The following is a 114,030-nucleotide window of genomic DNA, read 5'->3' as shown; positions in this document are numbered from 1 at the left end:
GCGATATGGCCGAAGCGGGCGATATCCTCATACAGTTTCACCTGCATCACGCCGTACTCTTCCAGAGCGTGCATGGTGCGGGTCTCGGTTTCGCGCGGCTCGATAAAGCGCAGCGGCTCGGGGATGGGCACCTGGAAAATCAAAATCTGATCTTCCGCGAGCGGCGTTTCAGGGATGCGGTGACGGGTCTGGATCAGCGTCGCGTCTTCGGTTTTTTCGGTGGTGTTCACGCCCGTGACACGTTTGAAGAAGTTGCGAATTGACACCGCGTTGGTGGTGTCGTCCGCGCCCTGGTCGATAACCTTCAGCACGTCCGCTTCGCCGATGACGCTGGCGGTGAGCTGAATGCCGCCGGTGCCCCAGCCGTAGGGCATCGGCATTTCGCGTCCGCCGAACGGCACCTGATAGCCCGGAATGGCGACGGCTTTCAGGATGGCGCGGCGGATCATGCGTTTGGTTTGCTCGTCCAGATAGGCAAAGTTGTAGCCGCTTAAGTTAGCCATGTTTGCGCTCCCGTTGCAGGCGTTTCAGCAGTTCCAGTTCGGCCTGGAAATCGACGTAGTGGGGCAGCTTGAGGTGCGACACAAAGCCTGCGGCCTCGACGTTGTCGGCGTGGGCCAGCACGAACTCTTCGTCCTGCGCCGGGCCTGCGACGTGCTCGCCGTAGTCCGGCGCCTGGAGCGCACGGTCAACCAGCGCCATCGCCATCGCCTTGCGCTCGCCCATGCCGAACACCAGCCCGTATCCGCGGGTAAAGTGCGGGTCATCGTTCTCCGGCGCGACAAAGCCGTTAACCATTTCGCATTCGGTGACCATCAGTTCGCCGACGTTTACTGCAAAACCGAGCTCTTCCGGCACGATATTGACGTTGATATAGCCACTGCGGATCTCCGCCGCAAACGGATGGTTGCGCCCGTAGCCGCGCTGGGTGGAGTAGGCCAGCGCCAGCAGATACCCCTCGTCGCCGCGCATCAGTTGCTGCAGGCGCGACGAGCGTGAGCACGGATAGACCGGCGGCGTGCGGGTAATGTCGTCAGGCACCGTGCCGGAATCTTCTTCCGCTTTTGCCAGGCTCTGCTTCGCCAGCAGGCTAAAGACGTGCGGAGAGGCTTCCTGCGCGGCATCGGAGGTGGCAAGCGACGGCGCGTCGCCGTTCGCCAGCAGGGTGAAATCCAGCAGGCGGTGGGTGTAATCGTAGGTCGGGCCAAGCAGCTGACCGCCGGGAATATCCTTGTAAACGGCCGAGATACGGCGCTCCAGGCGCATGTCGGCGGTATTCACCGGCTCGCTCACCGCCAGCTTTGCCAGCGTAGTGCGGTACGCACGCAGCAGGAAAATCGCTTCGACGTTATCGCCGCTGGCCTGCTTCAGCGCCAGCGCCGCCAGCTCGCGGTCGGCAACGCCGCCTTCGGTCATTACGCGGTCGACGGCCAGGTTTAACTGCTGCTCAACCTGGGCAACGCTCAGCTCGGGAAGCTGGGCATCGCCCCGACGCCGGTGCGCCTGCAGCGTATGGGCGGCGGCAATCGCCTTCTCGCCCCCTTTAACGGCTACGTACATCAGCACACCTCCACGTGGGTGGTCCGCGGGATCGCCAGCAGGCGTTCGCCGCAGGTGAGGATCAGGTCGATGCCGAGCGGGAATGGGTGCGGGCGCTCGGTTAGCTCATGGATGATGCACTCCGGCAGCTGCGGGGCGACCATGCGTTCATCGGCAATGCCCGCGCCGGTCAGGCGCAGCATGCGGCCACCGCTCAGGCTGGCGACCTGCAGGATCAGCGTGGCGCTGGTTTCCGGGGCCACGGCGCTGCCTTCGCTCAGGGCGTTGAGCTGCTCGTGGCTGATCTGCTCGTCGGCCACGGCAAACACCGCCTGCTGGGGCTGATCAACCAGCGGGGCGCTGGTGTGAAAACGCAGGTTCTGACAGGCAATATCGTTCGCCATCGCGCCGGAAAGCCACACCGGCGTGTCGTTGTCGGCCAGCGTCAGCAGCACGCTGGTGGTGGCGAGGTTCAGCGGCAGCCAGCCCTGCGAAAGCTGATGCAGCGAGACGATGACGCCCGGCTCGCTCATGGCTTTCAGCAGGCGACGAAAACTTTGTTGGGCATCCTGGACGGCCAGGGTAAAAGCGGGTTGAAGCGTCATGCGTTATCTCCGCGAACGAGCGTAAAGAAGTCGACCCGGCTGGTGTTGACCTCGGCCTGACGGGCGGCAAGGCGCGCGGCGCGGTCGGCTTCCAGCGGGGCAATCAGGGTTTCCATAAGCGACTGGAAATGCGGGTGTTCCTGCAGCAGCGCGTCGATTACCGCGCAGCGTTCGGCGTGCTGTTTATCGCGTCCGAGAACGTAGCCGTAACCCAGCGTGCCGCTGTTCAGACGAATAACGGCGCGGGTGAGGGTTGCATCGCCGGCAAAAAAGCGATCGCCCGTGCCGCCCATGCGCGCCTGGATTTGTACCAGGCCAATTTCCGGGGCGCGGAGGGTCTCGTAATCGGGGGCCAGATTGAGCGCGTTCATGCGCGCCTGCAGCGCAGCGGGCTGGCTGTGGGCCAGGACGCGCATCCAGCGCTGACGGGGGGCGGTATCGAAGTGCATTCAGTGCTCCATGGTGAATTCAATCATGTCGGCGCGGGTCAGGCTGACGGAGTACTCCGTTGCGTTGATTTCGCCGTCACGGTGGTTGAGGGTGCGCACGCAGAGCAGCGGGGCCATGTTGGGGATCTCCAGCACCTTGCTCTCTTTTGCCTGCGCGCGGCGGGCGCTGATGCGCGTCTGGGTGCGTTTGAGCGCGATGCCCGTGGCATCCTGCAGAAAGTCATGCAGCGAACCGCTGGCGAAGTGTTGCAGCACCGGCCAGAGGGAGAGGTCTGCAAAGTAGTGGTCGATCTGGCACACCGCTACGCCGTTGACCCGGCGCAGGGTGCGCAGGTGTACGACGTTTTCACCTTCGGCAATGCCCAGCGCGTCCGCCACGTGGCTGGAGGCCGGGCGCAGCACCGACAGCAGCTTTTCGCTGGTCGGGTGGCTGCCCTGATCGAGCAGGTTCTGGCTAAAGCGCGCCTGCGCATTCAGCGGGTAGTCGAACGGGCGCATCAGCACCAGTACGCCGACGCCCTGACGGCGCTGCACCCAGCCGCGCTCGACCAGCTGATCGATAGCCCGGCGCAGGGTATGGCGGTTGACCTCGTAGCGGTCAGCAAGCTGCTGCTCGGCGGGCAGATAGTCCCCGCAGCGGTAGTGCGTGCGCAGCTCCACTTCGAGCTTCGCCGCGATCTCCTGCCAGCGGGTGGGGTAACTGGTCGGATGTCTGGATAAGTGCATAGATAACAAAGCCTCGCTTCTCAGATGAAGTGCTTACGCAAACGTTGAGAGAGGAAATCCAGCAGGCTGACGGTGATGATGATGAGCACCATCAGGGCGCAGGTTTGCTGGAACTGGAAGCCGCGAATCGCTTCCCACAGGGTGACGCCAATCCCGCCCGCGCCGACCATGCCGACGACGGTTGCCGAGCGAACGTTAGATTCAAAGCGGTAGAGCGAATAGGAGATCAGCAGCGGCATGACCTGCGGCAGTACGCCGTAGAGGATCTCTTCAATTTTGTTGGCCCCGGTGGCGCGTATGCCCTCGACCGGGCCAGGTTCAATGGCTTCCACCGCTTCGGAGAGCAGCTTGGAGAGCACGCCGGTGGTGTGTATAAACAGCGCCATTACGCCCGCAAACGGGCCGAGACCGACGGCGACCACAAACAACATGGCGAAGACCATTTCATTGATGGCGCGGCAGGCGTCCATCAGGCGGCGCATCGGCTGATAAACCCACCATGGCACGATGTTTTCGGCGCTCATCAGGCCAAACGGGATGGAGAGGATGACGGCGAGGGCGGTGCCCCAGACGGCGATTTGCAGGGTAATGGCCATTTCGCCAAGGTAATCCTGCCACTGGCTGAAGTCCGGCGGGAAGAAATCGGCGGCGAAGGTCGCCATGTTGCCCGCGTCTTTGACCAGCAGCAGCGGGTCCATTTCCGCGCCCTTCCAGGAGATAACGAGCACCGCCAGCAGAATGGCCCAGCTGATCAGCGAGAACCAGCTGCGCTTTGGCGGTGGGAGTGTGATGGTTTGCATGGTGACTCCTTTGGGTTTAGTCCCCTCTCCCTTGAGGGAGAGGGTTAGGGTGAGGGGGATATGTGCACGCTGATGCCCTCACCCCGGCCCTCTCCCACAGGGAGAGGGAGAAAAGATTTACTGCACCGCTTTATTCACGCTGGTCATCGCGCCGAGCGCGGCGGTCAGGCGGTCGAGATCGTCCAGCTGCGCCTGAATTTCAGACACTTTGCTGGTCTTCTCGTCCTCCTTCAGCCCCTTGTTGTTCTTCACGCCCTGCATCTGTTTGAACAGCGCCAGCTGGCGAATCGGGACCAGCTGCAGGTCGCTTGAGGCGCGGAACGGTGCCCAACCCAGCTTCTCCAGAACGGCTTTTTCTTCCGGCGTTTTGCCGTAGGTCATAAAGAAGTCGTACACCTTGTCCTTGGTGCTTTCGGAGAGGTTTTTACGCCACACAATCGGGTCGCCCGGGATCAGCGGTGATTTCCAGATCACCTTCAGTTCTTTCAGCTTGTCCGGCGCGGAGGTCTTCAGCTTGTCGAGGTTTTCGGTGTTATTGGTTGCAACGTCCACCTGCTTGTTCGCGACGGCCAGGGCGTTGGTTTCGTGGCTGGCGTTGACGGTGCGCTTGAAGTCGCTGGCGGAGGCGTTGTTTTTGGCGAAGACGTAATAGCCCGGCACCAGGAACCCGGAGGTGGAGTTCGGGTCGCCGTTGCCAAAGGTCAGATCCTTGCGTTTGGCGAGCAGATCGTTGAGGTTATTGATCGGGCTGTCTTTGTTAACGATCAGCACGCTCCAGTAGCCCGGGGAGCCATCTGCCGCCACGGTCTGCGCAAATACCTGGCCATTGGCGCGGTCTACCGCTTCCATTGCGGAGAGGTTGCCGTACCAGGCGATGTCCACTTTGTTAAAGCGCATCCCCTGGATGATGCCCGCGTAATCCGGGGCGAAGAAGGCGTTCACTTTGATCCCCAGTTTAGTTTCCATATCTTTCAGGAACGGTTCCCACTGAGGCTTCAGGTTTTGCTGTGACTCCGTCGAAATAATGCCAAAGTTCAGCGCTTTTTCCTGCTCCTGGGCGTATGCCGGGCTTAACAGGGTGCTGATGCTGAACATGCTGGTAAAGGCCAGCGCGGCAACGGCTTTGTAGCTCATGTACTTTCCTCGGATCGGGTGAATTAAGCAGCCTGCGCGCTCTCTTCGACGCGGTTTATGCTGCGGTAGAGATGGTCAAAACGGTCGTTATCAAACTGATGGCTTGCGCCATCAAAGAACACATGTCCCTGACGCAGGGCGACGATGCGTTCGCAGTAGCGCAGGGCGTAGTCCACCTGGTGCAGCGTGACCACCACGGTGATGCCGTCGTTCTGGTTGATGTCGCGCAGGGTCTCCATCACGATGCGCGCCGATTCCGGATCCAGCGAGGCGATGGGTTCATCGGCCAGAATGATTTTCGCTTTCTGCATCAGGGCGCGGGCAATCGCGACGCGCTGCTGTTGTCCACCGGACAGGGTAGACACGCGCTGGTGGGCGAAATGGGCCATGCCGACGCGGGTCAGCGCCTGCAGCGCCTCTTGCTTCTGTTGGGGAGAGAACCAGCGCAGGCAGGTGCGCCAGAACGGGGTGCTGCCGAGCGCGCCGATGAGCACGTTCTCCAGCACCGTCAGGCGGTTCACCAGGTTGAACTGCTGGAAGATGTAGCCCGTCTGGGCGCGGCTTTTACGGATATCGCTCGCCAGACGGCCGGCGCGCTGGACGGTATTACCCAGCAGCTCGACGTGGCTTTCCGGCGTTTTATCGCAGGTAATGAGGCCACTTAAATGGCGCAGCAGGGTGGATTTCCCTGAACCGGATGGCCCCAGCAGCGCCACCATTTCGCCCTGCTGGACGGTCAGATCAACGGCGTGCAGAGCCTTGTTGTGATGAAAGGTCTTGCTGAGTTTCTCGACGCGGATGACGGTTTGCATGTGCGGGGCCTCATTGAAAATGTGGCCTCATGCTGGCGCATCAATATGACATTTGGGTTAAGTTCCGGTTGCGGGAAGTTGAAGAGTTGAGGTGAAAGCGATGACAGTCCATGCAGGACCGGTCAGCGCAGCCTCACCGGGCGTTGTTGCCGGCTACGCTGCGCTTATCCCGCCTACGACGTTTGTTGATGTTTAACCACGTTAACCATCCACGGCACGCCGTATTTGTCGGTGACTTTCCCGAACCCGTGCGCCCAGAAGGTCTCCTGCCAGGCCATGTCAACGTTGCCGCCTTCGGCCAGGTTATCGAACCAGCGTTTACCTTCTGCCACGTCCTGCGTGTCCAGTACCAGCGTGAAACCGGCGTATTGCGCGCTGCTACCGGGGGGCTGGCCGTCGCTCATCATGATATCGCTGCCCGCGATGCGAACGTTGGAGTGGGCGATGGCCGTATCAGGGAACTGCATGCCGGAGGGGCAGCCTTCTTCGCTGCTGTCGTCTTTCGGCATGTCGCCGTAGGTCATTGAATAGAGAATGTCTGCACCGAGCGCGTGCTGATAGAAGACGGACGCTTCTGCACAATTGCCGGAGAATGAGATGTAGGGACTTAATGGCATAATCATTACCTCAGGTAAGAAAAGCCCATTAAGTGTAGTGCCAGACAGCCCGGTAAGCGAAGCGCCACCGGGCAGGGAAATCAGTTCTTTTTCACGAACTCGGATTTCAGCTTCATCGGGCCAAAGCCGTCGATTTTGCAATCAATGTTGTGGTCGCCTTCCACCAGACGGATATTCTTCACTTTAGTGCCGATTTTCAGCATGGAGGAGCTGCCTTTTACCTTCAGGTCTTTCACCACGGTTACGCTGTCGCCGTCTGCCAGCAGGTTACCGTTAGCATCTTTCACTACCAGCGCATCGTTATCCTGCGAAGGCTCTGCGTCATTCCATTCGTGAGCGCATTCCGGGCAGATAAACATTCCGCTATCTTCATAGGTGTATTCAGAGTTGCATTTCGGGCAGTGTGGAAGTGACATGTTGGTATCCTCAAAAAGTGGTTAACACGCTGGAAAATGCCAGCTAAATGACGGCAGAGTGCCGAAAAAGGCGGCAAGTATAGCGCAAATCCACACTGTTGTCGGTGACATTCAGAAATAAAAACGGGTGAAATACACGCCAGGAATGACATTTCCTGTCAGTCGCTTTAGCCATTCTGATGGCACGACCTCGCCGGAAAGCAATTACGCTAAATATATCGAATATTTTATTGCATCAAATTGCTACGCCCTTCCATTTCGGATAAGGTTAAGCAACACGCTGTTATTTTCCCGCGAACGCTCAGGTTACGCATTCCGTGACGATGAGAGGACACCCCTCATTTTAGGTGGGTAAATAATGATGATATATCCTGAAGTTTCCTGAAAACAGGCTTAGCTTTTAATCTTTTGGCTTTCTGGTCAAGGGTGATGCTTTACATATCTGGCACGGAAAGTAATTAATTTTTGATTGCCATCAAATAGTTATATTTAGCGAACGTGTTTTCCATACGTGATCATATAAGCCGTAAAACAATAATTAAAACATCGTAGCTTAATAAAAGTAATAAATTTGCGTTAGGGGAAGGCTTTTATCATGCACACACAGACTATTTTTGAATTAAGCCAGGAAGCTGAACGCTTGTTACAGCTTTCCCTGCAGAATCTCGATACGTTGAAATCAATGCCGATGGCGATGTTGAACAGCACAACATCTGCCATGAGCGGTGAAAAGAATAATGTTTTGCCTTTGCATTTCAGCACGCGCGGCGTCGACGCGCAGCAGGCCATGCTGAATAATGAATTACGCAAAATAACCCGTCTTGAAATGGTATTGGCCATTGTCGGGACCATGAAGGCCGGTAAGTCCACCACCATTAATGCGATTGTCGGAACGGAAGTGCTGCCAAACCGTAACCGGCCCATGACCGCGTTGCCTACGCTCATCCGCCATACGCCAGGGCAGAAGGAGCCGATCCTGCACTTCTCTCATGTCTCGCCTATTGATACGTTGATCCAGCAGTTGCAGCAAAAGCTCTGCGATTACGATCGCGGCAAGCTGGCGCAGCGGCTGGAAATTGATAAAGACATGAACACCCTGCTGGAGCGGATCGAAAAAGGTGAGGCGTTTGAAAAACATCACCTGGGGGCCGAGCCGATATTCCACTGCCTGAAAAGCCTGAACGACCTGGTTCGCCTCTCGCTGGCGCTGGGCGTGGATTTTCCGTTCTCTGAATATGCGGCCATTGAGCACATCCCGGTGATTGAGGTGGAGTTTGTTCACCTGGCGGGTCTGGACGCGCATCTGGGCCAGCTGACGCTGCTCGACACGCCGGGGCCAAACGAGGCCGGGCAGCCGCATCTGCAAAAAATGCTCGCTGAACAGCTGGCGCGCGCTTCGGCGGTGCTGGCGGTAATGGATTATACCCAGCTTAAGTCGATTTCTGACCACGAGGTGCGCCAGGCGATTTCCGCCGCAGGGAAATCGGTGCCGCTGTACGCCCTGGTGAATAAATTCGATCAGAAAGATCGCAACAGCGATGACGAAGAGCAGGTGCGCGCGATGATCTCCGGCACGCTGATGAAGGGAAATATCTCTCCAGGGCAGATTTACCCGGTCTCGTCCATGTGGGCGTATCTGGCAAACCGCGCGCGCTATGAGCTGACCACTCACGGTCGGTTGCCTAATCATCAGGCCCAGCGTTGGGTGCAGGATTTTGCCGAAGCGGCGCTGGGACGCCGCTGGCGCACGGCTGATTTAGATGATATCGACCATATCCGTCATGCCGCCGATCTGCTGTGGGAAGACTCATTGTTTGAGCAGCCGATCCGTAAGCTGATTTACGCCGCCTATGCCAATGCGTCGCTGTTTGCCCTGCGCTCAGCGTCGCATAAGTTGCTGAACTATGCGCAAAACGCCCGGGAATATCTTGATTTCCGCTATCAGGGGCTGACGGTGGCCTTTGACGAACTGGAACTGAATATCGCCCGGCTTGAAGATGATATGGCGATGTTGCAGACGCGCCAGAACGTGGTCAGCGATGAAGTGGCGCATGAGGTTGAGCAGACCCTTACCGCCACCGATGCGTTTATGGCTCAGCAAAATCGCTCGCTTCGACAGGCGATTGGTGATGTCTTTAGCCGCCAGGCGCTATTGAATGTCGCGGGGGTTGATCCACACAGCCCGCGCCGAAGTGAGCCGGACGCGCTGCTCCAGCTGGTGCTGGAAGATGAAGGGCAGGCGCAGGTGGTGCTGAGCAAGATCCGCTCTTCCTGCGAGCTGATCATGCTGGATGCGCAGAATAAAATCAGCCGGGAGCTGGCGCTCCGCTTCGATCAGCTGGAATCTACGCTGGCGCGCTCGCTGAATGAGGCGATGCGTCCCATTGAGACGCGTATTAAGGAACAGCTGAGCCATGCCGGGTTCCGGGCGAGGATCAGCTTCCCGGCGTTTCAGGCAAACCAGCTTAACTTCAACACGCGGGGGCTGTTCAACGACGCTATCGTGCTGGATAACCGCCCGGCCGGACAGCCGTCGGTGACGGGAGGTGTGCGCGATACGGTATCCCGCTGGCTGAACAATCCGGGCTGGGGCTGGGAAGATTATGTGGTGACGCGAACGCGGTATGTTATTGACGTTGGTCAGCTCCATGACAAGTTTAAGCAGCATATTGACCAGTTTTGTGAACAAATCCGTAAAGCTTTGTCGGCGCAGGTCGATGTCTCTGTCAGGGCGGGTATGGCAACGTTCTTTGCAGAATTTTCGTTATGCCTGACCGGATTACAAGAAAGCTTGCGTGATAGCCTCGCAGTTCGTCAGCAAAATGAGCACGCCACCCGGGCGCTCAGCCAGCTGTTGAAGCAAAGTATTACAACTGCGACGTGGATTCAGGAAGATACCCGACTGTTACGCGATGATATTCAAACCTTATTCGCGGCAGAGCAACCATGACAACACAGCTACTGGACGGTCCCGGGCGGACGCTGGAGTGTATTCATCCAAAATTTATGGTCGATCTTGTTCAGGGGGTGGACGCGACGCGTCATGCCCACCTCGGGCCGCAGCAGGTGCAGTTTCGTGAGCGTTTGACGCAGGAGATAATGACGCATACCCGGCTGCGGCCGTGGGCGATGGCGGGAATGCTCAACGAAAATGCAGCGTTGCGACTGGGGCTGGCGGAAAAATTAGCCGGTATGCTCGACCCGGGCCATCTGGCGCTGACCCGGATGACGGAAAAACTGCAGACCCTGCGCCAGCAGGCAGGCCCGCGCGCTTCGCAGTCTCCCGGCCTTCTTCAGCAGTACAGCGAACTCTCTTCGCATTTTCAGCAACGTGCCGCTTATAAAGAGAAGGCGCTTACCCAGCGCGGCCTTACCGTGCAGGCAGGGGAGCACAGCGAACAGATTTTTACCCGCTGGCGCGCCGGGCATTATGACGGCTGGTCGCTTGCCGGGCGGTGCTATATTGCCCTGGAGGAGCTGCGCTGGGGGGCGTTTGGCGATGCCTGTCGCCTGGCAAATGAAGACGTCGCCGTAATGCTTAAGGATGACCTGCGCAGCATGGCGGCCAACTACCTTGCGCAGGAAATTAATGCTTCTCCCGCGACCCGACATTTTTATCATCAATGGCTAACGACGCCCGCGGCTCCCGGGCTAATGGATCATAAAGACATGCTCGGCTGGTTGGGCGACTGGTGTCAGGGGGACAGTCATCCGGTGAGCTGGTCTGTGACGCAAAACTGGCAAACGGTGGCGCTGGGTATGCCGAGGCTGTGCTCTGCCAGACGGCTGGCGGACGGGATGGTTGAAGAGATTTTCAGTTAACGTTTTCCCCTCACCCACAGGGTGAGGGGATGGCTTGATGCTGTTAATGATGCATTTCGACTGGCTCAGGCTTCGGTTGCTCTGGTGCAACATTCCCGAAGCGTTTGGCGTACAGCGCGGTAATGATAGGTACCAGAATCGCGGTGACAATCACGCTGGCGGCAACCAGGGCGGTGGCGGACGCGGCAACCGGTTCGAACGCAGGGTTAATCTGGGCGATGATCACCGGGTTTGCTACCGCGGCACCCGCAGCTGAAGAGGCGGCAACCCCTGCCGTGCCGTTTCCTCCCCCTATCACGCGGTCGGCGATGATCAGCGGAATACCGGTGATGACGATGACCGCCACACCCAGAACGATGCCCAGCAGGCCGGTATCGAGGATCACATTCAGGTTAATAGTGTTACCCAGCGCGAAACCGAAGAACGGGATCAGCACCGGCGTGGCTTTACTGAAGAAATCACGCAGATCGTGGTCGAGGTTGCCTAACGCAAAACCGATCAGGAACGGCAGGATCGCGCCGACAAAATGATGCGGTTCGAATGACGCCAGACCGGCAGAACCGAGGATCAGCATTGTCATCAGCGGACCAGATTCCAGCGACATCAATACGAATGCCCCGGATTCTTCTTTGGTGCCGTACTGGTTCATCAGGCTGGCATATAAACCACCGTTGGTCATATCCATTGCGGAGACGATGGCCAGAACGGATAACCCTGCAAAGAATCCGGTCTGAATACCGTTTTCGGGAATAAACAGCGCGCAGACCATTGCCACTATCCAGGCGACGGCAATCTTAGTGAGGACCAGCGTACCGGACTTGCGTAATACGGTGCCCGTCGCGCGTAAGTTTATTGACGCACCAATACAAAAAAACCATACCGCCAGAATCGGCACCGTGCCGGTTATCATCCCTTTTGTGAATCCGCCAAAATATGCCCCGGTATCCGGTGCCAGCGTATTTAAGATTGCGCCTAGTACCAGGGGAACCAGCATCATCCCACCGGGAATGCGTTCTATCGTGGCTTTAATCTTCATGTTTAACCCTCACATCTCGTCCCGCGTGGTTGGCGGAAAATTTAAAAAATAGTGCAATAAATTCAATTGATTAATCGATTAAGGAATCGGTTAATGCGTTATCCATGCAATAAAATTAATTAAGGTCTTTCTGAACACGTTCAGCAGAACGCGCCGGGAGCGCTAAGTTCGGATTTATCATGCGATCAATGGAATGATGATTCAATGAAAATAAAACAGTGTTTTAGTTATCTTTGTCACATATTTAATGTAAACATCAGACGCGCTTTTTGATAATTAAACTTTATGTAAAGTTGATGTGAAGAAATGTGGTTTGTTTCTTGTTGCCGGTGTGCAAAAACAGCGAGGAGGGTTAAACCTAAGCGTGAAAAAAAGGACGCCGTTGGCATGAATTGACGAAAGCTGACGAGGGGGAAATATATATGTGAAGTTGATCACAAATATAAACGCTGGTAGGGTAAAGAGGTCATTAACTGCCCATGCAGGCGTCAACAGGTTCGGTTGTATCGACGTGAAACGTCAATGTAAGTAAACCTGCTACGCTTGAATTAGGAGATTCGCATGGAGCGGATCTCAGGTTCACAGATCGCCATAAAGACTGTGGAACGGACAGGGCTGAGTCTACGAGGAAAGCTATGCTTAGAAGGAAAAAGGTAAAACCCATCACGCTTCGCGATGTCACTATTATTGATGACGCGAAATTGCGTAAAGCGATCACCGCTGCCTCGCTCGGTAATGCGATGGAGTGGTTTGATTTTGGTGTCTACGGCTTTGTGGCCTACGCGTTAGGTAAAGTATTCTTCCCCGGTGCCGATCCCAGCCTGCAGATGATTGCAGCATTGGGTACGTTCTCTGTTCCCTTCCTGATTCGCCCGCTGGGCGGCCTGTTCTTCGGGATGCTGGGTGACAAATACGGTCGCCAGAAAATCCTTGCTATTACTATTGTGATTATGTCGATAAGTACATTCTGTATCGGCCTAATTCCGTCTTACGCCTCTATTGGTATTTGGGCACCGATCCTGCTGCTGCTCTGTAAAATGGCTCAAGGCTTCTCCGTGGGCGGTGAATATACCGGCGCGTCGATCTTCGTCGCGGAATATTCCCCGGACCGTAAGCGTGGCTTTATGGGAAGCTGGCTGGACTTTGGCTCGATTGCCGGGTTTGTCATGGGCGCAGGCGTGGTCGTTCTGATCTCCACCGTGGTCGGTGAGGCGAACTTCCTCGAATGGGGCTGGCGTATTCCGTTCTTTATAGCATTGCCGCTGGGCATCATTGGCCTTTACCTGCGTCATGCATTAGAAGAGACACCGGCGTTCCAGCAGCACGTTGAGAAGCTGGAGCAGGGCGACCGTGAAGGACTGCAGGACGGCCCGAAAGTGTCGTTTAAAGAGATTGCGACTAAGCACTGGCGTAGCCTGTTGACCTGTATCGGTCTGGTGATTTCGACCAACGTGACCTATTACATGTTGCTCACCTATATGCCGAGCTACCTGTCGCATAACCTGCATTACTCTGAAGACCACGGCGTGCTGATTATTATCGCCATTATGGTCGGTATGCTGTTCGTGCAGCCGATTATGGGGTTAATGAGCGACCGCTTTGGCCGTAAGCCCTTTATTATTCTGGGTAGCGTTGCGCTGTTTGCGCTGGCGATCCCCGCGTTTATTCTGATTAACAGTAACGTGCTGGGCCTGATTTTTGCCGGGCTGCTGATGCTGGCGGTGATCCTTAACTGCTTTATCGGGGTTATGGCGTCGACGCTACCGGCGATGTTCCCGACGCATATTCGCTACAGCGCGCTGGCCGCCGCGTTTAATATCTCGGTTCTGATTGCGGGCCTGACCCCAACGCTTGCCGCCTCGCTGGTGGAAAGCACCCAGAACCTGATGATGCCGGCTTATTATCTGATGGTCATTGCGGTGATTGGTCTGATTACTGGTATCACCATGAAGGAGACGGCCAACCGTCCGCTGAAAGGGGCGACGCCTGCCGCTTCGGATATTGCGGAAGCGAAGGATATCCTGCGTGAGCACTACGATAACGTAGAGCAGAAGATTGAAGACATCGATGCAGAGATTGAAGAGCTTCAGAAAAAACGCACCCGACTGGTGGATCAACATCCACGGATTAACGAGTAATAAAAAACCCGCCGCTGGCGGGTTTTTTTTAGCATCCTGCAGCGATGTAGTCGCCGTTGGCGCTGATGGGGATCACCGTCAGGAACAGGACGGTGGCAAATAGGATCAGAATGACCCCGCCGGCAATTTTGACCGCCGGAACCAGCCAGCTCAGCGAGGAGCTGCCGCCGAACCAGGCCACCGTACGTTCACGGGCGTAACGTACTGCCAGCGATAACCCCATAATAGAAAGCGCTGTTCCCAGCGACATCGTCATTACCGCGGCGATCCCCCACGTCACAATCCCCAGTGCGTTCGAGAACATCAGGATCATTATTGCGCCGCTGCATGGCCGCGCGCCGATTGCCAGAATCACGCCCAGGCGCGTTTTCCAGTCACCTTTTGTCAGGTCCGCGCCCACGCCGTGGTGCCCGCAACCGCAGTTTTCATCGTGCTGGTGAGGTCTGATGGCCCGAATGGTCATTCTGCGCGGGCGCAGGCTTTTCAGTGCCTGGTAAATGACAAACGCGCCGAATGCGCCAATCAGCACCGCGCTTATCTTCTCTACATACCAGCGGCTGGTGCTGATATCGCCCGAGGCGAGGTTAAAACCCACGGCCAGGATAAAGACAAAGAGAACGGCGCTTGCGCCCTGCATCAGGCTACCAAGAAAGGGGACAACGCGTGCGGCGAGTTCGCTCTCTTTATTGGTGCTGAGATAGGTGGTGACAATGAATTTGCCATGGCCCGGACCTATGGCGTGGAGTACGCCATAAAGGAAAGCACCCGTTATTAGCCATAATCCACCGCTGTACTGGTGATTGTTCAGTTGAAGCAGGTACATCACCAGATAGCGATGCAGGGTAATCTGCGTTGCCAGACACCACTGGATAAAGGCATTCCAGTGGGCATGCAGGGTGAATCCTGCGAAGAGGAGTACCAGCAGCATTATTCCTGCTGTGGGGATACGCCAGTCTCGGCTGAGACGTTGTGTTGTCATGGGGTGGCCTGCCGGGGAGTATTTTTCGCCAGTATAGTCGATTTTGTCTCGCTAAATGTAGGATCGCGCAGCGCGGGCAGGCCCGATTGTGGATAAGTCTGTGTGTAAAAAGGTATAAGGCGGGGTTTTGCTGTGGAATGCAGCAGTCAGTCATTTTTCTGTCATTTAGCGGTTGCGGCGGCGCGAGAACTCCCTATAATGCGCCTCCATCGACACGGCGGATGTGAATCACTTCACACAACAACCGGTCGGTTGAAGAGAAAAAATCCTGAGATTCAGGGTTGACTCTGAAAGAGGAAAGCGTAATATACGCCACCTCGCGACAGAGCGCTAAAGCGCGTCGCAACTGCTCTTTAACAATTTATCAGACAATCTGTGTGGGCACTCAAAGTGACATGGATTCTTAACGTCGCAAGACGAAAAATGAATACCAAGTCTCTGAGTGAACATACGTAATTCATTACGAAGTTTAATTCACGAGCATCAAACTTAAATTGAAGAGTTTGATCATGGCTCAGATTGAACGCTGGCGGCAGGCCTAACACATGCAAGTCGAACGGTAGCACAGAGAGCTTGCTCTCGGGTGACGAGTGGCGGACGGGTGAGTAATGTCTGGGAAACTGCCTGATGGAGGGGGATAACTACTGGAAACGGTAGCTAATACCGCATAACGTCGCAAGACCAAAGAGGGGGACCTTCGGGCCTCTTGCCATCAGATGTGCCCAGATGGGATTAGCTAGTAGGTGGGGTAACGGCTCACCTAGGCGACGATCCCTAGCTGGTCTGAGAGGATGACCAGCCACACTGGAACTGAGACACGGTCCAGACTCCTACGGGAGGCAGCAGTGGGGAATATTGCACAATGGGCGCAAGCCTGATGCAGCCATGCCGCGTGTATGAAGAAGGCCTTCGGGTTGTAAAGTACTTTCAGCGGGGAGGAAGGTGTTGTGGTTAATAACCACAGCAATTGACGTTACCCGCAGAAGAAGCACCGGCTAACTCCGTGCCAGCAGCCGCGGTAATACGGAGGGTGCAAGCGTTAATCGGAATTACTGGGCGTAAAGCGCACGCAGGCGGTCTGTCAAGTCGGATGTGAAATCCCCGGGCTCAACCTGGGAACTGCATTCGAAACTGGCAGGCTAGAGTCTTGTAGAGGGGGGTAGAATTCCAGGTGTAGCGGTGAAATGCGTAGAGATCTGGAGGAATACCGGTGGCGAAGGCGGCCCCCTGGACAAAGACTGACGCTCAGGTGCGAAAGCGTGGGGAGCAAACAGGATTAGATACCCTGGTAGTCCACGCCGTAAACGATGTCGACTTGGAGGTTGTGCCCTTGAGGCGTGGCTTCCGGAGCTAACGCGTTAAGTCGACCGCCTGGGGAGTACGGCCGCAAGGTTAAAACTCAAATGAATTGACGGGGGCCCGCACAAGCGGTGGAGCATGTGGTTTAATTCGATGCAACGCGAAGAACCTTACCTACTCTTGACATCCAGAGAACTTTCCAGAGATGGATTGGTGCCTTCGGGAACTCTGAGACAGGTGCTGCATGGCTGTCGTCAGCTCGTGTTGTGAAATGTTGGGTTAAGTCCCGCAACGAGCGCAACCCTTATCCTTTGTTGCCAGCGGTTAGGCCGGGAACTCAAAGGAGACTGCCAGTGATAAACTGGAGGAAGGTGGGGATGACGTCAAGTCATCATGGCCCTTACGAGTAGGGCTACACACGTGCTACAATGGCGCATACAAAGAGAAGCGACCTCGCGAGAGCAAGCGGACCTCATAAAGTGCGTCGTAGTCCGGATTGGAGTCTGCAACTCGACTCCATGAAGTCGGAATCGCTAGTAATCGTAGATCAGAATGCTACGGTGAATACGTTCCCGGGCCTTGTACACACCGCCCGTCACACCATGGGAGTGGGTTGCAAAAGAAGTAGGTAGCTTAACCTTCGGGAGGGCGCTTACCACTTTGTGATTCATGACTGGGGTGAAGTCGTAACAAGGTAACCGTAGGGGAACCTGCGGTTGGATCACCTCCTTACCTTAAAGAACCTGCCTTTGTAGTGCTCACACAGATTGTCTGATGAAAAGTAAATAGCAAGGCGTCTTGCGATTGAGACTGACACGTCCCCTTCGTCTAGAGGCCCAGGACACCGCCCTTTCACGGCGGTAACAGGGGTTCGAATCCCCTAGGGGACGCCACTTGCTGGTTCGTGAGTGAAAGTCACCTGCCTCAGTATCTCAAAACTCATCTTCGGGTGACGTTTGAGATATTTGCTCTTTAAAAATCTGGATCAAGCTGAAAATTGAAACGACACACATGTTATGTGTGTTCGAGTCTCTCAAATTTTCGCAAGTCGATGGTGAATCGAAAGAAACATCTTCGGGTTGTGAGGTTAAGCGACTAAGCGTACACGGTGGATGCCCTGGCAGTCAGAGGCGATGAAGGACGTGCTAATCTGCGAAAAGCGACGGCGAGGTGATATGAACCTTTGACCCGTCGATGTCCGAATGGGGAAACCCAGTGCAATTCGTTGCACTATCGTTAACTGAATACATAGGTTAACGAGGCGAACCGGGGGAACTGAAACATCTAAGTACCCCGAGGAAAAGAAATCAACCGAGATTCCCCCAGTAGCGGCGAGCGAACGGGGAGCAGCCCGGAGTCTGAATCAGCTTGTGTGTTAGTGGAACGGTCTGGAAAGTCCGACGGTACAGGGTGATAGTCCCGTACACGAAAGCACACATGCTGTGAACTCGAAGAGTAGGGCGGGACACGTGGTATCCTGTCTGAATATGGGGGGACCATCCTCCAAGGCTAAATACTCCTGACTGACCGATAGTGAACCAGTACCGTGAGGGAAAGGCGAAAAGAACCCCGGCGAGGGGAGTGAAAAAGAACCTGAAACCGTGTACGTACAAGCAGTGGGAGCCTCTTTATGGGGTGACTGCGTACCTTTTGTATAATGGGTCAGCGACTTATATTCTGTAGCAAGGTTAACCGTATAGGGGAGCCGAAGGGAAACCGAGTCTTAACTGGGCGTTAAGTTGCAGGGTATAGACCCGAAACCCGGTGATCTAGCCATGGGCAGGTTGAAGGTTGGGTAACACTAACTGGAGGACCGAACCGACTAATGTTGAAAAATTAGCGGATGACCTGTGGCTGGGGGTGAAAGGCCAATCAAACCGGGAGATAGCTGGTTCTCCCCGAAAGCTATTTAGGTAGCGCCTCGTGAATTCATCTTCGGGGGTAGAGCACTGTTTCGGCTAGGGGGCCATCCCGGCTTACCAACCCGATGCAAACTACGAATACCGAAGAATGTTATCACGGGAGACACACGGCGGGTGCTAACGTCCGTCGTGAAGAGGGAAACAACCCAGACCGCCAGCTAAGGTCCCAAAGTCATGGTTAAGTGGGAAACGATGTGGGAAGGCACAGACAGCCAGGATGTTGGCTTAGAAGCAGCCATCATTTAAAGAAAGCGTAATAGCTCACTGGTCGAGTCGGCCTGCGCGGAAGATGTAACGGGGCTAAACCATGCACCGAAGCTGCGGCAGCGACGCTTATGCGTTGTTGGGTAGGGGAGCGTTCTGTAAGCCGTTGAAGGTGTGCCGTGAGGCATGCTGGAGGTATCAGAAGTGCGAATGCTGACATAAGTAACGATAAAGCGGGTGAAAAGCCCGCTCGCCGGAAGACCAAGGGTTCCTGTCCAACGTTAATCGGGGCAGGGTGAGTCGACCCCTAAGGCGAGGCCGAAAGGCGTAGTCGATGGGAAACAGGTTAATATTCCTGTACTTGGTGTTACTGCGAAGGGGGGACGGAGAAGGCTATGTTAGCCGGGCGACGGTTGTCCCGGTTTAAGCATGTAGGCGGAGGTTCCAGGTAAATCCGGTACCTTTTAACGCTGAGGTGTGATGACGAGGCACTACGGTGCTGAAGTAACAAATGCCCTGCTTCCAGGAAAAGCCTCTAAGCATCAGGTAACACGAAATCGTACCCCAAACCGACACAGGTGGTCAGGTAGAGAATACCAAGGCGCTTGAGAGAACTCGGGTGAAGGAACTAGGCAAAATGGTGCCGTAACTTCGGGAGAAGGCACGCTGATATGTAGGTGAAGCCCCTGCGGGTGGAGCTGAAATCAGTCGAAGATACCAGCTGGCTGCAACTGTTTATTAAAAACACAGCACTGTGCAAACACGAAAGTGGACGTATACGGTGTGACGCCTGCCCGGTGCCGGAAGGTTAATTGATGGGGTTAGCGGCAACGCGAAGCTCTTGATCGAAGCCCCGGTAAACGGCGGCCGTAACTATAACGGTCCTAAGGTAGCGAAATTCCTTGTCGGGTAAGTTCCGACCTGCACGAATGGCGTAATGATGGCCAGGCTGTCTCCACCCGAGACTCAGTGAAATTGAACTCGCTGTGAAGATGCAGTGTACCCGCGGCAAGACGGAAAGACCCCGTGAACCTTTACTATAGCTTGACACTGAACACTGGTCCTTGATGTGTAGGATAGGTGGGAGGCTTTGAAGCGTGGACGCCAGTCTGCGTGGAGCCGTCCTTGAAATACCACCCTTTAATGGCTGGTGTTCTAACGTTGACCCGTAATCCGGGTTGCGGACAGTGTCTGGTGGGTAGTTTGACTGGGGCGGTCTCCTCCCAAAGAGTAACGGAGGAGCACGAAGGTTAGCTAATCCTGGTCGGACATCAGGAGGTTAGTGCAATGGCATAAGCTAGCTTGACTGCGAGAGTGACGGCTCGAGCAGGTGCGAAAGCAGGTCATAGTGATCCGGTGGTTCTGAATGGAAGGGCCATCGCTCAACGGATAAAAGGTACTCCGGGGATAACAGGCTGATACCGCCCAAGAGTTCATATCGACGGCGGTGTTTGGCACCTCGATGTCGGCTCATCACATCCTGGGGCTGAAGTAGGTCCCAAGGGTATGGCTGTTCGCCATTTAAAGTGGTACGCGAGCTGGGTTTAGAACGTCGTGAGACAGTTCGGTCCCTATCTGCCGTGGGCGCTGGAGAATTGAGGGGGGCTGCTCCTAGTACGAGAGGACCGGAGTGGACGCATCACTGGTGTTCGGGTTGTCATGCCAATGGCACTGCCCGGTAGCTAAATGCGGAAGAGATAAGTGCTGAAAGCATCTAAGCACGAAACTTGCCCCGAGATGAGTTCTCCCTGAGACTTTAAGTCTCCTGAAGGAACGTTGAAGACGACGACGTTGATAGGTCGGGTGTGTAAGCGCAGCGATGCGTTGAGCTAACCGATACTAATGAACCGTGAGGCTTAACCTTACAACGCCGAAGCTGTTTCGGCGAAGAGACAGACAATCAAATTTCAGCTTTGATACAGATTAACAGAATTTGCCTGGCGGCTTTAGCGCGGTGGTCCCACCTGACCCCATGCCGAACTCAGAAGTGAAACGCCGTAGCGCCGATGGTAGTGTGGGGTCTCCCCATGTGAGAGTAGGGAACTGCCAGGCATCAAACAAGAAGAACCCCGTACCGTAAGGTGCGGGGTTTTTTGCTTTTGGTTGGGATGAGGCGAAGCTATAACAGCTGATAAAAACGTTCCAGGATCAGTCCGGTAGCTTATTAGAAAAGAAAAGCTACCGACTGAAAGTATGAGTGTTTCAACGTTTAAAAGACGGAAAATCAAAAATATTAAGAACTTTTCTTGCAGCTAATAAGGCTTCAGGAAGACTCTTCAAGATAGATGATCTTGTCTGTGTCAAAGCTGCTATGCATTTGAATGATCTCAATATTCATGATGTTTTCATCACAATGCTTATCGCCATTCATAATCACGAACTTAACGTTTTTATCCTTCATACTGAAAAAAGAGGTTCCAAAACATCCCGCAATGTTTTTAGGTAATAACCTCTGAGTATGAAGATACTCTAACGGAATATTATCCGGAAGCACTGTAATATTATTACCCAGGGCTGTGCATAGTTCATGATTTAATTCATGATTGGCTGGATGGCCTTTGTAAATTATGGACGTCTCATTAGGCAGCATCCCTGAAGATTTAAGCTCAGTGATTTTTCTTAACATTGCCTGATGATGCGCAGTTCTCTTTCGAATATCAGGGTAGAAAGTTGTTAGAAAGAGCGTGGCATCTCTATATTTTGCTATTGCTGATAATCGTACACGAAGGTCTTCAGGAATATTTAACAATCGGTCCCATATTCCACTATTTGATAGCAACGAGATATCACCCTCTTTATAGGATAAAGGAATTATGGAAGGTTGCAGTTCATCAAAGAAGTGGTTTTTTACCGTTTTGTTATAAAAAGGTTCGAGTAAATAGTACTTTGTATCAATAAAATAATGCCAAATATAATTATCGGCAATATTCCATTCCCATGAGCCCAACGGTTTATTCATCATTAAAAGGTGCTGGAACACTTCCGACCTTTCACGCATCATTTTTCTCAATAGTTTACCATCAAATCGACCTATCATAACGCGTTGAATAATGGTGCCGGTGCCATCATCATACAGATGAAGTTTAAGTTGCTTTAACGGTATCTTCGGCAAAACTCTTTGTAATAATGGTACTAATATAACTGTTTCATGGATAATGTTTGTATGAATTTCAATTGTATAGTCCTTTTTATTGGCGATGAATTTAGCAACGCTATCGAGTTTTTGTGATAAATATTCATTAACATTGTAAGAAAATACAGTTCTGCCATTTACTAGCGCAGCGTTATTTAACTTTAATCTCCCAAGGATAAGGATACTGAAGACGTTTTCGTCATCAATGGACTGAACATAATTGTTCAATTGCTGCGTCAAAGGAAGGGACGCTGGTTCAATATAGATTTTTAGGGTTTTCATGCTCATATTTTTTTAAGTCTTCGTTTTCGAATACATTAATTAAATATTTTATGCAATTCCTATGCCAATTATTGTTTGCGCTATTTGGTAGGCTTTGATGGGTTGGAACAAAAAAAAGGAAGTCTTTCTTCCGTAAAAGGAAGGTATGTTTCGTATTTAATGAAGTGTTAGCAGAGCTATGGGGACCAAAGCAGGTAATGCCTGGTAGACTGAATGCCAGGGGAGGGAACTGTATTTCCAGAAAGCAAAAACCCAGCCATAGGCTGGGTTCTTTAAATAGTGGTGCCCGGACTCGGAATCGAACCAAGGACACGGGGATTTTCAATCCCCTGCTCTACCGACTGAGCTATCCGGGCAACGGAGCGCATTAAACCGCAATCACGCCTGACCGTCAACATTATTTCGGGAAAAGCCGTTCAACTGCTTAACTTTGCGTCAATATGACGGTTTACGCAGCGAAAACGACAAATTTACCGCTTAAGCTTAGGTCAATGCCCCACCCATACGGCACTGGGCGAAGCGCAGAATATCTTCTGCCAGTCGATGTGCTGTTTCCACGTCGGCATGACTACGGTTTACCAGCATACGGCTCAGGCAGCCCTCCAGCACCAGCTCCATCTGTTTAGCCACCATCGCCGGATCGTCCACTTCAAGCGTAGTCAGCAGCTCATGGGTGAAGTCATGCGCCGCACGCTTTTGCTGATCCGCCAGCTGGTGAATCGGATGGCCTGGGTCCGGGTAGAACGTACAGGCGGCGATAAACAGACAGCCCGGATAGCGGTTGTTGCTTACGCATTCGGACAGGGCGGTATAACGCGCCAGCAGTTTCTGTTCTGTCGTCAGCTCTTCATTTAACATCAACTGCCTGCGCCAGGCATCAACCTGTTGGCTAAGATAGCGCAGGGCATCGTAAAGCAGCGCTTCTTTATCAGGCCAGAAGCGTGTTAATTCATCCAGAGGGTAATCGATACGGTCGGCGACCATCTCAAGCGTGGTGCTGGCGATCCCTTGAATCTCAAGTAATTGCAGGGCTTGTCCCAGTACGTCTTCGCGTTGCACGGTTTTCTCCTCCGCTGTTCCCACGGTTTGTCCCGTTTAAAGTGTTGTTTACGGTTGGCGATCGTGCAAATGCGCACTGAACGCTGCAGCATCCATAAACCCGGTGACACGCAGTGCCGGTTGTTCTTCGCCCTGTTCATTGAAAAACAGGATCGTAGGCAGACCGAGCACGTTAAGTTGCTTAAGCAGGGCCTTATCCTGCGGGCTGTTTGCCGTGACGTTCGCCTGTAGCAGAACCGTCTCTTTCAGCGCACGTTGCACCTGCTGATCGCTAAAGGTGTATTTTTCAAACTCTTTGCAGGCCACGCACCAGTCGGCATAGAGGTCCAGCATTACGGGTTTCCCCTTTGCCTGAACCAGCGCGCGGTTAAGTTCATCCACGTTTTTAATCTGCGTGAAGCTGAGATGCGCCTGCGATTGACCCGCTGGCGCACCAAACGCCCAGTCCTGCAGCGGACGAACGCTTATCAGTGCGGCGGCAAGGAGAAGAACTTGTACCAGACGCATCCACGGTTTTTTTGCCCCGAGGCTGACGATAAATGCCCAGGCGAAGAACGCCACGCCGAGCATCGCCCACAGACGTGTGCCCCAAACGTCACCGATGATGCGTTCCAGCAGGAAAACCGGCAGGGCCAGGATCACAAAGCCAAATGCCGTTTTAACCGTCTCCATCCACGGGCCATTTTTAGGCAGCAGGCGGTTGCCAAACACCGTAACCAGGATCAGCGGCAGGCCCATACCCAGTGCGTAAAGATAAAGCGTACCGCCGCCCAGCCACATATTACCGCTCTGGGCGATGTACAGCAGGATCGCGCTAAGTGGCGCGGTTGTGCACGGAGAGCAAATCAGTCCGGCGATGGCCCCCATCGCGAACACACCGCCTGCTGAGCCGCCCTGCTGACGATTACTCATCAGCGTTAAGCGTGTCTGCAGGGAAGAGGGCAGTTGCAGGGTAAACAGGCCGAACATCGACAGTGCCAGCAGAATAAACACGCCCGACAGGCCGATGAGCACATACGGATGCTGAAGTGCTGCCTGGAACTGTAGCCCGGCTGCGGCCACAACAAGGCCAAGCGCCGTATAGGTCAGCGCCATGCCCTGTACGTAAATAAAGGCCAGTAGCAGCGCACGGGCGGTGGACAGACGTTGCTTACCGCCCAGCACAATGCCTGAAATCAGCGGATACATCGGCAGCACGCACGGGGTAAAGGCGATGCCAATACCAATCAGTAAGGCCCAGAGCGCGGAGAAAGGAAGGTCTGAAGCGCTCTCCCCCTCATCCTTCACGTTGGAAGGTGGAGGTGAAATGGTGGCGGCAGCGCTTACTTCACTTAGGGGAACCACCTTCGTCTCAGGGGGGTAGCAGAACCCCGCGTCGGCGCAGCCCTGGTAAGTGATCGTCAGCGTGGCACCTTTGTCGGCCTGATTTACCGTAACGGGCACGTCCAGCCGCTGGCGATAGATTTCGCTTTTGCCATAAAACTCATCCTCGTGCCACTCGCCGGCGGGCATCTGTAATGCGCCTACGCTTGCCTGAGCGGGCGTGATGCTGACCTGCTTGCGGTAGAGGTAATAGCCCTCTTTCACCTGCCAGGTGAGGTTGAGGTCGTGCTGGTTCTGCTGAAAATCAAAAACAAACGCCTGGTCAGCAGGAATAAAGTTTGAACGGCCGGGTGCGTCAAACAACCCGGCAAAGGCTGATGTGCTGCACAGCAGCAGGATCAGCGTAAAGAAGCGTTGAGCCATGAGAGATAATCGTTATCGCCGTGGACGACTGGCAGCGCCAGCAGTTCTGGAGTTTGGTAAGGATGATGAGACTTAAGGCAATCAAGGAGCGCCTGCTGGTTCGCCAGGTTGGTTTTAAGCAGCATCTGGACTTCGTATTCTTGTTCCAGTTTGCCTTCCCAGTAGTAGAGGGACGTGGCACCGGGAAGAAGAGTCACACAGGCGGCCAGTTTCTCGGCCAGCACTTTAGCGGCGAGATCCTGGGCAGAGGCTTCATCTGGGGCGGTACAAAGTACGACAACAGCATCAGGCGTGTTCACAAGTCGACCTCCTCATCACGAAAGGCCTCACTATATCACGCACGGCGGGTGGTCATTAATGAAACGGGCCGCAGAGCGGCCCGATTTTAACTATTTTTACAACGGCTAACGGTTTACAGAACGATACCGCCGATGATAAAGCCGAGGATAACGCACAGGGAAATCGCGACGACGCCCGGGATCAGGAACGCGTGGTTAAACACGTACTTCCCGATACGGGTCGAACCGGTGTCATCCATCTCAACCGCCGCCAGCAGGGTTGGATACGTTGGCAGCACGAACAGCGCAGATACCGCGGCGAAAGAGGCGATCGCGGTCAGTGGCGTTACGCCCAGCATCAGGGCCGCTGGCATCAACGCTTTGGTGGTCGCCGCCTGAGAGTAAAGGAGGGTCGCCGCGAAGAACAGCACCACGGCCAGCAGCCACGGATAGTTATGCAGCAGGTCGCCTGCAATGGTTTGGATATCGCTGATGTGGGCTTTCACGAAGGTATCGCCAAGCCATGCCACGCCAAGCACGCAAACGCAGGCGCTCATGCCGGATTTAAAGGTGCTGGCGTTCAGCACTTCGCTGGTGTCGATTTTACAGGTAATGCTAATCAGCGTGGCGATAGTCAGCATAAACACCACAATCGCTTCGTTACGCGGCAGAACCGGGTTCTGGATCAAGCCCACGGTGTCGCTGATGGCGGTGGCGTAGAACATCACGGCAACGATACCAATCAGGAACAGCAGTACGGAGCGTTTTGCGTGCGGCTTCAGCTCGAAGACCTGGCTGCCGCGCAGTTTCACTTCACCTTTCGCCAGACGTTCCTGATAAACCGGGTCATCTTTCAGCTCGGCGCCCAGGAAGTTACACAGCACGGCGGTAATCATCACGGCAATCAGCGTGACCGGAATACAGATGGCCAGCAGCGTCAGGTAGCTCACGCCCATCGGCTCCAGAATACCGGCGAAGAAGACCACGGCGGCGGAAATGGGCGATGCGGTGATGGCAATCTGAGACGCCACAACCGCGATAGAGAGCGGGCGAGAAGGGCGGATACCCTGCTCTTTCGCCACTTCGGTGATCACCGGCAGCGTGGAGAAGGCGGTGTGCCCGGTACCGGCGAGAATGGTCATAAACCAGGTCACCAGAGGCGCAAGGAAGGTGATGTATTTGGGATGGCGGCGCAGCATACGCTCCGCCAGGCTGACCAGGTAGTCCATCCCGCCAGCCACCTGCATGGCGGCGATAGCGGCGATAACCGCCATGATGATTTCGATGACGTCAAACGGGATTGCGCCGGGTTTGATCTGGAAGATCAGGGTGAGAACGAGCACCCCGAGACCACCGGCAAACCCAATGCCAATGCCCCCGAGTCTTGCTCCCAGATAAATCGCCAACAGGACGATGACGAGTTCTGCTCCAAACATATATGCCTTCCTTGTTTATTAACAAGTTGATATTAAATTGTTGTGTAATTGGTAATGCTTAAAAAGAAAAAAGGCACGTCACAAGTGACGTGCCTTTCGGTAGCTTAGCCTGAACTGTTACTGTTCGCTTTCATCGGTATAACGTTTCGCTTTATAGGCCGGATGCATCAGGTTTTGAGCTGAGAAGATATCGTCCAGCTCGGCTTCGGTCAACAGACCTCTCTCCAGCACCACTTCACGTACGCTCTTACCGGTCTCGGCACAAATTTTGCCGACGATATCCCCGTTGTGGTGACCGATGAACGGGTTCAGGTAGGTGACGATGCCGATGGAGTTGTAAACGTAGCCTTCACACACTTCTTTATTTGCGGTGATGCCGTTAATGCATTTTTCCAGCAGGTTGTAGCAGGCGTTAGTCAGGATGTGAATGGATTCAAACATCGCCTGACCGATTACCGGCTCCATCACGTTGAGCTGCAGCTGACCGGCTTCAGAAGCCATGGTAACGGTAGTGTCGTTCCCGATAACTTTAAAGCAAACCTGGTTAACCACTTCTGGCACCACCGGGTTGACTTTGGCTGGCATAATAGAGGAACCCGCCTGCAGCTCTGGCAGGTTGATTTCGTTCAGGCCGGCGCGCGGGCCAGAAGAGAGCAGGCGCAGGTCGTTACAGATTTTGGAGAGCTTCACCGCCAGACGTTTCAGGGCACTGTGAACCATCACGTAAGCGCCGCAGTCGGAGGTGGCTTCAATCAGGTCTTCTGCAGGCACAACCGGCAGGTTAGAAACTTCGGCCAGCTTCTGTACCGCCAACTGCTGATAGCCGTCCGGCGTGTTCAGACGCGTACCGATGGCGGTCGCGCCGAGGTTAACTTCCAGCAGCAGCTCAGAAGTGCGCAGCAGGTTTTTGGTTTCTTCATTCAGCAGCACGTTAAACGCGTGGAATTCCTGACCGAGGGTCATTGGCACCGCGTCCTGCAGCTGGGTACGGCCCATCTTCAGGATATCCTGGAACTCAACCGCTTTGCGCTGGAAGCCTTCGCCGAGCTGGTTAATCGCGTCGACCAGTTTCACCACGGAGGCATATACCGCAATGCGGAAGCCGGTCGGGTAGGCGTCGTTGGTGGACTGGCATTTGTTAACGTGGTCGTTCGGGTTCAGGTACTGGTATTCACCTTTCTGGTGACCCATCAGCTCCAGGCCGATGTTTGCCAGCACCTCGTTGGTATTCATGTTGACGGAGGTACCCGCGCCGCCCTGATAGACGTCAACCGGGAACTGGTCCATGCATTTGCCGTTGTTCAGCACTTCATCGCAGGCGGCGATAATCGCATTTGCGGCGCTTTTCGGAATGGTTTGCAGCTCTTTATTCGCCAGTGCTGCGGCCTTTTTCACCATCACCATGCCACGCACAAATTCAGGGATGTCGCTGATTTTGCTGTTGCTGATGTAGAAGTTTTCAATCGCTCTCAGAGTGTGAACACCATAGTAGGCATCCGCTGGAACTTCCCTGGTACCCAACAAGTCTTCTTCGATACGAATGTTGTTTAACATGTGAACCTTCTTTTCAAGCTGCCGATGGATTGTACTAAACACACAGTATATATGTGGTTTTGAATATTTTCTGACCGACGATTATTCCCTCAATCAGCCAGATGTTCGAGATCATATGCTGATGATAGCGAATTGCCGTAAGCTGGATCACTTATTATCGTCTCGATCACATGATAATTATTAATCTGTGAAATGAGTCACCGCTTTAATATTTCCAGAAAAAATATCCGTGCAAACCGATTGAATTTTGGCTAACCGTCACCATCTCTTATAGACGCGCTTCGCGAACACATTCAGACAGGGGCCTTACGGCACCTGCCATACAGGAGATGCCAGTGCGCTGGATACCGTTTATTGCTTTCTTTCTCTACGTTTACATCGAGATTTCGATTTTCATTCAGGTTGCTCATGTGTTGGGCGTCCTGCTGACGCTGATTCTGGTGATCTTCACCTCCGTTATCGGCATGTCGCTGGTGCGCAACCAGGGCTTCAAGAACTTCCTGTTAATGCAGCAGAAGATGGCCGCAGGCGAAAGCCCAGCCGCCGAGATGATCAAAAGTGTGTCGCTGATTATTGCGGGCCTGCTGCTGATCCTGCCGGGGTTCTTTACCGATTTCCTCGGCCTGTTGCTGCTGTTACCGCCGGTTCAAAAGCACCTGACCATGAAACTGCTGCCGCATCTGCGATTCAATCGCGTGCCAGGCGGTGGTTTCAGCACCGGCCCTGGCGACACGTTCGACGGGGAGTATCAGCGTAAGGACGACCAGCGCGACCGTTTAGACCATAAAGACGACCGATAAATTTTCTTGTGTGGCGCTTCGCTAACTTGCAACTAGCGGAGCGCACCGCGCGTCGGCAAAAACGCCCACAGTCCCGCCAGCATGACAATGGCGTACAGGCTTTTCCAGCCCACCATCGCCAGCAGCAGCAGACACAGCACACCTCCGACGATCGCTAACGCTTTATAACGCCCCTTCAGCAAACGGCAGCCTGCCAGCATGCACAGCAGATAAATCATGATGAAGATGCCGTTGGCGTAGACGATTAACGCATCAAGATTGATGTCCAGGCCGTAAATGCACAGCGTGCTCACCACACAGCAGCCCAGCACGGCATTAAGCGCATTCAACGGCAGCTGACGTTTGGACAAGCGCGCAAGGCGGCTTTCGGGTTTGTACAACGCCTGCGACCATACCAGGCGCGCAAAGCTCTGGATGTAGATGTTAAGGCTGGCAAAGCAGGCCAGATAGCCAATCACACACGCGACCCACAGCGCTTTCACACCAAACAGCTGCACCACGATCCCCGGCAGCGACGCAGCGGCAGCTTTATCTGCGCCAAACGCATTAAAATGCAGCACAAGAACGGTGCAGGCCCAATACACCGTGCCCGCCAGCAGCAGGCCGATCATCAGCGCGCGCGGGAAGTCGCGTTCGGGCTGTTTAAATTCTGACGCCAGATGAGCAAAGGCCTCCAGCCCGACAAAACACCAGAACATCACGGAAAGCGCGGCGAACAGCTGGGAATGATCGACATCCTTCATCGCCGGGAACGGAATGTCCGCGACGTTGATATCGCCCGCCCACCAGATAGCGGCAATGAGTGCGACGATCAGCACCGCGACCAGCGTTTGCAGGTTAGCGCTGGAACTCGCCCCGCGTGACCCAACCCACCAGACAATCGCCAGCGTACCCAGCTCGGCCAGCAGGAGCTGCTCGTGATGCCAGCCAAAAAGCGCCTGCCCAAAGCCAGCCGCAATATGCAGCGCGGCAGGCAGGCCGACCGGGATCACCGAAAGAAACAGCCAGCCCGTCACGCGCTCCAGACGTGGACCGAATGCCATCCCGACAAAGTGCGCCACCCCGCCTGCGCTGGGGAAGTGCCGCCCGAGGATCGCAAAAACAATCGCCACCGGGAAAACCAGCACAATCAGCACCGGCCAGGCCCACAGGCTGTTATTTCCCGCGACCAGCGCCGCCAGCGCGGGGACCGCAAAAACGCCCGTGCCAAGTAAAGAGGTGGAGAGCAACCCTATGCCCTGCGCCAGCCCCAGCTCCTGTTTCAGTCCACTCATTTACATCGTCCTGCCGCCATCAAAAGAGAGGCGATGGTAACACTTTCGCAAATTTTTTTTCGATTCCCCCTTGAAGGGGTAAAAAGCTATCCCCATCTCTCAGTGCACTAGCCGGAAACCGCGTGCGGACCGGCGTCATCCATAACTGATAATGACTTTCTCAAAGGAGAGCTATCAATGAGTATTCGTCCGTTACATGATCGTGTGATCGTCAAACGTAAAGAAGTTGAAACTAAGTCTGCAGGCGGCATCGTTCTGACCGGTTCTGCAGCAGCCAAATCAACGCGTGGCGAAATCATCGCTGTCGGTAAGGGCCGCATCCTGGAAAACGGAACTGTGCAGCCTCTGGACGTTAAAGTTGGTGACATCGTCATTTTCAACGATGGCTACGGCGTGAAATCCGAGAAGATCGACAATGAAGAAGTGTTGATCATGTCCGAGAGCGATATTCTGGCAATTGTTGAAGCGTAATCTACGCACGAAACTGTACGAATTTGAGGAAAAAAGAACATGGCAGCTAAAGACGTAAAATTCGGTAACGACGCTCGTGTGAAAATGCTGCGCGGCGTAAACGTGCTGGCAGATGCAGTTAAAGTCACTCTTGGCCCGAAAGGCCGCAACGTAGTGCTGGATAAATCCTTCGGCGCTCCAACCATCACCAAAGATGGTGTTTCTGTTGCACGTGAAATCGAACTGGAAGACAAATTCGAAAACATGGGCGCGCAGATGGTGAAAGAAGTTGCCTCTAAAGCGAACGACGCTGCAGGCGACGGTACCACCACCGCGACCGTGCTGGCTCAGGCTATCATCACTGAAGGCCTGAAAGCCGTTGCGGCGGGCATGAACCCAATGGATCTGAAACGTGGTATCGACAAAGCTGTCGCCTCCGCCGTTGAAGAACTGAAAGCGCTGTCCGTACCGTGCTCTGACTCTAAAGCGATTGCTCAGGTTGGTACTATCTCCGCTAACTCCGACGAAACCGTAGGTAAGCTGATCGCAGAAGCGATGGACAAAGTCGGCAAAGAAGGCGTGATCACCGTTGAAGACGGTACCGGTCTGGAAGACGAACTGGACGTAGTTGAAGGTATGCAGTTCGACCGCGGTTACCTGTCTCCATACTTCATCAACAAGCCAGAAACCGGTGCAGTTGAGCTGGAAAGCCCGTTCATCCTGCTGGCTGACAAAAAAATCTCCAACATCCGCGAAATGCTGCCAGTGCTGGAAGCCGTTGCGAAAGCAGGCAAGCCGCTGGTTATCATCGCTGAAGACGTTGAAGGCGAAGCGCTGGCAACCCTGGTGGTTAACACCATGCGTGGCATCGTGAAAGTGGCTGCGGTTAAAGCACCTGGCTTCGGCGATCGTCGTAAAGCGATGCTGCAGGATATCGCAACCCTGACCGGCGGTACCGTCATCTCCGAAGAGATCGGTATGGAGCTGGAAAAAGCCACTCTGGAAGACCTGGGCCAGGCGAAACGCGTTGTCATCAACAAAGACACCACCACCATCATCGATGGCGTGGGTGAAGAAGGCGCAATCCAGGGCCGTGTGGCTCAGATCCGTAAGCAGATCGAAGAAGCGACCTCTGATTACGACCGTGAAAAACTGCAGGAGCGCGTAGCGAAACTGGCTGGCGGTGTTGCGGTAATCAAAGTCGGTGCTGCGACCGAAGTTGAAATGAAAGAGAAGAAAGCGCGCGTTGACGATGCCCTGCACGCAACCCGTGCTGCGGTAGAAGAAGGCGTCGTTGCTGGTGGTGGTGTCGCGCTGGTGCGTGTAGCCGCTAAACTGGCTAACCTGACTGCTCAGAACGAAGATCAGAACGTGGGTATCAAAGTTGCGCTGCGCGCGATGGAAGCACCTCTGCGTCAGATCGTGTCCAACGCCGGTGAAGAGCCGTCTGTTGTGACTAACAACGTGAAAGCAGGTGAAGGTAACTACGGTTACAACGCAGCAACTGAAGAATACGGCAACATGATCGACTTCGGTATTCTGGACCCAACAAAAGTGACCCGTTCTGCTCTGCAGTATGCGGCATCTGTTGCTGGCCTGATGATCACCACCGAGTGCATGGTGACCGACCTGCCTAAAAGCGATGCGCCTGACTTAGGTGCTGCTGGTATGGGCGGCATGGGTGGAATGGGCGGCATGATGTAATCATGCAGTTCTGCCCTTTGCAGAAATAAAGAAGCCCCCGACAGCAATGTCGGGGGTTTTTTTTTAGACGAGCAGCTGCATCACCCACAGAGAGACCAGCGCGTTAATCACGCAGAGGGTGATAATGTGCGGATAGTATTTTGGGTCAACGCCTGCGGTACCCAGGCAGCGCCCCGTGTTTTGCACCGGATTGCCCATCAGGTAAATTGCCGGGAGAAGAACGGTAGCATCGTGTCCATTCAGCGTTCCTGCGGCCACCAGGCTGGCGCAGACGCCCACGCCTCCGCCCATACTCATCACCGAAGCCAGCAGCACCGTCGCCGCTGCGCCCGGCAGCCCCCAGAGCGCCATGACGGGTTCACATACCTTACCCACTATATCCAGCAGGCCCGTTACCTTGAGTGCCTGAATGATAACGAAGGCCATGACCACATTGGGTAGCAGGCTGGTGGTGGCAATGGTAAAGCCGCGGCGGGCACCCTCGATAAACAGATCCATGATGTTTTTACGCGGCTGGGCGATCATTGGCTTCCTCCTGACTATGTCGGCCTTCGATGCGGGCAATCCACAGGCGAAGAAGATTCGCGCCAACAAATTTAAACACCAGAATGACGGCCAGCGGCGTAATCACCGGGACGGTGATAAAGGTAAAGAGCGCAGCGCCTGAAGAGAAATAGTTCGTTATGATGGCGCTTCCGCTGGTCTGGAAGGTGGCGAAAATGGCGCGTTCCCGCCCGGTAATCGTCCCTTCGTCAGCGAGTTCTTTGGTCATCCCCGCGGCAGCATCGGTATTTTGCAGGTTGGCGATCAGCGCCAGCGAGCATACGCCGGGTACCCCGAGCAGCGGGCGCAACACCGGCGTCATCAGCTGCTGCGCGGCGCGCAGCCCGCCTAATCCTTCGGTCACGGCGATAATGCCGAGCGATAAAATGACCGAGGGTGCCAGCTCAAGGGCAAACAAGAACCCGTCTTTCGCCCCCGTACCGCCCTCGCCGCGAAACGTCAGCGCGCCGTTCACCGCGCCAAAGCTGCCGTTAATGACGGTAAAATCCAGCACGCGCCACCATTCGGTGCTTTTAGCGAAGAAACCTGAAAAAAATACAATGGTAAGCACAAACGCCAGATAGCCCACCCATGTCACTTTTTCCTCTCCTGAGGATGATCTACTCATGAAGCCCCCTTTTTTATGCCGTACAAAAGTTGTACGTGGCACCACTAAAAACGATTAAGGGCTAAAACACGATACCTCAAAGGTTAATATCGGAATTCATTTAGGATAAGAAAGGCATGCGAGGCGGAATCTGACTCGCAGAAATGCTCAGCGTTTTTCTTTTGGTCATCTTTTAGGTATAAGATTTACACACGGACAACTGAGTCCAGCTTTTTGAAAACGAGGAATAACATGCGCGTACAAGTCTGTGCAGGGATCGTAGGTGCAGCATTGCTGCTGGCGGGTTGTAGCTCCAGCAATGAGCTGTCGGCGGCTGGTCAAAGCGTTCGCTTTGTGGAAGACAAACCGGGTAGCGAATGCCAACTGTTAGGCACAGCCTCCGGTAAACAAAGCAACTGGCTTTCCGGGCAACACGGTGAAGAGGGCGGCTCTATGCGCGGCGCGGCAAACGCCCTGCGTAACCAGGCTGCAGCAATGGGAGGCAACGTGATTTACGGCGTGAGCAGCCCAACGCAGAGTATGCTGTCCAGCTTCGTCCCAACGGCCAGCCAGATGAACGGCCAGGTCTATAAGTGCCCGAACTGATTGCCTTTTCCCTCTCCCGTCGGGAGAGGGAAAACTAGCTCTGACGCAGCTGCAAATCCAGCGGCGTCTTGCTTGGCTCACCGCCAATCTCGCGCGCCAGTTTCGGCACCATATAGCCAGAGACCAGCGTTAGCAGTTCGCGCACGATCTGCCGCGCCTCTTCATCCGTCACCATAAAATGTGCCGCCCCCTGAACGCGATCCAGCACATGCAGGTAATAGGGCATCACGCCTGCATCAAACAGCGCATTGCTCAGATCGGCCAGCACGCGGGCATTATCATTGACGCCGCGCAGCAGCACGCTCTGGTTCAGCAGCGTCACGCCTGCCTGACGCAGGCGAATCATCGCCGCCCGAAATTCATCGTCAATTTCGTTGGCGTGGTTGATATGGTTGACCAGCAAAACCTGTAAACGAGACTGCGCAAGGCGCGAAACCAGCCCGTCGGTGATCCGCGCCGGGATCACGATCGGCAGACGGCTATGAATGCGCAGACGCTTAATATGCGGGATGGCTTCAAGCTGGGTCAGCAGCCAGTCCAGCTCGTGATCTTTTGCCATCAGCGGGTCGCCACCGGAAAAAATGATCTCATCCAGTTCCGGGTGGGCGGCGATATAGTCCAGCGCGACCTGCCAGTTACGCTTGTTTCCCTGATTATCAGCGTAGGGGAAGTGACGGCGGAAACAATAACGGCAATTTACCGCACAGCCGCCTTTCACCAGCAGCAGAGCGCGGTTAAGGTATTTATGCAGCAAACCCGGCACGACGCTGTTCTGCTCTTCCAGCGGGTCGGTGCTGTAACCCGGCGCAGTGACAAACTCATCCTGGGAAGTAAGCGTTTGTTTTAGTAACGGATCGTCAGGGTTACCTTTCTCCATGCGGGCGACAAACGCGCGGGGTACGCGCAGGGCAAACAGGCGCTTTGCCTCACGGCCTGCGAGCAATGTTTGATGCCCTTCGAGGTCTAAGAGACGCAGCAATTCATCAGGACTGGTGATTACATCGGCAAGTTGCGATAACCAATCTTCTCTGGACGGGGTGTTTAGGGTTACAATATGCGCCATTTTGTGGCTTAGCTACCAGTTAACAAATTTAGAGGGCCTTATGGCAACGTACTATAGCAACGATTTTCGTGCTGGTCTTAAAATCATGATGGACGGCGAACCGTATGCGGTTGAAGCCAGCGAATTCGTTAAACCAGGTAAAGGCCAGGCGTTCGCGCGCGTTAAGCTGCGCCGTCTGCTGACCGGTACCCGTGTAGAAAAAACCTTCAAGTCTACTGACTCCGCTGAAGGCGCAGATGTTGTCGATATGAACCTGACTTACCTGTACAACGACGGTGAGTTCTGGCATTTCATGAACAACACGACTTTCGAACAGCTGTCTGCTGACGAGAAAGCCGTAGGTGACAGCGCTAAATGGCTGCTGGACCAGGCCGAGTGCATCGTGACCCTGTGGAACGGCCAGCCTATCGCTGTGACCCCACCTAACTTCGTAGAGCTGGAAATCGTTGAAACCGATCCAGGTCTGAAGGGCGACACCGCAGGTACTGGCGGTAAGCCAGCTAAACTGTCCACCGGTGCCGTGGTTAAAGTTCCGCTGTTCGTACAGACTGGCGAAGTGATCAAAGTGGATACCCGCTCCGGCGAATACGTATCCCGCGTGAAGTAATTCATGTAGATGATGAAAGGCGCAGCGCCCGCTGCGCCTGATTTTCAGGCACGGATGATGAAACGTATCGTAAAAATTCTGCTTCTGTTAGCGATTTCCAGCGCGTTCCTTTCCGGATGCAACACCGCACGCGGCATGGGCGAAGATATTCAGGATCTTGGCCATATCATTTCCCACGCAGCCAGCTAATCCCGTCTAATTTTCCTAAAAATTGTTCCTTCTCCGTCAAGCGCCGGGATCTTGTCTATCCTTAAGTTGCTATACACAAAATAACTTTGGCTATAAAAGGAAGATATTATGGTTAAGAAAACAATTGCAGCGATCTTTTCTGTTCTGGTGCTGTCTTCGGTACTGACCGCATGTAATACCACCCGTGGTGTAGGGGAAGATATCTCTGACGGTGGTAGTGCCATTTCTGGTGCAGCGACTAAAGCTCAGAACTGATGAGACAGGACGGTACGGCGTGTCGTCTCTCCGTACCGTCAATTTTCACTTTCCTGCAGCGATAAAAACGGCGAAAAGCGCGTATCCATATGCAATTTCATGCGAATATTGCGTTTATACGTATAAACCGTCTTTCCATTAATGCTCAGGTGGCTGGCAATCTTTTGGTTGCTTGCACCATCCATCCACAGCGTTAGCACTTTTTCTTCCTGCCGGGTTAACAGCGGGGCCGCCGCCTGTGGGATCGCCACGCGCGTACACATCGTCAGCGCGTCGTTAATCACCGTTGCCACCTGTTCGAGATCGGTTTTTTTGTGCAGTGACGACCATACCGGGAACTGCGCCACATAATCTGCCATCGCTTTCTCCTCGCCCGACTGCAATAAAATAAAAGGCAGCGTTTCGCTGGCTATCAGCAAGGAAGAGAGCTGCTGAAAATGGTGAATGTCCTGTCTGAAACCGTGTAAGTCAGCGATAACTAACGTCGGTTTCCACTGCAGGATGTGCTCTCGGGCAAGAAACAGATTATTCAGGCCGGTCACAACGAAGTCACCCGGAAACAGGCCTGAGTGATTGAGCCAGTCTTCAATCCCGGCGCGGGTGAAGTGACAACGGTCAATCAAAAGAATTTTGAACATATTGTATTCGCAGTCGGCTAGTGGTTTGGCTTCCTGCCATCAGAAAGCACACCATCATAGAGAAGTCGGATGAGTGATAAATGCCTGAACTGCACGGCATACTGAGGCTATTTCTTGCCTTAACGCGTTCAGCAAAAAAGGATTGAAAAAAAATCGCACGCTAACCAAAATAGGGCGTGTAACCTCTGCCTTGCGGGACGACCCGTGAGCGCCTCTTTCACCGGGGACGGCCCCAACTTTCACTGAAGTTAAGGAGCCTGAGATGTCCTGGATTATTCTCTTTATTGCCGGTCTGCTCGAAGTGGTATGGGCCATTGGCCTGAAATATACCCATGGTTTCACCCGCCTGACCCCAAGCGTCATTACCGTCACCGCGATGATTGTGAGCATTGTCCTGCTGTCATGGGCGATGCGTTCTCTGCCCGTGGGTACAGCCTATGCCGTCTGGACAGGCATTGGTGCCGTCGGTGCGGCGATAACCGGGATCTTACTGCTGGGAGAATCAGCGAGCCTGGCGCGCATCGCCAGCCTCGCGCTGATTGTTGCCGGGATCATAGGGCTGAAGCTCAGCACGCATTAATGCGGCTGCTCTACCCAGATTAATTTCGTTACATCAAACCCTTGCCGGGTCGCAACGTCGAGCATCTGCTGTTTCATTTCGGGTGAAAGGGTTGGCGTGCGGGAGAGTATCCACAGATAGCTGCGATCCGGCCCGCAAATCAGCGCATGGCGATACTCTCTGTCGAGTGCGATCACGTTGTATCCGCCGTAGAACGGGCCAATAAACGAGATCTTCATGGCGGCTCTGTGCGGATCGCCGGTAAAGTAGGCTTTACCCACAGACTGCTGCCACATCTCACGATCTGGATTATATCCCCGGTTAACGACCTGAATACCGCCGTCATCCATTGAGCTGTAATGTGCCGTGACTTTTTCTAATCGGCGTTCAAAGCGATGATCGAGGCGGGCGATTTCATACCAGGTGCCAAGGAAGTGTTGTGCGTCGAAATTGCTGACGACAGTCACGCCAGGAGGAGGGGTAGGGGAGCTGCAGGCAACGACTAAAAACGCGGCTGTCACTGCGGCGATAACAGGCAGAATGCGCATAGGTGTTTCCTTACTGGTTTTTTGTTAAGTGTAGATGACAGCAAGGAAAATGCGGGTTTTGTACGTTGTTGACTGGCGGAGGCCGGGTGGACGAAGCCGCCACCCGGCAACGCGTTACTGCAGTGCGTTAAGGATCTGGTAAGCCGCTTCTACCCGGGCAGGGTTCGGATAGCTCTTGTTCGCCAGCATCACGATCCCCAGTTGCTTCTCGGGAATGAAGGCCACGTAGCTGCCGAACCCGCCGGTTGAGCCCGTTTTATGGACCCACGAGGCCTTAACCGGTGGTGCCGGAGGGTTTACTTCTCGCGCGGGTAACGCTGCCAGCGCGATCTTATTATCACTGCCATCGATAATCGTTTTGCCATCGACCGGCCAGTTCAGCATCTCCCAGCCCAGCCCCTGATACATCGACCCAACGCGCCAGTAGCGTGACTGTGCCAGGGCAATACCCTGTTTAAGTGATGTAGCCTGAACGCGCTCCGGTGCCATGTTTACCATCACCCAGCTCGCCATGTCTTCGGCGTTGCTTTTTACGCCATAGGCTTCGCCGTCCAGCATACCCGGTGAAACGTGGACCGCTTTCCCGTCGCGATAGCCCCAGGCGTAATGCTGCTCTTCGGATTTCGGAACCTGGATCCAGGTATGATCGAGCTTCAGCGGCTTCAGGACGCGCGTGGTCATGGCCTGCTCAAAGCCCATTCCAGAGGGCTTGACCGCCAGCGCCCCAAAGAGGCCGATGCTGGAATTGGCATACAGGCGCGTGGTGCCCGGTTTCCACTGCGGCTGCCACGTTTGATAGAAGTTCAGCAGGGCGGCCGGGTCGGTGACGTTATCCGGCACCTGTAACGGCAGGCCACCGGCGGTGTAGGTGGCGAGATCCAGCAGGCGAATGCCCTGCCACTGCTTGCCGGTCAGTTCAGGCCAGTACCTCGTCACCGGATCGTTAAGCGAAATTTCGCCGCGGGCAATGGCATCGCCGCCCAGCACGCCGGTGAAAGTTTTACTGACAGAGCCTAGCTCGAATAAGGTCTGCGGCGTGACGGGTGTGTTTGCAGCAACATCGGCTTTGCCGAAGGTGAAGTAGTGCGGCTGGCCCTGATAGATCACCGCCACCGCCATGCCCGGAATGGACTGTGCTTTCATCAGAGGCGTCACGGTGCGCTTCACCACCTTTGCCAGCTCTTTTTCTGACAGGGAGGACGCGAGGGCTGAGCATGAAACGCCGAGAAGCAGGGCGCAGAAAACGAGTTTTTTCTTCATCAGTTATCTTCCGTAATAGCGTGTAAGGGAGTGTCCGGGCCCATAAGACGAGCGTAGTCTGTGGGATTTGACAGCCGCTGACAAACGGTTAAATTTAGCATGAGCTGTAAATTTTTCTAACGGACGAGCCTATGACGCGCAGCTACATCCCGCTTAATTCACTTCGTGCTTTTGAAGCTGCCGCCCGGCATCTGAGCTTTACGCATGCCGCTATCGAGCTGAACGTCACCCACTCTGCCATCAGCCAGCACGTCAAGGCGCTGGAGCAGCACCTGAACTGCCAGCTCTTTATCCGCGTTTCGCGAGGTTTGATGCTGACCACGGAAGGGGAAAATTTGCTGCCGGTGCTGAACGATTCCTTTGATCGTATCGCCGGTATGTTAGATCGCTTTGCAAATCACCGGGCGCAGGAGAAGCTGAAAATCGGCGTCGTGGGGACGTTTGCGACCGGCGTGTTATTTTCGCAGCTTGATGATTTCCGCCGCCGCTGCCCGCATATCGATCTTCAGCTGTCTACACACAACAACCGCGTCGATCCGGCGGCTGAAGGGCTGGATTACACGATCCGCTACGGCGGCGGAGCGTGGCACGGCACCGAGGCAACGTTTCTGTGCCATGCCCCGCTGGCCCCGCTCTGTACGCCAGCCATTGCCGCCAGACTGCGCACCCCGGCCGACATACTGAAATTTACCCTGCTGCGTTCGTATCGACGGGATGAATGGACGGCGTGGATGGCAGCGGTGGGCGAGCATCCACCTTCACCGACGCACCGGGTTATGGTCTTTGATTCGTCCGTCACTATGCTGGAGGCCGCCCAGGCCGGCGTGGGGATCGCTATCGCACCTGTCGATATGTTTAGCCATTTACTCGCCCGCGAGCGTATCGTGCAGCCGTTTGCGGCGCAGATCGATCTGGGCAGTTACTGGCTGACGCGGCTGCAGTCGCGTGTGGAAACGCCCGCCATGCGCGAATTCGCCCAGTGGCTGGTGGAGAAGATGCCGCACTAGAAGGCCCGCCGGGTGGCGGGCCAGAACGATCACAGGGTGACGACGGCGATCAGGGTGACCACGGTCAGGATGGTGGCCAGGCCGTAGAAGACCCATTTCCCGTTTGGAACGTGGATTTTCAGGTCGTGCATCGCGTGGTGAATGCGGTGCAAGCCGAGCCACAGGGGCAGGACGATCATCAGGAAGATGAACACGCGGCCAATAAAGCTGCTGGCAAACGCGAGGACGCGTTCATAACCCAGCGCATCGCCCGGGAACAGCCCGAGCGGCAGCATAATGCCGACCAGCAGGACAATCACCGGTGCGATGATGGCGCTCCACATGCCGCCTGCACCGAACAACCCCCAGAAAACCGGCTCGTCAGAACGTTTTGGATTCGGATTGATCACGGTAGTCTCCTTACCAGAACAGTGCGACAAACAGAATGACCACAGTAACCACTGCCGTCACCGCCCACAGCCCTTTAATCACAGGCTCTGGTCCCATTTTCTCGCCTTTAACGATGATGTTCGCCGCCTTGGGTGCCAGTTCAAACCAGGTTTTGGTATGCAGCAGCGCCGCAGCGAGCACGATCAGGTTCAGCACCACGATGATCGGGTTTTGCAGGAAACCCACAAAACTCGCCCAGGATTCGGGGCCGTGCTTAAGGGCAAAAATGCCGTAGATAAGCTCCAGACTGAACCACACCGCGGGAACTGCCGTCCCTTCACGCAGCATATAGAAGCGATAAAACGGCAGTTTTTTCCACCAGGTGGACGGCATCGGCCGCACATAGGCTTTGCGTTTAGTCGTCATCATGCACTCCTTAGCGTGGTTTCAGGGTTGCGATAAGAAAGTCTTTCGAGCTTTCTACTTTCCCCTGCTGAATAGCGGCAGCCGGGTCGACGTGCTTTGGACAGACTTCGGAGCAGTAGCCCACAAAGGTGCAGGTCCAGACGCCGTTCTGGCTGTTAAGCTGCGCCATACGTTCTTTTTTGCCGTGGTCGCGGCTGTCCTCGTTATAGCGGTGCGCCAGGGTAATGGCGGCCGGGCCGATGAACTCCGGGTTCAGGCCAAACTGTGGGCACGCGGCATAGCACAGGCCGCAGTTGATGCAGCCGGAGAACTGATGGTATTTCGCCATCTGCGCCGGGGTTTGCGTATTCGGGCCTTGATCCGGCGTGCGCGGGTTGCCAATGATGTACGGCTTAATGGCCTCCAGACTTTCGATAAAGTGGGTCATATCGACCACCAGATCGCGTTCGATCGGGAAATTGCCCAGCGCTTCAACCTTGATGCCTTTGGTGTAGTCGCGCAGGAAGGTCTTACAGGCCAGCTTCGGCACCTTGTTGACCATCATGCCGCAGGAGCCGCAGATCGCCATACGGCACGACCAGCGATAGCTCAGATCCGGCGCCAGGTTATCTTTGATATACCCGAGCGCATCCAGCAGGGAGGTTTGCTCGTCATAGGGCACTTCATAAAAAGCGCTGTGCGGCGCGGTGTCCACTTCCGGGTTGTAGCGCACCACTTCAACTTTCATTTTTTGCATCTCAGCCATTCGCCTTCTCCTTCTTCTCGGCGGCTTCTGCTTCTGCACCGTACACGCGTTTCGCCGGTGGCAGCGTGGTGATCTTCACGTCGCTGTAGTCCAGACGAGTGGTGCCATCCGCGTCGCGCCAGGCGAGAGTATGTTTCAGGAAATTGACGTCATCACGTTCCGTACAACCTTCATCCAGACGCTGGTGGGCACCGCGTGACTCTTTACGCGCCAGCGCCGAGTGCGCCATACATTCCGCGACGTTCAGACCGTGGCCCAGCTCAATGGTATAGAGCAGGTCGGTATTGAAAACGCTGGAGGTGTCGGTGATGCGTACATGCCTGAACCGTTCCTGCAGCTCCGCCAATTTGTCGACGGTTTTCTGCATCAGCTCTGGCGTACGGTAGATGCCGCAGCCTTCTTCCATCGACAGGCCCATTTCGTCGCGGATCTTCGACCAGTTTTCGTTGCCTTCCTGATTCACCAGGTCTTTGAGCCGTTTTTCAACGTCGGCAACCTGCGCATCCAGCGCCGCACCGTTGGCTTCACCTGCCGTGGCGGCACGCTCCATCGCGCGCTCGCCCGCCATGCGACCAAAGACCACCAGCTCGGCCAGCGAGTTGGACCCCAGACGGTTTGCGCCGTGCAGGCCCACGGAGGAGCACTCGCCAACGGCGAACAGGCCTTTAATGCGGGTTTCACACTGCTGGTCGGTTTCGATCCCGCCCATGGTGTAGTGCGCGGTTGGACGCACCGGAATGGGCTCTTTCACCGGATCGACGCCAACGTATGCTTTCGCCAGCTCGCAGATGAACGGCAAGCGCTCCAGCAGTTTCTTCTCGCCGAGATGACGCAGATCGAGGTGAACCACATCGCCGCGCGGCGTGGAGATGGTGTTGCCTTTGCGCCATTCGTGCCAGAAAGCCTGAGACACTTTGTCGCGTGGACCCAGCTCCATGTATTTGTTCTTCGGCTCGCCGAGCGGTGTTTCTGGCCCCATACCGTAATCCTGCAGGTAGCGATAGCCGTTTTTATTAACCAAAATGCCGCCTTCACCGCGGCAGCCTTCCGTCATCAGAATGCCGGAGCCTGGCAGACCGGTTGGGTGATACTGGACAAACTCCATATCGCGCAGCGGCACGCCGTGGCGGAGCGCCATGCCCATGCCGTCGCCGGTGACGATACCGCCGTTGGTGTTGTAGCGATAAACGCGCCCCGCACCGCCCGTTGCCATCACCACCGCTTTCGCGCGGATCTGCACAAGGGTGCCTTCCATCATGTTCATCGCCACCAGACCGCGCGCTTCGCCCTCATCCACCAGGATGTCGAGGACGAAGTGCTCGTCAAAGCGCTGAATTTGTGGGAACTGAAGGGAGGTCTGGAACAGGGTGTGGAGCATGTGGAAGCCGGTTTTGTCGGCGGCGAACCAGGTTCGTTCTATCTTCATGCCGCCGAAGCGACGAACGTTGACGCTGCCGTCCGGGCGGCGACTCCACGGGCAACCCCATTGCTCAAGCTGGGTCATCTCCGTGGGGCAGTGATGCACGAAGTAGTCAACGACATCCTGTTCGCAAAGCCAGTCGCCCCCTGCAACCGTGTCGTGGAAATGGTATTCGAAGCTGTCATGATCCTGCGCAACGGCGGCGGACCCTCCTTCAGCGGCAACGGTGTGGCTGCGCATCGGATAGACTTTTGAAATCAGAGCGATTTTAGCGTTTGGATTAGCTTGTGCCGCAGCAATTGCTGCGCGTAATCCAGCCCCGCCAGCGCCTATTACGGCAAGATCGGCTTGAAAAGTTTGCACGACATTCCTCCAGATTTTTGTTTTCCCGCAATGCGTGAGTTAAAGGCAGTTCACCTGTCCAAACGGACGATTGCGAAAGCGATTCCACTGCTCCTTTATGGGTAAAACAGTATAACCGGATGGATATGAGGGAAATTTGACGTGTTCGATTTTTTTGCTGTTCTGTGCGGTGATTTATCATGGTGATTGATGAATTGCGTCACGTAATTTCACTCATGAATGAAAAGCAGCTTTTTACTGTGCAAAATTTGTCTCTGCCCCGCCTGTCGAGTAGACTTCGTGCCCTTGTCTGAAATCGGAGAAAAACTCATGAGCGAAACGGCAACCTGGCAGCCGAGCGCATCCATCCCAAACCTGCTTAAACGCGCGGCCATTATGGCGGAGATCCGTCGTTTCTTTGCCGATCGCGGAGTCCTTGAGGTGGAAACGCCGTGCATGAGCCAGGCAACGGTAACGGATATTCATCTGGTCCCGTTTGAAACCCGTTTTGTTGGCCCTGGCCACTCACAGGGGATGAATCTCTATCTGATGACCAGCCCGGAATACCATATGAAGCGCCTGCTGGCGGCGGGCTGTGGCCCGGTGTATCAGCTGTGCCGTAGCTTCCGTAATGAAGAGATGGGCCGTCACCATAATCCGGAATTCACTATGCTGGAGTGGTACCGTCCGCATTACGACATGTATCGCCTGATGAACGAGGTGGACGACCTGCTGCAACAGGTGCTGGACTGCGCGGAAGCCGAGACGCTTTCCTATCAGCAGGCGTTCCAGCGCCATCTGGAAATCGATCCGCTGTCTGCCGACAAAGCGCAGCTGCGCGACGCGGCGGCAAAACTGGATCTCAGCAACGTGGCGGAGACGGAAGAAGATCGCGACACGCTGCTGCAACTGCTGTTTACCTTCGGCGTTGAGCCGCAGATCGGCAAAGATCGCCCAACGTTCGTCTATCACTTCCCGGCAAGCCAGGCCTCGCTGGCGCAGATCAGTACGGAAGATCACCGCGTAGCTGAACGTTTTGAGGTCTACTACAAAGGCATCGAGCTGGCGAATGGCTTCCACGAACTGACCGACGCGCGCGAACAGCAGCAGCGTTTCGAACAGGACAACCGCAAGCGTAACGCCCGGGGCCTGCCGCAACAGCCGATCGACGTGAATCTGCTGGAAGCCCTGAAAGCCGGCCTGCCCGATTGTTCCGGCGTGGCGTTGGGTGTTGACCGTCTGGTGATGCTGGCGCTTGGCGCAGAGCAGCTTGGCGACGTGATTGCATTTACGGTCGACCGCGCGTAATACAATACTGGGTGGCGCGCGAGCCTGCCCGGTGTGTCTCTCTCCCTGGCAATAAACCTTTCCAGTAAATATTCATGGCATCAATAACTGCCAGCGTCGCGTTACGCAGGTTATTTTCCTAATTTGCCCTGAATAGCCACACTTTTCGTCTGGTCATCTGCTACCATCCGCGCAGTTTATTTCGCTTTGGATGGTTCTATGTCCCACTCAATGAAAAAAATGACCCTGACCGGTCTTATCCTGATGATTTTTACGTCAGTGTTTGGCTTTGCTAACAGCCCTTCGGCGTTTTACCTGATGGGCTACAGCGCGACGCCGTTTTATATCGTCTCTGCTCTGTTCTTCTTTATTCCGTTTGCGCTGATGATGGCGGAGATGGGGTCTGCTTATCGCAAGGAAGAGGGCGGGATTTACTCGTGGATGAACAACAGCATCGGGCCGCGCTACGCGTTTATCGGCACCTTTATGTGGTTCTCTTCCTACGTGGTCTGGATGGTCAGTACCGCCGCCAAGGTGTGGGTACCTTTCTCGACGTTTCTCTTTGGGGCAGATAAAACGCAGGTCTGGTCTTTGGCTGGGCTGAGCTCCACGCAGGTTGTCGGGATCCTCGCGGTCTGCTGGATGGTGGTAGTGACGCTGGTGGCGTCGAAAGGCATCAACAAAATCGCGCGCATAACCGCCGTGGGCGGTATTTCAGTTATGTGTCTGAACCTGGTCCTGCTGTTGGTGAGCATCGCGATTTTGTGTCTCAACGGCGGCCACTTTGCGCAGGAGGTGAATTTCGTTTCGTCACCTAACCCGAGCTATCAGTCCGGCCTCGCGATGCTCTCTTTTGTGGTGTTTGCCATCTTTGCCTATGGCGGTATAGAAGCGGTGGGCGGCCTGGTCGATAAAACCGAGAACCCGGAAAAGAACTTTGCCAAAGGCATTATCTTCGCGGCGATAGTTATCTCTGTCGGCTACTCGCTGGCGATTTTTCTCTGGGGTGTGAGCACCAACTGGCAGCAGGTGTTAAGCAACGATACCACTAACCTTGGCAATATCACTTACGTGCTGATGAAGAGCCTGGGGATGACGCTCGGGCAGGCACTGCAGCTGACGCCGGATGCGGCCACGACGATGGGCGTCTGGTTCGCGCGTATCACCGGCCTGTCGATGTTCCTCGCCTATACCGGTGCCTTCTTTACGCTTATCTATTCGCCGCTAAAAGCGATTATCCAGGGAACGCCAAAAGCGCTGTGGCCAGCCCGCATGACGCAGCTCAATACGGCAGGTATGCCTGCGAACGCCATGTGGATGCAGTGCCTGCTGGTCTGCGTGTTTATTCTTCTGGTGTCGTTCGGTGGGGATACTGCCTCTGCGTTTTACAACAAGCTGACCCTGATGGCGAACGTATCAATGACGCTGCCCTATCTTTTCCTGACCCTGGCGTTCCCGTTCTTTAAGGCGAAGCAGGATCTCGAACGTCCGTTCGTGATTTTCAAAACCCGCGCCGCCACGCTGCTGGCCACCACCGTCGTCGTGCTGGTAGTGGCTTTTGCGAATATCTTCACCGTGATCCAGCCGGTCATTGAGGCCAATGACTGGAACAGCGCGCTGTGGATGGTCGGTGGCCCGATCTTCTTCTCGCTGATGGCGATGGGGATTTATGAGAATTACCGTCGTCGTACGACGGCCTATCTCACAGAAACGGCATAGTGGATTAAACCCCCTCCCGAACGGGAGGGGCTCACTACAAACTCCCTGCCGGGCGCGTACGCGCCGCTGACGACAGCGTCCTTCCCGTCTTACGTCCATCCAGCGTTTCAAGGCGCATCTGGAACGGTGGGAACGGCATATCAATACCGTGTTCGCGGAAGCCTGCCAGAATCAGCTGGTGGATCTCATGGCGCAGCGGCATACGGTGCCCCATTTCGGCGGCGTAGATACGCAGTTCGAAGATCTGGATCCCCTGCTGCAAATCGACGAGGAACACTTCCGGTGGCGGGTTGTCGATCACCAGCGTGCAGCGCTCTGCCGCCGTGTAGAGGATCTGCGTCACCTCTTCGCTGTTAGCATCCGACGGTGCAGGCACCGTCAGCACCACACGCGTCACGGAGTCGGACAGCGACCAGTTGATAAACTGCTCGGTGATAAACGCCTTGTTCGGCACGATAATCTCTTTGCGGTCCCAGTCGCTGATGGTCGTGGCGCGGGTGTTGATTTTGGTGATGCTGCCGGTCAAATCGCGGATCGTCACCGTATCGCCAATACGAATCGGTTTTTCGAACAGGATAATCAGGCCGGAGATGAAGTTTGCGAAGATCTCCTGCAGACCAAAACCCAGCCCCACACCAAGTGCCGCGACCAGCCACTGCAGTTTCGACCACTCGATACCAATCATCGAGAAGCCCACCAGCCCGCCGAAGAGCAGGATCAGGTATTTGGTGATCGTCGTGATCGCATACCCCGTACCGGGGGTGAGATCCAGATGCTGCAACAGCGCCAGCTCCAGCAGGGCCGGGAAGTTCCGCACCAGCTGGGTGGTGATAATCAGCACCAGAATGGCAATCAGCACGGCCCCCAGGGTGATTGGCTCCAGGCTTTCAACTCCTTGAACCGTCGAGGTCACATCCCACAGGGAGATGTTCTCAAGGAAGCCAAACGCCGAGTGGATCTCTGACCACAGGACGATGACCGACAGCAGTGCGATGAGCATCAGGATGGATCGCACCAGACGCAGGGACTGGGTACTGATGGCATCGAGATCCAGCTCGACCTCGTCCACCTCTGCGGTGCCTTCGGTGCTGTTGGTGTGATGCGACTCCTCTTCGCCGCGGGCGCGCTGGGCAAGGATTTCAGCACGACGATGCTTGGCGCGATCAAACGCCAGACGACGGCGCTGGATGAGCATCCACCGGCGGATAATGTGGTAAACCACCAGCAGCAGGAACCAGATCGCTACCGAGGTTTCCAGACGCGCCAGCAAGGCCTGCGCGGTGGCAAGGTAACCCACCGCCGCCGCCAGAATCGCCACCAGCGGCGCGCTTAGCAGTAAATTCCACAGCAGGCGGTTAAACATGTTATCGCCGCTGCCGGTTTTATCGACATAGAGCGGAATGCCCGCTCGTTTCAGGCTCAGCGTCACGATCGCCAGTGCTCCACAAATCAGCATAAAGCAGAGACGACCCAAAGAGCCGGAGAACTCGCGGTCGTTAAGATTATCAAACATGATCAGCGCCATGATCAGCGGCACAATCAGCCCGATGCTCATCAGGTAATAGCGCATGGCGCGCGCAACGCGGTTACGCGGCCAGCCAAAGTGGGCGATGAACAGGCTGTTAGGGCGCGCGAACGTGGCGCAAATCATCACGACCCATAGCAGCGGTACGGTGGCGGTAACGCCATCACCAATCGCGACCGCCAGCGGATAAGGCCAGGCTTCCCGCAGGCCATATCCGAGCGTCATCCACAGCACCGGCAGCGGTGAGGCGACGAGAATCGACCAGAACACGGTGCGCAGCGTCAGCCAGAAATGATCCTGAGTGACTTTGCCCACGCGGGCGCTGGAACGTTCGAGGAAGCGGGTGAAGTGTCTGCGCGAGTAAATGCTGAACCCCACCAGAATGAGCGCCCCCAGCAGCGGGAAGATGGTCTCTTTGCTGGTGATCATCATCACGCTGGCCTGACCCAACTGGCTAAAGGTATCAAGCGAAATCAGGCGGCGAAGATCCTGCACAATCTCAATCGGCCACGAGAAGGTCATTGGCCGCACGTCAGACGTCCAGAACAGATAGCGGTGCGTCGCCTCGTTGACCTCTTTCAGCGCGTCTTCCAGCTGGCTGTTGGAGACCTTCAGCTTGGTAAGTTCCAGGATCAGCGTGTCGCCACCCTGCAGCAGGGAGTTGAGCAGTTCACGCTGGGTGCGCATCTGTGCTTCAAGAATACGGCTTTGCTCGCTGGTCAGCGGCTGGCCGTCAGCCTGACGGATCTGGCGGATTTGCGGCTGCTTGTTGAGAAGGTCTTCAAAGTGCAGACGCTGAACGCGCAGCTGCGCCATTTCGGTGTCAAGCTGCTGCGGTTTTGGCATCTCCGGCAGGCGGGCAACCTGGGCGCGTAACGCTTCGCCGAGCAGGTTTGAAGAGCCAAGCCACTGGGACTGTTCGCGCAGCGTATTGAGCGCCTGGCGCACCTGCAGAGTTTGATTCGTGGCCTGACGCTGCTGCGAGGCAACCAGATCCATACGCTGCGCCTGCTGATTCAGCGCGGCAGAAAGCTCGCGGTTAACCCTGAACTGATCGACGATCCCGGTCGGCAGGTTTGCGCTGTTTTCAGCAAGCAGTTCCGTGCTTTCCAGCGCGCGCTCTGCTTCACGCTGGCGCTGGCTGTTGAGCTGATTGCGCAGGGCCTGCAGATAGGCGTCTAACTGCTGGCTCTGCTTCTGCGCCAGCTCGGCGCGCATGCGTGAAAGCTCCTGGCGGTTATTGGCGGAAAGCTGCGCCAGCTCCAGCTCATCAACCAGCGCCTTGAGTCTGGCGGATTCTGCCTGCAGTCCAAGGTTTTGCGCCTGGCTTTGAGGCGTGCTGCCGGTTTGGGTACCGACGCGGCGTTCGACATCGTTTAACTGACGGCGGGCGTCGGTTTGCTGCTGTGGTAACTGGCTGAGCGAGTCGGCAATTTCACGCGCGCGCTCCTGCTCCTGCTGGGCCTGACGGCTTTTTTCGAGAAGCTGGCTGCTGACCTGGAGGATCTCCTGGTTCAGCGCGTCAGACGTCAAGCCGACAGGGACGTTGCGAGGTTCATCGCGCAGGTTATTAAGCTGCGAGCGCAGGGTCTGCGAGAGTTTAGGGAAGTTATCGATAACCTGCTGATACTGCTGGGCGCGCTCGAGGGAGCCTTTACGTTCCTCAAGCGCGTTCAGCGCGGCCTGGAGCGACTCGACGGTCTCTGGCTGAGCGGGTTTCGCCGCTTTTGCCTGCTCCAGCTCCTGGGTTATCTGTTTGGCGTCGGGGGCCGTCGCTGCGTACGCCCCCATGCTGAGGCACCAGGCCATCAGTAGAACGATAATCGGGCGCACGTCAGCGATCCTTCTGTTGTTAGCCTTGGTCTTTGTTGTCGTCAACCAGCGGGCTGGCGTCGTGCTCGGCTTTGATCTCTTCTTCCGCCAGCGGTGCAGGCTCTGCGTCTGGTGTGACGAGCGCTTCGGCAGAAACTGCCAGCGGCTGGCCGAGTTTGGTCACCGACAGGCTTTGGAGCTGTTCCACCAGGTGCACTTTACCCGGCGCAAACAGGTTGATCACGGTAGAGCCGAGCTTAAAGCGGCCCATCTCCTGGCCTTTCAGCAGGGCAACAGAGCCTTCATCTTCCCCGGCAGGCCAGGTCCAGCGTTTGATCACCCCTTCGCGTGGTGGGGTGATGGTGCCCGCCCAGACGGTTTCGATACTGCCGACGATGGTTGCGCCTACCAGAATTTGCGCCATTGGGCCAAATTCGGTATCAAACAGGCAGATCACACGCTCGTTACGGGCGAACAGGTTTGGAACGTTCTGTGCGGTCAGGTGGTTTACGGAGAAGAGATCGCCCGGCACGTAGATCATTTCACGCAGAATACCGTTACACGGCATATGGACGCGGTGGTAGTCGCGCGGTGACAAATAGGTGGTGGCAAACGAACCGTTACGGAACAGGTCGGCCATCAAATAGTTACCCGCCAGCAGCGCTTCCAGGCTGTAGTTATGGCCCTTCGCCTGCAAAATTTTGTCGTCTTCAATTTTACCCAACTGGCTGATCACGCCGTCGGCAGGCATCACCAGCACGTTAGGATCGGTGTTAAGCGGGCGAACTTCGTCGCGCAGGGGGCGCACGAAGAATTCGTTGAAGGTGCGGTAGCTGGCGGTATCCGGTTTCTGCGCCTCTTTCATGTCGACCTTGTAGTATTTCACAAACAGATCGATGACCAGTTTGGTCAGCCAGCCCGCTCGTTTGCTTGCGCCCCAGCCCGCCAGGCGAGTGAGCCACAGTTTTGGCAGAATGTATTGAAGCGAAAGTTTAAATGAGTTTAACAAGGTAGCCTCCAGGCCATTGTTTTGTCGTTCCTGATCCGGCTGCAGACAGCCGGATCCTTAAAAAGGGGGACGATTTTAGCGATGCTTAGCGTAGTTGTCAGTTATCAGAATCGGAAAAGTTTTTACGCGTTTTTACCTGATCCATGCTCTCAAGAATGCGGTGATAATTTTCGAAACGTGTTTCTGCAATTTTACCGTTTTCGACCGCTTCGCGGATGGCGCAGCCTGGATCATTGTCATGTTTACAGTCGCGGTATTTGCAAGCGCCTAAATAGTCATGGAATTCGACAAATCCGTTGAAGATTTGTTCCGGCTCGAGGTGCCATAAACCGAATTCACGCACGCCCGGGGAGTCGATCACATCGCCGCCGTGCGGGAAATGATACAGGCGTGAAGCCGTAGTGGTGTGCTGACCAAGACCCGAGACGCCAGAAACGTCGTTCGTCAGGATTTCCTGCTGCAGGCCAAGAAGGTTATTCAGCAGGCTCGATTTGCCCACCCCGGACTGCCCGGCAAAGATGCTGATGCGATCGGTCAACGCCTCTTCGAGCGGCTTCAGGCCGTCTTTGGTGTGGCTCGACACCATCAGCACGCGATAACCGATGTTGCGGTAGATATCCATCTGCTCGTTGACGAACGCCATGCCGTCGTCATCCAGCAGGTCGATTTTGTTCAGCACGATGATCGGCTCAACCTGCAGCGTCTCACAGGCCACGAGATAGCGGTCGATAATGTTGAGCGACAGCTCGGGCAAAATCGCCGACACGATAACGATCTGGTTAATGTTGGCGGCAATGGGCTTCACGCCGTCGTAGAAATCGGGACGGGTCAGCACCGAGGTGCGTTCATGTACGGCTTCGACAATGCCTTTTACCGTTACGCCTTCCGCCGCTTCTTTACCCGGGCGCCATACCACGCGGTCGCCGGTCACCAGCGAACGGATGGTGCGTCGGATATTGCAGCGGTGGATCGCGCCGTCGGCGGCTTCGACATCTGCGTGCATACCGAAACGGCTAATCACTACGCCTTCCGTCGCTTCGCCAAACAGATTGTCGTCGTAATCGGGCTTCTCCGTAGTGGTTTTAAGACGGCGCTGGTGATTGGCATTCACCCGACGCTGCTGCCCTTTGGAGAGTTTATTTTTACTCAATCGCGCTGGCTCCTGGTCGCCCGTAACGGGCAAAACCTCTATGATACACTCTAATTAATACTAGTTAACCTGCTACTGCCGGTTATGCGAGAAGGGTGGAAAATAACATGAGCGCGGACGAAAACAACCTGATTTGGATCGATCTTGAAATGACCGGGCTGGATCCCGAGAGAGATCGCATCATTGAAATCGCAACGCTGGTCACCGATGCGAACCTCAATATTCTGGCGGAGGGGCCAACCATCGCGGTGCATCAGTCCGATGAGCAGCTTGCGCTGATGGATGAGTGGAACGTGCGTACCCATACGGGGAGTGGTCTGGTGGACCGCGTGAAGGCCAGCACCCAGGGCGACCGCGAAGCAGAGCTGGCCACCCTCGAATTCCTCAAACAGTGGGTGCCGGAGGGGAAATCACCTATCTGTGGGAACAGCATCGGTCAGGATCGTCGTTTTCTCTTTAAGTACATGCCGGAGCTGGAGTCTTACTTCCACTACCGTTATCTGGACGTGAGCACGCTGAAAGAGTTGGCCCGTCGCTGGAAACCGGAAATCCTGGATGGCTTCAAAAAGCAGGGGACCCACCAGGCGATGGATGACATCCGTGAGTCGGTGGCTGAGCTGGCCTACTACCGCGAAAACTTTATTAGGCTTTGATTTTGAGGCCCGGCACGCTTGCGTTGCCGGGTTTTTGCCGTTAAATTGCTCAGCTTGCTGATTAATTAATCACTTGAACGGAATTTCAAAAAAATCGCTTCAGGAGGGGTTGCAGCCAAACGGATTTCTCGTATAATGCGCCTCCCGTAACGACAGAGAATTACACGTTACGACAGCAACAAAAGCAGTACAGATTTGCGGGAATAGCTCAGTTGGTAGAGCACGACCTTGCCAAGGTCGGGGTCGCGAGTTCGAGTCTCGTTTCCCGCTCCAAAATTTGAAAGTGCTTTCACAGCACGGACCACCCAAGCGGGAATAGCTCAGTTGGTAGAGCACGACCTTGCCAAGGTCGGGGTCGCGAGTTCGAGTCTCGTTTCCCGCTCCAAAATTTGAAAGTGCTTTCACAGCACGAACCACCCAAGCGGGAATAGCTCAGTTGGTAGAGCACGACCTTGCCAAGGTCGGGGTCGCGAGTTCGAGTCTCGTTTCCCGCTCCAAATTCTTCTTCCAGTCAAAATTATCCACAGCGTAAAGTCATGCTGGGGACGTTTCCCGTTGCATTTGAAATATTCTTGTAAACAGAGTTATCCACAGAACGCCTGACGTATCCGAAACGGCTGAAACCTTAGCAGGGTGAATAATATCTTTTTAACATGCTGTTTTTCATGAAGAAAATTTGATTGCAAAATGTTAACGCGATCGCTTGATCTCGTTGTCAGCCCTGATAGCGCTTGAGTTTTTATTTTTATTCACAGGCTGTGAATATATCAAGCATCCCGTATCAGCCCTTTTTCAATCACCCGCACCAGGCGCTGTTTCTTCGGCAGTTGCACTTCAACGACGCAGGCATTTCGCTTCTCAATTTGCTGCGCAATCGCCCATTCTATGTGTTCATCGAGAAGTGGGTGCTCACCTCTGCGGCTTTCAAGCGCCTGAATATTGGCTTCATCCCAGGGGGCATTTCCCAGCGCGACGGCGACGTTACGCAGCCAGCGCAGGTGGCCGATACGACGGATAGCCGAACCTTCCGTGACTTTCAGGAACCAGGCTTCGGTCCAGGCGAACAGTTCGATGAGTTGTGGCGCATGAAGCGCTTTGCGCGGGCTAAAGTCCTCTTCCTCGGTGAGTTGCGAGTAGCGATTCCACGGGCAGATCAGCTGGCAGTCGTCGCAGCCGTAGATGCGGTTGCCGATGAGCGGGCGAAACGCTTCGGGGATTGCGCCTTCGAGTTCAATCGTGAGATAGGAGATGCAGCGGCGCGCGTCGACGACATACGGCTCGACGATTGCCCCGGTCGGGCAGATGGTCATACAGGCCACACAGCGCCCACAGCCTTCTTCTACCGGCCCGTCAATGGGCAGCGGTAAATCAATGAGCAACTCCCCGAGGAAAAAGAAGGAGCCGGCGTCACGGCTCAGGATAAGTGAGTGCTTACCTGTCCAGCCAAGCCCGGCTTTTTCGGCAATCGGACGCTCAAGAATAGGCGCGGAGTCAACAAACGGTCTAAAATTCAGCGAAACACAGTGCTGCTGAATAGTTTCCCCAAGTTTTTTTAAGCGGTTACGCAGAAGCTTATGGTAATCACGCCCGAGGGCATACCGACTGACGTAGCCCAACGAGGGATTTTTTAGCGTGCGCGCAAATGCCGCGTTGGCAGGCAGGTAGTTCATGCGCACGCTGATCACGCGTAACGTGCCCGGCAAAAGCTCGTGTGGACGGGCGCGCATCATGCCGTGACGCGCCATCCACTCCATCTCGCCGTGGTACTGTTTGTCCAGCCAGGCCTGCAATTTTGGCTCGCTGGCAGAGAGATCGGTATCGGTGATACCCACTTTCTGGAAGCCAAGTTCAGCACCCCACTGTTTAATTTTTTGCGCTAACTGATTGAGATCGAGGGGCTGTGACATGACGGACCATACTGTGAAGAAAAACCCCGCAAGTATACCACATTCCATCTGGCATGCGGATGACCTCCGCCATGCCGAAAAAGAGGCGGCCGACAGCCTGGGGATTACCCTGTATGAGTTGATGCAGCGGGCGGGCGAAGCGGCATTTAACGTTGCCCGGACGGCCTACCCGGATGCATCGCACTGGCTGATTTTATGCGGACATGGCAATAACGGCGGGGACGGCTATGTGGTCGCACGTCTGGCCGTTGCCGCCGGTCTTCGCGTCACGTTGCTTGCGCAGGAGAGCGATAAGCCCCTGCCAGAAGAAGCCAGCGCCGCGCGGGATGCCTGGCTTAACGCGGGCGGTATGATCCACGCGCCGGACATTCTCTGGCCGGATGATGTCGCGCTGATCGTTGATGGGCTGCTGGGGACTGGGCTGCACAGCGCGCCGCGCGACAGCGTTGCGGCGCTGATTGAACGCGCCAACGCGCATGCTGCACCGGTGGTGGCGCTGGATATCCCTTCCGGATTGATCGCGCAGACCGGAGCCACGCCGGGTGCGGTGATTAACGCCGCTCACACCGTGACCTTTATCGCCCTCAAACCTGGCCTGCTCACCGGTAAAGCGCGGGATGTGGTCGGCCTGCTGCACCACAGTACGCTGGGGCTGGACGGCTGGCTGGCCGGACAGGAGACAAATCTTTCACGTTTTGATGCCTCGCAGCTTGCCCACTGGTTGCCGCCGCGCCGTCCAACGTCCCATAAGGGCGACCAGGGGCGGCTGGTGATTATCGGAGGCGATACCGGTACCGCAGGCGCGATCCGCATGACCGGCGAAGCGGCGCTACGCTGCGGAGCAGGGCTGGTGCGGGTGCTGACGCGCAGCGAAAATATTGTTCCGATTATCACCGCCCGCCCGGAACTGATGGTGCATGAATTGACCCCAAAATCGCTTGAGGAGAGTCTCGAGTGGGCGGATGTGGTGGTGATTGGTCCGGGGCTGGGACAAGAAGCCTGGGGCAAACAAGCCCTGCAAAAGGTGGAGAATTTCCGTAAACCGATGCTCTGGGATGCCGACGCGCTGAACCTTCTGGCAATCAACCCGGATACGCGTCACAATCGCATTCTGACGCCGCACCCCGGCGAAGCCGCGCGGTTGCTTAACTGCAGCGTGGCAGAAATTGAAAGCGATCGCTTACTTTCTGCCCAGCGTCTGGTAAAACGTTACGGAGGTGTTGTTGTCCTCAAAGGGGCAGGGACCGTCGTTGCCAGTGACGTTTTGCAGGGCATCATTGATGCCGGCAACGCGGGAATGGCCAGCGGCGGCATGGGCGATGTGCTTTCCGGCATCATTGGCGCATTGCTCGGACAGAAACTTCCCCTATATGATGCAGCCTGCGTGGGCTGCGTAGCCCACGGGGCGGCAGCCGACAGGCTGGCAGCGCGTTACGGCACGCGCGGTATGCTGGCCACCGATCTTTTTTGCACGCTGCGGCGTGTAGTTAACCCGGATGTGATTGACGTAGAAAATGACTAATCGAGCGATTTCTTTACCTGATGAACAAGCCACTTTGGATTTCGGCACGCGCGTGGCGCAGGCCTGTCAGGGGGCAACCGTCATTTATCTGTATGGAGATTTAGGCGCGGGTAAAACAACCTTCAGCCGTGGGTTCCTGCAGGCGTTAGGCCATAAAGGGAATGTGAAAAGCCCAACCTACACGCTGGTTGAGCCTTATACCCTGGACCATGTTACGGTCTATCACTTTGATTTATACCGCCTTGCGGACCCGGAGGAGCTGGAGTTTATGGGGATCCGTGATTATTTTGCCAACGACGCCATTTGCCTGGTGGAGTGGCCGCAGCAAGGTGCGGGTGTGCTGCCTGACCCGGATGTCGAAATTCACTTAGAGTACCAGGCGCAAGGGCGTGAGGCACGCATCAGTGCTGTTTCCTCATCAGGGTGTTCCTTACTGGCCCGTCTGGCCGGTTAAGCGTAGGAATGACGGGATGATTAATCGCGTTAAAGGTTGGTTGTTAGCTGCAACGGTGCTGCTGTGCGCGCAGGCCGGGGCGGCGAATCTTTCGGATATTCAGGTCTCCAATGGCGATAGCCAGGCCCGCATCACCTTCAGCTTTATGGGTGATCCTGAGTATGCCTTCTCACAAATCGACAGCCACAGCGTGGCGCTCGATATCAAACAAACCGGCGTGATCCAGGGGCTGCCGCTGCAGTTTAGCGGAAATAACCTGGTGAAAAGCATCCGGTCCGGAACGCCAAAGGACAGCCAGTCGCTACGGCTGGTGGTGGATCTGACCGAAAAAGGGAAGACGAAGGCGGTTAAGCAGCAAAACGGCTCGAATTATACGGTGGTCTTTACCATCAACGCCGATGCGCCTCCGCCACCTCCACCGCCGCCTGCGCCGGTGGTCGCGAAACGCGTGGAAACGCCGGTTTATACCCCGCGTCCCGCTGAGCCTGCCCGTAATCCGTTCAAATCGCAGGACGATCGCATCACTGTGGCGACCAGCAGCAATACGGTGACGCGCCCGGCGGCCAGCGCACGTCGTGCGACGGTCAGCGGAGACAAGGTGATTATCGCCATTGATGCCGGTCACGGTGGGCAAGACCCCGGTGCGATTGGGCCGGGCGGCACGCGCGAGAAAAATGTCACTATCGCCATCGCCCGCAAGCTGCGTACGCTGCTCAACGACGACCCGATGTTTAAAGGCGTGCTGACCCGCGACGGGGATTACTTTATCTCGGTCATGGGCCGTTCGGACGTGGCGCGTAAGCAAAATGCTAACTTCCTGGTGTCGATTCATGCGGATGCGGCTCCGAATCGTGATGCCACCGGAGCGTCCGTCTGGGTGCTCTCAAACCGTCGCGCCAACAGCGAAATGGCGGGCTGGCTGGAGCAGCATGAGAAACAGTCCGAGCTGTTAGGCGGCGCGGGCGACGTGCTGGCAAACAGCCAGTCTGACCCGTATCTCAGCCAGGCCGTGCTGGATTTACAGTTCGGTCATTCTCAGCGCGTCGGGTATGATGTCGCCACCAATGTACTGAACCAGTTACAAAGCGTGGGCGTGCTGCACAAGCGGCGTCCTGAACATGCCAGCCTCGGCGTTCTGCGCTCGCCGGATATCCCGTCGATTCTGGTGGAAACCGGCTTTATCAGTAATAACGGTGAAGAACGTTTGCTGGGAAGCGACAGCTACCAGCAGAAAATTGCCGAAGCGATTTATAACGGTCTGCGTAAATATTTTGACGCGCATCCGCTGCAGGCGGCACCGCAGGGCGGCGTGAGCCAGACGGCCAGCGCCGCGTTACCGGGTGAGATGACCGCGACCAATTAAGGAGACGTCATGCCGATTCAGATTCTCCCGCCGCAGCTCGCGAACCAAATCGCCGCCGGTGAGGTGGTTGAACGCCCTGCATCGGTGGTGAAGGAGCTGGTGGAAAACAGCCTCGATGCGGGCGCAACCCGCATCGATATTGATATCGAACGCGGTGGCGCGAAGCTTATCCGCATTCGGGACAACGGCTGCGGCATCAAAAAGGACGAGCTGGCGTTAGCTCTGGCGCGCCATGCCACCAGTAAAATCGCCTCGCTTGACGACCTGGAAGCGATTATCAGCCTGGGTTTTCGCGGCGAGGCGCTTGCCAGTATTAGTTCCGTTTCACGTCTTACGCTCACCTCCCGCACGGCCGAACAGCAGGAGGCCTGGCAAGCCTACGCCGAAGGGCGCGACATGGACGTGACGGTGAAACCTGCCGCACATCCCGTTGGCACCACGCTGGAAGTGCTGGATCTGTTTTACAACACGCCCGCCCGACGCAAGTTCATGCGCACCGAGAAGACCGAATTCGGCCATATCGATGAGATTATTCGCCGCATCGCGCTGGCGCGGTTTGATGTCACGATCAACCTCAGCCATAACGGCAAAGTCATGCGCCAGTACCGCGCGGTCGCTGAAGGCGGTCAAAAAGAGCGCCGCCTGGGTGCCATCTGCGGAACGCCCTTCCTCGAGCACGCGCTGGCGATTGAGTGGCAGCATGGCGATTTGGCCCTGCGCGGCTGGGTGGCCGATCCTAAGGTGAGCAGCGCCGCGTTTGCTGAGGTTCAGTACTGCTACGTCAACGGCCGTATGATGCGCGACCGCTTGATCAACCACGCGATTCGCCAGGCCTGTGAAGAGAAGCTCGGCGCGGATCAGCAGCCCGCCTTTGTGCTCTATCTGGATATTGACCCGCACCAGGTTGACGTTAACGTTCATCCGGCCAAGCATGAGGTCCGTTTCCATCAGTCGCGCCTGGTGCATGATTTTATTTATCAGGGCGTGGTGAGCGTGTTGCAGCAGCAGGCAGAGCCGACGTTACCGCTGGACGACAGCGAGCCGTCTGCGCGTTCACTGCCGGAAAACCGGGTCGCCGCGGGGCGTAACCACTTTGCCGAACCCGCCGTTGCGCGTGAACCGGCGGCACCGCGATTCGCCGCGTCCGGCAGCACGCCGCGAGCCACGGGGGCGAACTACCCGAACGCCCAGCCGGGTTATCAAAAGCAGCAGGGGGCGTTGTACCGCAAGCTGCTGGATACGCCAGCCGTTGAGCATAAAGAACGCATTGCGGTCTCTACGCCTTCGCTGGACGGCCACAGTCAGAGCTTTGGACGGGTATTGACCATCATCGCGCCGGATGTCGCGCTGCTCGAACGCGAAGGGCAACTGATGCTGCTGGCGCTGCCGGTGGCGGAACGCTGGCTCAAACAGGCGCAACTGACGCCGGGGATCAATACCGCTTGCGCACAGCCGCTCCTGATCCCCGTACGCCTGAAAATAACCGCACAGGAAGCAGCGGTATTGCAGCGTGCAACGCCGTTACTGGCGGAAATGGGTATTGAAATCGCACTTGAAGCGCAGCATGTGACCATTCGCGCAGTGCCTTTACCCTTACGCCAACAAAATTTACAAAACTTGATTCCTGAACTGATAGGCTACCTGGCGCAACAGACAACGTCTGATGCCGCGAATACCGCGCAGTGGATTGCTCGCCATCTGGCAAGTGAACACGCTGCATGGAGTATGGCGCAGGCCATTACCGTGCTGGCGGAGGTGGAACGCCTTTGTCCGCATCTGGTAAAAGCGCCACCGGGTGGATTATTACAACCTGTTGATTTAAAAACGGCGATGACCGCCCTGAAAGATGATTGATGTAAGCAAGGCGAGCCTGCCTAAGGCAATTTTTTTAATGGGGCCGACGGCCTCCGGTAAAACAGCATTAGCCATTGAGCTGCGTAAAGTTTTGCCTGTAGAGTTGATTAGCGTTGATTCTGCCCTCATTTACCGGGGGATGGACATTGGCACGGCGAAGCCAGACGCAGACGAACTGCGCGCGGCACCGCATCGTTTGCTGGATATTCTTGACCCGGCTCAGGCTTATTCGGCAGCCGATTTTCGCCGCGATGCCCTGGCCGAAATGGCCGACATTACGGCGGCAGGACGAATACCGCTGCTGGTTGGCGGTACCATGCTCTACTTTAAGGCGCTTCTGGAGGGGTTATCACCTCTGCCATCGGCGGATCCTGAGGTAAGAGCAAAGATTGAGCAGCAGGCGGCAGAGCAAGGGTGGGACGTTTTGCACAAGCAACTGGCACAAGTCGATCCGGTTGCCGCAGCACGGATTCATCCAAATGATCCGCAAAGGCTTTCCCGGGCACTGGAAGTTTTTTTCATTTCGGGTAAAACTTTAACGGAACTGACGCAAACGTCAGGAGAGGCTCTGCCGTATCAGGTGCATCAGTTCGCCATCGCCCCGGCGAGCCGTGAACTGCTCCATCAACGAATTGAGCAGCGTTTTCATCAGATGTTGGCTTCAGATTTTGAAGCAGAAGTGCGGGCGCTTTTTGCCCGTGGAGATTTGCATACGGACATGCCTTCCATTCGTTGTGTGGGATACCGCCAGATGTGGTCGTATCTTGAAGGTGAGATTTCATACGATGAAATGGTTTATCGAGGTGTTTGCGCCACGAGGCAGTTAGCGAAGCGCCAGATCACCTGGTTGCGCGGTTGGGAGGGGGTTCACTGGTTAGACAGTGAAAAACCACAACAGGCGTTAAACGAAGTGATTGAGGTTATTGGTGATATCGCTCACTGAATGTGTACAATTAAGCCGTATCGTGCGCAATTTTTCAGAATCGCAAGGTTCTAAGTACAAAACAAGCATATAAGGAAAAGATAGAATGGCTAAGGGGCAATCTTTACAAGATCCGTTCCTGAACGCATTGCGTCGGGAACGTGTTCCAGTTTCTATTTATTTGGTGAATGGTATTAAGCTGCAAGGTCAGATTGAGTCTTTCGATCAGTTCGTGATTCTGTTGAAAAACACGGTCAGCCAGATGGTCTATAAGCACGCTATTTCTACTGTTGTTCCGTCTCGTCCGGTATCTCATCACAGCAATAACGCTGGCGGCGGCACAGGTAGTAACTACCATCATGGTAGCAACGCACAGGGTTCTACTGCCCCTGCGCAGGACAGCGACGATACCGAATAAGGTTTCGGCTGTTATCCACACGGGGAGCCAGGGATCCTGCGTTCCCCGTTGATCTTTATTGAGAGGTTTACGCTTGTTTGACCGTTATGATGCCGGTGAGCAGGCGGTGCTGGTACACATCTATTTTTCGCAAGACAAAGATATGGAAGACCTCCAGGAGTTTGAAACTCTGGTCTCTTCCGCTGGCGTCGAAGCAATGCAGGTGATTACCGGTAGCCGTAAAGCGCCGCACCCGAAGTATTTTGTTGGTGAAGGTAAAGCAGTTGAAATTGCGGATGCCGTTAAAGCAACCGGCGCATCAGTCGTGTTGTTTGATCACGCGCTGTCTCCCGCTCAGGAGCGTAATCTTGAAGCACTTTGCGAATGTCGGGTTATCGATCGCACTGGGCTAATTTTAGATATTTTTGCTCAGCGTGCGCGTACCCATGAAGGGAAGCTGCAGGTTGAGCTGGCGCAGCTGCGCCATCTGGCGACGCGTCTTGTGCGTGGCTGGACCCACCTTGAAAGACAAAAGGGCGGGATTGGTTTACGCGGTCCGGGTGAAACCCAGCTCGAAACCGACCGCCGTTTGCTGCGTGGCCGTATTACCCAGATCCTCTCACGCCTGGAACGCGTAGAGAAACAGCGTGAGCAGGGACGTCGGGCGCGAACGAAAGCCGACATCCCGACGGTGTCGCTGGTGGGCTATACCAACGCCGGTAAATCCACCCTGTTTAACCAGATAACCGAGGCTCAGGTGTATGCCGCAGACCAGCTGTTTGCGACCCTGGACCCAACGCTGCGTCGTATTGACGTTGCGGACGTCGGTGAAACGGTGCTGGCGGATACCGTAGGGTTTATCCGCCATTTGCCGCACGATCTGGTGGCAGCGTTTAAAGCCACCCTGCAGGAGACGCGCCAGGCGACCTTGCTGCTGCACGTTATTGACGCAGCAGACGTGCGCGTGCAGGAGAACATCGACGCGGTAAACGTGGTGCTCGAAGAGATCGAGGCCCACGAAATCCCGACGCTGCTGGTGATGAACAAAATCGATATGCTGGAGGATTTCGAGCCGCGTATCGACCGAGATGAAGAGAACAAACCGATTCGGGTCTGGCTTTCTGCCCAGACCGGTGTTGGTGTGCCACTGCTTTTCCAGGCTTTGACAGAACGTCTTTCCGGTGAGGTAGCTCAGCACACGCTGCGACTGCCGCCACAGGAAGGCAGGCTGCGCAGCCGGTTTTATCAGCTTCAGGCGATAGAAAAAGAGTGGATGGAGGATGACGGCAGCGTGGGGATGCAGGTGCGTATGCCGATCGTTGACTGGCGTCGCCTCTGTAAACAAGAACCTGCGCTGGTCGACTATATCGTCTGATCAGAAAGGGGATGCCTGAATAATTCGCCCTTGCATAACAAATATGGAGCATATACATGGCGTGGAATCAGCCCGGTAATAACGGACAAGACCGCGACCCGTGGGGAAGCAGCAATAATCAAGGCGGCAACTCTGGGGGAAATGGCAACAAAGGTGGTCGCGAGCAGGGGCCGCCGGATCTGGATGACATCTTCCGTAAGCTCAGCAAAAAGCTGGGTGGGTTAGGTGGGGGTAAAGGTTCTGGCACGGGTGGAAATTCCACTCAGGGACCTCGCCCGCAAATGGGTGGCCGCATCGTGGGCATTGTTGCTGCTGCCGTGGTGATCATCTGGGCAGCCAGCGGGTTCTACACCATTAAAGAAGCGGAGCGCGGCGTGGTAACCCGTTTTGGTAAGTTCAGCCATCTGGTTGAGCCGGGCCTGAACTGGAAACCGACCTTCATTGACGACGTGACCGCTGTAAACGTGGAATCCGTCCGTGAACTGGCCGCCTCTGGCGTAATGCTGACTTCTGACGAAAACGTCGTGCGCGTTGAAATGAACGTGCAGTACCGGGTGACCGATCCAGAACGTTATCTGTTTAGCGTGACCAGCGCGGACGACAGCCTGCGTCAGGCAACCGACAGCGCCCTGCGCGGCGTGATCGGCAAGTACACCATGGACCGCATCCTGACGGAAGGTCGTACCGTTATTCGTAGCGATACCCAGCGTGAGCTGGAAGAGACCATTCGCCCGTACAACATGGGTATCACCCTGCTGGACGTCAACTTCCAGGCTGCACGTCCGCCGGAAGAGGTGAAAGCCGCATTTGACGATGCGATTGCCGCGCGTGAAAACGAGCAGCAGTACATCCGTGAAGCGGAAGCGTACATCAACGAAGTTCAGCCGCGTGCTAACGGTCAGGCGCAGCGTATTCTGGAAGAAGCGCGTGCGTATAAGACGCAGACCATCCTGGAAGCACAGGGTGAGGTTGCGCGTTTCGCGAAGATCCTGCCGGAGTATAAAGCGGCTCCGGAAATTACCCGTGAGCGTCTGTATATCGAAACCATGGAAAAAGTGCTGAGCCACACGCGTAAAGTGCTGGTTAACGACAGCAAGGGCGGGAACCTGATGGTTCTGCCGCTGGATCAGATGCTGAAAGGCGGTTCTGCACCGGCTGCGAAAGACACCAGCGGCGCAAACAACCTGCTGCGTCTGCCGCCAGCCTCAAAGGGCAGCTCCAGCGCGAACACAACGCCTTCTTCGAACGATGGTGACATTATGGACCAACGCCGTGCTAACGCGCAGCGTAACGACTACCAGCGTCAGGGGGAATAAGGATGCGTAAGTCAGTTATTGCGATCATCATCATCGTACTGGTCGTGCTTTACACCTCGATCTTTGTGGTGAAAGAGGGTGAGCGTGGGATCAAATTCCAGTTCAGCAGCGTCGTGCGTGATGGCGACAAGCGTCCGGTGATCTATGAGCCGGGCCTGCACTTCAAGGTTCCGTTTATTCAGTCGGTGAAAACGCTCGATGCGCGTATTCAGACTATGGATAACCAGGCCGACCGTTTTGTGACAAAAGAGAAAAAAGACCTGATCGTTGATTCCTACATCAAATGGCGCATCAGTGATTTCAGCCGCTACTTCCTGGCGACAGGCGGCGGTGACGTTTCTCAGGCAGAAGTGCTGCTGAAACGTAAGTTCTCTGACCGTCTGCGTTCTGAAATTGGTCGTCTGGACGTGAAAGATATCGTTACCGACTCCCGTGGTCGTCTGACTCTCGAAGTGCGTGATGCGCTGAACTCCGGTTCTGCGGGTACGGAAGACGAGGTGGAAACTCCGGCTGCGGATGACGCGATTGCCAAAGCGGCTGAGCGTGTTCAGACGGAAACCAACGGCAACGTGCCGGTGATCAATCCGAACAGTATGGCGGCGCTGGGTATCGAAGTGGTCGATGTGCGTATCAAGCAGATCAACCTGCCTGCAGAAGTGTCTGAGGCGATTTACAACCGTATGCGCGCCGAGCGTGAAGCGGTAGCCCGTCGTCACCGTTCACAGGGTCAGGAAGAGGCTGAGAAGCTGCGTGCAGCGGCGGACTACGAAGTGACCAAGACGCTGGCGGAATCTGAGCGTCAGGGCCGTATCCTGCGCGGTGAAGGTGATGCCGAAGCGGCGAAACTGTTTGCTGATGCCTTCAGCCAGGATCCTGACTTCTACGCCTTCATCCGTAGCCTGCGTGCTTACGAGAATAGCTTCCAGAGCAACCAGGATGTGATGGTGCTCAGCCCGGACAGCGATTTCTTCCGTTATATGAAGACGCCAAGTAACGCGACACGCTAATTAATTTACATTCGGTAAGTCGTAAAGCGAAAGGGTGGCCAATGGGCCACCCTTTTTACGTTAAGTGTAAGGTCTGCGCCTGGTTACAATTCATCGATCAGATAACGAAAATTACAGGTCGTACTGAATAAACCCGCGCCAAGGTGCTGGGTGTCTGCCTGCACCTGAATATCATAAAGCTCAGTGTCGGTCATGGGGTGTTTAGAAATACTGGTGGTGACGCGGGGATCGTCGCAACCCAACACACTGACGGAAACACCGGTAGAAACGTAGCGACAATAGACACCACGATCGTTCATCTGGCTACCATCGCACAACTGACCCCCTTCCATTAAATAGGTTTGTAATATCGTTTCTACCCTGCCGCCATTGGGGGTTAGAATCAGTTGTTTTTCATGTTGAACCTGGTCTTTACTCCAGGAGATATCGTAGGTGGCGACAGGCACCGTCGGGCAAGCCGTTTCGCGTGTTGGAGGCGATGTCCACGATTTTCCGGTAGAGGGATCGATACTCACGGTATATTGCGCGATATTCCATGGGCAATCCTGACCCTCAAAGTGTACGGAGTACGAAACATCTAAACTGCCGCATGCCCACAGGGTGGTGTCAATTCCAGGGCAGTGCGATGAGGCAATGTCATTCTTTTGAGCACGGAGTATCTCTATTTTAGGGAGATGAGAGCTGCTCCAGGAAATTAAAGTGGGCGTGCCTAATCCTCTCTCGACAGCATCGGTTGCATCGTAAAGACCATTTTCAGTGGAATTAGAGGATGGGAACGCCACGTGAAGTTGAATATTAGCTTGAACACTGGGGCTTTTAAGATAAGCAAAATAAACGAGAAAGTGCGTTTGGCTTTTCAGGTTATCGGTAGTCGCCATTGCTGATGATGTGAATAACATCGTCAACATAAGCGAAAAAAGAATAAATAATGCAGGTAATTTTTTCATTTATAAATACTCAAACGTGGCGGTTGCCGTTGCGATAAAAGTACCTGGCATCACCCGAGTCCCGGAAACGGTTTGTAGCCATGCGTTCAGGATCAGTTCGTTACTGCCCGGATTTAACGCGAACGTTGCCCCCGCCGGACGATTGAACAACACTTGCGTGCCTGCTAATGTTTCAAGCCCAATCGCAAAACCACTGGCGGTCGATCCGCTATCAAGGGCCAGAAACCCCGGCAGCGCCTGTTCTTCTGAGCCTGAAAATGTCACCCGTAGGCCGTTTTTCAGCGTTGGTCCACTGCAGTCTTTAAGCGAAATAACCAGCTTTGCGCGTGCCGATTGACCGCGCAACATTAAATCCGGCGCAGCCATTTCTGGAAACACGACCTCACCCAACGTTTCTCCATGTATCACGGGTTTACAAAAGGTGGTCAGCAAGGTTCCACTAAAATGAAGGTTATCCGTCGCTGCAAACAGGGGCTGAAGCCCCCCACACAGCAATAGCCCGCCCATCAGGAGTCGTGCTGTTATTCGATGTATCATTGATAGTCCACCTGAAGCGTTGCCCATGCTTCAAAGTTGCCCTCAGGAAGCGTAACGCCATTTTTTTTAATCGGCACAGCCTTCAGCACCGGCTGCGTCGCTGGATTAATAGTAAGCGCTGTGCCGATGGTAAAAGGTTGATCATCATGAGTTATTTTTATTCCAAGACCGTTAATATCGGTATTGACGGCGGCATCGTTAAAGTCGGACTGCGTCGCCATTAGCGTTAACGTCATGGTCATGTATGCATCACGGACCGTCGAATCACAGTCGATGGTGTAAGGGATTTCCTTCATGTAGTTAATGCCATTGATATCATCGATCTGCATTTCAGCGAAAGGAACTTCAATGGTTTCATTGTTGCTAATGACGCATTGTTGCGGGTTCACAAGATAACCGTGAAAGTTGACATCGGCACTGGCCATGGCGTCATGCGTGAAAACGAAGAGTAATACAAGCATCAATGGTTTCATTGGTAATCGACCACCATTGTTGCGGTGGCATTAAACTCAGCCGCCTGAAGTGATGTCGATGCTTCCTTCACTGGCACGACTTCCAGTTCGGGAGCGGCCTGAGTATAAGTAAAGTTAAGCCAGTCGGTTGTGCCTGGCTTAATCACTGTTTTATCCGCTTTATTCTGTAAGCGCAGCCCAAAGCCCTCAATGTTGGTTTTGAGCACCTGCTCGCCATTAATGACGGTCGTCTCGCCCTGTAACTGCAGCTTGAGATAATCACTTATCCTCGTCTGACAATCCATTGCGTAGTTCACGGGCTGTGTATAGTGTCCACCGTCCACTTTGGTGGTGACAACGTTTCCAAATTCCACCGTTCCGCCGTTGATGACGCAGGGAATAGGAACATTAATTAATACCGTAAGCGACATATCGACGTATTTACTGCCGGCAAAACATACTGTGTTTGCGCTGATGAACACGATGATCAGACTCCAGATGACAGTGCGCAGCATTTCATAATTCTCCTGCGACTATTTCTTCAGACTTTTTTCTTCATTTACGCTGCACGTATTCGCTGCGCATGTGAAGTACAAAGAAGGACGTCCGCCGTAGTCATTTACGTATCCCAGAACAGGTTCGCTGCCGAGATCGGCAGATTTCACCTTCAGCGGCTGGCTGGCGAAGGGGGCGAGTATAATGGGCTCAAAGCCAGCGGCAGTTTTATCCTTGCTGGGACCGGCACTGCTGATGACCACGAAATACGGCGTGGGGTTCTTCACCGTATAGCTGTCGCTGGTTCGGGTAAGCGTCAGCTGATGTTGCCACGGATGCTGGGGATCCAACGCAGGCAGCGCCGCGGGACGATAAAACAGCTTAATCCGCGTTTGAAGAGCGATTTGCAATACGTTAGGTTTGCTGCTCTTCGGCGGGATTTCGCGGATGTTGAAATAGAACATCGTCTCGCGATCCTGCGGCAAAGAGGCCAATCCAGGCATTCCCTGTACTTTTACCTGACCGGTGGCCGTGGGTTCAATTCGTTGAACGGGCGGCAGTACCGTCAGTGGCGAGCTGATCTTTTGTCCTGTACTGGTCTCGATCCATGCTTGCGCCAGATACGGCAGCGATTGGTTGTCGTTTCTTAGCGTGATGCTGACCGATTTTTGATCGCCGCGGAAAATCACGCGCGTTCTGTCAGGAACGACGGCGGCCTGAGCCGCAAGTGTGGACATCAGCAGGCTACCTGCGATGAGTTTTACGGTACGTGAATGAAAAATCTTCATAGTGCTTTTCCTGAGGAGGTGGCGTGAGCTGGTGTCCCGGAAATATTTTCGGGGGTAGGGGGCAGCTTAAGCCGATTCGTTTGTTGCTGAATGGCCGGAATGGTTTGCACCGGCGTGTTTGGACCGACGGGTTTATCGTTGCGGCAGGGTAAAAACACACCATTAAACAGGTCATTCGGGAGTGGGGTTGGAAGCGCGATCTCGCAATGATCGTCGCCATTCCATGAAACCTGCATTTTCTCGCCGGGGTTAACGCCCACCAGATAGACGCTGCCATTTTCATCTACCAGCCCTACCTGCTGTTGGCGATGGTTTTTTACCTCTGCACCAAGCGGTGGGTGGCTACCATTACTCATGCGCAGTACCGCCATGGCTTTCACGCCGCTGATCACATCAAACTGACGATAGCCAATTGCGCCGGACGTGAGCGTTGCCTGAGCAATTGAACGCAAGGCCTCAGCATTCTCCGGGAGGTGATCAATGTCGATGCGGATATCGTTCCGATTGTAGTCGTTAACATCGGATATAATGGCCTTGCCAAAGCGGTTGGTGTAAACCGGATCGCTGTAACCGCCAACCGGGATATCCGGGACGCCGCTGGTGTCCACAAGCAGGCGCGTACCGCCGGGGATTGACGTACGGTGTAGCGCGCCACCCTGGGTGGTTAACGTTGCGCCGCCGGTTAGGGATAATCCCACCGATGAATAGTCTCCATCCACATAGCTGGCATTCATATCCACATCGGCATAGCTACCTGTGTGGCGATAGTAACCATCCACCGATGTGGCATGTTCTGACTGACCAACATTAACCTGGTAGTTGTTATGGTTATCAAGTTGCTCATAATAGCCAACCCGGTTCGAGGTAGAGTTATCGTCGAATGAACCGCTGTAGCTTAGCGTGCGGTTATCACCCAAGGGTACACTCAGCGATAAATAGAGACCGTCATCTTTTTCATTATCGAATTCATTGCGAAAAGCGTTGAGCGACAGGCTGATATTTCTGATACGGCTGATATCAAAATATTTAGAAACCATAACGTTGTAGTTATTCTGGTCCTGACGATCCCAATAGGTTCGTTGCGTCCAGTTGAAATACATGTTCAGCCCAGGTCCGATGAAATTCTGGTTGTAACTCATGGTGAACATCTCTTTATCGTGACCCGCGCGAATATTTTCGCCATTGCGAGCGTCAAGAGACTCATTCATCGTCATGAACTTTTCTTCAGAAAAGCGGTAACCCGCAAAGGAGAGACGGCTGTGCAGTTCGTCGAAGTTTTTGGCATAGCTGATGCGGAAAGAATTGCCCTGCAACGTCCCGGTCCCATAACCGGTGTCTTCGGTCAGGTGTGTACGGGAGTTTGTCACATCAACGGCGAGTGCACCGAGGATAGCCAGATCGCGGCCCACACCCAATGCCAGTGCCTGATAATCTTGTTCGCCAATCATTCCACCGTATAACGACCATCCGTTAGCGATCCCCCAGGACGCTTCTCCAACGCCAAAGGGGGATCCTTCCATATGAAGGTCCCAGCTTTGTGGTCGACCCACTGCCGCTTTATAGCGAACCTGATCCAGGCGGGTCAGGAACGGGATAGAGGCCGTGGTGACATCATATTCCTGAACGTTGCCGTCTTGTTCTTCGACGCGTACGTGCAGATCGCCCGTGGTCGACTGGCTGATATCCTGGATATGGAAAGGCCCTGCCGGTACCTGCTTCTCATACAGAACACGATTTTGTTGGCTAACAATGACCTTAGCGACACTCCTGGCGACGCCAATGATGTCCGGCGCATAGCCTCGAAGATTGGGAGGCAGCATCTGGTCGTCTGTACGTATGCTGGCCCCAGCATAGTTGAAACTGTCAAAGATATCTGACTGCAGATAATCTTCACCCAGCGTCAGCTGCGCGCTAAGACTGGGCAGAGCACGATACGCATAGTAGCGATTCCAGTTCCACTGTTGGTATGTTTGGTCATCCAGACGCTGATAATTTCCTTGCCAGTCAGCGCGTAAACGCCATGCGCCGATATTCGCACCTACTGTACCGTTACCGCTGATATCATGCTCATTACCGCTGCCATCCATGCGATGTTCATGGTCAGCGTTAACGTTATAGTCAAAAAGAATACCTGAAACGCCGTTATCCCAGCGCGACGGGGGATCCCAATTTTTATCGGTGTACTCAAGGTAAGCCTGAGGAAGCGTGATATTTAATGCGGAATGGCTGAGATCGGCTTCAATTTCCATGCCGTCTAACTGCCCAGGTTTCAGGCAGGCGCCATCTTTAATCCAAATGAATTTTTCTGTCAGTGCGGGTTGAATACCTAATAAGGAGACCAATTGAGGTGACAGACACGCAAAGCTATTTTTTGACGAATCGTCCGCAGCGTACCACATAATGGTATGCTCATCTGGCAGGGCGCTATTATTTATAAAAACCTGGAGATCGTAAGAACCTGGTAATACATATCCTTTGCGAGAAAAACGGCTAATGTCATAACTCGCCCCTTCCTGAGATTCCAGGAATTGGGTATTGAATTCTACGTTTTCTTCCGCCAGGCCAATATATGATTGACAGGCAAGCGTAAACGCTATGACATTTGTCAAACTTTTGAGGCTGAAATGAGGACCGGGCGGCATAGTATGAATTATTCCTTCGACATTGCGATGTCATGTTGTTTCATATTCCCCTGCCGCATCATGCAGCAGGGGAATATGTTTATTACAGGTACGTAATCTGGAAACTGGTCATGCTGGAAAATTCACCCGTGTCGACAGTTGCCGCAGCAGTATCGCCCTGAACCCATGCTTTGAAACGCAGGGTTTGATCGGCCATAGCTTTACCCGCTGTATCTTTCTTCATGAGCTGGGTTGCTGCTGTACCCATACGCAGTTCGGTACCTTTGCTGTCAGCCATCACAATGTAGGCGCCTTTCATTTCACCGCCAGCACCCATTAAAGCCAGGTTACCGGCGTGGGTAGTAGATTCGTTACCATTTGCGTTAAAGACAATGGACATATTTGTCTGAGCGTCAAATACGCAGTTTACGAGTTCAATGTCAAAATCAACTTTCTGTGTCAGGCCTGCTTTCAGTGATGCAGTACCCAGGTTTTCGCCCAAACTAATGGTCTGGTTTTCGTCTCCAATCTTAATAGAGCATGGAGATTCTACGATTTTGCCGACAAACGTCACGGTACCATCGTTGGCGCCTGTTGTAGTTTCCTCTGCCTGAGCGACAGACATTGCACTACCCAAAACCAACGCAGCAGCGAGCGTCGTTTTAACAACGTTTTTCATTTTTCATCCTTAATGTATTAAAAAACAGGCATTAATAAATATGCGGTTATTGATAACCAAGTGGAGGTATGCCTCAGTCTCCAGCATCTTTGAAAGCAATTCATGACCCGATCGGAAGAAGGGGAGGGGAACACTTTGAAAAGAGATAAATAACTTAGTTAATGTAAATCCTCATGAACTAAGTGTATTTAATATTATTTTACAAGAATAATCTGTATCACTGATTGTTACAATCAACAATTACTTACATGTATTTTAAGTAATCTTTATGGATTTTGAACATCAAATAATATTTATACTGGGGAGTATGCTATGGGTTAAGTCTGACATACTTTATGATTTTACTCATGATTACCTGGCTTAAAATAATATCCCAGGAGTATATTTGTTAAATAAATATAAATTGTCTTTTATATCTATTATTTAAGTGTATCTTTCTGGGTTGTTCATATTTTAAACGGAAAAAGCGCAGGAAAAATGAGGGCCAAGGTATGTTACAGTCACAGGCATGACAACGGATACGATTCGATAATAGTAAGAAGGATAGTCGCGTGAACTCACACATCTTGCTGGCGCTTGCTCTGGTTTTAGTATTGGAAGGTCTCGGGCCGATGCTCTATCCCCGTGCGTGGAAAAAGATGATTCTGGCGATGACACACTTGCCAGAAAATACGTTGCGTCGATTTGGTGGTGCTCTTGTGGTTGCCGGGATCGTTATCTACTACATGTTGAGGAAAACGATTGGCTGATCAAAAAGTGGTCGGATTTGGCATGTTTTAGGGTCAAAAAGTGCTGTATATCTGAAAAAGCGATGGTAGAATCCATTTTTAAGCAATCGGTGATTTTGAAAAAATGGGTAACAACGTCGTCGTACTGGGCACCCAATGGGGTGACGAAGGTAAAGGGAAGATCGTTGATCTTCTGACTGAACGGGCTAAATATGTTGTACGCTATCAGGGCGGTCACAACGCAGGCCATACTCTCGTAATCAACGGTGAAAAAACCGTCCTCCATCTTATTCCATCAGGCATTCTTCGCGAAAACGTCACCAGCATCATCGGTAACGGCGTCGTGCTGTCTCCTGCTGCCCTGATGAAAGAGATGAAAGGTCTGGAAGACCGTGGTATTCCTGTTCGCGAGCGTCTCCTGCTCTCCGAAGCCTGCCCGCTGATCCTGGATTATCACGTGGCGCTGGATGTGGCACGTGAAAAAGCGCGTGGCGCGAAAGCGATCGGGACGACCGGTCGTGGTATCGGCCCGGCTTACGAAGACAAAGTAGCACGTCGCGGTCTGCGCGTCGGCGACCTCTTCGATAAAGCGACCTTTGCTGAAAAACTGAAAGAAGTGATGGAATATCACAACTTCCAGCTGGTTAACTTCTATAAAGCTGACGCCGTTGACTACCAGAAAGTGCTGGATGACGTCATGGCGATTGCTGACATCCTGACCGGTATGGTTGTTGATGTTTCCGATCTGCTGGACCAGGCGCGCAAGCGTGGCGATTTCGTCATGTTCGAGGGTGCGCAGGGTACGCTGCTGGACATCGACCACGGTACCTATCCGTACGTGACCTCCTCTAACACCACCGCAGGTGGCGTGGCGACCGGCTCTGGTCTGGGTCCACGTTATGTGGATTACGTTCTGGGTATCATCAAAGCGTACTCCACGCGTGTGGGTGCAGGTCCATTCCCGACCGAGCTGTTTGATGAAACTGGCGAGCTCCTGTGCAAGCAGGGTAACGAGTTTGGCGCGACCACCGGTCGTCGTCGTCGTACCGGCTGGCTGGACGCGGTTGCCGTACGTCGTGCCGTGCAGATCAACTCCCTGTCTGGCTTCTGCCTGACCAAGCTGGACGTGCTGGACGGCCTGAAAGAGGTGAAAATCTGCGTAGGTTACCGTATGCCAGATGGCCGCGAAGTGACCACCACGCCGCTGGCTGCTGACGACTGGGAAGGCATCGAGCCAATCTACGAAACCATGCCGGGCTGGTCTGAGACCACCTTCGGTGTGAAAGAGCGTAGCGGCCTGCCGCAGGCGGCGCTGGATTACATCAAGCGTATTGAAGAACTGACCGAAGTGCCGATCGATATTATTTCTACCGGCCCGGATCGTACTGAAACGATGATCCTGCGCGACCCGTTCGACGCATAATCTTCGTGACTGCTGGCCTGCGGGGTGACCCGTAGGCCGGATAAGCGTAGCGCCATCCGGCGACCCCTCCTGGATATCCGCTTTTTCGCCCCGTCTGTCAAATAAATTAGCCGCTACCTGGCTGGCTGGTTTATCATCATTAATGAATATCTCTGCGGTTTGACCGCGTTTTTCCTTATTTCCTGAGGTTGATGTGCAGTTAACAAGTTTCACCGATTACGGCTTACGCGCGCTCATTTACATGGCGTCGTTACCCGCCGGGAAAATGACAAGTATCTCTGAAGTCACAGAGGTATACGGCGTGTCCCGTAATCATATGGTCAAAATAATCAATCAACTTAGTCGTGCCGGATACGTTGCTGCCGTCCGCGGGAAGAATGGTGGGATCCGCCTGGGTAAACCGGCGCAGAGTATTCGTGTTGGGGATGTGGTACGTGAACTGGAGCCCTTGTCTCTGGTGAACTGCAGCAGCGCATTTTGCCACATCACCCCCGCTTGTCGCCTGAAACAGGCGCTTTCTCAGGCCGTGCAAAGTTTTCTCAAGGAACTGGATAACTACACGCTGGCCGATTTGGTTGAAGAGAATCAACCGCTTTATAAATTATTGCTGGTGGAATGAAGAAAATTTCCACCGGAGCTGACAACGGAGGAACCGACATGTCACATGATCCTTTCCAGGAACGCGAAGCCGAAAAATACGCGAATCCTATCCCCAGCCGCGAGTTCATCATTGAACACTTAACCAAACGCGAAAAACCCGCCAATCGTGAAGAACTTGCCGTTGAATTAAACATTGAAGGTGAAGAGCAAACCGAAGCCCTTCGCCGCCGCCTGCGCGCCATGGAGCGCGACGGGCAACTGGTCTTTACCCGCCGCCAGTGCTACGCCCTGCCTGAACGTCTCGATCTGCTGAAAGGCACGGTCATTGGACATCGCGATGGCTTTGGCTTCCTGCGCGTGGAAGGCCGTAAAGACGATCTCTATCTCTCATCCGAACAGATGAAGATGTGTATCCACGGCGATCAGATCCTGGCGCAGCCGCTGGGGGCCGATCGTAAAGGCCGCCGTGAGGCGCGCGTGGTGCGCGTGCTGGTACCGAAAACCAGCCAGATTGTGGGTCGCTACTTTACCGATGCAGGCGTGGGCTTTGTGGTGCCGGACGACAGCCGTCTGAGCTTCGACATCCTGATCCCGCCTGAAGAGGTGATGGGCGCGCGCATGGGCTTTGTGGTGGTGGTTGAACTCACCCAGCGTCCAACCCGCCGTACCAAAGCGGTAGGTAAAATCGTCGAAGTGCTGGGCGATAACATGGGCACCGGTATGGCCGTCGATATGGCGCTGCGTACCCATGAGATCCCGTACGTCTGGCCGAAAGCGGTTGAAGAGCAAATCGAAAACCTGCGTGAAGAAGTGCCGGAAGAGTCCAAAGTGGGCCGCGTGGATCTGCGCGCCCTGCCGCTGGTGACCATCGATGGCGAAGACGCCCGCGACTTCGATGATGCCGTATACTGCGAGAAGAAACGCGGTGGCGGCTGGCGTCTGTGGGTTGCGATTGCCGACGTCAGTTACTATGTGCGTCCGAATACCCCGCTGGACAACGAAGCGCGCAGCCGTGGAACCTCGGTCTACTTCCCGTCACAGGTTGTGCCGATGCTGCCGGAAGTGCTCTCCAATGGCCTCTGCTCGCTGAACCCGCAGGTTGATCGTCTGTGTATGGTCTGCGAAATGACCATCTCGACCAAGGGCCGCTTAACCGGCTACAAATTCTACGAAGCGGTGATGAGCTCGCACGCGCGCCTGACCTATACCAAGGTCTGGCATATGCTGCAGGGCGACCAGGATCTGCGCGAACAGTACGCGCCGCTGGTCAAGCACATCGAAGAGCTGCATAACCTCTACAAAACGCTGGATCAGGCGCGCGAAGAGCGCGGCGGGATTTCGTTTGAGAGCGAAGAGGCGAAGTTTATCTTCAACGCCGAGCGTCGTATCGAGCGCATCGAGCAGACCCAGCGCAACGATGCGCATAAGCTGATTGAAGAGTGCATGATCCTGGCGAACATCTCAGCGGCACGTTTCGTTGAGAAAGCCAAAGAGCCTGCGCTGTTCCGTATCCACGATAAGCCGACGACGGAAGCAGTGAATTCGTTCCGCACCGTTCTGTCCGAATTAGGACTGGAACTGCCTGGCGGCAACAAGCCAGAGCCGCGTGATTACGCCGAGCTGCTGGAGTCCATTGGCGACCGCCCGGATGCAGAAATGCTGCAAACCATGCTGTTGCGTTCCATGAAGCAGGCGATTTACGATCCGGAAAACCGGGGCCACTTTGGCCTGGCGCTACAGTCTTACGCGCACTTTACCTCGCCGATCCGTCGTTATCCGGACCTCTCTCTGCACCGCGCCATCAAGTATCTGCTGGCTCAGGAGCAGGGTCACAAAGGTAACACCACCGAAACCGGCGGCTATCACTACTCGATGGACGAGATGCTGCAGCTTGGTCAGCACTGCTCCATGGCTGAACGCCGCGCCGACGAAGCCACGCGTGATGTGGCTGACTGGCTGAAGTGTGACTTTATGCTGGATCAGGTCGGCAACGTCTTTAAAGGCGTGATTGCCAGCGTGACCGGCTTTGGGTTCTTCGTGCGTCTGGATGAGCTGTTTATCGACGGTCTGGTGCACGTTTCCAGCCTGGATAACGACTACTACCGCTTCGACCAGGTGGGCCAGCGCCTGATTGGCGAATCCGGTGGCCAGACCTATCGCCTGGGCGACCGCGTGGAAGTGAAAGTTGAAGCCGTCAATATGGACGACCGTAAAATCGACTTCAGCCTGATCTCCAGCGAGCGTGCGCCGCGTAACGTCGGCAAAACCGAGCGTGAAAGAGCGAAAAAAGGTGGCAACGGCAACGCGGGTGGTAAACGCCGTCAGGCCGGTAAAAAGGTAAACTTTGAGCCGGACAGTGCCTTCCGTGGCGAGAAGAAACAGAAGCCGAAGGCAGCGAAGAAAGATGCCCGGAAAGCGAAGAAGCCTTCTACCAAAACCCAGAAAATCGCGGCCGCTACCAAAGCAAAACGCGCTGCGAAGAAACAGCAGGCGGAGTAAACTACTCTGCTAATCTGACCCTCTCCCGAAAAGGGAGGGGGACAAGCATTGTCATAATGAGAACCATCAATGAGTGAAATGATTTACGGCATCCACGCGGTGCAGGCCCTGCTGGAGCGCGCGCCGGAGCGTTTTCAGGAAGTGTTTATTCTGAAAGGGCGTGAAGACAAACGTCTGATGCCGCTGATCCACGCGCTGGAAGCGCAGGGCGTGGTGATCCAGCTGGCGAACCGTCAGTACCTGGATGAGAAAAGTGAAGGCGCGGTTCACCAGGGCATTATTGCGCGCGTGAAGCCGGGCCGTCAGTACCAGGAAAACGATCTGCCGGATCTGATTGCCGGGCTGGATAACCCGTTCTTCCTGATCCTTGATGGCGTGACCGATCCGCACAACCTCGGCGCGTGCCTGCGCAGCGCCGATGCGGCGGGCGTCCACGCGGTGATCGTACCAAGAGACCGCTCAGCGCAGCTGAACGCGACGGCCAAAAAAGTGGCCTGCGGCGCGGCGGAAAACGTACCGCTGATCCGCGTGACCAACCTGGCGCGCACCATGCGTCTGCTGCAGGAAGAGAATATCTGGATCGTCGGTACGGCTGGCGAAGCGGATCACACCCTGTACCAAAGCAAGATGACCGGCCGCATGGCGCTGGTGATGGGCGCAGAAGGAGAAGGCATGCGTCGCCTGACGCGCGAGCACTGTGACGAGCTGATCAGCATTCCGATGGCTGGTAGCGTGTCGTCGCTGAACGTCTCCGTCGCGACGGGCATCTGCCTGTTTGAAGCGGTGCGTCAGCGTAGTTGATTTTCGCCCGGTGGCGCTTCGCTTACCGGGCCTACGGTTTTGTAAGCCGGGTAAGGCGAAGCCGCCACCCGGCAAAACAACCTCACTCCTCTAATGCCCGCAAATGGTCATCCTTCCTCAATGTCATCAGCGCCACGATGCTCACCACCGCCGTTGCCATTACGTAATAGGCCGGAATATCAAGATTGCCCGTCTCTTTAATCAGACTGGTAATGATTAAGCCCGCACAGCCTGAGAAAATCGCATTCGACAGGGAATAGGCCAGCCCAAGCCCGGTATAGCGCACGCGCGTCGGGAACATCTCCGAGAGCATGGCCGGACCTGGGCCCGCCAGCATCCCCACCAGACCGCCTGCAATTAGCACCACGATGGCTTTGACGGCCAGCGTGCTCGACTCCGCCTGCAGGATGTTGAGCAGCGGAAGGGCGAGGATCAGCAGCAGCGCGGCGGCGATAATCATCACCGTACGGCGTCCTATCTTATCGCTCAGGATCCCCGACGGAATGATGGTGAGCGCAAAGCCAATATTTGAAATCACCGCAATCAGCAGCGCCTGATTGAACCCGGTATGCAGGGCCGACTGCAGATAGGTTGGCATGATCACCAGGTAGGTATAGCCCGCCGCGGACCACACCATGACCCGGCCAATGCCCGTCACGATGGCCCTAAGCGTAGCCGCAGTGTCGGCCTGAGCGACAGCCGGTTTCTCTTTTTGCTGCACAAAACTTGGCGTCTCTTCCATACTGACCCGCAGCCACAGCGCAACCGCGCCCATAGGCAGCGCGAGGAAGAACGGAATGCGCCATCCCCAGTCGTGGAGCGCCTCGGGAGTGAGCAGTACGGAGAGCAGCGCCACAATGCCCGCACCCGCTAACAGCCCCAGCGCCACGGTGAAGGACTGCCACGCGCCGTACAGGCCGCGCTTGCCGCGTGGTGCGAACTCGGTCATCAGTGACACGGCCCCGCCGTATTCCCCTCCGGCAAACAGCCCCTGCAGGATGCGAAGCAGGGTGATGATCAGCGGTGCGGCAATCCCGATGCTGGCATAGACCGGCACAATACCGATGGCGGCAGTGGCGAGCGTCATCAGGACCAGCACGATAATCAGCGTCGGTTTACGGCCAATCTTGTCGCCAATACGGCCAAACACCACCGCGCCCAGCGGGCGAAAGAAGAAGGCGATGGCAAACGAGGCGTAGGTGAGGATCAGGCTGGTTAGCCCCGTTTCACCGTCGAGCTGGAAAAAATTCTTCGCAATCACGGTCGCCAGGAAACCGTAGACCGCAAACTCGTACCACTCGATGAAGTTACCTATGGAGCCTGCAATTAATGCACGCTTGTGCGCATCCGGTTGCATAACGATCCTCGCAGAAAAGAGTAAGAATAAATTATTCAACAAAAGCGCTACCATGAAATAGTTTATTCTTATGTTCTGTGAGCTATTTCACGAAGCCTTTCAATGCGATCGCCAGCATGTGACCCGACTCCCATGCAGCCCGCAGGCGCTCTGTCCATACTTATCTTCATTGCCACTGAAGGAGGGAGACAGTATGCACTGGCAGACTCACACCGTTTTCAATCAACCTTCCCCGCTCTCTAACAGCAATCTTTTCCTCTCGGACTGCGCCCTGCGCGACGCGGTGGCGCGCGAAGGTGCCGAATGGGACATGGATCTTCTCGCCAGCATTGGGCAGCAGCTGGGCACGGCGGAATCGCTGGAGCTGGGCAGGCTGGCCAACGTGAACCCGCCCGAACTGCTGCGTTATGATGCGATGGGCGGACGGCTTGACGACGTCCGTTTCCACCCCGCGTGGCACCTGCTGATGCAGGGGCTGTGCGCCAACCGGGTGCATAACCTGGCGTGGGAAGAGGAGGCGCGTAAAGGCTCCTTCGTCGCCCGGGCTGCACGCTTTGTGCTGCATGCGCAGGTGGAAGCGGGCACGCTTTGCCCTATCACCATGACCTTTGCCGCCACGCCGCTGCTGCTGCAGGCGCTGCCCAAGCCCTTCGAAAGCTGGCGAAACCCGCTGCTCGGTGACCGTTACGATCCGCATCTGGCCCCCGGTGGGCAGAAACGGGGGCTGCTTATCGGTATGGGGATGACGGAAAAACAGGGCGGCTCCGACGTGCTGAGCAATACCACGAAGGCGGAAAAATGCAGTGACGGCAGCTACCGGCTGGTGGGCCACAAATGGTTTTTCTCCGTCCCACAAAGCGATGCTCATCTGGTGCTGGCGCAGGCGAAGGGCGGTTTATCCTGCTTTTTTGTTCCGCGTTTCTTGCCTGACGGACAGCGCAACGCCGTGCGCCTGGAGCGCCTGAAGGACAAGCTGGGTAACCGCTCTAATGCCAGCAGCGAGGCCGAGTTTCTGGATGCCTCCGGCTGGCTGCTGGGCGAGGAGGGGGAAGGGGTTCGGCAAATCCTCAAAATGGGCGGGCTGACGCGCTTCGACTGCGCGCTCGGTAGCCACGGGCTTATGCGCAGGGCGCTTTCGGTGGCGCTGTATCATGCCCATCAGCGGCAGACGTTTGGAAAAAACCTGATCGACCAGCCTCTGATGCGCGAGGTGCTTAGCCGGATGGCGCTGGTGCTGGAGGGGCAAACCGCGCTGCTGTTTCGTCTTGCCCGCGCATGGGATAAGCGCGCCGATCCGCAGGAGATGGCCTGGGCGCGGCTTTTCACTCCGGCCGCGAAATTCAGCGTATGCAAGGCAGGCATTCCCTTTGTGGCGGAAGCGATGGAAGTGCTGGGGGGGACAGGCTACTGCGAAGATAACGAACTGCCACGCCTGTACCGGGAAATGCCGGTGAACAGCATCTGGGAAGGCTCCGGGAACATTATGTGCCTGGACGTGCTGCGGGTCCTGACGAAGCAGCCGGGAATGCTCGACCTGCTCAGCGACGACTTCGCCCAGGTAAAAGGGCAGGATCGCCACTTCGATCGCAGCTGGCGGCAGCTACAGCAGAAACTGCGTAAGCCTCAGGAGGCGCAGGGCAGGGAGATTGCCCGCCAGCTCAGTTTGCTGGGCGCGGGAAGCCAGATGCTGCGGCACGCCTCGCCGCCGATGGCGCAGGCGTGGTGTCGCATGATGCTGGATACCCGTGGCGGAACGCTGATGAGCGAACAGGTGCAAAATGACCTGCTGCTGCGCGCCACGGGCAGGGTGGGTTAATCTTTCAGCTGGAACAGGCTTACCAGCCGGGCGAGGTGCGATCCTTGCTCGCGCAGCGCGTGTGCGGTTTGCTCGCTGCGTGAAACGCGATCGGCGTTGATGTGCGACGCTTCACCAATGTGGGTCATGGCCAGGTTAACCTGGCCAATCCCGGCGGACTGTTCGCGGGAGGCATGGTTAATTTCAGTCACCAGCTGGCTGATGTTATCGATGTGAACGATGATGGCATCCATCGCCAGGCGCGTCTGCTCGGAAAGCGCGTGCCCCTCGCTCACTTTGTTCAGCGTGTCGCCAATCAGCTGCTCAATCTCTTTCACCGCGTTGGCGCTGCGTGCCGCCAGGGCGCGGACCTCCTGCGCGACCACCGCGAAACCTTTGCCATGCTCGCCCGCCCTTGCCGCTTCGACTGCCGCATTGAGGGCCAGGATGTTGGTCTGGAAAGCGATTGACTCGATCACGCGCGTGATATCTTCAATGCGTTTTGACGCGTCACGAATATCATCCATGGTGGCAACGGCGTGGGTGACCGTTTCACCGCCCTGATGCACCGCGCGCGACGTCTCTGCGACGAGCTGCTGCGTTTGCTCCATGTTGGCCGCATTTTGCTGCACCGTCGCGGCCAGCTGCTCCATGCTGGCGGAGGTCTCTTCTACGCTGCTGGCCTGCTTGTTGATCTGCTCTGAAATCTCGCCGCTATCGTTGGCCAGCGCGTTGGTTCCGGTCCGAATGTCGCCTGCGGCCTCACGGACCTGAATAACGATCTTTTGCAGGCCATCCCCGATACCGTTGATCGCCGCGATCAGCTGGCCGACCTCATCCTGGCGCGTCACTGGCAGGTTTGCCCGCAGATCGCCTGCCGCGTACAGGCGGGCAAGGTGGATCACATTGCGTAACGGGCGCGTAAGCATGCGACGGATAATCATGACGAACAGCCCTGCAAACAGCACCGATAACGCCACGCCCGCCAGCAAGAAGCGATCGCGCAGGTGATTCACGTTTGAGAGCAGTACTGCTTTATCCACCTCGCCCACGATGGTCCAGTTCCAGCCCGGAAGCGGGGTGTAGGCCATTTTGAGCGTGCGGCCATCATCACTGATCCGCTCCAGCGTACCGGCGGTATCGCTCAGCAACTGCTGTTGCGTGGCGCTATCCCATTTGGGCAATTGTCCCTCTTCGCTGTTGTGGAACAGGTATTGCCCGCGGGTCTTCCCGGTGCTGCGATCGAGAACGAAAAAGTGTCCACTTTCACCGAGGCGACGGTTAAGGATTTTCTCGCGCATGACGTCCCAGGAGTGGGTGATATCCACCCCGACAAAAATAATGCCGATCACCTGGCCGTCACTGTTTTTGACGGGCTGATACTGGGTGATATAACGCTTGCCGAAAAGCAGCGCCAGCCCACGGTACACTTCCCCTTTGGTGACGGCGGCAAACGCCGGGCTGGTGGTATCCAGCACGGTACCCATTGCGCGTTCGCCATTCTCTTTGCGCAGGGACGTGGCGACACGGATAAAGTCATTACCGCTGCGGACAAACAGCGTCGAAATCGCACCGGTTCGATTGAGGAAGTCGTCGGAAAGGGCATTGTTATCATGCAGCCCGGTCTCGCCGCCTTTCAGCAGGGGAACGGTTAATCCGTTGATCGTCCTGCTCTCGGCGGAATCGACATGTAACGGTTGCGGAAGAAAGGTGGTGAAAAGCCGGGTATAACTTTCGACCTCTTCGCTCAGGCTGGTGTTGAACATCTCGACCATATCCACCATGCCGGTGGACTGATTATGCAGATCCTCAACGGCCAGTGATTCCAGCTGCTGGCTGGCCTTATGGCTGAGAAGAAAAGTGAACAGCAGAAACAGAATGGCGACGCTCACGCCGGTCAGCAGCGATAGCTTAGTGCCCAGGCCTGCACGGCGGAAAAAACTGATCATAAATTGCTCATTATTAAAAAGGTATGGCTTTTCAACGGCAGAGCAGGGCTAACATTTACTCTATAAATGTAACTGGATGTTATTTATTTGTTTTATTAATGGCTTATAAGGTGATGAAAGATTTGCAAAAATGAAAAGCCACTAAAAATAAGTGGCTTTTACTGGGAGGGATTATGCATAGAGAATGGCCTGTACTCGCCAGTGATCGACATGATGGTCTTCCTGCATCTGGATAATGCGATACCACGATGCACCCTGCTCATCGGCTTTTAATGCAACGACACGTTCAACATCTTGTGGACTTCCCGAAATATTATTTACGGAGATATGACCAATCTCATTCAGACCCGTTACGCAATCTGCGCTGGCGAATTCCGCCGACTGCGCGGTCGTGCTTACAAGGCCCGCTGAGAGCAACAGAGAGGTTAAAGCAAGAGTTCGTTTCATTGTCAGCTCCATTTCACATGTCTCCGGTATCCGCCGGGCAATCCTTCGCGAATAAACTCACTTCCATTGTTGCTGGCATGGAGTTTATTGTGGACAGGAAAATGTCTATGGACGCAAAGCAGTGTAAATGTCGTTCAAATGATCGCCGTTATTTACGGTATAAAATGGCCTGCGAGTACCACTGTCCCGTAATAATGGTTTCGTCGACCATAATGATGACGTAATAATCTGCTTTGGCGGCGACGGCTTGTGCTCTGATTGCCTCCTCCGCGTCGTCCGGGGAACCGCGCACCATCGCAGAGACGGTGCCCATTCGTTGTAATCCTTCCGTCTGATTACGACGAATTTCCTGCGGGCGATCGGTGACCGGCGGAGCGGGTTGTGGTGTCCCCTGCAGCGCGCTACAGCCGCCAAGCAGAGAGACCAGCAATAAAGCAGCAAACCTGCGCATAACCATATCTCGTTTCCTGATAGCCATAGTGTAGTTGTCTGTAAATTTAGTTTTGGGGGAATGTTCCCGAAGTGTTAGCTGGGGCGTAATTTTCGAATGAAAATATCGTGAAACCGTAACCCAGTTCTCAACATTATGAATCATCCGGTAGCCCAGGAGTGACAATGATTGAACTTGAAACACGACGCCTCGGCGATAATGAAATATTACACGCTTTTCCCGCCGGAAAAGGTGAACACCCGCTGCCCACCGTGGTTTTTTACCATGGGTTTACCTCATCGAAGCTGGTATACAGCTATTTTGCCGTGGCGCTGGCGCAGGCGGGTTTTCGCGTCGTGATGCCGGATGCCCCCGACCACGGCGCGCGATTCACAGGTAACGAGGCGGCCCGGCTTGGTCAGTTCTGGCACATCCTGCACGGCAATCTCACGGAATTCGCCGGGCTGCGTGATGCGCTTCGTCAGTCAGGGCTGGTGGCGGATGACCGCCTGGCGGTCGCGGGAGCCTCCATGGGCGGGATGACGGCGTTGGGCATTATGGCCCGCCATCCGGAGGTGAGGGCCGTGGCTTGCCTGATGGGATCGGGTTACTTTACCACGCTGGCGAAAACGCTTTTCCCGCCGCAGGCACCCCAGGAAATTGAAGGGTTGCTGGCGGAATGGGACGTCAGCCATGCGCTGGCGCAGCTGGCCGATCGTCCGCTGCTGTTATGGCATGGCGATGCGGACGACGTCGTGCCGCCCGGCGAAACGTTCCGTCTGCAGCAGGCGTTACAGCGTGAAGGGCTGGACAGCAATCTCACCTGTTTGTGGGAAGCCGGTGTGCGGCACCGCATTACGCCGACGGCGCTGGACGCGACCGTGGCATTTTTCCGCCAGCATCTTTAAACGCGCAGCACCGTTACGCCCTGGTCTTCCAGCTTCTGGAGGATCTCAGGGTTAGCGCTTTTTCCGGTGATCACCATGTCAATCTGCTCAGCCCGGCTGAACAGCATACCTGCGCGCTCGCCCACTTTGCTGCTGTCGACCAGAACAACGAGCTTACCGACCACGTTAAGCATGTTCTGTTCTGCCATGGCGGTCAGCATATCGGTTTTATACAAACCGTCGGTGGTTAGCCCTTTACCGCTGGTAAACATCCAGTGCCCGGCGTAGAGGCTGTTTTCACTGTCCTGTGGGCTCAGCGTGATCGACTGGCTCTTATTATACTGGCCGCCCATGATCACCACGCTTTCGTGCTCCTGATCGATAAGGTAGTTGGCCAGCGGCAGATAGTTGGTGATGATTTGCACCGGCTTACCGCACATTTCCCTGCCCAGCAGAAACGCCGTTGAACCGCAGTTAATCACCACGCTTTCGCCCGGGTTAACCAGCTGCGACGCCGCTCTGGCGATACGCACTTTTTCATCATGATTCAGCGCCTGATGAATATTCATCGGCGTCCAGCGCGGGCGCTGTTGGCTGATGGCTTCTGCACCGTTACGGACTTTCTTGAGCTTGCCGCTCTCATCCAGCTTGTTGATATCTCGCCGTGCCGTTGCGGGGGAAATCCCTAAACGTTCAATCACTTTTTCGACGGTGATAAACCCCGTTTGCGCCAGGAGTTCCAGTAATATTTGATGTCGTTGCGCTTCCGTCATGAGCTATTCCGATAAGTATTGATTTGAAAAGATGATATTTGAAATAGCATGAAATTACTAAGATAAATGGAAAATCGCCAGGCTTTGGGCCTGGCGACGGGGCGCATCAATCAGAGGAATGATTTGAACGGCAGGTCTGGTTCAATGGTGAAGCAATCATCGAATCCGCGCGGATAGTGATATTCAAGATTGTCTTTATCCAGCGGCCAGGTGAACTTGCCGCCAACCTGCCAGATGAACGGCTTAAAGCCGTACTTCAGACGATCTTTTTTCATCTCCCACAGCACGCGGATCTCCTGCGGATCGGCCTGGAAGTTTGACCAGATATCGTGGTGGAACGGGATCACCACTTTGGTATTCAGCGCTTCCGCCATGCGCAGCATATCGGCGCTGGTCATTTTATCGGTAATGCCGCGCGGGTTTTCGCCGTAGGAGCCGAGCGCAACGTCAATCTGATGCTCATTACCGTGCTTCGCGTAGTAGTTGGAGTAGTGTGAATCGCCGCTGTGGTACAGCGAACCGCCCGGTGTTTTGAACAGGTAGTTCACCGCACGTTCGTCCATGCCGTCCGGCAGCACGCCTGCGGCTTTCTGGTCGGCAGGCAGCGTGATAAGCGCCGTGCGGTCAAAGGCATCCAGCGCGTGGATCTCCGTATCTTTGATTTTCACCACGTCGCCCGGTTTCATGACGATGCAGCGCTCTTTTGGCACGCCCCAGCCGATCCATAAATCGACGCAGGTCTGTGGCCCGATGAAAGGAACATCATCGGCGCAGTTTTGCATCACCGCGGCAGCGACGTTGACGTCGATGTGATCGTTATGATCGTGAGTGGAAAGCACGGCGTCGATCTGGCGAATGGCGAAAGGATCAAGCACAAACGGCGTGGTGCGCAGGTTCGGCTGAAGTTTTTCTACGCCTGCCATGCGCTGCATCTGATGGCCCTTTTTCATCAGCGGGTTGCCGTGGCTCTGTTTGCCTGTCCCACACCAGAAATCGACGCAAATGTTGGCGCCGCCTTCAGATTTCAGCCAAATCCCCGTGCAGCCGAGCCACCACATTGCAAAGGTGCCAGGCGCAACCTGTTCCTGCTCAATCTCTTCATTCAGCCAGCAACCCCATTCCGGGAAGGTGCTCAGAATCCATGATTCACGGGTGATGGTGTTCACTTTACTCATCGTTCGACTCCTGCGTTCAATCAAAAGTAATCATATTGTGATTTGATGTGATTAATGCTGGCACTCTTTGATTCGGTTTGCAATGGCTAAATTACAGCTATTTTTCCCGTAAATTCCTTATGAGATCTGTTTTTGAGTTGTTAAAACATCAAGTATTTACGATTAATACAATGAAATTTAAGGATAAAATTATTCTTTAAAATCGGAAGTGAAAATCATTACTGCTGATGTGGAAATAAATTGCGTGATGCGTCACAAATAATCAAATGCAATCTTGTGGTGATTATTTGTGATTAATAGAGTGATGGCACCAACCACCCGGGGTTTGCCCCTCGTGTTACCCTTTTCTGGAGAGAGTTATGGAGATCCTCTACAACGTCTTTACCGTGTTCTTCAATCAGGTAATGACCAACGCCCCGCTGCTGCTGGGTATCGTGACGTGCCTGGGCTACATCCTTCTGCGTAAAAGCGTTAGCGTCATCATCAAAGGCACCATCAAAACCATTATCGGTTTCATGCTGCTGCAGGCAGGGTCGGGCATTTTGACCGGCACCTTTAAACCGGTGGTGGCCAAAATGTCGGAAGTGTACGGCATTAACGGTGCGATCTCAGATACTTACGCTTCCATGATGGCGACCATCGATCGTATGGGTGATGCCTACAGTTGGGTGGGCTATGCGGTTCTGCTCGCGCTGGCGCTGAACATCATTTATGTGCTGCTACGCCGGATAACGGGCATTCGCACCATCATGCTGACGGGCCACATCATGTTTCAGCAGGCGGGGCTGATTGCGGTTTCCCTCTATATTTTCGGCTACCCAATGTGGACCACCATCATCTTCACGGCGGTGATGGTGTCGCTCTACTGGGGCATCACCTCCAACATGATGTACAAGCCGACCCAGGAAGTGACCGACGGCTGCGGCTTCTCCATCGGCCACCAGCAGCAGTTTGCCTCATGGATCGCCTATAAAGTTGCGCCTTACCTGGGCAAAAAAGAGGAGAGCGTCGAAGACCTCAAGCTGCCCGGCTGGCTGAATATTTTCCACGACAACATCGTCTCGACGGCAATTGTAATGACGATCTTCTTCGGTGCCATTCTGCTCTCCTTTGGCATTGACGTGGTGCAGGCGATGGCGGGCAAAACCCACTGGACGGTCTATATCCTGCAGACCGGTTTCTCCTTCGCCGTCGCCATTTTCATCATCACTCAGGGCGTGCGCATGTTCGTCGCTGAACTGTCAGAGGCCTTTAACGGTATCTCTCAGCGGCTGATCCCTGGCGCAGTGCTGGCAATTGACTGTGCAGCTATCTATAGCTTCGCGCCAAACGCCGTGGTCTGGGGCTTTATGTGGGGCACCATCGGTCAGTTGATTGCGGTGGGTATCCTGGTGGGCTGCGGCTCGTCCATTCTGATCATTCCTGGCTTTATCCCGATGTTCTTCTCCAACGCCACGATCGGCGTCTTTGCGAACCACTTCGGCGGCTGGCGCGCGGCGCTCAAGATCTGTCTGGTGATGGGCATGGTTGAGATCTTCGGCTGCGTGTGGGCGGTCAAGCTCACCGGCATGAGCGCCTGGATGGGTATGGCCGACTGGTCAATTCTGGCGCCGCCAATGATGCAGGGCTTCGCCTCCGTTGGGCTGGTCTTTATGGCCGTCATCATCCTGATTGCACTGGTTTATATGTTCTTCGCTGGCCGTACGCTGCGAGCTGAAGAAGATGCGGAAAAACAAACAGCAGAAGTTTCTGCTCACTAAGGAGTTTCGATTATGACCGTACGTATCCTGGCTGTGTGTGGCAATGGGCAAGGTAGCTCCATGATCATGAAGATGAAAGTGGATCAGTTTTTAACCCAGTCAAACATTGACCACACGGTGAACAGCTGCGCGGTGGGTGAATACAAAAGTGAACTGAACGGCGCGGACATCATCATCGCCTCTACCCATATCGCCGGTGAAATCACCGTGACGGGCAACAAGTATGTGGTGGGCGTGCGCAACATGCTCTCGCCGGCTGATTTTGGACCAAAGCTGCTGGACGTGATCAAAGAACACTTCCCTCAAGACGTGAAGTAAGGACGCCACATGAAACTACGTGATTCGCTGGCAGAGAATAATTCCATTCTTTTACAGGCCGAGGCCAGCACATGGCAAGAGGCGGTGAAGCTTGGTGTGGATCTGTTGGTTAACGCCGACGTTGTCGAGCCGCGCTACTACCAGGCGATCCTCGACGGAGTTGAGCAGCATGGTCCCTATTTCGTCATTGCGCCAGGGCTGGCGATGCCGCATGGACGTCCGGAAGAGGGCGTCAAAAAAACCGGTTTTGCGCTGGTAACACTGAAAACGCCGCTGGCGTTCAACCATGAAGATAACGACCCGGTCGACATCCTGATCACCATGGCGGCTGTCGATGCCAACACCCATCAGGAGGTCGGCATCATGCAGATCGTCAACCTGTTTGATGACGAAGCGAATTTTGACCGTTTACGTGCCTGCCGTACCGCGCAGGACGTCCTGGATTTAATTGATCACGCCACTGCGGCGTCCGTTTAAGAGGAATTTATCATGGCATTACCGATGTTGCAGGTTGCGCTGGACAACCAGACGCTCTCTCACGCTTATGAAACGACCCGCCTGATTGCGGAAGAAGTGGACATTATTGAAGTGGGCACCATTCTGTGCGTGGGCGAAGGTGTCCGCGCCGTTCGCGACCTGAAAGCGCTTTATCCGCACAAAATCGTGCTGGCCGATGCCAAAATTGCCGATGCGGGCAAAATTCTCTCCCGTATGTGTTTTGAAGCCAACGCGGACTGGGTCACCGTGATCTGCTGTGCGGATATCAACACCGCCAAAGGGGCGCTGGACGTGGCGAAAGAGTTTAATGGCGACGTGCAGATTGAGCTGACCGGCTTCTGGACCTGGGAACAGGCGCAGGAGTGGCGCGATGCCGGTATTCAACAGGTGGTGTATCACCGCAGCCGCGATGCGCAGGCCGCGGGCGTTGCCTGGGGCGAGGCCGACATCAGCGCGATTAAACGACTGGCGGACATGGGCTTTAAAGTCACCGTGACCGGTGGCCTGGCGCTGGAAGAGCTGCCGCTGTTCCAGGGCATTCCGATTCACGTCTTTATTGCGGGCCGTAGCATCCGTGATGCGGCGTCTCCGGTAGAAGCCGCGCGCCAGTTCAAACGTTCAATCGCTCAGCTTTGGGGCTAAGGAGCGGGTATGTTGTCTAAACAGGTCCCGCTTGGCATTTATGAAAAGGCACTCCCTGCGGGGGAGTGCTGGCTGGAGCGGCTGCAGCTGGCAAAACAGCTGGGGTTTGATTTTGTCGAAATGTCTGTGGACGAGACGGACGCGCGTCTGGCACGCCTCGACTGGAGCCGCGAGCAGCGCCTGGCGCTGGTGAACGCGGTTGCGGAAACCGGCGTACGCGTGCCGTCCATGTGCCTTAGCGCCCACCGACGTTTTCCGCTTGGCAGCGAAGATGATGCGGTACGCGCTGAAAGTCTGGCGATTATGCGGAAAGCCATTCGTTTCGCGCAGGATGTCGGTATCCGCGTGATCCAGCTGGCGGGTTACGATGTTTACTATCAGGAAGCCAACGACGAAACGCGCCGACGCTTTCGGGACGGCCTGAAAGAGAGCGTTGAAATGGCAAGCCGCGCGCAGGTGACGCTGGCTATGGAGATCATGGACTACCCGCTCATGAACTCCATCAGCAAAGCGCTTGGTTACGCCCATTATCTGAACAATCCATGGTTCCAGCTCTACCCGGACATCGGCAATTTATCGGCGTGGGATAACGACGTACAGATGGAGCTGCAGGCGGGCATCGGGCATATCGTGGCGGTGCATGTTAAAGACACCCGCCCTGGCGTGTTCAAAAACGTGCCGTTCGGCACGGGGGTGGTGGATTTCGAGCGCTGCTTCGAAACGCTCAAACAAACCGGCTATTGCGGGCCCTACCTGATTGAGATGTGGAGCGAAACGTCGGAAGACCCGGCGGCTGAAGTGGCGAAAGCGCGCGACTGGGTGCGCGAGCGCATGGCCCGGGCAGGGTTGCTGGAGGCTGAACATGCAGAGGCTTAAGCAGCAGGTGTTTGAAGCCAATATGGATCTCCCGCGCTATGGCCTGGTGACGTTCACCTGGGGTAACGTCAGCGCCATCGATCGCGAGCGGGGGCTGATAGTGATTAAGCCCAGCGGCGTAGCGTATGAGGTCATGAAGGCTGACGACATGGTGGTGGTGGATCTCGACGGAAACGTCGTCGACGGCAGCTGGCGTCCCTCGTCGGATACGGCCACGCACCTGGCGCTGTACCGGCGTTATCCCTCCCTGGGCGGTGTGGTGCATACCCACTCCACGCACGCCACCGCATGGGCACAGGCGGGGCTGGCGATCCCGGCGCTGGGCACGACGCATGCCGACTACTTTTTTGGCGACATTCCGTGCACGCGTGCATTAACGCAGGCCGAAGTGGAAGGCGAGTACGAGCTCAATACCGGGAAGGTGATTATCGACACGTTGGGCGAGTGTGAGCCCCTGCATACGCCGGGGATTGTGGTCTATCAGCACGGTCCGTTCTCATGGGGTAAAGACGCCCACGACGCAGTGCATAACGCGGTGGTGATGGAAGAGGTCGCAAAGATGGCGTGGATTGCCCGCGGCATTAACCCGCAACTGCGCGACATCGATGATTACCTGATGAATAAGCATTTCATGCGCAAGCACGGCCCGAATGCCTATTACGGGCAGAAGTAAATAAGTGCTCTGGAATACCAAAACAGTTGTAACCGGCGGTATTCCGGAGCCATTCACAAAAAAAGCCCCCGGGCAGGGGGCAAATAAAAGCATGGCTATGTCTCGTTGTTGGCTTTCCTGGTGCTAGCGTTATCGGTAGATATCTGCACTGGCGTGCATATTGCCGTTGCTGCCGGGCTCATGCGTCAGTATGACGTGATAGTAGGTGGCCCCCTGTGCATCGGTCTCTTGATTAAGTGCCTGATCTGCTTCGCTTTCGGTGGCGAAATTATGATTGATGTAGATTACGCCTAAGCTCTGCACATCATCCATGTTTTTGGCCTGTCGGCCATCTATCTTGATGGCTGCCATCGCGTTTGCACTGAGCAAAAGCGCAGCCATTACGGCAATTGCGATCTTTTTCATGATATGCGCTCCACGACTGCGTGCTGTGTGACGGTGAGTGCTCTCCTTTTGTCTTTGGATTGGCGTTGATTAAAGTGTAATCGCTTCTGTGACGGGGATGCGTGACCATTTCTGATGCACTTGTTCAAAAAAACAGCGCTTATGAATGTGATTAATTTTAAATCATCCACTTAAACCCGCTTTACGCTTAGTGCGAATTATTTGTGCAACTCGCTTGAGTTTCCCGGGGCGCGCAAGTATTATGACGCGTCAATTTTTCAGCCGACCTTTAACACGTTCCTTGCCTCCCCGGGCCTCGGCTGACCCAGACAGGAGGCTGAATAATCCGTAAGGAGCAATTCGATGCGTCATTACGAAATCGTTTTTATGGTCCATCCTGACCAGAGCGAACAGGTTCCGGGCATGATCGAGCGCTACACTGGTGCAATCACTGCAGCAGAAGGCACGATCCACCGTCTGGAAGACTGGGGCCGCCGTCAGCTGGCTTATCCGATCAACAAACTGCACAAAGCTCACTACGTTCTGATGAACGTTGAAGCGCCGCAGGAAGCGATCGATGAGCTGGAAACTAACTTCCGCTTCAACGATGCCGTTATCCGCAGCATGGTTATGCGTACCAAACACGCAGTGACCGAAGCATCTCCGATGGTTAAAGCGAAAGACGAGCGCCGTGAGCGTCGCGATGATTTCGCAAACGAAACCGCAGATGATTCTGATGCTGGGGATTCTGAAGAGTAATTTCTGATGACCAACCGTCTGGTGTTGTCCGGTACCGTGTGCAGGACCCCCCTTCGAAAGGTCAGCCCATCAGGAATTCCGCATTGCCAGTTCGTGCTTGAGCATCGTTCTGTGCAAGAGGAAGCCGGGTTTCACCGGCAGGCGTGGTGCCAAATGCCCGTTATTATTAGCGGACACGAAAACCAGGCCATTACTCACAGTATAACGGTCGGTAGCGCAGTAACGGTTCAGGGGTTCATTTCATGCCACAAGGCAAAGAACGGCCTGAGCAAAATGGTTCTGCATGCCGAGCAGATTGATTTGATAGATTCTGGAGACTAGCCAAATGGCACGTTATTTCCGTCGTCGCAAGTTCTGCCGTTTCACCGCGGAAGGCGTTGTTGAGATTGATTACAAAGACATCGCAACGTTGAAAAACTACATTACCGAAAGCGGTAAAATTGTCCCGAGCCGTATCACCGGTACTCGTGCAAAATACCAGCGTCAGCTGGCTCGCTGCATCAAGCGCGCTCGCTACCTGTCCCTGCTGCCGTATACCGATCGTCATCAGTAATCGGCCGCTGTCTATTAACGACTTTAAGAGGATAAGGTAATGCAAGTTATTCTGCTTGATAAAGTAGCAAACCTGGGTAGCCTGGGTGATCAGGTTAACGTTAAAGCGGGCTACGCTCGTAACTTCCTGGTACCACAGGGTAAAGCTGTTCCAGCTACCAAGAAAAACGTAGAGTTTTTCGAAGCACGTCGTGCTGAACTGGAAGCCAAACTGGCTGACGTTCTGGCGGCTGCTAACGCTCGCGCTGAGTCAATCAACGCACTGGGCACCGTTACCATCGCGTCTAAAGCTGGCGACGAAGGTAAACTGTTCGGTTCCATCGGTACCCGCGACATCGCTGATGCAGTAACTGCAGCAGGCGTGAAAGTGGCTAAGAGCGAAGTTCGTATGCCGAACGGCGTTCTGCGTACCACTGGTGAGCACGAAGTTGACTTCCAGGTTCACAGCGAAGTGTTCGCTAAACTGGTAGTTAACGTTGTAGCTGAGTAATTTTTTACTCTGCTCACGTCAAATCGCCGGCCTTGTGCCGGCGTTTTGCTTTTCAGACCTCTCAGAATTTCGCTTTTATCCTTGTAGGGCAGCCATTCCTGGCGCATTCTTGATAATAAATTGAAACGCCATTTTATCTTTGAGATTTGCCATGGATACCGCTCTGCCTGTGCCCGTCTTTGCCCGTCGACATGTAGCCTATGCCTGCGCCACGCTCTGCTGTCTGCTTTGGGGGAGCTCCTACCCGGCGATTAAAAGCGGCTACGAACTTTTCCAGATTGCGACAGATGATATCCCATCAAAAGTGGTGTTTGCCGGATACCGGTTCCTGTTTGCCGGTGCGTTGCTGCTGCTCTTTGCGCTGGCACAGCGAAAGCCCATTGCCAGGCTTACGCCTGCACAGTTTGGTCAGCTTACGATCCTTGGCCTGACCCAGACCTCGATTCAGTACACCTTCTTTTATATCGGCCTGGCTTATACCACGGGCGTTAACGGTTCGATCATGAATGCGACCGGGACGTTTTTCAGCGTGCTTCTGGCGCACTTTATCTACCACAACGACAAGCTGAGCTATAACAAAACGCTTGGCTGTATTCTCGGGTTTGCCGGCGTAATGCTGGTGAATTTTCACAGCGGGCTAAGTGAGTTCCACTTTGTCTGGAACGGCGACGGGTTCGTGGTGCTGGCCGCCTTTATTCTGTCGGCGGCGACGCTCTACGGGAAACGCATCTCCCAGACCGTCGACCCCACGGTGATGACGGGCTGGCAGCTGGCGATTGGCGGCCTTGTGCTGGTGATCGGCGGATATGTAACGGGCGGCACACTGGAGGTACACAGCTTCACCGCCGCGGCGGTGCTGGGGTATTTGACGTTGCTGTCATCCGTGGCGTTTGCCCTGTGGAGCGTGCTGCTTAAGGTGAACCGCGTGAGCATGATTGCCCCGTTCAACTTTGTGGTGCCGGTGGCGGGCACTGTGCTGTCCGCTATCTTCCTCGGCGAAAACATTCTTGATATCAAATATGCGATTGCGCTGGTACTGGTCTGTTCGGGGATTTGGTGGGTGAATAAGCGGCGTGCCTGAGAACAGAATGCCGGGCGGCGGCTTCGCCTTACCCGGCCTGCGGAATTAACGTGCTCTGATAAAACTGCCGTCCGTCTGGCGGGTAAACAGCACCTGCTGACCATTTCCTGTATCAATCGTTAAGCCGGTGACCACCCCGCTGGCGTTCTGGCGGATCTGCACCATCTGGCCGTTTTGCAGGTTGCTGAGTGGTTTACCCGCGCCTTCTACCTGCGCCATGGCGTAAACGTCTGTCGCTGGCAGGTTGTGGTCGCGGAAAAGTTGGGCCAGCGTTTTACCCGGCTCTACGCGATAAGAGCGCCACTGCTGCTCAATGCCGGTTGGCTGCTGAGCCTGAGGCTCAACGGGCGCAGCGGCCTGATCCTGGGGCTGCTCTTCCTGAACAGGTTCAGGTTCGACCGGTGCCATCTGACCCGGATCGTTGGACGGCGTAACAAGCTGAGTTTGTATCGGCTGCGAGTCTGGCTGCGGCCGGGTCTGGGACTGGATATCCAGCTGCGCATTGCGGGTGACGGGTGCCGTGTCGGCGTCGTCGCCCCCCGAAGGAAGCAGGAAGCCAACGATGACCAGCAGCGCGCCAATGATGATCCCTCTGCGGTGCAGAGGAGGCAGCGGGTCCATGAGGCGAAAGTTGTCCGGCGCATGCCAGATTTTCGCCAGGGTAGGTTTCAGTTCAAATCGCCCGGGCATGGCTCTCCTCCTGCTCCGCGTCTTTTTATCCTGTGCTCCGAAGTATAGTTCGCTAACTGCCTGAACGGCGTGGCAAACCCGACATCCGTGACATCAGTTCGGGATTAATCCTGGTCCCCTCTATTGTTTCTGTTTCGCTGCGGTTTGTCACCTTTACTTAAGACAAAGTTTTACCCATAAGAGCATGGCTGATATGCTGCCCGCTACTTTAAATGTGATGGAAGGAAAACCCATGACCACCCCGACTTTTGACACTATCGAAGCGCAGGCAAGCTACGGCATCGGCTTGCAGGTAGGACAGCAGCTGAGCGAATCCGGCCTGGAAGGTCTGTTACCGGAAGCGCTGGTGGCGGGTATCGCTGACGCGCTGGAAGGCAATCACCCGGCCGTTCCGGTTGACGTTGTTCACCGCGCGCTGCGTGAAATTCATGAACGTGCTGACGCCGTGCGTCGCGCGCGCTTCGAAGAGATGGCAGCAGATGGCGTGAAATATCTGGAAGAAAACCGTGAGCGTGAAGGCGTGAACAGCACCGAGTCTGGCCTGCAGTTCCGCGTGATCAAGCAGGGCGACGGCGCTATCCCGGCGCGTACCGACCACGTTCGCGTACATTATACCGGTAAGCTTATCGACGGCACCGTGTTCGACAGTTCCGTACAGCGCGGTGAACCGGCTGAATTCCCGGTCAACGGCGTTATCGCAGGCTGGATCGAAGCGCTGATCCTGATGCCAGTGGGTTCCAAATGGGAACTGACTATTCCTCAAAACCTGGCCTATGGTGAACGTGGTGCAGGCGCATCCATCCCGCCATTCAGCACCCTGGTCTTTGAAGTCGAGCTGCTGGAAATCCTGTAATCGGCTTTTCTTATTTTCCTCTCTCCGCTCGGGGAGAGGAAAATAGCGAGAAAACCTATAGTTACGCCGGAATCAACATTTTATCTTGCAAACAAAACAGTTGCGTGTATTTTTGTGAGCTGTTTCGCGTTGTATGAGTGATATGACACTCACTTTAAACATATTATTAACATAATATCCAAATCATAGTATTCATCCCGCCGATTCTTACCTAATATCGATGAGTCCTTACGCAGGGACCGTCAATTTTTTGACGTATTTAAAGGCCAGAAGAGCCTTAACAACACAGACAGGCATATACAGGAAAATATCACATGGTAGATCAGGTTAAAGTCGCCGCCGCTGAAGAGGCGGCGTCTGAACAGTCGCTACGGCGAAATCTCACAAACCGTCATATCCAGCTTATTGCCATTGGGGGTGCCATCGGTACCGGGCTGTTTATGGGGTCGGGCAAAACCATTAGCCTTGCCGGGCCGTCGATCATCTTCGTTTATATGATCATCGGTTTTATGCTCTTTTTCGTGATGCGTGCAATGGGTGAATTGCTGCTCTCGAACCTCGAATACAAATCCTTTAGCGACTTTGCTTCCGATCTGCTCGGCCCCTGGGCGGGCTATTTCACCGGCTGGACCTACTGGTTCTGCTGGGTAGTGACCGGCATGGCGGACGTCGTCGCCATCACGGCGTATGCACAATTTTGGTTCCCCGGTCTGTCGGACTGGGTGGCCTCGCTGGCGGTGATTGTCCTGCTGCTGAGCCTGAACCTGGCCACCGTAAAAATGTTCGGTGAGATGGAGTTCTGGTTCGCGATGATCAAAATCGTCGCTATCGTCGCGCTGATCGTGGTCGGCCTGGTGATGGTACTGACGCACTTCCAGTCACCAACCGGCGTTCAGGCGTCATTTGCTCACCTGTGGAATGACGGCGGCTGGTTCCCGAAAGGCATCAGCGGCTTCTTTGCTGGTTTCCAGATTGCGGTATTCGCGTTCGTGGGGATTGAGCTGGTCGGAACCACGGCGGCGGAAACCAAAGATCCGGAGAAATCCCTGCCGCGCGCCATCAACTCGATTCCGATTCGTATCATCATGTTCTACGTGTTCGCGCTGATTATTATCATGTCCGTCACGCCGTGGAGCTCGGTGGTGCCAACCAAGAGCCCGTTCGTAGAGCTGTTCGTGCTGGTGGGGCTGCCTGCGGCAGCGAGCCTGATCAACTTCGTGGTACTGACCTCAGCGGCCTCGTCTGCTAACAGCGGCGTGTTCTCGACCAGCCGTATGCTGTTTGGTCTGGCGCAGGAAGGCGTCGCGCCGAGCGCGTTTGCCAAACTCTCTAAGCGCGCGGTACCGGCGAAAGGGCTGACCTTCTCCTGTATCTGCCTGCTGGGCGGCGTGGTGATGCTTTACGTTAACCCAAGCGTGATCGGGGCGTTCACGATGATCACCACGGTCTCGGCGATCCTGTTCATGTTCGTCTGGACCATCATCCTGTGCTCCTATCTGGTGTACCGCAAACAGCGTCCTCATCTGCATGAGAAATCAATCTACAAAATGCCGCTGGGCAAGCTGATGTGCTGGGTATGCATGGCCTTCTTCGTGTTCGTGCTGGTGCTGCTGACGCTGGAAGATGATACCCGTCAGGCGTTGATCGTCACGCCGCTGTGGTTTATCGCGCTGGGGCTGGGCTGGCTGTTTATCGGCAAAAAACGTATGGCTGGCATGCGTAAGTAAAAAAAGGCCACACCAGGTGTGGCCGAATTCGGACTTCATGAAGGCGCTCTCGGGCGCCTTTTTTTACTCGCCTGCGAGGGCACGCGGGAACAGAACGTTGTTCTCAAGACTGATGTGTTCCATCAGGTCGTCGATCATTTCGTTAATGCCGTTGTACATCGCTTTCCACGTTGTACAGGCTTCCGGCGGCGGGGTGACGTTGTTGGTGGTGTGTTTAATCACTTCCAGCAGTTCGCCCGCGTCGTCGTGTTCGCTTTCCATCACGCTGATGGGCCCCATGGCCTGGCTGCCCATTCCCTGTTTGATCATCGGGAAGAGGATCTGCTCTTCTTTCATCATATGGCTGGACAACTCTTCGTGCAGCATGGAGAGGTATTTCGCCAGCCCGCGCGGGACGGACGGTTTATCGGCATGTACACGCTCAACCTTGGTCGCCTGCAGGATCAGCTCTGGCAGCTGTTCGCGGTGACGGTCGTGGTAACGCACGATGATGTGGTCGATGATGTCGGCCAGCGCGGTTGTGCGCCAGTCTTTTTCGACAGGCTGCTCGGCCAGTTTTGCCAGCTCGGCTTCGATAAACCCGACATCCAGCTCTTTGCGCGCTGCGGCACGCGCCAGCGTTTGCTTACCGCCGCAGCAGTAATCCATGTCGTATTTACGAAACAGCGCAGAAGCGCGTGGGATGGAGAGCGCCAGCTCGCCGAGGGGTTGGTCGCGGAAGGCCATAGCAGTTACCTCATCATCAATAATATAAGATGCATTTTAAATGCATCTTTAAGCCGAAGCTATAACCCTTTAGGGGCAAGGGTAAAACACGACGGCGATCACAAAAAAATCCTCTTAGTTAACTTGCTGAATGAATGCAGGAAATAGCTTTCGAAAGTTTTTAAAGGTGGAGAAACAGTAAACAACCTGCTGCGCCTGCCGATAGATACACGTCGGACAATACCTGCATATAAAAAGGCAACGCATGTTTAAACGTATAAAAGTCATAACCCTTCTGATTTCGGTGCTGCTGGTGCTCGGCATCATGCAACTGATCTCTGCGGGCATTTTCATTAATGCGCTGAATAACGATAAAGAGAACTTCACCGTTTCTCAGCTTTCCAGCCAGAACGTGGCGGAGTTTACCGACGCGTGGATCAGCCTGAACCAGGCACGCGTGACCCTGAACCGCGGCATGCTGCGTCTGCAAAGCAGCATGGCGAATCAAATTAACGGCGGGCAGCTGAACGAGCTGGTGACCACCGCGAAAAACCTGCTGGCCGATGCGCAGGCGCATTACGACAAATATTACGCGCTGCCTGAAACGCCGGGTATGGATGAAAAACTGGCCGACCGGCTGGAAGAGCAGTATCGCATTTACTCCGCCACGCTGACGCAAATGAACGTTCTGCTGGGCCAGGGCAATCTGGAAGATATGTTCAAGCAAAATGCTGAACAGAAGCAGACGGCGATGCAAAAGGTGTATCGCGAGTGGCGTGAGGCGCAGGCTGCGCTGACCAGTAAAGGTATCCAGGATAATGAAAGCGACTATAAGCGCATTCTGTGGATCCTCTCGGCGGTGATGCTTCTGGTGATTGCGGTGATTATCTCCAGCTGGATAGCGATGCGTCGCGTGCTGCTGCTGCCGCTGGACGAGGTGATTCAGCATATCCGCGCTATCGCCGCAGGGGATTTGACCCAGCCGATTCAGGCGCAGGGTAAGAATGAGATGGCCGTACTGGCGCGCAACGTTCAGGAGATGCAAACGTCGCTGGCGAACACGGTCGGGGTGGTGCGTGAAGGCGCAGACACAATCTATACCGGCGCGGGTGAAATCTCTGCGGGCAGCAACGATCTCTCTTCCCGTACCGAGCAGCAGGCCGCGTCGCTGGAAGAAACCGCCGCCAGCATGGAACAGCTCACCGCGACCGTGAAGCAAAACGCCGATAACGCCCGTCAGGCGTCCCGTCTGGCGCTGGATGCGTCTTCCACCGCGAAGAAGGGCGGCAACGTGGTAGAGGGTGTGGTGCGCACGATGGATGAGATCGCCACCAGTTCCAGCAAAATCGCGCAGATTACCAACGTGATTGACGGTATTGCCTTCCAGACCAACATTCTGGCGCTGAATGCGGCAGTTGAAGCGGCACGTGCGGGCGAGCAGGGCCGCGGCTTTGCGGTCGTTGCGGGCGAAGTTCGTACGCTTGCCCAGCGCAGCGCGCAGGCGGCAAAAGAGATCAAAGGATTGATTGATGATTCCGGCGAGCGCGTCAGCGCAGGCTCACAGCTGGTCAACGAGGCCGGTGCGACCATGGCGGAGATCGTCAGCGCGGTAACCCGCGTCACCGACATCATGGGTGAAATCGCCTCGGCGTCTGACGAGCAGAGCCGCGGCATTGATCAGGTCGGCCAGGCGGTAGCCGAGATGGACCGCGTGACGCAGCAGAACGCCTCGCTGGTGGAGGAGTCTGCGGCAGCAGCGGCGGCGCTGGAAGATCAGGCCGCTCGCCTGAACGACGCGGTGGCGGTGTTTAAGATTACCCGCAGCCAGGCGGTGAAAGCGGCGCCGGTGAAAACCTACGCACCAAAAGCGCAGCCCGTCGCGACAGCATCTGAAGCGAACTGGGAAACGTTTTAACATCATGCCGCTTACCCGGCCTACGTTCGAGAACATTCCAGGCCGGGTAAGGCCAGCCGCCACCCGGCGAAAAGCTCACACCTCCGACGCCGGAACAACCCTCGGTTTTTCCGGCTTCGCCCTTACCGCTATCACCACCCCAATCACCAGCAACGCGATCCCGCAGGCCGTTAACAGCGGCGGCACGCTCTGGCGCATCAGGAAGGTGTAGAGCAGCCCGGCGAGGGTTTCAAAGACAATCAGCGGCCCTAAGATCACCGTCGGCAACTTCTGGCTGGCGATATTCCAGCACAGCGCACCCACCCATGAACACAGCACCGCAATGGCAATCATCAGCCCGACGAATACCCACGGGCGCGGCCCCAGGGGCAGAGCGAATGCCGACTGCTGGCTCCCCAGCCAGAGACACGCCCCGGCATAGCCCGCCAACGAGACAGGGAGCGTCACCAGCGCCTGCGCTGTCGCCCACATCATCGGATGTTTGTCGGGATTTTCCCGCAGCCAGCGCGCGTTGCGCAGGGCATACCACGCCCAGCACACGACAGAAATGAAGGCTAAAAAAATCCCCGAACCGTAGCGCCATAAGCTGAAGTCGGCCAGCCCGTGACGCAGCTCGGCAACATTCACGCATATCAGCCCCACGGCAATGCACACCAGGGCGGGCAGCATCTTCGACCACGCCAGTTTGCCATCCCGCTGGCTGTAAAGCAGATTCGCGAACACAGGAATAACGACCGGCAGCGTGCCGATAATCATGGTCGAAACGGGCGCGCCGGTGCGCTGAATGGCGCTTGCCAGGCAGGCGTAGTAGATAAGGTTACCCATCATGGTTAACCCCAGCGCCGTCCACCAGTCCCGGCGGCTCAGCTGCCGGAGCCGCGCACGGCCCAGCCACGCCAGCGGGATAGCGATCAGCCCCAGCGCCAGGTAGCGTCCGGTGGACTGTAAAATGGCCGGATACTCCGGCACGATCAGAGGGCCGACAAAAATCAGCCCCCACATCAGACCTGCAAGCAGGGCATACAACACGCCGCTAATCATTTTTCCATCCACATTGAATTGTTCAACATCCAGTGTAGGAGGGGAAAATGTGTACGTATTGTATGAGGTTGCGCATTAACGCGACGTAACCTGCTTCTGGTAACGCACGGGCGTAATGCCGTAGCGGTGGGTAAAGGCGCGGGTTAAATGCGACTGATCGGTTAGCCCGGTTGCGGCAGCCACATCGGCGGCGGGCATGCCCTGGGTGAGAAATGCCTTGGCGCGCCACAGGCGGATAGCCATCAGCATCTGGTGCGGCGTCACGTGAAAATGGGCTTTGAACTGGCGCTGAAAATGGTAAGGGCTAAGCGAGACCACGTTTGCCAGCTCGTCGAGCGTCAGGGAGTGCATGTAGTTGTCGTGCAGATACTCGCGCACGCGCTCGAAGCGGTGCGCGCCTTCCTGAACCACCGGCGCGTGGCGGGCGAGGGGCTGGAAGCTCTCAATCAACGTCAGCAGCAGGCCTTTTTGCGCCAGCGGATCCTGCGTATGCCACAGGCCGTAGATCAGCTGGCCAATTCGCTGCGAGCGCACGGGGTCGTAGCGGGTCACGTCGCTAAACCACCAGTGGCGCAGGCCGGTCACCTCTTCCAGTAGCCCGGGTTCGATATAGACCATCCGGTAGCGCCAGCCATCTTCCGTGGCGGACTCGCCGGTGTGGATCTCGTCCGGGTTCATGGTGACAACGGATTTTTCCGGCGCAAGGTGCTGCGTGCCGCGGTAGCGAAAGCGCTCGGCACCGGTCTCGATAGTGCCGATGCCGAAGGCTTCGTGGGTGTGAGGCTCAAAGGCGTAGCCGGAGATATGCGCGTGATAAAGCTCGAGGCCCGGCAGGTGCGGCAGATGGCGAAAGCGCGCGCTGTCTCTCTCATCGGGGAACTGATCGGGTACGCCTTGCACGGTGAGCCTCCTTGTGGGTCATCTCGTTATTATCAGAGATGACCCGTGGGGATGCCACAAAAAATAACCAGGCCGTAACAATTACAGGATGGCGCTGATGCTCTGCGCCAGCGGCGTCGTCGGGCGACCAATCAGGTTACTGAGCGTACGGCTGTCGTCGAACAGACCGCCTTTCGATGCGCCAGTGTCGGAGTCAGCCAGCATATCCGCGAGACCGGCAGGCAGGCCTGCGCCCTTCAGTGTGGCGGCAAAATCTGCTTCGCTCAGGTTTTGGTAGGCCACCTTTTTCCCGCTCTGTTTGCTCAGCTCAGCCGCCAGCTCGCTCAGCGTCCAGGCGTTATCGCCCGCCAGCTCATAAACCTTGCCAGCGTGGCCCTCTTCTGAAATCACTTTTGCGGCGGCCGCGGCGTAATCCGCACGGGTCGCAGAGGCAATTTTGCCTTCACCCGCCGCGCCGATAAACACGCCGTGCTCAAGGGCCGGTGGCACGCTTGCCAGATAGTTTTCGGTATACCAGCCGTTGCGCAGCAGAGCGTAAGGCACGCCGGACTCTGCCAGCGCTTTTTCGGTTTGTACGTGCTCAACGTGCAGGCCCAGCGGCGAGGTATCCGCATGCAGCAGGCTGGTGTAGGCAATAAATTTCACTCCGGAGGCTTTGGCGGCGTTAATCACGTTCTGATGCTGCGCGGCGCGCTGGCCCACTTCGCTGGAGGAGATTAAAAGCAGTTTATCCACGCCGCCCAGCGCGGCGGTGAACGCGGCTTCGTCAGCGTAATCCGCCTGGCGAACCACCACTCCCTGCTGGCTCAGCGCGTCGGCTTTCGCCGGGTTACGCACAATGGCGACAATCTGTTTCGCCGGAACGGTTTTTAACAGCTGTTCAATAACGAGGTGGCCAAGCTGGCCGGTTGCGCCGGTAATCGCGATCATGATCATTCTCCTTCGTGTTTGTCTGGTGTTATGGCACACTATCACCATCACTAACTTTTAGTAAGTACGTACAAAAAGGTAAGTATGAAAATGACGATACCGACGCTCAGCGAGCAAATGCGCGACGGAAATCTCTTTGCTGAGCAGTGCCCTTCCCGGGACGTGCTCAAGCATGTCACCAGCCGCTGGGGCGTGCTGATCCTCGTGGCGCTACGCCAGGGGACGCATCGCTTCAGCGATCTGCGGCGCAAGATGGGCGGGGTGAGCGAAAAGATGCTGGCCCAGTCGCTGCAGGCGCTGGAACAGGACGGGTTTGTCGACCGGGTTTCGTATCCGGTCGTACCGCCGCACGTGGAATATAGCCTCACGCCGTTAGGCATTGAGGTGAGCGAGAAGGTGGCCGCGCTGGCCGACTGGATAGAACTGAACACGCCGCAGGTGCTGGCGAACCGGGATGAGCGGGCGGCGTAAAAGCCGGGTGGCGGCTCGGCCTACACGATCGCGTAGGTCGGGTAAGCGAAGCGCCACCCGACACAATCACCGCTACTTGCTCAGGTCTACCTGATAAATCGCGAACCCGATATCATCGGTCGCCACCTTTTTCATCGGATACTGCGCCTTGTCCTTGATAAACGTGGCCGCCTTATCAGACGGAGAGGTTTCAAAGCGGATATCCAGCGGCGTATCGCTGTGGATCGGTGCCAGACGCCAGTTGTTGTCGACCGCCGGATGAATTGCGCCCGTTTTCTTCGATTCTGCGCCGATCCACGCCGCCAGCACCGAGCGGTTCTCGTCCGGTGAGGCAAAGGCGATGTGGTCGTCACCCGTGCCGGCAAACTTCCCGCCGTAGGCGCGATAGTTATTGGTCACGACGAGGAAGGTCGCATTCGGATCGATAGCCTTGCCGTTGAAGGTCAGGTTCTTGATGCGCTCCGCCTGCGGATGAAGGGCCTGGCACTCGCCGTCATATTTTGCGGGCTGGGTGACATCAATCTGGTATTTCACGCCGTCGATCACGTCAAAATTGTAGGTGCGGAACCCGTCCCAGTTGATCAGCGACTGCGGCTTACTGCTGTTCGGGTCAATCTGGTTAAACTGCCCGGCGGAGCACTCCAGCCACTCCTTCACCTCGCTGCCCGTCGCTTTCACCACGACCAGCGTGTTTGGGTAGAGATAAAGATCGGCGGCGTTACGGAAGGTGAGCTGGCCTTTTTCAACCTCAACGTAGCTGGCCGGATCGTTCTTGCGCCCGCCCACCTTGAACGGCGCGGCAGCGGAGAGCACCGGCAGTTTTGCCAGGTCCGGATCGCCCTGAATATAGTGTTCGGCGTAGGCTTTCTGCGCCATGTTAACCACCTGAACGGTCGGGTCGTCCTGCACCAGCGCCAGGAAGCTGTACATGTTATCGGCTGATTTACCAATCGGCTTGCTGACGAATTCACGCGTGGCGTCATGGTCATGCTTCAGCACGTCGACCAGCTTTTTATCCTCACCCGCCAGCGATTTTTTGGCAGCTGCGTCGTAGATCGGGCGCGCTTCGGCTTTCGACTGAATCACCTTCCAGCTGCCGCTGTCGTTATTAAGAACCAGATCCACCACGCCAAGATGGTCTCCCCACATGCCCGGCATCACCGACGGCACGCCGTTGAGCGTGCCCTTGTCGATATCCGCGCCTTTGATACTGGCGAAATCTTTCCCCGGGAAGACCGCGTGGGCGTGACCAAACAGAATCGCATCCACGCCTTTCACTTCACTCAGGTAGTAGACCGAGTTTTCCGCCATGACCTGATACGGATCGGCTGACAGGCCAGAGTGGGCGACAACGACCACCACATCGGCCCCTTTCTCGCGCATCTCCGGTACGTATTTGCGCGCGGTCTCGGTGATGTCGTTCACCGTCACCTTCCCGTCGAGGTTCGCTTTATCCCACGTCATGATTTGCGGCGGGACAAAACCGATATAGCCAATTTTCAGCGTCTGGGTGTTACCGTCTTTATCGACCACCTGTGTCTCTTTAATCAGGTAAGGGGTGAACAGGGGCTTTTGGGTCTTAACGTCGATGATATTGGCGTTAACGTACGGGAATTTCGCGCCAGCGAGCGCATCGTGAAGGTACGTCAGACCGTAGTTGAACTCGTGGTTGCCGAGGTTACCGACGGTATAATCCAGGGTGTTCATCGCTTTATAGACCGGGTGGATCTCCCCTTTTTTTATCCCTTTCGCCGCCATGTAATCCCCGAGCGGGCTGCCCTGGATCACATCTCCGTTATCGACCAGCACGCTGTTTTTCACTTCGCCCCGGGCGGCGTTGATCAAACTTGCGGTGCGTACCAGTCCAAATTTTTCAGTAGGCGTATCTTTGTAGTAATCGAAGTCCATCATGTTGCTGTGCAGGTCGGTCGTTTCCAGGATCCGAAGATCCACCGTCGCCGCCTGTACGCTTGCTGCAATCAGCGTTGCCAGAAGGGTTGCGCTAAACTTAATCATCACAGGAGTCCTTTTTTCGATCCAGGCCACAAAAGAATATGTATCTATAGTGCGTTGCTTACAGAAGTGTGAATCCTGCCAGAAATGAGGATGATTTAACCGGGATTGCTTCACAGATAGCGGAATTGTTCACATTACGATATAACTAAAACAATAAGTTATGCCCACTGCGTTAACGAAGAGGTGGAGAATGTTAGATAAAATTTGTCAGCTCGCACGGGATGCGGGTGATGCCATCATGCAGGTTTACGACGGTACAACGCCGATGGATGTGGTCAGCAAAGCGGACGACTCCCCGGTAACGGCGGCGGATATCGCGGCGCATGGCATTATTCTGAAAGGCCTGCAGGCGCTAACGCCAGATATCCCCGTGTTATCAGAAGAAGCCCCGCAAAGCTGGGATGAGCGCCAGCACTGGCAGCGTTACTGGCTGGTGGACCCGCTGGACGGCACCAAAGAGTTTATTAAGCGTAACGGTGAATTCACGGTCAATATCGCCCTGATTGAAAAAGGCAAAGCGGTACTGGGGGTGGTCTACGCGCCGGTCATGAACGTGATGTACAGCGCGGCAGAAGGTAAGGCCTGGAAAGAGGAGTGCGGCGTGCGCAAGCAGATCCAGGTCCGCGATGCACGTCCGCCGCTGGTGGTCATCAGCCGTTCGCACAGCGACAGCGAGTTGCAGGAATATCTGCAACAGCTGGGTGAGCACCAGACCACGTCGATTGGCTCTTCGCTGAAGTTCTGCCTGGTGGCAGAAGGGCAGGCGCAGCTTTATCCGCGTTTCGGGCCAACCAACGTCTGGGACACGGCGGCAGGCCACGCGGTTGCCGCGGCGGCCGGGGCACATGTCCACGACTGGCAGGGCAAGCCGCTGGACTATACCCCGCGCGAGTCTTTCCTCAATCCCGGCTTTCGCGTTTCGCTGTACTAATCCAGCAGCTTATGCAGCAGGGCGACGACCTGCTGCACCTCATCCTGCGTCAGCGCCCCGTCTTTCACCCACTGCACGCGGCCCTCTTTATCCAGCACCATAATCGCCGAGCTTTCTTCATCCAGCGCCCAGGCCTTACGCGTCACACCGTTGCTGTCGACGATAAACTGCGACCAGGGGTAGAGCTTTTTATTGCTCTCAAGGCTTGAGCGCACAAACATCCCGGAGCCGGGAATGGCATCGTCGGTGTTCACAATCGTGGTGGTCTGGTAGCGGTCATGCGGCAGTTTTGCGGCCTTGATCGCTTCCACCAGGGTTGCGTTTTTCTCTTTTGCCGATGTACGGCCAGCAATATGTTGTACAACTCTCACTTTCCCTGCGAGCTGCGCGCTATTCCAGGGTTTGTAGCTAAACTTATCATTGTCGAGAATCAATTCTCCCCGGTCTGCAATACCGACTGGCGGTACGCGTTGTCCTTTTTCAATGTTGTGCGCGCAAGCCCACAGGGGCAGAAGCAGACATGCTGCTCCCAGGATGCTACGTAGGGTCATGGTGTTTCCTTATTATTTGCAGGTGATCCGACCACTTGGTCATGCACTTTTAATCATAAGTGCGATCAATGAGGTTTTCCCGCAATCCCGATGCCAGTTTGCGGGTGAACGCACATATCCATGAAAAAACGACGGCTTATACTGCGCTCAGTCACGGTTTGCAAAGATTATTCTGATTAATTGTAATCATACGGTAAATAAACTTATGCACACTGGGTAACAACGAGGTTCTGGTCTATAGTCATTGGGCAATAAAATTTGCGCTCCGGACAGTCGGGCCGATTGTGGCACCGCAAGAGCGTATGATTCGCAGGAGAGACAAGAATGAAAATTTTCCAACGCTACAACCCGCTTCAGGTGGCGAAGTACGTGAAGATCCTGTTCCGTGGACGGTTGTACATCAAGGATGTTGGCGCTTTTGAGTTCGATAAGGGCAAAATCCTTATCCCAAAAGTGAAGGACAAACAGCATTTTTCTGTGATGTCCGAAGTCAACCGTCAGGTTATGCGTCTGCAAACTGAGATGGCTTAACCAACGTGCTATGCAGTAGTAAATAAGCAGTAGTAGATAAAAAGACGGCTCCCGATGGGAGCCGTTGATGTTTGTGGGGACAGGCACGTTATGCCGAGACCTTCTCTTCCGCATCCGGCAGCTTTGGCACCAGCACGGTCGGTTTGTTGTCAATGCGCGTCACCAGCAGCTGGTCGATGCGGTAGTTATCAATATCCACCACTTCAAACTTAAACCCGGAGAACTTCACCGAGTCGGTGCGTTTCGGGATTTTGCGCAGCATGAACATCATAAAGCCGCCAATGGTCTCGTAGTTGCCGGACTGCGGGAACTCGTCGATATCCAGCACGCGCATCACGTCTTCAATTGGCGTACCGCCGTCAATCAGCCATGAGTTGTCATCACGCTGAACGATTTGCTCTTCCAGCCCCTGGCCGACCAGGTCGCCCATCAGCGTGGTCATTACGTCGTTGAGGGTGATAATCCCCACCACCAGCGCGTATTCGTTCATGATCACCGCGAAGTCTTCCCCGGCGGATTTGAAACTTTCCAGCGCTTCAGAGAGCGTCAGGGTGTCCGGCACAATCAGGGTATTGCGGATCTGCACGCCGCTGTTGAGCGCCAGGCTCTGATTCGCCAGCACCCGGTTCAGCAGGTCTTTAGAGTCGACGTAACCGATGATGTGGTCAATGTCTTCATTACAAACCAGGAACTTAGAATGCGGATGTTCTGCGACTTTTTGCTTCAGGCTCTGTTCGTCTTCGTGAAGATCGAACCAAATCACGTTTTCACGCCCGGTCATGGACGACGGCACGGTACGGGATTCAAGTTCAAATACGTTCTCGATAAGCTCGTGCTCCTGTTTGCGCAGCACGCCCGCCAGGGCTCCCGCTTCGAAGACCGCGTAGATATCGTCAGAGGTGATGTCGTCTTTACGTACCATCGGGATTTTGAACAGGCGGAAGATGCTATTAGCCAGACCGTTGAAGAACCAGACCAGCGGGCGGAACAGGAACAGGCAGAAGCGCATCGGGTTGATGATACGCAAAGCCACGGCTTCAGGCGCAATCATACCGATGCGTTTCGGGGTTAAATCCGCAAACAAAATGAACAGGCCCGTCACCAGCGAGAAGGAGAGGATGAAGCTCAACTGCTCGGAGAGTTCCGGTGAAAAGTAGCGTGAGAACAGGCCGTGGAACACCGGCGAGAACGCCGCATCGCCCACGATACCGCCCAGAATGGCGACCGCGTTCAGGCCAATCTGCACCACGGTAAAGAACATGCCGGGGTTTTCCTGCATCTTCAGAATGCGTGATGCATTGATGTTGCCCTCGTCGGCAAGCAGCTTGAGTTTGATTTTACGGGAGGCGGCCAGCGAGATCTCGGATATCGAGAAAAATGCACTGACCGCGATAAGACAAAGTATTACTAAAATACTGTTTAACATAGTTTATCCGGCTTCAGCCAGATCCTCGGAAGGGAAGTTGATTACGTTTGTGTGAAGACACATAGAACACGGCTCGTAGCGTTGAGCCGATTATTTCAGCGGTAGTATAGCGTAAAGACCTGTAAATCTGCCAGAGGTCACGGTTTCGTCACGGCAGCTGTGGCAGGAGCCGGGCCATTGGCGGCCCGGCAGTCTACCCTGAGCGCCTATTTTGCGCCTGACAGGCTAACGTTTCCTGTCGTGCGACGCGTGGCATCGCCTCCCCACACTTCGTCATACTCATAGCCTGTGAGCTGCTTGATGACGACGCGGGTAGTGTCGTCGCAGTCGCGGTAATCACCGCCAAGCTTGCGGCGGGCAATCTCCCTGAGCAGCGTTTTGTGGGTTTCCCGGGTGAGTTTGAACCGGTAGGTGGTGAAGAAACTCACCGCCAGCAGCGCCGCCGTGGCGAAGATCATCAGCCCGATGATGGCGTTCAGCGCGCTTTCCGGCTGCGCGCCGCTGCCTTTCACGAAACCAGACTCCTGCAACACCAGGCCGATAATCATGATGGCAATCGCCACGGTACTTTTGCGCGTCAGCACCATCACGCCTGCAAAAATTCCTTCGCGGCGCTGCTGTGTGACCATCTCATCAATATCGGGAATAAAGCTGTAGATGTTCCAGGGGATGTAATAAAGCCCGGAACGCGCGGCACCCAGCAGGATAAAGACCGCCGAGAACACCAGGGTCGGCACCTGCGTTTTGGTGAGATAAACCGTAAAAAGAAACGCCAGCACGCAGAAAATACAGCCGTAGGAGAACCGCAGCGCGGCGGAAGGGGTCATGTTGAGCCGGTTTAACAGCAGCATAAAGCCATAGGTTCCCGGCACCGAAGCAAAGGCGGCAATACTCAGCCAGCCGGACACGGCGGCGGCATCCTGACTCAGGCAATACACCACGTAGTAGGTAAAGACTGAGCCAAACACGTCCATGGCGGTAAACGAGAAGATATAAATCATGATATGCAGCCGGAACGCCCGAATACGGAAGGACGAGAAGAGATCGAGCACCAGATATTTTAAATGGTTGACGAGACCGCTGCTGCGCTGATTATCGACCTTAAAGCTGGACTCCTGCTGTACGTCTTTGGCTTCCCAGGTGGTAAACCAGGTAATAAAGACCGCGATACAGAAGACGCAGGAAAATATCAGTCCGGTGAGGGTATAGGTAAACGGATTATCTTTGCCGGTAAATTGCATGATAACGCCGGGAACGGAGACCGCTAAAAAGCCCCCCAGCTGCGAGCAGATCATCCGCACCCCGGAGAGGCGGCTACGTTCCTCGTAGCGATTGGTCATCTCTGCCGCCAGCGTTTCCCACGGCACCAGCACCATCGCCGACAGCAACTCGATGGACAGATAGGTGCCAAGGTAGTACCAGTAGCCCATGTCCGTCAGCCACAGCAGGGCATAGAGAAACATCAGGGGCGAACTCAGCAATAAAAAGAAGCGCCGCCGCCCGAATTTACGCCCGAGCCAGGTATCACCGAAATTATCGGTAACGTAGCCCATAATCGGGCTTAAGAGGGCATCAATGACGCGGGCGATGGCAAAGATGGAGCCGGCCTCGACGACCGACAACCCGCAATAGGTAGTATAAAAAAATAACAGCCAGGTGCCGATAATGGCGAAAGCGCCTCCGCCAAACAGATCGGTTATGCCGTAGCCAAGCGCCACGCCATAACCAACTCTACGTTCAGTTGGTTTGACCATAATATTGTCCAGTGTAGGGTAATGAATGACCCGTTTTCGGGTCGTATTTTTATTAAGTTCTGGAATGCAAATTACGATTTAGTGGGTGATATCTATCCATTGCCGTAGTTGAGATGACCTATAAATTGCCTCCACAAGCCTGAGTGAGTGTCCGGCGGCGCGGATATCGGTGTAGTCCGTCACCTCCGGGTGAAGAAGGGCGTGATAAAAGCGGCGGATCGCCTGCTGGTGGCCCAGCCCCCAGTAGCTTTTGGCCGTGCCGTCCGGGGCTGCGTCGCTCGCCAGCCGGATGCGCTCCCCGGACGCGATCCGCCAGAGGGTGTTGTCGTTAAGCTGCAGCGTGCCGTGCTCGCAGTGGATCTCCAGCAGCAGGGGCGAGTCCGTGGTATTGCAGTTGCTGGCGTAAAACAGTCCGCGCGCGCCGTTGGCAAAGTGCAGCGTGGCCATCGCGCTGTCCTCTCCTTCGGTCACGTCGGCCAGTTCGCCGCTGTCGACCACCCCTTTTAGCCGGGTGACGCCGCCTGCGAACCACTGCATCAGGTCGAGGGTGTGAATGGCCTGGTTAATCAGCAGGCTGCCGCCCTCCGTTGCCAGACGACCGCGCCAGGGACTGTCGGTGTAATACGCCCCCGACCGGGACCAGGTGAGCACCGCCCGGATGCTCAGCATTCTCCCCAGCCCGCCGTCCTCCAGCTCTTTACGGATGCGCAGGCTGGTCGGGTTGAGCCGGTTCTGGTAGCACACGCCGAGCTTGCCGGTCGCCTGCGCGGCGGCCGCCATGATGTCGGCCAGTTCGCTGCTGTTCATCACCACCGGTTTTTCGCAAAATACGTGCTTACCGGCATTAAGCGCCGCCAGGATCATGTTTTTATGCTCGAAATGGGGCGTGCAGATATGCACCACGTCGAGGGTGTCATCGAGCAGCATCTCCCGGTAATCCTGATAAAAGCGGCACTGATAGGCCATTCCCAGCTTCAGCCCTTTCACGCTGTCGGTATCGGCCAGCGCGCGCAGCGCAACGTTGGGGATCTGACGCAGGGCGTTCACATGGCAGCTGTGAATGGCCCCGCAGCCGATAATGGCGCTGTTAAGCATGTCCATCGGCGTCTCCCTTATCCTGCCGCGTTCGCGAGCATTTGCGCCTTCACGCACAGCTCGGCGGCCTTAAAGGCGTGCGCCTGGGTCATGGCGTTTTCCGTGCGGTGCAGGCAGTCGAGGATCAGTTCGCCAAAGAACGGGAACCCGACCTGCCCGGCAACGGGGTAGCGGAACTCACCCTCCTTGTTGACGAGATACACCACGTCCTGCTCGCCGCGGGTCAAATCGACGTACTTGCGGATCTCGATATACCCCTCGGTACCCAGCAGCGTCAGCCGTCCGTCGCCCCAGGTCGACAGCCCGTCCGGGGTGAACCAGTCGCAGCGGAAATAGCCGCTCGCGCCGTTCTCACCTTTGATCATCGCGTCACCGAAATCTTCAAACGCCGGGTACTGCGGATGGTTCACGTTGCGCACCTGGCTGGCAACGATGTGGGCCTCGTGGTTGCCGGTGTAAAACAGGAACTGCTCGATCTGGTGGCTGCCGATGTCGCAGAGGATGCCGCCGAAGTCGCGGCGATCGTAGAACCACGCCGGGCGGCCCTGTCCCTCACGGTGTGGCCCCATGCCCAGCGTCTGCACCACGCGGCCAATCGCCCCCTGCTGCACCAACTGTCCGGCGAACACGGCGCTTTCTACGTGCAGGCGTTCGCTGTAGTAAACCGCGTATTTTTTACCGGTCTTCTCCACCATTGCTTTGGCGTCGGCCAGCTGTTCAAGGGTGGTCAGCGGCGCTTTGTCGGTAAAATAGTCCTTACCGGCGGCCATGGCTTTCAGCCCCAGCGCGCAGCGCCCGGAGGGAATGGCGGCCCCGGCCACCAGGCGCACCGCGTCATCGCTGAGAATAACCTCCAGCGAACGGGCCACTTTCACCTGCGGATACTGCTGCACAAACGCATCCACCTTCACCGGATCGGGATCGTAAACCCATTTCAGCGTCGCACCCGCCTCAATCAGCCCGTTGCACATGCCATAGATATGCCCGTGATCGAGCGCGGCGGCGGCAAAGACAAACTCGCCTTCCTGCACGACCGGCTGTGGCTTGCCGACCGGCGCGTAGTTCATTCCGTCATTTTTATTCATTGTCAGACTCCTCGATCCAGATCTTTGCCCAGAGGGATAGCGCCCACTTCGCTGAAGTTAGCGACGCTGGTGGATTTCTCGTAAAAGCGGGGGGCGAGCGCGTTGGTCCCGCCGGTGCGGTAAAACGGATCGTCGCGAAGGATTGGCAGCGACACCACCGCGCGCGTAATCGACGATTTATAGATCGCCGTAATCAGCTCCAGGGCACGCTTGCCCTGCACGCCATCGACCAGCGGAGCCGTGCCTTGCTCAATGGCATCAAGCAGGTCGTTGATCTGCCCGGTGTGCAGCGTCCATTTGAGCGTTGGCGTCTCCTGAAATACGGTGTTAAGCCGCGCTTCCCGCTGCCGATCCTGTACCTCCTGCGGGAAACCGTTGTCGGCGCTGACGCTGGCGTAGGCCTGCCACGGCGCGGAGATGCGCGCCTTATCGCCCTGAATAATGATTTTTTGATCTTCCCCGTGATGGACCACCGACGCGGTGATCTGCGCGAGCGCGCCGCTGGGGTATTTGAAAATGGCGGCGCTGAGATCCTCCACCTCGGCGTTGTCGTGCGCCACGTTGGTCATCATCGCCACCACCTCGGACGGGAAGCCGAGCATCCACTGAACGGCGTCGATGTGGTGTACGGCGTGATTAAGCGTGCAGCCGCCGCCCTCTTTCTCCCAGGTGCCGCGCCACCACAGGTCGTAGTAGCAGTGGCCGCGCCACCAGAAGGAGTCTACCTGAGCGTGGCAGACAGTCCCCGCAAGGCCCGAGTCCAGCGCCGCCTTCAGCCGCCAGAAGGCGTCGGTAAACCGGTTCTGGGCAATCACCGAGAGGATTTTGCCGCTCGACTGTTGGGCGGCGATCATCGCGTCGCACTCCTCCAGCGAGGCGGCCATCGGTTTTTCACACAGCACGTTGCAGCCGGCATGAAGCGCGTCAATGCTAATCCCGGCATGCACGTAGGGCGGGGTACACACGTCAACGATATCGAGATTGGGTTCAGATTCCAGCATCTGCCGGTGGCTTTCGTACACCCGGGCGTCCGTCAGGCCGTAGCGCACTTTTTTCTCGTGCGCCTTGTCCGGGTAGATATCGACCAGCGCCACAATCCGGCAGCGCGATCCAAACTGTAAATAGCCCTGAATATGGTTATGGGAGATATTGCCTGTTCCCACGATGGCGACATTGATCATGCTCTCTCCTCGGTCGTTACCAGGTGCCAGAGGCATCCAGGGTGATGCTGGTGGCCTCTTTGTCGGCAGAGGTGGCGATGCGCTGCTGAAGCAGGCGCAGATACTGTTTTTCGTTGAGCGGCAGTTCCACCCAGTCGTCGGT

Annotated in this window: 108 protein-coding genes, 5 tRNA genes and 3 rRNA genes (2 of these 116 running past the window's edge); 55 read left to right on the top strand and 61 right to left on the bottom strand. The window is 55.4% G+C overall.

The features are described from left to right. The 10 genes from phnJ to I6L58_RS10700 form a co-directional block, all read right to left on the bottom strand. A protein-coding gene (gene phnJ, locus I6L58_RS10745) for an alpha-D-ribose 1-methylphosphonate 5-phosphate C-P-lyase PhnJ (RefSeq protein ID WP_058610476.1) crosses the window boundary here: on the bottom strand, positions 1 to 503 show its 5' portion. Its footprint begins 343 nt before the window's first position; 503 of the gene's 846 nt are visible here — the first part of the coding sequence; the start codon lies at positions 501 to 503; the stop codon falls past the left edge of the window. After that, positions 496 to 1,560, bottom strand: a complete 1,065-nt coding sequence (locus tag I6L58_RS10740; RefSeq protein ID WP_088209338.1) for a carbon-phosphorus lyase complex subunit PhnI — start codon at positions 1,558 to 1,560, stop codon at positions 496 to 498. Before I6L58_RS10740 ends, phnJ begins: the two co-directional genes overlap by 8 nt. Continuing rightward, complete coding sequence (gene phnH, locus I6L58_RS10735) at positions 1,560 to 2,144, bottom strand: phosphonate C-P lyase system protein PhnH (protein ID WP_006177351.1); 585 nt, start codon at positions 2,142 to 2,144, stop codon at positions 1,560 to 1,562. The genes I6L58_RS10740 and phnH overlap by 1 nt, the downstream gene beginning before the upstream one ends. Further along, positions 2,141 to 2,593 carry a phosphonate C-P lyase system protein PhnG gene (gene phnG, locus I6L58_RS10730; RefSeq protein ID WP_088209339.1) on the bottom strand — a complete coding sequence of 151 codons (453 nt, stop codon included), beginning with the start codon at positions 2,591 to 2,593 and terminating at the stop codon, positions 2,141 to 2,143. Before phnG ends, phnH begins: the two co-directional genes overlap by 4 nt. Beyond that, positions 2,594 to 3,319 (bottom strand): phosphonate metabolism transcriptional regulator PhnF, encoded by a 726-nt coding sequence (phnF, locus tag I6L58_RS10725; protein ID WP_058610479.1) that lies wholly within the window; start codon positions 3,317 to 3,319, stop codon positions 2,594 to 2,596. Between the two features lie 20 nt (positions 3,320 to 3,339). After that, positions 3,340 to 4,119, bottom strand: a complete 780-nt coding sequence (phnE, locus tag I6L58_RS10720) for a phosphonate ABC transporter, permease protein PhnE (protein WP_006177347.1) — start codon at positions 4,117 to 4,119, stop codon at positions 3,340 to 3,342. 117 nt (positions 4,120 to 4,236) lie between these two features. Next, entirely contained in the window at positions 4,237 to 5,253 is a 1,017-nt protein-coding gene (gene phnD / locus I6L58_RS10715) for a phosphonate ABC transporter substrate-binding protein (RefSeq protein WP_088209340.1), read from the bottom strand. Positions 5,254 to 5,276: 23 nt separating this feature from the next. Further along, entirely contained in the window at positions 5,277 to 6,065 is a 789-nt protein-coding gene (gene phnC / locus I6L58_RS10710; RefSeq protein WP_006177344.1) for a phosphonate ABC transporter ATP-binding protein, read from the bottom strand. Positions 6,066 to 6,238: 173 nt separating this feature from the next. Next, positions 6,239 to 6,682: a VOC family metalloprotein YjdN gene (yjdN, locus tag I6L58_RS10705; RefSeq protein ID WP_088209341.1), complete on the bottom strand. Its 444-nt coding sequence runs from the start codon at positions 6,680 to 6,682 to the stop codon at positions 6,239 to 6,241. An 80-nt stretch (positions 6,683 to 6,762) separates the two neighbouring features. Further along, entirely contained in the window at positions 6,763 to 7,098 is a 336-nt protein-coding gene (locus I6L58_RS10700; protein ID WP_042321114.1) for a zinc ribbon domain-containing protein YjdM, read from the bottom strand. 595 nt (positions 7,099 to 7,693) lie between these two features. Between I6L58_RS10700 and crfC the strand changes: the two genes are divergently transcribed. Continuing rightward, entirely contained in the window at positions 7,694 to 10,048 is a 2,355-nt protein-coding gene (gene crfC, locus I6L58_RS10695; protein WP_058610481.1) for a clamp-binding protein CrfC, read from the top strand. After that, entirely contained in the window at positions 10,045 to 10,920 is an 876-nt protein-coding gene (locus I6L58_RS10690) for a diguanylate cyclase regulator RdcB family protein (protein ID WP_088209342.1), read from the top strand. The genes crfC and I6L58_RS10690 overlap by 4 nt, the downstream gene beginning before the upstream one ends. 43 nt (positions 10,921 to 10,963) lie before the next feature. On the opposite strand, the gene kdgT is transcribed toward I6L58_RS10690, so the two are convergent. Beyond that, the gene (kdgT, locus tag I6L58_RS10685) at positions 10,964 to 11,956 is read right to left on the bottom strand and encodes a 2-keto-3-deoxygluconate transporter (RefSeq protein WP_058610482.1); all 993 of its coding nucleotides are present in this window, start codon (positions 11,954 to 11,956) and stop codon (positions 10,964 to 10,966) included. A 635-nt stretch (positions 11,957 to 12,591) separates the two neighbouring features. Here kdgT and proP point away from each other — a divergent pair. After that, on the top strand, positions 12,592 to 14,094 hold the full coding sequence (gene proP, locus I6L58_RS10680) for a glycine betaine/L-proline transporter ProP (RefSeq protein WP_088209343.1): 1,503 nt from the start codon (positions 12,592 to 12,594) through the stop codon (positions 14,092 to 14,094). A gap of 28 nt (positions 14,095 to 14,122) precedes the next feature. On the opposite strand, the gene I6L58_RS10675 is transcribed toward proP, so the two are convergent. Next, positions 14,123 to 15,073, bottom strand: coding sequence for a nickel/cobalt transporter (locus tag I6L58_RS10675; RefSeq protein ID WP_088209344.1), 951 nt, complete (start codon positions 15,071 to 15,073; stop codon positions 14,123 to 14,125). Between the two features lie 491 nt (positions 15,074 to 15,564). Here I6L58_RS10675 and I6L58_RS10670 point away from each other — a divergent pair. The 4 genes from I6L58_RS10670 (at position 15,565) to rrf (ending at position 20,550) form a co-directional block, all read left to right on the top strand. Further along, positions 15,565 to 17,104, top strand: a 16S ribosomal RNA gene (locus I6L58_RS10670). A gap of 85 nt (positions 17,105 to 17,189) precedes the next feature. Beyond that, positions 17,190 to 17,265, top strand: a tRNA-Glu gene (locus I6L58_RS10665). A gap of 192 nt (positions 17,266 to 17,457) precedes the next feature. Next, positions 17,458 to 20,362, top strand: a 23S ribosomal RNA gene (locus I6L58_RS10660). Between the two features lie 72 nt (positions 20,363 to 20,434). Further along, a 5S ribosomal RNA gene (gene rrf / locus I6L58_RS10655) occupies positions 20,435 to 20,550 on the top strand. The 16S, 23S and 5S rRNA genes sit together here with 1 tRNA gene alongside, the layout of an rRNA operon. 211 nt (positions 20,551 to 20,761) lie before the next feature. Here the strand turns inward: rrf and I6L58_RS10650 are convergent. The 7 genes from I6L58_RS10650 to aspA all read right to left on the bottom strand — a co-directional run bounded on the left by I6L58_RS10650 (position 20,762) and on the right by aspA (position 27,986). Further along, positions 20,762 to 21,913: a hypothetical protein gene (locus tag I6L58_RS10650; protein WP_176399435.1), complete on the bottom strand. Its 1,152-nt coding sequence runs from the start codon at positions 21,911 to 21,913 to the stop codon at positions 20,762 to 20,764. Between the two features lie 280 nt (positions 21,914 to 22,193). Beyond that, positions 22,194 to 22,269 (bottom strand) — tRNA-Phe (locus I6L58_RS10645). 127 nt (positions 22,270 to 22,396) lie between these two features. Then, positions 22,397 to 22,972: a transcriptional regulator gene (locus tag I6L58_RS10640; RefSeq protein ID WP_088208690.1), complete on the bottom strand. Its 576-nt coding sequence runs from the start codon at positions 22,970 to 22,972 to the stop codon at positions 22,397 to 22,399. A 48-nt stretch (positions 22,973 to 23,020) separates the two neighbouring features. Further along, positions 23,021 to 24,718, bottom strand: coding sequence for a protein-disulfide reductase DsbD (locus I6L58_RS10635; RefSeq protein WP_088208691.1), 1,698 nt, complete (start codon positions 24,716 to 24,718; stop codon positions 23,021 to 23,023). Next, positions 24,694 to 25,017, bottom strand: a complete 324-nt coding sequence (gene cutA, locus I6L58_RS10630; RefSeq protein ID WP_006178929.1) for a divalent cation tolerance protein CutA — start codon at positions 25,015 to 25,017, stop codon at positions 24,694 to 24,696. Before cutA ends, I6L58_RS10635 begins: the two co-directional genes overlap by 25 nt. 113 nt (positions 25,018 to 25,130) lie before the next feature. Beyond that, positions 25,131 to 26,432 (bottom strand): anaerobic C4-dicarboxylate transporter, encoded by a 1,302-nt coding sequence (locus I6L58_RS10625; protein WP_088208692.1) that lies wholly within the window; start codon positions 26,430 to 26,432, stop codon positions 25,131 to 25,133. A gap of 117 nt (positions 26,433 to 26,549) precedes the next feature. Next, the gene (gene aspA / locus I6L58_RS10620) at positions 26,550 to 27,986 is read right to left on the bottom strand and encodes an aspartate ammonia-lyase (protein ID WP_006178931.1); all 1,437 of its coding nucleotides are present in this window, start codon (positions 27,984 to 27,986) and stop codon (positions 26,550 to 26,552) included. Between the two features lie 335 nt (positions 27,987 to 28,321). Here aspA and I6L58_RS10615 point away from each other — a divergent pair, with 335 nt between their 5' ends. Beyond that, positions 28,322 to 28,786, top strand: coding sequence for an FxsA family protein (locus tag I6L58_RS10615; RefSeq protein WP_042322475.1), 465 nt, complete (start codon positions 28,322 to 28,324; stop codon positions 28,784 to 28,786). 32 nt (positions 28,787 to 28,818) lie between these two features. On the opposite strand, the gene yjeH is transcribed toward I6L58_RS10615, so the two are convergent. Beyond that, positions 28,819 to 30,060 (bottom strand): L-methionine/branched-chain amino acid transporter, encoded by a 1,242-nt coding sequence (yjeH, locus tag I6L58_RS10610; RefSeq protein WP_088208693.1) that lies wholly within the window; start codon positions 30,058 to 30,060, stop codon positions 28,819 to 28,821. 177 nt (positions 30,061 to 30,237) lie between these two features. Between yjeH and I6L58_RS10605 the strand changes: the two genes are divergently transcribed. Then, complete coding sequence (locus tag I6L58_RS10605) at positions 30,238 to 30,531, top strand: co-chaperone GroES (RefSeq protein WP_003855929.1); 294 nt, start codon at positions 30,238 to 30,240, stop codon at positions 30,529 to 30,531. Between the two features lie 39 nt (positions 30,532 to 30,570). Beyond that, positions 30,571 to 32,214, top strand: coding sequence for a chaperonin GroEL (groL, locus tag I6L58_RS10600; RefSeq protein ID WP_006178934.1), 1,644 nt, complete (start codon positions 30,571 to 30,573; stop codon positions 32,212 to 32,214). Positions 32,215 to 32,277: 63 nt separating this feature from the next. On the opposite strand, the gene I6L58_RS10595 is transcribed toward groL, so the two are convergent. Together I6L58_RS10595 and I6L58_RS10590 are read right to left on the bottom strand one after the other, a co-directional pair. After that, a complete protein-coding gene (locus I6L58_RS10595) occupies positions 32,278 to 32,739 on the bottom strand; it encodes a YjiG family protein (RefSeq protein WP_006178935.1) in 462 nt (153 codons plus the stop codon). Beyond that, positions 32,720 to 33,385, bottom strand: a complete 666-nt coding sequence (locus I6L58_RS10590) for a nucleoside recognition domain-containing protein (protein ID WP_006178936.1) — start codon at positions 33,383 to 33,385, stop codon at positions 32,720 to 32,722. The genes I6L58_RS10595 and I6L58_RS10590 overlap by 20 nt, the downstream gene beginning before the upstream one ends. 231 nt (positions 33,386 to 33,616) lie before the next feature. Here I6L58_RS10590 and I6L58_RS10585 point away from each other — a divergent pair, with 231 nt between their 5' ends. Beyond that, entirely contained in the window at positions 33,617 to 33,970 is a 354-nt protein-coding gene (locus I6L58_RS10585) for a DUF4156 domain-containing protein (protein ID WP_006178937.1), read from the top strand. A gap of 34 nt (positions 33,971 to 34,004) precedes the next feature. Here I6L58_RS10585 and epmB read toward each other — a convergent pair whose 3' ends face one another. Next, on the bottom strand, positions 34,005 to 35,033 hold the full coding sequence (gene epmB / locus I6L58_RS10580) for an EF-P beta-lysylation protein EpmB (RefSeq protein WP_006178938.1): 1,029 nt from the start codon (positions 35,031 to 35,033) through the stop codon (positions 34,005 to 34,007). Positions 35,034 to 35,073: 40 nt separating this feature from the next. On the opposite strand from epmB, the gene efp reads away from it, so the two are divergent. The 3 genes from efp (at position 35,074) to ecnB (ending at position 36,084) form a co-directional block, all read left to right on the top strand. Beyond that, entirely contained in the window at positions 35,074 to 35,640 is a 567-nt protein-coding gene (efp, locus tag I6L58_RS10575) for an elongation factor P (protein WP_006178939.1), read from the top strand. A 57-nt stretch (positions 35,641 to 35,697) separates the two neighbouring features. Beyond that, positions 35,698 to 35,829 carry an entericidin A/B family lipoprotein gene (locus I6L58_RS10570; RefSeq protein WP_088208905.1) on the top strand — a complete coding sequence of 44 codons (132 nt, stop codon included), beginning with the start codon at positions 35,698 to 35,700 and terminating at the stop codon, positions 35,827 to 35,829. Positions 35,830 to 35,937: 108 nt separating this feature from the next. Then, positions 35,938 to 36,084 carry a lipoprotein toxin entericidin B gene (ecnB, locus tag I6L58_RS10565; RefSeq protein ID WP_006178941.1) on the top strand — a complete coding sequence of 49 codons (147 nt, stop codon included), beginning with the start codon at positions 35,938 to 35,940 and terminating at the stop codon, positions 36,082 to 36,084. 38 nt (positions 36,085 to 36,122) lie between these two features. Here ecnB and I6L58_RS10560 read toward each other — a convergent pair whose 3' ends face one another. Then, a complete protein-coding gene (locus tag I6L58_RS10560; protein ID WP_088208694.1) occupies positions 36,123 to 36,722 on the bottom strand; it encodes a helix-turn-helix transcriptional regulator in 600 nt (199 codons plus the stop codon). 262 nt (positions 36,723 to 36,984) lie between these two features. Between I6L58_RS10560 and sugE the strand changes: the two genes are divergently transcribed. Further along, a complete protein-coding gene (gene sugE, locus I6L58_RS10555) occupies positions 36,985 to 37,302 on the top strand; it encodes a quaternary ammonium compound efflux SMR transporter SugE (protein WP_006178944.1) in 318 nt (105 codons plus the stop codon). Here the strand turns inward: sugE and I6L58_RS10550 are convergent. Both I6L58_RS10550 and ampC read right to left on the bottom strand, forming a co-directional pair. Next, positions 37,299 to 37,829, bottom strand: a complete 531-nt coding sequence (locus I6L58_RS10550; RefSeq protein ID WP_088208695.1) for a lipocalin family protein — start codon at positions 37,827 to 37,829, stop codon at positions 37,299 to 37,301. The two genes, sugE and I6L58_RS10550, sit on opposite strands and share 4 nt — an antisense overlap. A gap of 114 nt (positions 37,830 to 37,943) precedes the next feature. After that, complete coding sequence (gene ampC, locus I6L58_RS10545) at positions 37,944 to 39,089, bottom strand: CMY2-MIR-ACT-EC family cephalosporin-hydrolyzing class C beta-lactamase (RefSeq protein WP_006178946.1); 1,146 nt, start codon at positions 39,087 to 39,089, stop codon at positions 37,944 to 37,946. A 131-nt stretch (positions 39,090 to 39,220) separates the two neighbouring features. Here ampC and ampR point away from each other — a divergent pair, with 131 nt between their 5' ends. Then, on the top strand, positions 39,221 to 40,096 hold the full coding sequence (gene ampR / locus I6L58_RS10540; protein WP_088208696.1) for a LysR family transcriptional regulator AmpR: 876 nt from the start codon (positions 39,221 to 39,223) through the stop codon (positions 40,094 to 40,096). 29 nt (positions 40,097 to 40,125) lie between these two features. Here ampR and frdD read toward each other — a convergent pair whose 3' ends face one another. From frdD to frdA, 4 genes are read right to left on the bottom strand one after another with little or no spacing between them, the layout of a single operon-like run. Further along, a complete protein-coding gene (frdD, locus tag I6L58_RS10535) occupies positions 40,126 to 40,485 on the bottom strand; it encodes a fumarate reductase subunit FrdD (protein WP_042322484.1) in 360 nt (119 codons plus the stop codon). 10 nt (positions 40,486 to 40,495) lie between these two features. Then, a complete protein-coding gene (gene frdC, locus I6L58_RS10530; RefSeq protein ID WP_042322487.1) occupies positions 40,496 to 40,891 on the bottom strand; it encodes a fumarate reductase subunit FrdC in 396 nt (131 codons plus the stop codon). A gap of 10 nt (positions 40,892 to 40,901) precedes the next feature. Continuing rightward, positions 40,902 to 41,636 (bottom strand): succinate dehydrogenase/fumarate reductase iron-sulfur subunit, encoded by a 735-nt coding sequence (locus I6L58_RS10525; protein ID WP_006178954.1) that lies wholly within the window; start codon positions 41,634 to 41,636, stop codon positions 40,902 to 40,904. Beyond that, a complete protein-coding gene (frdA, locus tag I6L58_RS10520) occupies positions 41,629 to 43,419 on the bottom strand; it encodes a fumarate reductase (quinol) flavoprotein subunit (protein ID WP_058609514.1) in 1,791 nt (596 codons plus the stop codon). The genes I6L58_RS10525 and frdA overlap by 8 nt, the downstream gene beginning before the upstream one ends. 309 nt (positions 43,420 to 43,728) lie before the next feature. Between frdA and epmA the strand changes: the two genes are divergently transcribed. Next, on the top strand, positions 43,729 to 44,706 hold the full coding sequence (gene epmA, locus I6L58_RS10515) for an elongation factor P--(R)-beta-lysine ligase (RefSeq protein ID WP_006178957.1): 978 nt from the start codon (positions 43,729 to 43,731) through the stop codon (positions 44,704 to 44,706). A 198-nt stretch (positions 44,707 to 44,904) separates the two neighbouring features. Beyond that, complete coding sequence (gene yjeM, locus I6L58_RS10510) at positions 44,905 to 46,404, top strand: glutamate/gamma-aminobutyrate family transporter YjeM (protein WP_042322491.1); 1,500 nt, start codon at positions 44,905 to 44,907, stop codon at positions 46,402 to 46,404. Between the two features lie 34 nt (positions 46,405 to 46,438). Here the strand turns inward: yjeM and mscM are convergent, their stop codons facing one another. The 3 genes from mscM to rsgA form a co-directional block, all read right to left on the bottom strand. Further along, a complete protein-coding gene (mscM, locus tag I6L58_RS10505) occupies positions 46,439 to 49,762 on the bottom strand; it encodes a miniconductance mechanosensitive channel MscM (protein ID WP_088208697.1) in 3,324 nt (1,107 codons plus the stop codon). Between the two features lie 19 nt (positions 49,763 to 49,781). Further along, positions 49,782 to 50,750, bottom strand: coding sequence for an archaetidylserine decarboxylase (asd, locus tag I6L58_RS10500; RefSeq protein WP_006178960.1), 969 nt, complete (start codon positions 50,748 to 50,750; stop codon positions 49,782 to 49,784). 97 nt (positions 50,751 to 50,847) lie between these two features. Beyond that, positions 50,848 to 51,900: a small ribosomal subunit biogenesis GTPase RsgA gene (rsgA, locus tag I6L58_RS10495; protein WP_042322497.1), complete on the bottom strand. Its 1,053-nt coding sequence runs from the start codon at positions 51,898 to 51,900 to the stop codon at positions 50,848 to 50,850. Between the two features lie 107 nt (positions 51,901 to 52,007). Between rsgA and orn the strand changes: the two genes are divergently transcribed. The 4 genes from orn (at position 52,008) to I6L58_RS10475 (ending at position 53,050) form a co-directional block, all read left to right on the top strand. Further along, complete coding sequence (gene orn / locus I6L58_RS10490) at positions 52,008 to 52,553, top strand: oligoribonuclease (protein WP_088208698.1); 546 nt, start codon at positions 52,008 to 52,010, stop codon at positions 52,551 to 52,553. Positions 52,554 to 52,750: 197 nt separating this feature from the next. Beyond that, positions 52,751 to 52,826 (top strand) — tRNA-Gly (locus tag I6L58_RS10485). 36 nt (positions 52,827 to 52,862) lie between these two features. Continuing rightward, a tRNA-Gly gene (locus I6L58_RS10480) sits at positions 52,863 to 52,938 on the top strand. Between the two features lie 36 nt (positions 52,939 to 52,974). Beyond that, positions 52,975 to 53,050, top strand: a tRNA-Gly gene (locus tag I6L58_RS10475). Between the two features lie 270 nt (positions 53,051 to 53,320). On the opposite strand, the gene queG is transcribed toward I6L58_RS10475, so the two are convergent. After that, the gene (queG, locus tag I6L58_RS10470; RefSeq protein ID WP_088208699.1) at positions 53,321 to 54,460 is read right to left on the bottom strand and encodes a tRNA epoxyqueuosine(34) reductase QueG; all 1,140 of its coding nucleotides are present in this window, start codon (positions 54,458 to 54,460) and stop codon (positions 53,321 to 53,323) included. Here queG and nnr point away from each other — a divergent pair. The 9 genes from nnr to hflC all read left to right on the top strand — a co-directional run bounded on the left by nnr (position 54,459) and on the right by hflC (position 64,670). Continuing rightward, entirely contained in the window at positions 54,459 to 55,982 is a 1,524-nt protein-coding gene (nnr, locus tag I6L58_RS10465; RefSeq protein ID WP_088208700.1) for a bifunctional ADP-dependent NAD(P)H-hydrate dehydratase/NAD(P)H-hydrate epimerase, read from the top strand. The genes queG and nnr overlap by 2 nt on opposite strands. Beyond that, on the top strand, positions 55,975 to 56,436 hold the full coding sequence (gene tsaE, locus I6L58_RS10460; RefSeq protein WP_006178966.1) for a tRNA (adenosine(37)-N6)-threonylcarbamoyltransferase complex ATPase subunit type 1 TsaE: 462 nt from the start codon (positions 55,975 to 55,977) through the stop codon (positions 56,434 to 56,436). Before nnr ends, tsaE begins: the two co-directional genes overlap by 8 nt. Before the next feature lie 16 nt (positions 56,437 to 56,452). Continuing rightward, entirely contained in the window at positions 56,453 to 57,799 is a 1,347-nt protein-coding gene (gene amiB, locus I6L58_RS10455; protein ID WP_088208701.1) for an N-acetylmuramoyl-L-alanine amidase AmiB, read from the top strand. Between the two features lie 9 nt (positions 57,800 to 57,808). Next, positions 57,809 to 59,653 (top strand): DNA mismatch repair endonuclease MutL, encoded by a 1,845-nt coding sequence (gene mutL / locus I6L58_RS10450; RefSeq protein WP_088208702.1) that lies wholly within the window; start codon positions 57,809 to 57,811, stop codon positions 59,651 to 59,653. After that, entirely contained in the window at positions 59,646 to 60,596 is a 951-nt protein-coding gene (miaA, locus tag I6L58_RS10445; protein ID WP_006178969.1) for a tRNA (adenosine(37)-N6)-dimethylallyltransferase MiaA, read from the top strand. Before mutL ends, miaA begins: the two co-directional genes overlap by 8 nt. Positions 60,597 to 60,681: 85 nt before the next feature. After that, entirely contained in the window at positions 60,682 to 60,993 is a 312-nt protein-coding gene (gene hfq, locus I6L58_RS10440) for an RNA chaperone Hfq (RefSeq protein ID WP_006178970.1), read from the top strand. A 73-nt stretch (positions 60,994 to 61,066) separates the two neighbouring features. Then, positions 61,067 to 62,347, top strand: coding sequence for a ribosome rescue GTPase HflX (gene hflX, locus I6L58_RS10435; RefSeq protein WP_006178971.1), 1,281 nt, complete (start codon positions 61,067 to 61,069; stop codon positions 62,345 to 62,347). A gap of 56 nt (positions 62,348 to 62,403) precedes the next feature. Continuing rightward, positions 62,404 to 63,663 (top strand): FtsH protease activity modulator HflK, encoded by a 1,260-nt coding sequence (hflK, locus tag I6L58_RS10430; protein ID WP_088208703.1) that lies wholly within the window; start codon positions 62,404 to 62,406, stop codon positions 63,661 to 63,663. Between the two features lie 2 nt (positions 63,664 to 63,665). Beyond that, positions 63,666 to 64,670 (top strand): protease modulator HflC, encoded by a 1,005-nt coding sequence (gene hflC, locus I6L58_RS10425; protein ID WP_058609523.1) that lies wholly within the window; start codon positions 63,666 to 63,668, stop codon positions 64,668 to 64,670. 83 nt (positions 64,671 to 64,753) lie between these two features. Here hflC and I6L58_RS10420 read toward each other — a convergent pair whose 3' ends face one another. From I6L58_RS10420 to I6L58_RS10390, 7 genes are all read right to left on the bottom strand, one after another. Further along, positions 64,754 to 65,617, bottom strand: coding sequence for a StfH/YfcO family fimbrial adhesin (locus tag I6L58_RS10420; RefSeq protein WP_140418811.1), 864 nt, complete (start codon positions 65,615 to 65,617; stop codon positions 64,754 to 64,756). Further along, positions 65,618 to 66,007, bottom strand: a complete 390-nt coding sequence (locus I6L58_RS10415) for a fimbrial protein (protein WP_254082156.1) — start codon at positions 66,005 to 66,007, stop codon at positions 65,618 to 65,620. Positions 66,008 to 66,150: 143 nt separating this feature from the next. Next, positions 66,151 to 66,627: a fimbrial protein gene (locus tag I6L58_RS10410; RefSeq protein ID WP_088208705.1), complete on the bottom strand. Its 477-nt coding sequence runs from the start codon at positions 66,625 to 66,627 to the stop codon at positions 66,151 to 66,153. Further along, positions 66,624 to 67,121, bottom strand: a complete 498-nt coding sequence (locus tag I6L58_RS10405; protein WP_088208706.1) for a fimbrial protein — start codon at positions 67,119 to 67,121, stop codon at positions 66,624 to 66,626. Before I6L58_RS10405 ends, I6L58_RS10410 begins: the two co-directional genes overlap by 4 nt. A gap of 18 nt (positions 67,122 to 67,139) precedes the next feature. Continuing rightward, positions 67,140 to 67,838, bottom strand: a complete 699-nt coding sequence (locus I6L58_RS10400) for a fimbria/pilus periplasmic chaperone (RefSeq protein WP_254082162.1) — start codon at positions 67,836 to 67,838, stop codon at positions 67,140 to 67,142. Positions 67,839 to 67,885: 47 nt separating this feature from the next. Then, positions 67,886 to 70,531, bottom strand: a complete 2,646-nt coding sequence (locus I6L58_RS10395) for an outer membrane usher protein (protein ID WP_088208708.1) — start codon at positions 70,529 to 70,531, stop codon at positions 67,886 to 67,888. 82 nt (positions 70,532 to 70,613) lie between these two features. Continuing rightward, positions 70,614 to 71,189: a fimbrial protein gene (locus I6L58_RS10390; RefSeq protein WP_058609528.1), complete on the bottom strand. Its 576-nt coding sequence runs from the start codon at positions 71,187 to 71,189 to the stop codon at positions 70,614 to 70,616. Positions 71,190 to 71,740: 551 nt separating this feature from the next. Here I6L58_RS10390 and I6L58_RS10385 point away from each other — a divergent pair. The 5 genes from I6L58_RS10385 (at position 71,741) to rlmB (ending at position 77,240) form a co-directional block, all read left to right on the top strand. After that, the gene (locus I6L58_RS10385) at positions 71,741 to 71,938 is read left to right on the top strand and encodes a DUF2065 domain-containing protein (RefSeq protein WP_058609529.1); all 198 of its coding nucleotides are present in this window, start codon (positions 71,741 to 71,743) and stop codon (positions 71,936 to 71,938) included. A gap of 103 nt (positions 71,939 to 72,041) precedes the next feature. Further along, the gene (locus I6L58_RS10380; protein ID WP_088208709.1) at positions 72,042 to 73,340 is read left to right on the top strand and encodes an adenylosuccinate synthase; all 1,299 of its coding nucleotides are present in this window, start codon (positions 72,042 to 72,044) and stop codon (positions 73,338 to 73,340) included. Between the two features lie 193 nt (positions 73,341 to 73,533). After that, on the top strand, positions 73,534 to 73,959 hold the full coding sequence (gene nsrR, locus I6L58_RS10375) for a nitric oxide-sensing transcriptional repressor NsrR (protein ID WP_058609530.1): 426 nt from the start codon (positions 73,534 to 73,536) through the stop codon (positions 73,957 to 73,959). Positions 73,960 to 73,997: 38 nt separating this feature from the next. Further along, positions 73,998 to 76,439: a ribonuclease R gene (gene rnr, locus I6L58_RS10370; RefSeq protein ID WP_058609531.1), complete on the top strand. Its 2,442-nt coding sequence runs from the start codon at positions 73,998 to 74,000 to the stop codon at positions 76,437 to 76,439. A gap of 69 nt (positions 76,440 to 76,508) precedes the next feature. Continuing rightward, positions 76,509 to 77,240: a 23S rRNA (guanosine(2251)-2'-O)-methyltransferase RlmB gene (rlmB, locus tag I6L58_RS10365; RefSeq protein WP_006178978.1), complete on the top strand. Its 732-nt coding sequence runs from the start codon at positions 76,509 to 76,511 to the stop codon at positions 77,238 to 77,240. An 82-nt stretch (positions 77,241 to 77,322) separates the two neighbouring features. Here the strand turns inward: rlmB and I6L58_RS10360 are convergent, their stop codons facing one another. Beyond that, the gene (locus I6L58_RS10360) at positions 77,323 to 78,597 is read right to left on the bottom strand and encodes an MFS transporter (RefSeq protein ID WP_042322508.1); all 1,275 of its coding nucleotides are present in this window, start codon (positions 78,595 to 78,597) and stop codon (positions 77,323 to 77,325) included. A gap of 193 nt (positions 78,598 to 78,790) precedes the next feature. On the opposite strand from I6L58_RS10360, the gene I6L58_RS10355 reads away from it, so the two are divergent. Continuing rightward, positions 78,791 to 80,413 (top strand): isovaleryl-CoA dehydrogenase, encoded by a 1,623-nt coding sequence (locus I6L58_RS10355; RefSeq protein ID WP_088208710.1) that lies wholly within the window; start codon positions 78,791 to 78,793, stop codon positions 80,411 to 80,413. Here the strand turns inward: I6L58_RS10355 and I6L58_RS10350 are convergent. From I6L58_RS10350 to bsmA, 3 genes are all read right to left on the bottom strand, one after another. Then, positions 80,410 to 82,341, bottom strand: a complete 1,932-nt coding sequence (locus I6L58_RS10350; protein WP_088208711.1) for a methyl-accepting chemotaxis protein — start codon at positions 82,339 to 82,341, stop codon at positions 80,410 to 80,412. The genes I6L58_RS10355 and I6L58_RS10350 overlap by 4 nt on opposite strands. 171 nt (positions 82,342 to 82,512) lie before the next feature. Beyond that, positions 82,513 to 82,788 (bottom strand): DUF1471 family protease activator YjfN, encoded by a 276-nt coding sequence (gene yjfN, locus I6L58_RS10345; RefSeq protein ID WP_167519818.1) that lies wholly within the window; start codon positions 82,786 to 82,788, stop codon positions 82,513 to 82,515. Between the two features lie 148 nt (positions 82,789 to 82,936). Beyond that, complete coding sequence (gene bsmA / locus I6L58_RS10340; RefSeq protein ID WP_006178984.1) at positions 82,937 to 83,266, bottom strand: biofilm peroxide resistance protein BsmA; 330 nt, start codon at positions 83,264 to 83,266, stop codon at positions 82,937 to 82,939. Between the two features lie 137 nt (positions 83,267 to 83,403). Here bsmA and yjfP point away from each other — a divergent pair, with 137 nt between their 5' ends. Continuing rightward, positions 83,404 to 84,126 (top strand): esterase, encoded by a 723-nt coding sequence (yjfP, locus tag I6L58_RS10335; protein ID WP_006178985.1) that lies wholly within the window; start codon positions 83,404 to 83,406, stop codon positions 84,124 to 84,126. On the opposite strand, the gene ulaR is transcribed toward yjfP, so the two are convergent. Together ulaR and ulaG are read right to left on the bottom strand one after the other, a co-directional pair. Next, positions 84,123 to 84,878 carry an HTH-type transcriptional regulator UlaR gene (gene ulaR, locus I6L58_RS10330; protein ID WP_006178986.1) on the bottom strand — a complete coding sequence of 252 codons (756 nt, stop codon included), beginning with the start codon at positions 84,876 to 84,878 and terminating at the stop codon, positions 84,123 to 84,125. The two genes, yjfP and ulaR, sit on opposite strands and share 4 nt — an antisense overlap. 110 nt (positions 84,879 to 84,988) lie before the next feature. Next, a complete protein-coding gene (ulaG, locus tag I6L58_RS10325) occupies positions 84,989 to 86,053 on the bottom strand; it encodes an L-ascorbate 6-phosphate lactonase (RefSeq protein WP_006178987.1) in 1,065 nt (354 codons plus the stop codon). Between the two features lie 359 nt (positions 86,054 to 86,412). Here ulaG and ulaA point away from each other — a divergent pair, with 359 nt between their 5' ends. From ulaA to I6L58_RS10295, 6 genes are read left to right on the top strand one after another with little or no spacing between them, the layout of a single operon-like run. After that, a complete protein-coding gene (gene ulaA, locus I6L58_RS10320) occupies positions 86,413 to 87,813 on the top strand; it encodes a PTS ascorbate transporter subunit IIC (RefSeq protein ID WP_088208712.1) in 1,401 nt (466 codons plus the stop codon). Positions 87,814 to 87,825: 12 nt separating this feature from the next. Beyond that, the gene (ulaB, locus tag I6L58_RS10315) at positions 87,826 to 88,131 is read left to right on the top strand and encodes a PTS ascorbate transporter subunit IIB (protein WP_039265364.1); all 306 of its coding nucleotides are present in this window, start codon (positions 87,826 to 87,828) and stop codon (positions 88,129 to 88,131) included. Positions 88,132 to 88,140: 9 nt separating this feature from the next. Then, positions 88,141 to 88,608, top strand: a complete 468-nt coding sequence (gene ulaC / locus I6L58_RS10310) for a PTS ascorbate transporter subunit IIA (RefSeq protein WP_088208713.1) — start codon at positions 88,141 to 88,143, stop codon at positions 88,606 to 88,608. 12 nt (positions 88,609 to 88,620) lie between these two features. After that, positions 88,621 to 89,271, top strand: a complete 651-nt coding sequence (gene ulaD / locus I6L58_RS10305) for a 3-keto-L-gulonate-6-phosphate decarboxylase UlaD (RefSeq protein ID WP_088208714.1) — start codon at positions 88,621 to 88,623, stop codon at positions 89,269 to 89,271. A gap of 9 nt (positions 89,272 to 89,280) precedes the next feature. Next, positions 89,281 to 90,147: an L-ribulose-5-phosphate 3-epimerase gene (locus tag I6L58_RS10300; protein WP_088208715.1), complete on the top strand. Its 867-nt coding sequence runs from the start codon at positions 89,281 to 89,283 to the stop codon at positions 90,145 to 90,147. Further along, entirely contained in the window at positions 90,134 to 90,820 is a 687-nt protein-coding gene (locus I6L58_RS10295; RefSeq protein WP_058609535.1) for an L-ribulose-5-phosphate 4-epimerase, read from the top strand. Before I6L58_RS10300 ends, I6L58_RS10295 begins: the two co-directional genes overlap by 14 nt. Positions 90,821 to 90,949: 129 nt before the next feature. Here the strand turns inward: I6L58_RS10295 and yjfY are convergent, their stop codons facing one another. Beyond that, positions 90,950 to 91,225, bottom strand: a complete 276-nt coding sequence (gene yjfY, locus I6L58_RS10290) for a DUF1471 family protein YjfY (RefSeq protein ID WP_088208716.1) — start codon at positions 91,223 to 91,225, stop codon at positions 90,950 to 90,952. A gap of 342 nt (positions 91,226 to 91,567) precedes the next feature. Here yjfY and rpsF point away from each other — a divergent pair, with 342 nt between their 5' ends. The 5 genes from rpsF to I6L58_RS10265 all read left to right on the top strand — a co-directional run bounded on the left by rpsF (position 91,568) and on the right by I6L58_RS10265 (position 94,086). After that, on the top strand, positions 91,568 to 91,963 hold the full coding sequence (gene rpsF / locus I6L58_RS10285) for a 30S ribosomal protein S6 (protein WP_006178995.1): 396 nt from the start codon (positions 91,568 to 91,570) through the stop codon (positions 91,961 to 91,963). 6 nt (positions 91,964 to 91,969) lie between these two features. After that, positions 91,970 to 92,284, top strand: a complete 315-nt coding sequence (gene priB, locus I6L58_RS10280; RefSeq protein ID WP_006178996.1) for a primosomal replication protein N — start codon at positions 91,970 to 91,972, stop codon at positions 92,282 to 92,284. Positions 92,285 to 92,288: 4 nt separating this feature from the next. Next, positions 92,289 to 92,516, top strand: a complete 228-nt coding sequence (rpsR, locus tag I6L58_RS10275; protein WP_002210155.1) for a 30S ribosomal protein S18 — start codon at positions 92,289 to 92,291, stop codon at positions 92,514 to 92,516. Positions 92,517 to 92,555: 39 nt separating this feature from the next. Then, entirely contained in the window at positions 92,556 to 93,005 is a 450-nt protein-coding gene (gene rplI, locus I6L58_RS10270) for a 50S ribosomal protein L9 (protein ID WP_006178997.1), read from the top strand. Positions 93,006 to 93,156: 151 nt separating this feature from the next. Continuing rightward, the gene (locus I6L58_RS10265) at positions 93,157 to 94,086 is read left to right on the top strand and encodes a DMT family transporter (protein ID WP_006178998.1); all 930 of its coding nucleotides are present in this window, start codon (positions 93,157 to 93,159) and stop codon (positions 94,084 to 94,086) included. A gap of 45 nt (positions 94,087 to 94,131) precedes the next feature. On the opposite strand, the gene I6L58_RS10260 is transcribed toward I6L58_RS10265, so the two are convergent. Further along, entirely contained in the window at positions 94,132 to 94,776 is a 645-nt protein-coding gene (locus I6L58_RS10260; protein WP_088208717.1) for an OapA family protein, read from the bottom strand. Positions 94,777 to 95,008: 232 nt separating this feature from the next. Here I6L58_RS10260 and fklB point away from each other — a divergent pair, with 232 nt between their 5' ends. Both fklB and cycA read left to right on the top strand, forming a co-directional pair. After that, complete coding sequence (gene fklB, locus I6L58_RS10255) at positions 95,009 to 95,629, top strand: FKBP-type peptidyl-prolyl cis-trans isomerase (RefSeq protein WP_176399436.1); 621 nt, start codon at positions 95,009 to 95,011, stop codon at positions 95,627 to 95,629. 314 nt (positions 95,630 to 95,943) lie between these two features. Then, entirely contained in the window at positions 95,944 to 97,356 is a 1,413-nt protein-coding gene (gene cycA / locus I6L58_RS10250; RefSeq protein ID WP_006179001.1) for a D-serine/D-alanine/glycine transporter, read from the top strand. A 63-nt stretch (positions 97,357 to 97,419) separates the two neighbouring features. On the opposite strand, the gene ytfE is transcribed toward cycA, so the two are convergent. Further along, positions 97,420 to 98,082, bottom strand: a complete 663-nt coding sequence (ytfE, locus tag I6L58_RS10245) for an iron-sulfur cluster repair protein YtfE (RefSeq protein WP_088208718.1) — start codon at positions 98,080 to 98,082, stop codon at positions 97,420 to 97,422. 244 nt (positions 98,083 to 98,326) lie between these two features. Here ytfE and I6L58_RS10240 point away from each other — a divergent pair, with 244 nt between their 5' ends. Then, the gene (locus I6L58_RS10240; protein WP_088208719.1) at positions 98,327 to 99,976 is read left to right on the top strand and encodes a methyl-accepting chemotaxis protein; all 1,650 of its coding nucleotides are present in this window, start codon (positions 98,327 to 98,329) and stop codon (positions 99,974 to 99,976) included. Between the two features lie 75 nt (positions 99,977 to 100,051). On the opposite strand, the gene I6L58_RS10235 is transcribed toward I6L58_RS10240, so the two are convergent. The 3 genes from I6L58_RS10235 to I6L58_RS10225 all read right to left on the bottom strand — a co-directional run bounded on the left by I6L58_RS10235 (position 100,052) and on the right by I6L58_RS10225 (position 102,847). Further along, positions 100,052 to 101,017, bottom strand: coding sequence for a DMT family transporter (locus tag I6L58_RS10235; RefSeq protein ID WP_088208720.1), 966 nt, complete (start codon positions 101,015 to 101,017; stop codon positions 100,052 to 100,054). 75 nt (positions 101,018 to 101,092) lie between these two features. Beyond that, complete coding sequence (locus I6L58_RS10230) at positions 101,093 to 101,917, bottom strand: AraC family transcriptional regulator (protein WP_088208721.1); 825 nt, start codon at positions 101,915 to 101,917, stop codon at positions 101,093 to 101,095. 81 nt (positions 101,918 to 101,998) lie between these two features. Then, entirely contained in the window at positions 101,999 to 102,847 is an 849-nt protein-coding gene (locus I6L58_RS10225; RefSeq protein WP_088208722.1) for an SDR family oxidoreductase, read from the bottom strand. Between the two features lie 84 nt (positions 102,848 to 102,931). Here I6L58_RS10225 and I6L58_RS10220 point away from each other — a divergent pair, with 84 nt between their 5' ends. Beyond that, positions 102,932 to 103,318: a winged helix-turn-helix transcriptional regulator gene (locus tag I6L58_RS10220; protein ID WP_006179010.1), complete on the top strand. Its 387-nt coding sequence runs from the start codon at positions 102,932 to 102,934 to the stop codon at positions 103,316 to 103,318. A gap of 72 nt (positions 103,319 to 103,390) precedes the next feature. Here the strand turns inward: I6L58_RS10220 and I6L58_RS10215 are convergent, their stop codons facing one another. Next, positions 103,391 to 105,334: a bifunctional 2',3'-cyclic-nucleotide 2'-phosphodiesterase/3'-nucleotidase gene (locus I6L58_RS10215; RefSeq protein ID WP_088208723.1), complete on the bottom strand. Its 1,944-nt coding sequence runs from the start codon at positions 105,332 to 105,334 to the stop codon at positions 103,391 to 103,393. Between the two features lie 190 nt (positions 105,335 to 105,524). Here I6L58_RS10215 and cysQ point away from each other — a divergent pair, with 190 nt between their 5' ends. Next, a complete protein-coding gene (gene cysQ / locus I6L58_RS10210) occupies positions 105,525 to 106,265 on the top strand; it encodes a 3'(2'),5'-bisphosphate nucleotidase CysQ (RefSeq protein ID WP_088208724.1) in 741 nt (246 codons plus the stop codon). On the opposite strand, the gene I6L58_RS10205 is transcribed toward cysQ, so the two are convergent. Continuing rightward, the gene (locus I6L58_RS10205; protein ID WP_006179015.1) at positions 106,262 to 106,816 is read right to left on the bottom strand and encodes a YtfJ family protein; all 555 of its coding nucleotides are present in this window, start codon (positions 106,814 to 106,816) and stop codon (positions 106,262 to 106,264) included. The genes cysQ and I6L58_RS10205 overlap by 4 nt on opposite strands. 324 nt (positions 106,817 to 107,140) lie before the next feature. Here I6L58_RS10205 and I6L58_RS10200 point away from each other — a divergent pair, with 324 nt between their 5' ends. After that, positions 107,141 to 107,347: a DUF1107 domain-containing protein gene (locus tag I6L58_RS10200; protein WP_006179016.1), complete on the top strand. Its 207-nt coding sequence runs from the start codon at positions 107,141 to 107,143 to the stop codon at positions 107,345 to 107,347. A gap of 88 nt (positions 107,348 to 107,435) precedes the next feature. On the opposite strand, the gene I6L58_RS10195 is transcribed toward I6L58_RS10200, so the two are convergent. From I6L58_RS10195 to I6L58_RS10170, 6 genes are all read right to left on the bottom strand, one after another. Further along, positions 107,436 to 108,773, bottom strand: coding sequence for a hemolysin family protein (locus I6L58_RS10195; protein ID WP_006179018.1), 1,338 nt, complete (start codon positions 108,771 to 108,773; stop codon positions 107,436 to 107,438). 206 nt (positions 108,774 to 108,979) lie between these two features. Next, positions 108,980 to 110,527 (bottom strand): MFS transporter, encoded by a 1,548-nt coding sequence (locus I6L58_RS10190; RefSeq protein ID WP_088208725.1) that lies wholly within the window; start codon positions 110,525 to 110,527, stop codon positions 108,980 to 108,982. A gap of 78 nt (positions 110,528 to 110,605) precedes the next feature. Continuing rightward, complete coding sequence (locus tag I6L58_RS10185) at positions 110,606 to 111,628, bottom strand: Gfo/Idh/MocA family protein (RefSeq protein WP_058609544.1); 1,023 nt, start codon at positions 111,626 to 111,628, stop codon at positions 110,606 to 110,608. Between the two features lie 11 nt (positions 111,629 to 111,639). Beyond that, the gene (locus I6L58_RS10180; RefSeq protein WP_088208726.1) at positions 111,640 to 112,707 is read right to left on the bottom strand and encodes a Gfo/Idh/MocA family protein; all 1,068 of its coding nucleotides are present in this window, start codon (positions 112,705 to 112,707) and stop codon (positions 111,640 to 111,642) included. A gap of 2 nt (positions 112,708 to 112,709) precedes the next feature. Continuing rightward, on the bottom strand, positions 112,710 to 113,888 hold the full coding sequence (locus I6L58_RS10175; RefSeq protein ID WP_088208727.1) for a Gfo/Idh/MocA family protein: 1,179 nt from the start codon (positions 113,886 to 113,888) through the stop codon (positions 112,710 to 112,712). Between the two features lie 16 nt (positions 113,889 to 113,904). Beyond that, a protein-coding gene (locus tag I6L58_RS10170) for a Gfo/Idh/MocA family protein (RefSeq protein WP_088208728.1) crosses the window boundary here: on the bottom strand, positions 113,905 to 114,030 show its end. The gene runs 1,026 nt beyond the window's last position; the window shows 126 of its 1,152 coding nt (coding positions 1,027–1,152); its start codon lies off the right edge, out of view — the gene reads right to left on this strand; its stop codon occupies positions 113,905 to 113,907.

Source organism: Enterobacter cancerogenus (assembly GCF_019047785.1).
Taxonomy (GTDB): domain Bacteria; phylum Pseudomonadota; class Gammaproteobacteria; order Enterobacterales; family Enterobacteriaceae; genus Enterobacter; species Enterobacter cancerogenus.
Note: the sequence above shows the minus strand (reverse complement) of the source record. Positions and strands in the feature narration are given on the sequence as shown.

Coding starts and splice junctions, on each gene's coding strand:
- I6L58_RS10740 (WP_088209338.1), bottom strand. CDS start 1,560: ATGTACGTAGCCGTTAAAGGGGGCGAGAAGGCGATTGCCGCCGCCCAT.
- phnH (WP_006177351.1), bottom strand. CDS start 2,144: ATGACGCTTCAACCCGCTTTTACCCTGGCCGTCCAGGATGCCCAACAA.
- phnG (WP_088209339.1), bottom strand. CDS start 2,593: ATGCACTTCGATACCGCCCCCCGTCAGCGCTGGATGCGCGTCCTGGCC.
- phnF (WP_058610479.1), bottom strand. CDS start 3,319: ATGCACTTATCCAGACATCCGACCAGTTACCCCACCCGCTGGCAGGAG.
- phnE (WP_006177347.1), bottom strand. CDS start 4,119: ATGCAAACCATCACACTCCCACCGCCAAAGCGCAGCTGGTTCTCGCTG.
- phnD (WP_088209340.1), bottom strand. CDS start 5,253: ATGAGCTACAAAGCCGTTGCCGCGCTGGCCTTTACCAGCATGTTCAGC.
- phnC (WP_006177344.1), bottom strand. CDS start 6,065: ATGCAAACCGTCATCCGCGTCGAGAAACTCAGCAAGACCTTTCATCAC.
- yjdN (WP_088209341.1), bottom strand. CDS start 6,682: ATGCCATTAAGTCCCTACATCTCATTCTCCGGCAATTGTGCAGAAGCG.
- I6L58_RS10700 (WP_042321114.1), bottom strand. CDS start 7,098: ATGTCACTTCCACACTGCCCGAAATGCAACTCTGAATACACCTATGAA.
- crfC (WP_058610481.1), top strand. CDS start 7,694: ATGCACACACAGACTATTTTTGAATTAAGCCAGGAAGCTGAACGCTTG.
- I6L58_RS10690 (WP_088209342.1), top strand. CDS start 10,045: ATGACAACACAGCTACTGGACGGTCCCGGGCGGACGCTGGAGTGTATT.
- kdgT (WP_058610482.1), bottom strand. CDS start 11,956: ATGAAGATTAAAGCCACGATAGAACGCATTCCCGGTGGGATGATGCTG.
- proP (WP_088209343.1), top strand. CDS start 12,592: ATGCTTAGAAGGAAAAAGGTAAAACCCATCACGCTTCGCGATGTCACT.
- I6L58_RS10675 (WP_088209344.1), bottom strand. CDS start 15,073: ATGACAACACAACGTCTCAGCCGAGACTGGCGTATCCCCACAGCAGGA.
- I6L58_RS10650 (WP_176399435.1), bottom strand. CDS start 21,913: ATGAAAACCCTAAAAATCTATATTGAACCAGCGTCCCTTCCTTTGACG.
- I6L58_RS10635 (WP_088208691.1), bottom strand. CDS start 24,718: ATGGCTCAACGCTTCTTTACGCTGATCCTGCTGCTGTGCAGCACATCA.
- I6L58_RS10625 (WP_088208692.1), bottom strand. CDS start 26,432: ATGTTTGGAGCAGAACTCGTCATCGTCCTGTTGGCGATTTATCTGGGA.
- aspA (WP_006178931.1), bottom strand. CDS start 27,986: ATGTTAAACAACATTCGTATCGAAGAAGACTTGTTGGGTACCAGGGAA.
- yjeH (WP_088208693.1), bottom strand. CDS start 30,060: ATGAGTGGACTGAAACAGGAGCTGGGGCTGGCGCAGGGCATAGGGTTG.
- I6L58_RS10605 (WP_003855929.1), top strand. CDS start 30,238: ATGAGTATTCGTCCGTTACATGATCGTGTGATCGTCAAACGTAAAGAA.
- groL (WP_006178934.1), top strand. CDS start 30,571: ATGGCAGCTAAAGACGTAAAATTCGGTAACGACGCTCGTGTGAAAATG.
- I6L58_RS10595 (WP_006178935.1), bottom strand. CDS start 32,739: ATGATCGCCCAGCCGCGTAAAAACATCATGGATCTGTTTATCGAGGGT.
- I6L58_RS10590 (WP_006178936.1), bottom strand. CDS start 33,385: ATGAGTAGATCATCCTCAGGAGAGGAAAAAGTGACATGGGTGGGCTAT.
- I6L58_RS10585 (WP_006178937.1), top strand. CDS start 33,617: ATGCGCGTACAAGTCTGTGCAGGGATCGTAGGTGCAGCATTGCTGCTG.
- epmB (WP_006178938.1), bottom strand. CDS start 35,033: ATGGCGCATATTGTAACCCTAAACACCCCGTCCAGAGAAGATTGGTTA.
- efp (WP_006178939.1), top strand. CDS start 35,074: ATGGCAACGTACTATAGCAACGATTTTCGTGCTGGTCTTAAAATCATG.
- I6L58_RS10570 (WP_088208905.1), top strand. CDS start 35,698: ATGAAACGTATCGTAAAAATTCTGCTTCTGTTAGCGATTTCCAGCGCG.
- ecnB (WP_006178941.1), top strand. CDS start 35,938: ATGGTTAAGAAAACAATTGCAGCGATCTTTTCTGTTCTGGTGCTGTCT.
- I6L58_RS10560 (WP_088208694.1), bottom strand. CDS start 36,722: ATGTTCAAAATTCTTTTGATTGACCGTTGTCACTTCACCCGCGCCGGG.
- sugE (WP_006178944.1), top strand. CDS start 36,985: ATGTCCTGGATTATTCTCTTTATTGCCGGTCTGCTCGAAGTGGTATGG.
- I6L58_RS10550 (WP_088208695.1), bottom strand. CDS start 37,829: ATGCGCATTCTGCCTGTTATCGCCGCAGTGACAGCCGCGTTTTTAGTC.
- ampC (WP_006178946.1), bottom strand. CDS start 39,089: ATGAAGAAAAAACTCGTTTTCTGCGCCCTGCTTCTCGGCGTTTCATGC.
- ampR (WP_088208696.1), top strand. CDS start 39,221: ATGACGCGCAGCTACATCCCGCTTAATTCACTTCGTGCTTTTGAAGCT.
- frdC (WP_042322487.1), bottom strand. CDS start 40,891: ATGACGACTAAACGCAAAGCCTATGTGCGGCCGATGCCGTCCACCTGG.
- I6L58_RS10525 (WP_006178954.1), bottom strand. CDS start 41,636: ATGGCTGAGATGCAAAAAATGAAAGTTGAAGTGGTGCGCTACAACCCG.
- epmA (WP_006178957.1), top strand. CDS start 43,729: ATGAGCGAAACGGCAACCTGGCAGCCGAGCGCATCCATCCCAAACCTG.
- yjeM (WP_042322491.1), top strand. CDS start 44,905: ATGTCCCACTCAATGAAAAAAATGACCCTGACCGGTCTTATCCTGATG.
- orn (WP_088208698.1), top strand. CDS start 52,008: ATGAGCGCGGACGAAAACAACCTGATTTGGATCGATCTTGAAATGACC.
- nnr (WP_088208700.1), top strand. CDS start 54,459: ATGACGGACCATACTGTGAAGAAAAACCCCGCAAGTATACCACATTCC.
- queG (WP_088208699.1), bottom strand. CDS start 54,460: ATGTCACAGCCCCTCGATCTCAATCAGTTAGCGCAAAAAATTAAACAG.
- tsaE (WP_006178966.1), top strand. CDS start 55,975: ATGACTAATCGAGCGATTTCTTTACCTGATGAACAAGCCACTTTGGAT.
- amiB (WP_088208701.1), top strand. CDS start 56,453: ATGATTAATCGCGTTAAAGGTTGGTTGTTAGCTGCAACGGTGCTGCTG.
- mutL (WP_088208702.1), top strand. CDS start 57,809: ATGCCGATTCAGATTCTCCCGCCGCAGCTCGCGAACCAAATCGCCGCC.
- miaA (WP_006178969.1), top strand. CDS start 59,646: ATGATTGATGTAAGCAAGGCGAGCCTGCCTAAGGCAATTTTTTTAATG.
- hfq (WP_006178970.1), top strand. CDS start 60,682: ATGGCTAAGGGGCAATCTTTACAAGATCCGTTCCTGAACGCATTGCGT.
- hflK (WP_088208703.1), top strand. CDS start 62,404: ATGGCGTGGAATCAGCCCGGTAATAACGGACAAGACCGCGACCCGTGG.
- hflC (WP_058609523.1), top strand. CDS start 63,666: ATGCGTAAGTCAGTTATTGCGATCATCATCATCGTACTGGTCGTGCTT.
- I6L58_RS10420 (WP_140418811.1), bottom strand. CDS start 65,617: ATGAAAAAATTACCTGCATTATTTATTCTTTTTTCGCTTATGTTGACG.
- I6L58_RS10410 (WP_088208705.1), bottom strand. CDS start 66,627: ATGAAACCATTGATGCTTGTATTACTCTTCGTTTTCACGCATGACGCC.
- I6L58_RS10405 (WP_088208706.1), bottom strand. CDS start 67,121: ATGCTGCGCACTGTCATCTGGAGTCTGATCATCGTGTTCATCAGCGCA.
- I6L58_RS10400 (WP_254082162.1), bottom strand. CDS start 67,838: ATGTCCACACTTGCGGCTCAGGCCGCCGTCGTTCCTGACAGAACGCGC.
- I6L58_RS10395 (WP_088208708.1), bottom strand. CDS start 70,531: ATGCCGCCCGGTCCTCATTTCAGCCTCAAAAGTTTGACAAATGTCATA.
- I6L58_RS10390 (WP_058609528.1), bottom strand. CDS start 71,189: ATGAAAAACGTTGTTAAAACGACGCTCGCTGCTGCGTTGGTTTTGGGT.
- I6L58_RS10380 (WP_088208709.1), top strand. CDS start 72,042: ATGGGTAACAACGTCGTCGTACTGGGCACCCAATGGGGTGACGAAGGT.
- rnr (WP_058609531.1), top strand. CDS start 73,998: ATGTCACATGATCCTTTCCAGGAACGCGAAGCCGAAAAATACGCGAAT.
- rlmB (WP_006178978.1), top strand. CDS start 76,509: ATGAGTGAAATGATTTACGGCATCCACGCGGTGCAGGCCCTGCTGGAG.
- I6L58_RS10360 (WP_042322508.1), bottom strand. CDS start 78,597: ATGCAACCGGATGCGCACAAGCGTGCATTAATTGCAGGCTCCATAGGT.
- I6L58_RS10355 (WP_088208710.1), top strand. CDS start 78,791: ATGCACTGGCAGACTCACACCGTTTTCAATCAACCTTCCCCGCTCTCT.
- I6L58_RS10350 (WP_088208711.1), bottom strand. CDS start 82,341: ATGATCAGTTTTTTCCGCCGTGCAGGCCTGGGCACTAAGCTATCGCTG.
- yjfN (WP_167519818.1), bottom strand. CDS start 82,788: ATGAAACGAACTCTTGCTTTAACCTCTCTGTTGCTCTCAGCGGGCCTT.
- bsmA (WP_006178984.1), bottom strand. CDS start 83,266: ATGGCTATCAGGAAACGAGATATGGTTATGCGCAGGTTTGCTGCTTTA.
- yjfP (WP_006178985.1), top strand. CDS start 83,404: ATGATTGAACTTGAAACACGACGCCTCGGCGATAATGAAATATTACAC.
- ulaR (WP_006178986.1), bottom strand. CDS start 84,878: ATGACGGAAGCGCAACGACATCAAATATTACTGGAACTCCTGGCGCAA.
- ulaG (WP_006178987.1), bottom strand. CDS start 86,053: ATGAGTAAAGTGAACACCATCACCCGTGAATCATGGATTCTGAGCACC.
- ulaA (WP_088208712.1), top strand. CDS start 86,413: ATGGAGATCCTCTACAACGTCTTTACCGTGTTCTTCAATCAGGTAATG.
- ulaB (WP_039265364.1), top strand. CDS start 87,826: ATGACCGTACGTATCCTGGCTGTGTGTGGCAATGGGCAAGGTAGCTCC.
- ulaC (WP_088208713.1), top strand. CDS start 88,141: ATGAAACTACGTGATTCGCTGGCAGAGAATAATTCCATTCTTTTACAG.
- ulaD (WP_088208714.1), top strand. CDS start 88,621: ATGGCATTACCGATGTTGCAGGTTGCGCTGGACAACCAGACGCTCTCT.
- I6L58_RS10300 (WP_088208715.1), top strand. CDS start 89,281: ATGTTGTCTAAACAGGTCCCGCTTGGCATTTATGAAAAGGCACTCCCT.
- I6L58_RS10295 (WP_058609535.1), top strand. CDS start 90,134: ATGCAGAGGCTTAAGCAGCAGGTGTTTGAAGCCAATATGGATCTCCCG.
- yjfY (WP_088208716.1), bottom strand. CDS start 91,225: ATGAAAAAGATCGCAATTGCCGTAATGGCTGCGCTTTTGCTCAGTGCA.
- rpsF (WP_006178995.1), top strand. CDS start 91,568: ATGCGTCATTACGAAATCGTTTTTATGGTCCATCCTGACCAGAGCGAA.
- priB (WP_006178996.1), top strand. CDS start 91,970: ATGACCAACCGTCTGGTGTTGTCCGGTACCGTGTGCAGGACCCCCCTT.
- rpsR (WP_002210155.1), top strand. CDS start 92,289: ATGGCACGTTATTTCCGTCGTCGCAAGTTCTGCCGTTTCACCGCGGAA.
- rplI (WP_006178997.1), top strand. CDS start 92,556: ATGCAAGTTATTCTGCTTGATAAAGTAGCAAACCTGGGTAGCCTGGGT.
- I6L58_RS10265 (WP_006178998.1), top strand. CDS start 93,157: ATGGATACCGCTCTGCCTGTGCCCGTCTTTGCCCGTCGACATGTAGCC.
- I6L58_RS10260 (WP_088208717.1), bottom strand. CDS start 94,776: ATGCCCGGGCGATTTGAACTGAAACCTACCCTGGCGAAAATCTGGCAT.
- fklB (WP_176399436.1), top strand. CDS start 95,009: ATGACCACCCCGACTTTTGACACTATCGAAGCGCAGGCAAGCTACGGC.
- cycA (WP_006179001.1), top strand. CDS start 95,944: ATGGTAGATCAGGTTAAAGTCGCCGCCGCTGAAGAGGCGGCGTCTGAA.
- ytfE (WP_088208718.1), bottom strand. CDS start 98,082: ATGGCCTTCCGCGACCAACCCCTCGGCGAGCTGGCGCTCTCCATCCCA.
- I6L58_RS10240 (WP_088208719.1), top strand. CDS start 98,327: ATGTTTAAACGTATAAAAGTCATAACCCTTCTGATTTCGGTGCTGCTG.
- I6L58_RS10235 (WP_088208720.1), bottom strand. CDS start 101,017: ATGATTAGCGGCGTGTTGTATGCCCTGCTTGCAGGTCTGATGTGGGGG.
- I6L58_RS10225 (WP_088208722.1), bottom strand. CDS start 102,847: ATGATCGCGATTACCGGCGCAACCGGCCAGCTTGGCCACCTCGTTATT.
- I6L58_RS10220 (WP_006179010.1), top strand. CDS start 102,932: ATGAAAATGACGATACCGACGCTCAGCGAGCAAATGCGCGACGGAAAT.
- I6L58_RS10215 (WP_088208723.1), bottom strand. CDS start 105,334: ATGATTAAGTTTAGCGCAACCCTTCTGGCAACGCTGATTGCAGCAAGC.
- cysQ (WP_088208724.1), top strand. CDS start 105,525: ATGTTAGATAAAATTTGTCAGCTCGCACGGGATGCGGGTGATGCCATC.
- I6L58_RS10205 (WP_006179015.1), bottom strand. CDS start 106,816: ATGACCCTACGTAGCATCCTGGGAGCAGCATGTCTGCTTCTGCCCCTG.
- I6L58_RS10200 (WP_006179016.1), top strand. CDS start 107,141: ATGAAAATTTTCCAACGCTACAACCCGCTTCAGGTGGCGAAGTACGTG.
- I6L58_RS10195 (WP_006179018.1), bottom strand. CDS start 108,773: ATGTTAAACAGTATTTTAGTAATACTTTGTCTTATCGCGGTCAGTGCA.
- I6L58_RS10190 (WP_088208725.1), bottom strand. CDS start 110,527: ATGGTCAAACCAACTGAACGTAGAGTTGGTTATGGCGTGGCGCTTGGC.
- I6L58_RS10185 (WP_058609544.1), bottom strand. CDS start 111,628: ATGGACATGCTTAACAGCGCCATTATCGGCTGCGGGGCCATTCACAGC.
- I6L58_RS10180 (WP_088208726.1), bottom strand. CDS start 112,707: ATGAATAAAAATGACGGAATGAACTACGCGCCGGTCGGCAAGCCACAG.
- I6L58_RS10175 (WP_088208727.1), bottom strand. CDS start 113,888: ATGATCAATGTCGCCATCGTGGGAACAGGCAATATCTCCCATAACCAT.